Source organism: Photobacterium kagoshimensis (assembly GCF_050337045.1).
Lineage (GTDB): Bacteria > Pseudomonadota > Gammaproteobacteria > Enterobacterales > Vibrionaceae > Photobacterium > Photobacterium kagoshimensis.
The window spans coordinates 57,672-173,014 of sequence record NZ_JAKJSO010000008.1; the positions used below are offsets into that span (position 1 = coordinate 57,672).

The 115,343-nt window shown below is 42.4% G+C and carries 104 protein-coding genes and 2 pseudogenes (2 of these 106 cut by a window edge); 59 read left to right on the forward strand and 47 right to left on the reverse strand.

What is annotated here, in order from left to right; all coding sequences use genetic code 11:
- The 3 genes from nagE to L4C35_RS00795 all read left to right on the forward strand — a co-directional run.
- On the forward strand, window positions 1-666 hold the final stretch of the coding sequence (nagE, locus tag L4C35_RS00785; protein ID WP_428461094.1) for an N-acetylglucosamine-specific PTS transporter subunit IIBC. Its footprint begins 702 nt before the window's first position; only the last 666 of its 1,368 coding nucleotides appear in the window; its start codon lies off the left edge, out of view; it ends in the stop codon at window positions 664-666.
- Window positions 667-876: 210 nt separating this feature from the next.
- Window positions 877-1,554: a response regulator transcription factor gene (locus L4C35_RS00790; protein ID WP_428461095.1), complete on the forward strand. Its 678-nt coding sequence runs from the start codon at window positions 877-879 to the stop codon at window positions 1,552-1,554.
- Window positions 1,535-2,848 (forward strand): sensor histidine kinase, encoded by a 1,314-nt coding sequence (locus tag L4C35_RS00795; RefSeq protein ID WP_428461096.1) that lies wholly within the window; start codon window positions 1,535-1,537, stop codon window positions 2,846-2,848. Before L4C35_RS00790 ends, L4C35_RS00795 begins: the two co-directional genes overlap by 20 nt.
- A 112-nt stretch (window positions 2,849-2,960) precedes the next feature.
- On the opposite strand, the gene L4C35_RS00800 is transcribed toward L4C35_RS00795, so the two are convergent.
- The 6 genes from L4C35_RS00800 to L4C35_RS00825 all read right to left on the reverse strand — a co-directional run bounded on the left by L4C35_RS00800 (window position 2,961) and on the right by L4C35_RS00825 (window position 9,062).
- Window positions 2,961-3,677, reverse strand: coding sequence for a DUF3581 domain-containing protein (locus L4C35_RS00800; protein WP_428461542.1), 717 nt, complete (start codon window positions 3,675-3,677; stop codon window positions 2,961-2,963).
- A gap of 815 nt (window positions 3,678-4,492) precedes the next feature.
- Window positions 4,493-6,262: a bifunctional molybdopterin-guanine dinucleotide biosynthesis adaptor protein MobB/molybdopterin molybdotransferase MoeA gene (locus L4C35_RS00805; RefSeq protein ID WP_428461097.1), complete on the reverse strand. Its 1,770-nt coding sequence runs from the start codon at window positions 6,260-6,262 to the stop codon at window positions 4,493-4,495.
- Window positions 6,249-6,842: a molybdenum cofactor guanylyltransferase MobA gene (mobA, locus tag L4C35_RS00810; RefSeq protein WP_428461098.1), complete on the reverse strand. Its 594-nt coding sequence runs from the start codon at window positions 6,840-6,842 to the stop codon at window positions 6,249-6,251. The genes L4C35_RS00805 and mobA overlap by 14 nt, the downstream gene beginning before the upstream one ends.
- The gene (locus tag L4C35_RS00815; protein WP_428461099.1) at window positions 6,829-7,533 is read right to left on the reverse strand and encodes an energy-coupling factor ABC transporter ATP-binding protein; all 705 of its coding nucleotides are present in this window, start codon (window positions 7,531-7,533) and stop codon (window positions 6,829-6,831) included. Before L4C35_RS00815 ends, mobA begins: the two co-directional genes overlap by 14 nt.
- 15 nt (window positions 7,534-7,548) lie before the next feature.
- The gene (locus L4C35_RS00820; protein WP_428461100.1) at window positions 7,549-8,250 is read right to left on the reverse strand and encodes an ABC transporter permease; all 702 of its coding nucleotides are present in this window, start codon (window positions 8,248-8,250) and stop codon (window positions 7,549-7,551) included.
- A complete protein-coding gene (locus L4C35_RS00825; protein WP_428461101.1) occupies window positions 8,250-9,062 on the reverse strand; it encodes an ABC transporter substrate-binding protein in 813 nt (270 codons plus the stop codon). Before L4C35_RS00825 ends, L4C35_RS00820 begins: the two co-directional genes overlap by 1 nt.
- Window positions 9,063-9,328: 266 nt before the next feature.
- On the opposite strand from L4C35_RS00825, the gene L4C35_RS00830 reads away from it, so the two are divergent.
- The 3 genes from L4C35_RS00830 to L4C35_RS00840 all read left to right on the forward strand — a co-directional run bounded on the left by L4C35_RS00830 (window position 9,329) and on the right by L4C35_RS00840 (window position 13,601).
- Entirely contained in the window at window positions 9,329-10,783 is a 1,455-nt protein-coding gene (locus L4C35_RS00830; protein ID WP_428461102.1) for a sigma-54-dependent transcriptional regulator, read from the forward strand.
- Between the two features lie 24 nt (window positions 10,784-10,807).
- Window positions 10,808-12,862 (forward strand): sensor histidine kinase, encoded by a 2,055-nt coding sequence (locus L4C35_RS00835; protein ID WP_428461103.1) that lies wholly within the window; start codon window positions 10,808-10,810, stop codon window positions 12,860-12,862.
- Window positions 12,863-13,268: 406 nt separating this feature from the next.
- Entirely contained in the window at window positions 13,269-13,601 is a 333-nt protein-coding gene (locus L4C35_RS00840) for a hypothetical protein (RefSeq protein WP_428461104.1), read from the forward strand.
- Between the two features lie 81 nt (window positions 13,602-13,682).
- Here L4C35_RS00840 and L4C35_RS00845 read toward each other — a convergent pair whose 3' ends face one another.
- Window positions 13,683-14,942, reverse strand: coding sequence for a transglycosylase SLT domain-containing protein (locus tag L4C35_RS00845; RefSeq protein WP_428461105.1), 1,260 nt, complete (start codon window positions 14,940-14,942; stop codon window positions 13,683-13,685).
- A 207-nt stretch (window positions 14,943-15,149) separates the two neighbouring features.
- Here L4C35_RS00845 and L4C35_RS00850 point away from each other — a divergent pair, with 207 nt between their 5' ends.
- The 6 genes from L4C35_RS00850 (at window position 15,150) to L4C35_RS00875 (ending at window position 19,167) form a co-directional block, all read left to right on the forward strand.
- Window positions 15,150-15,695: a lecithin retinol acyltransferase family protein gene (locus tag L4C35_RS00850; protein WP_428461106.1), complete on the forward strand. Its 546-nt coding sequence runs from the start codon at window positions 15,150-15,152 to the stop codon at window positions 15,693-15,695.
- Window positions 15,696-15,813: 118 nt separating this feature from the next.
- The gene (locus L4C35_RS00855) at window positions 15,814-16,095 is read left to right on the forward strand and encodes a polyhydroxyalkanoic acid system family protein (protein ID WP_062690692.1); all 282 of its coding nucleotides are present in this window, start codon (window positions 15,814-15,816) and stop codon (window positions 16,093-16,095) included.
- A 266-nt stretch (window positions 16,096-16,361) separates the two neighbouring features.
- Window positions 16,362-17,003 carry a phasin-related domain-containing protein gene (locus L4C35_RS00860; protein WP_428461107.1) on the forward strand — a complete coding sequence of 214 codons (642 nt, stop codon included), beginning with the start codon at window positions 16,362-16,364 and terminating at the stop codon, window positions 17,001-17,003.
- A gap of 80 nt (window positions 17,004-17,083) precedes the next feature.
- On the forward strand, window positions 17,084-17,443 hold the full coding sequence (locus L4C35_RS00865) for a phasin-related domain-containing protein (protein ID WP_048898588.1): 360 nt from the start codon (window positions 17,084-17,086) through the stop codon (window positions 17,441-17,443).
- Window positions 17,444-17,758: 315 nt separating this feature from the next.
- Window positions 17,759-18,694: an alpha/beta hydrolase gene (locus L4C35_RS00870; protein ID WP_428461108.1), complete on the forward strand. Its 936-nt coding sequence runs from the start codon at window positions 17,759-17,761 to the stop codon at window positions 18,692-18,694.
- 119 nt (window positions 18,695-18,813) lie between these two features.
- Window positions 18,814-19,167, forward strand: coding sequence for a YajD family HNH nuclease (locus L4C35_RS00875; RefSeq protein WP_428461109.1), 354 nt, complete (start codon window positions 18,814-18,816; stop codon window positions 19,165-19,167).
- A 335-nt stretch (window positions 19,168-19,502) separates the two neighbouring features.
- Here L4C35_RS00875 and rsmF read toward each other — a convergent pair whose 3' ends face one another.
- From rsmF to L4C35_RS00895, 4 genes are all read right to left on the reverse strand, one after another.
- A complete protein-coding gene (gene rsmF, locus L4C35_RS00880) occupies window positions 19,503-20,933 on the reverse strand; it encodes a 16S rRNA (cytosine(1407)-C(5))-methyltransferase RsmF (protein ID WP_428461110.1) in 1,431 nt (476 codons plus the stop codon).
- A gap of 159 nt (window positions 20,934-21,092) precedes the next feature.
- Window positions 21,093-23,717: a PqiB family protein gene (locus L4C35_RS00885; protein WP_428461111.1), complete on the reverse strand. Its 2,625-nt coding sequence runs from the start codon at window positions 23,715-23,717 to the stop codon at window positions 21,093-21,095.
- A complete protein-coding gene (locus L4C35_RS00890; RefSeq protein WP_428461112.1) occupies window positions 23,701-24,894 on the reverse strand; it encodes a PqiA/YebS family transporter subunit in 1,194 nt (397 codons plus the stop codon). Before L4C35_RS00890 ends, L4C35_RS00885 begins: the two co-directional genes overlap by 17 nt.
- A gap of 90 nt (window positions 24,895-24,984) precedes the next feature.
- Window positions 24,985-26,817: an ABC transporter ATP-binding protein gene (locus L4C35_RS00895; protein WP_428461543.1), complete on the reverse strand. Its 1,833-nt coding sequence runs from the start codon at window positions 26,815-26,817 to the stop codon at window positions 24,985-24,987.
- An 83-nt stretch (window positions 26,818-26,900) separates the two neighbouring features.
- Here L4C35_RS00895 and L4C35_RS00900 point away from each other — a divergent pair, with 83 nt between their 5' ends.
- The 8 genes from L4C35_RS00900 to L4C35_RS00935 all read left to right on the forward strand — a co-directional run bounded on the left by L4C35_RS00900 (window position 26,901) and on the right by L4C35_RS00935 (window position 35,681).
- Window positions 26,901-27,359: a GAF domain-containing protein gene (locus L4C35_RS00900; protein WP_428461113.1), complete on the forward strand. Its 459-nt coding sequence runs from the start codon at window positions 26,901-26,903 to the stop codon at window positions 27,357-27,359.
- A gap of 111 nt (window positions 27,360-27,470) precedes the next feature.
- Window positions 27,471-28,115 carry an RNA chaperone ProQ gene (gene proQ / locus L4C35_RS00905; protein WP_048898594.1) on the forward strand — a complete coding sequence of 215 codons (645 nt, stop codon included), beginning with the start codon at window positions 27,471-27,473 and terminating at the stop codon, window positions 28,113-28,115.
- 17 nt (window positions 28,116-28,132) lie between these two features.
- A complete protein-coding gene (gene prc, locus L4C35_RS00910) occupies window positions 28,133-30,133 on the forward strand; it encodes a carboxy terminal-processing peptidase (protein ID WP_428461114.1) in 2,001 nt (666 codons plus the stop codon).
- Between the two features lie 192 nt (window positions 30,134-30,325).
- Entirely contained in the window at window positions 30,326-30,991 is a 666-nt protein-coding gene (locus L4C35_RS00915) for a lipocalin-like domain-containing protein (protein ID WP_428461115.1), read from the forward strand.
- Between the two features lie 376 nt (window positions 30,992-31,367).
- Complete coding sequence (locus L4C35_RS00920; protein WP_428461116.1) at window positions 31,368-32,030, forward strand: GntR family transcriptional regulator; 663 nt, start codon at window positions 31,368-31,370, stop codon at window positions 32,028-32,030.
- Window positions 32,031-32,048: 18 nt separating this feature from the next.
- Entirely contained in the window at window positions 32,049-32,918 is an 870-nt protein-coding gene (gene prpB / locus L4C35_RS00925) for a methylisocitrate lyase (RefSeq protein WP_428461117.1), read from the forward strand.
- Window positions 32,919-33,020: 102 nt separating this feature from the next.
- Entirely contained in the window at window positions 33,021-34,181 is a 1,161-nt protein-coding gene (gene prpC, locus L4C35_RS00930; protein WP_428461118.1) for a bifunctional 2-methylcitrate synthase/citrate synthase, read from the forward strand.
- Window positions 34,182-34,229: 48 nt separating this feature from the next.
- The gene (locus L4C35_RS00935; RefSeq protein ID WP_428461119.1) at window positions 34,230-35,681 is read left to right on the forward strand and encodes a bifunctional 2-methylcitrate dehydratase/aconitate hydratase; all 1,452 of its coding nucleotides are present in this window, start codon (window positions 34,230-34,232) and stop codon (window positions 35,679-35,681) included.
- Between the two features lie 179 nt (window positions 35,682-35,860).
- Here L4C35_RS00935 and L4C35_RS00940 read toward each other — a convergent pair whose 3' ends face one another.
- Window positions 35,861-36,685 carry a DUF4344 domain-containing metallopeptidase gene (locus tag L4C35_RS00940; protein WP_428461120.1) on the reverse strand — a complete coding sequence of 275 codons (825 nt, stop codon included), beginning with the start codon at window positions 36,683-36,685 and terminating at the stop codon, window positions 35,861-35,863.
- Between the two features lie 291 nt (window positions 36,686-36,976).
- Between L4C35_RS00940 and L4C35_RS00945 the strand changes: the two genes are divergently transcribed.
- Entirely contained in the window at window positions 36,977-38,899 is a 1,923-nt protein-coding gene (locus tag L4C35_RS00945; protein ID WP_428461121.1) for a sensor domain-containing diguanylate cyclase, read from the forward strand.
- A gap of 105 nt (window positions 38,900-39,004) precedes the next feature.
- Here the strand turns inward: L4C35_RS00945 and L4C35_RS00950 are convergent, their stop codons facing one another.
- Window positions 39,005-39,646: a TetR/AcrR family transcriptional regulator gene (locus L4C35_RS00950; protein ID WP_428461122.1), complete on the reverse strand. Its 642-nt coding sequence runs from the start codon at window positions 39,644-39,646 to the stop codon at window positions 39,005-39,007.
- A 371-nt stretch (window positions 39,647-40,017) separates the two neighbouring features.
- Here L4C35_RS00950 and L4C35_RS00955 point away from each other — a divergent pair, with 371 nt between their 5' ends.
- Entirely contained in the window at window positions 40,018-41,505 is a 1,488-nt protein-coding gene (locus L4C35_RS00955; protein WP_428461123.1) for an oligopeptide:H+ symporter, read from the forward strand.
- 128 nt (window positions 41,506-41,633) lie between these two features.
- On the opposite strand, the gene L4C35_RS00960 is transcribed toward L4C35_RS00955, so the two are convergent.
- From L4C35_RS00960 to ohrR, 4 genes are all read right to left on the reverse strand, one after another.
- Window positions 41,634-42,221, reverse strand: a complete 588-nt coding sequence (locus tag L4C35_RS00960) for a hypothetical protein (RefSeq protein ID WP_428461124.1) — start codon at window positions 42,219-42,221, stop codon at window positions 41,634-41,636.
- A 263-nt stretch (window positions 42,222-42,484) separates the two neighbouring features.
- Window positions 42,485-43,117 (reverse strand): TetR/AcrR family transcriptional regulator, encoded by a 633-nt coding sequence (locus tag L4C35_RS00965; protein WP_428461125.1) that lies wholly within the window; start codon window positions 43,115-43,117, stop codon window positions 42,485-42,487.
- A gap of 58 nt (window positions 43,118-43,175) precedes the next feature.
- Window positions 43,176-43,688, reverse strand: a complete 513-nt coding sequence (locus tag L4C35_RS00970) for a DUF2505 domain-containing protein (protein WP_428461126.1) — start codon at window positions 43,686-43,688, stop codon at window positions 43,176-43,178.
- 545 nt (window positions 43,689-44,233) lie between these two features.
- A complete protein-coding gene (gene ohrR / locus L4C35_RS00975; RefSeq protein WP_428461127.1) occupies window positions 44,234-44,701 on the reverse strand; it encodes a transcriptional regulator OhrR in 468 nt (155 codons plus the stop codon).
- A gap of 149 nt (window positions 44,702-44,850) precedes the next feature.
- Between ohrR and ohr the strand changes: the two genes are divergently transcribed.
- Both ohr and L4C35_RS00985 read left to right on the forward strand, forming a co-directional pair.
- Entirely contained in the window at window positions 44,851-45,273 is a 423-nt protein-coding gene (gene ohr, locus L4C35_RS00980) for an organic hydroperoxide reductase Ohr (protein ID WP_428461128.1), read from the forward strand.
- Between the two features lie 543 nt (window positions 45,274-45,816).
- Window positions 45,817-47,097 carry a serine hydrolase domain-containing protein gene (locus L4C35_RS00985; RefSeq protein ID WP_428461129.1) on the forward strand — a complete coding sequence of 427 codons (1,281 nt, stop codon included), beginning with the start codon at window positions 45,817-45,819 and terminating at the stop codon, window positions 47,095-47,097.
- A gap of 98 nt (window positions 47,098-47,195) precedes the next feature.
- Here L4C35_RS00985 and L4C35_RS00990 read toward each other — a convergent pair.
- The 3 genes and pseudogenes from L4C35_RS00990 to fdhD all read right to left on the reverse strand — a co-directional run.
- Window positions 47,196-47,795 (reverse strand): annotated as a pseudogene (locus L4C35_RS00990) (sensor histidine kinase); the annotation flags it as partial.
- 341 nt (window positions 47,796-48,136) lie between these two features.
- Window positions 48,137-49,051 (reverse strand): substrate-binding domain-containing protein, encoded by a 915-nt coding sequence (locus tag L4C35_RS00995; RefSeq protein WP_428461130.1) that lies wholly within the window; start codon window positions 49,049-49,051, stop codon window positions 48,137-48,139.
- Entirely contained in the window at window positions 49,048-49,956 is a 909-nt protein-coding gene (gene fdhD / locus L4C35_RS01000) for a formate dehydrogenase accessory sulfurtransferase FdhD (protein ID WP_428461131.1), read from the reverse strand. Before fdhD ends, L4C35_RS00995 begins: the two co-directional genes overlap by 4 nt.
- A gap of 525 nt (window positions 49,957-50,481) precedes the next feature.
- Between fdhD and L4C35_RS01005 the strand changes: the two genes are divergently transcribed.
- The 11 genes from L4C35_RS01005 to cobB all read left to right on the forward strand — a co-directional run bounded on the left by L4C35_RS01005 (window position 50,482) and on the right by cobB (window position 61,569).
- Window positions 50,482-50,934, forward strand: a complete 453-nt coding sequence (locus L4C35_RS01005) for a DUF3305 domain-containing protein (RefSeq protein ID WP_048898413.1) — start codon at window positions 50,482-50,484, stop codon at window positions 50,932-50,934.
- Window positions 50,924-51,769, forward strand: a complete 846-nt coding sequence (locus L4C35_RS01010) for a DUF3306 domain-containing protein (protein WP_428461132.1) — start codon at window positions 50,924-50,926, stop codon at window positions 51,767-51,769. Before L4C35_RS01005 ends, L4C35_RS01010 begins: the two co-directional genes overlap by 11 nt.
- A gap of 293 nt (window positions 51,770-52,062) precedes the next feature.
- Window positions 52,063-53,727, forward strand: coding sequence for a 4Fe-4S binding protein (locus L4C35_RS01015; protein WP_428461133.1), 1,665 nt, complete (start codon window positions 52,063-52,065; stop codon window positions 53,725-53,727).
- Between the two features lie 10 nt (window positions 53,728-53,737).
- The gene (locus L4C35_RS01020; RefSeq protein ID WP_428461134.1) at window positions 53,738-54,325 is read left to right on the forward strand and encodes a TorD/DmsD family molecular chaperone; all 588 of its coding nucleotides are present in this window, start codon (window positions 53,738-53,740) and stop codon (window positions 54,323-54,325) included.
- Between the two features lie 118 nt (window positions 54,326-54,443).
- Entirely contained in the window at window positions 54,444-54,641 is a 198-nt protein-coding gene (locus L4C35_RS01025; RefSeq protein WP_094956807.1) for a formate dehydrogenase subunit or accessory protein, read from the forward strand.
- 12 nt (window positions 54,642-54,653) lie between these two features.
- On the forward strand, window positions 54,654-57,509 hold the full coding sequence (locus L4C35_RS01030) for a formate dehydrogenase subunit alpha (protein ID WP_428461135.1): 2,856 nt from the start codon (window positions 54,654-54,656) through the stop codon (window positions 57,507-57,509).
- An 11-nt stretch (window positions 57,510-57,520) separates the two neighbouring features.
- The gene (gene fdh3B, locus L4C35_RS01035; RefSeq protein ID WP_428461136.1) at window positions 57,521-58,147 is read left to right on the forward strand and encodes a formate dehydrogenase FDH3 subunit beta; all 627 of its coding nucleotides are present in this window, start codon (window positions 57,521-57,523) and stop codon (window positions 58,145-58,147) included.
- Window positions 58,148-58,285: 138 nt separating this feature from the next.
- Window positions 58,286-59,362, forward strand: a complete 1,077-nt coding sequence (locus L4C35_RS01040) for a formate dehydrogenase subunit gamma (RefSeq protein ID WP_062690648.1) — start codon at window positions 58,286-58,288, stop codon at window positions 59,360-59,362.
- A 241-nt stretch (window positions 59,363-59,603) separates the two neighbouring features.
- Complete coding sequence (locus L4C35_RS01045; protein ID WP_428461137.1) at window positions 59,604-59,873, forward strand: hypothetical protein; 270 nt, start codon at window positions 59,604-59,606, stop codon at window positions 59,871-59,873.
- A gap of 9 nt (window positions 59,874-59,882) precedes the next feature.
- Window positions 59,883-60,605 carry a hypothetical protein gene (locus tag L4C35_RS01050; RefSeq protein WP_428461138.1) on the forward strand — a complete coding sequence of 241 codons (723 nt, stop codon included), beginning with the start codon at window positions 59,883-59,885 and terminating at the stop codon, window positions 60,603-60,605.
- A 250-nt stretch (window positions 60,606-60,855) separates the two neighbouring features.
- Window positions 60,856-61,569 (forward strand): Sir2 family NAD+-dependent deacetylase, encoded by a 714-nt coding sequence (gene cobB, locus L4C35_RS01055; protein ID WP_428461139.1) that lies wholly within the window; start codon window positions 60,856-60,858, stop codon window positions 61,567-61,569.
- Between the two features lie 80 nt (window positions 61,570-61,649).
- On the opposite strand, the gene L4C35_RS01060 is transcribed toward cobB, so the two are convergent.
- From L4C35_RS01060 to potA, 5 genes are all read right to left on the reverse strand, one after another.
- Window positions 61,650-62,693, reverse strand: a complete 1,044-nt coding sequence (locus L4C35_RS01060; protein ID WP_428461140.1) for an extracellular solute-binding protein — start codon at window positions 62,691-62,693, stop codon at window positions 61,650-61,652.
- A gap of 231 nt (window positions 62,694-62,924) precedes the next feature.
- The gene (locus tag L4C35_RS01065) at window positions 62,925-63,956 is read right to left on the reverse strand and encodes an extracellular solute-binding protein (protein ID WP_428461141.1); all 1,032 of its coding nucleotides are present in this window, start codon (window positions 63,954-63,956) and stop codon (window positions 62,925-62,927) included.
- Between the two features lie 126 nt (window positions 63,957-64,082).
- Entirely contained in the window at window positions 64,083-64,853 is a 771-nt protein-coding gene (gene potC, locus L4C35_RS01070; protein ID WP_094956801.1) for a spermidine/putrescine ABC transporter permease PotC, read from the reverse strand.
- On the reverse strand, window positions 64,853-65,710 hold the full coding sequence (gene potB / locus L4C35_RS01075; RefSeq protein WP_048898399.1) for a spermidine/putrescine ABC transporter permease PotB: 858 nt from the start codon (window positions 65,708-65,710) through the stop codon (window positions 64,853-64,855). The genes potC and potB overlap by 1 nt, the downstream gene beginning before the upstream one ends.
- Complete coding sequence (gene potA, locus L4C35_RS01080; protein ID WP_428461544.1) at window positions 65,694-66,812, reverse strand: spermidine/putrescine ABC transporter ATP-binding protein PotA; 1,119 nt, start codon at window positions 66,810-66,812, stop codon at window positions 65,694-65,696. The genes potB and potA overlap by 17 nt, the downstream gene beginning before the upstream one ends.
- Before the next feature lie 371 nt (window positions 66,813-67,183).
- Between potA and L4C35_RS01085 the strand changes: the two genes are divergently transcribed.
- The 3 genes from L4C35_RS01085 (at window position 67,184) to pepT (ending at window position 70,370) form a co-directional block, all read left to right on the forward strand.
- Window positions 67,184-68,002 (forward strand): hypothetical protein, encoded by an 819-nt coding sequence (locus tag L4C35_RS01085; RefSeq protein ID WP_428461142.1) that lies wholly within the window; start codon window positions 67,184-67,186, stop codon window positions 68,000-68,002.
- A 181-nt stretch (window positions 68,003-68,183) separates the two neighbouring features.
- Window positions 68,184-68,843, forward strand: coding sequence for a DUF2987 domain-containing protein (locus L4C35_RS01090; RefSeq protein WP_428461143.1), 660 nt, complete (start codon window positions 68,184-68,186; stop codon window positions 68,841-68,843).
- A gap of 294 nt (window positions 68,844-69,137) precedes the next feature.
- A complete protein-coding gene (gene pepT / locus L4C35_RS01095) occupies window positions 69,138-70,370 on the forward strand; it encodes a peptidase T (RefSeq protein WP_428461144.1) in 1,233 nt (410 codons plus the stop codon).
- Between the two features lie 99 nt (window positions 70,371-70,469).
- Here pepT and L4C35_RS01100 read toward each other — a convergent pair whose 3' ends face one another.
- Complete coding sequence (locus tag L4C35_RS01100; RefSeq protein ID WP_428461545.1) at window positions 70,470-70,769, reverse strand: hypothetical protein; 300 nt, start codon at window positions 70,767-70,769, stop codon at window positions 70,470-70,472.
- A 292-nt stretch (window positions 70,770-71,061) separates the two neighbouring features.
- Between L4C35_RS01100 and L4C35_RS01105 the strand changes: the two genes are divergently transcribed.
- The 3 genes from L4C35_RS01105 to L4C35_RS01115 all read left to right on the forward strand — a co-directional run bounded on the left by L4C35_RS01105 (window position 71,062) and on the right by L4C35_RS01115 (window position 75,011).
- Window positions 71,062-71,835, forward strand: coding sequence for a TerC family protein (locus tag L4C35_RS01105; protein WP_428461145.1), 774 nt, complete (start codon window positions 71,062-71,064; stop codon window positions 71,833-71,835).
- Between the two features lie 208 nt (window positions 71,836-72,043).
- Window positions 72,044-73,144 (forward strand): Fic family protein, encoded by a 1,101-nt coding sequence (locus tag L4C35_RS01110; protein WP_428461146.1) that lies wholly within the window; start codon window positions 72,044-72,046, stop codon window positions 73,142-73,144.
- 241 nt (window positions 73,145-73,385) lie between these two features.
- Window positions 73,386-75,011, forward strand: a complete 1,626-nt coding sequence (locus L4C35_RS01115) for an NAD(P)/FAD-dependent oxidoreductase (RefSeq protein ID WP_428461147.1) — start codon at window positions 73,386-73,388, stop codon at window positions 75,009-75,011.
- Between the two features lie 126 nt (window positions 75,012-75,137).
- On the opposite strand, the gene L4C35_RS01120 is transcribed toward L4C35_RS01115, so the two are convergent.
- Window positions 75,138-76,619: a carboxypeptidase M32 gene (locus L4C35_RS01120; RefSeq protein ID WP_428461148.1), complete on the reverse strand. Its 1,482-nt coding sequence runs from the start codon at window positions 76,617-76,619 to the stop codon at window positions 75,138-75,140.
- A 371-nt stretch (window positions 76,620-76,990) separates the two neighbouring features.
- Between L4C35_RS01120 and L4C35_RS01125 the strand changes: the two genes are divergently transcribed.
- The 3 genes from L4C35_RS01125 to L4C35_RS01135 all read left to right on the forward strand — a co-directional run bounded on the left by L4C35_RS01125 (window position 76,991) and on the right by L4C35_RS01135 (window position 79,811).
- Window positions 76,991-78,181 (forward strand): serine hydrolase, encoded by a 1,191-nt coding sequence (locus L4C35_RS01125; RefSeq protein ID WP_428461149.1) that lies wholly within the window; start codon window positions 76,991-76,993, stop codon window positions 78,179-78,181.
- Between the two features lie 158 nt (window positions 78,182-78,339).
- Window positions 78,340-79,233, forward strand: coding sequence for a tRNA 2-thiocytidine(32) synthetase TtcA (gene ttcA / locus L4C35_RS01130; protein ID WP_428461150.1), 894 nt, complete (start codon window positions 78,340-78,342; stop codon window positions 79,231-79,233).
- A 206-nt stretch (window positions 79,234-79,439) separates the two neighbouring features.
- Window positions 79,440-79,811, forward strand: coding sequence for a hypothetical protein (locus tag L4C35_RS01135; RefSeq protein ID WP_428461151.1), 372 nt, complete (start codon window positions 79,440-79,442; stop codon window positions 79,809-79,811).
- Between the two features lie 85 nt (window positions 79,812-79,896).
- Here the strand turns inward: L4C35_RS01135 and uspE are convergent, their stop codons facing one another.
- From uspE to ccoN, 10 genes are all read right to left on the reverse strand, one after another.
- The gene (gene uspE / locus L4C35_RS01140) at window positions 79,897-80,838 is read right to left on the reverse strand and encodes a universal stress protein UspE (protein WP_428461152.1); all 942 of its coding nucleotides are present in this window, start codon (window positions 80,836-80,838) and stop codon (window positions 79,897-79,899) included.
- A 202-nt stretch (window positions 80,839-81,040) separates the two neighbouring features.
- Complete coding sequence (gene fnr, locus L4C35_RS01145) at window positions 81,041-81,796, reverse strand: fumarate/nitrate reduction transcriptional regulator Fnr (protein WP_428461153.1); 756 nt, start codon at window positions 81,794-81,796, stop codon at window positions 81,041-81,043.
- Between the two features lie 73 nt (window positions 81,797-81,869).
- Window positions 81,870-82,547, reverse strand: coding sequence for a sulfite exporter TauE/SafE family protein (locus L4C35_RS01150; RefSeq protein ID WP_428461154.1), 678 nt, complete (start codon window positions 82,545-82,547; stop codon window positions 81,870-81,872).
- Window positions 82,548-82,550: 3 nt separating this feature from the next.
- A complete protein-coding gene (gene ccoS, locus L4C35_RS01155) occupies window positions 82,551-82,751 on the reverse strand; it encodes a cbb3-type cytochrome oxidase assembly protein CcoS (protein WP_428461155.1) in 201 nt (66 codons plus the stop codon).
- 1 nt (window position 82,752) lies between these two features.
- Entirely contained in the window at window positions 82,753-85,137 is a 2,385-nt protein-coding gene (locus L4C35_RS01160; protein ID WP_428461156.1) for a heavy metal translocating P-type ATPase, read from the reverse strand.
- A complete protein-coding gene (locus tag L4C35_RS01165) occupies window positions 85,134-85,625 on the reverse strand; it encodes a FixH family protein (protein ID WP_428461157.1) in 492 nt (163 codons plus the stop codon). The genes L4C35_RS01160 and L4C35_RS01165 overlap by 4 nt, the downstream gene beginning before the upstream one ends.
- 120 nt (window positions 85,626-85,745) lie before the next feature.
- Window positions 85,746-86,726: a cytochrome-c oxidase, cbb3-type subunit III gene (gene ccoP / locus L4C35_RS01170; protein WP_428461158.1), complete on the reverse strand. Its 981-nt coding sequence runs from the start codon at window positions 86,724-86,726 to the stop codon at window positions 85,746-85,748.
- A gap of 5 nt (window positions 86,727-86,731) precedes the next feature.
- Window positions 86,732-86,905, reverse strand: a complete 174-nt coding sequence (locus tag L4C35_RS01175) for a cbb3-type cytochrome oxidase subunit 3 (protein WP_428461159.1) — start codon at window positions 86,903-86,905, stop codon at window positions 86,732-86,734.
- An 11-nt stretch (window positions 86,906-86,916) separates the two neighbouring features.
- Window positions 86,917-87,525 carry a cytochrome-c oxidase, cbb3-type subunit II gene (ccoO, locus tag L4C35_RS01180; protein ID WP_048898372.1) on the reverse strand — a complete coding sequence of 203 codons (609 nt, stop codon included), beginning with the start codon at window positions 87,523-87,525 and terminating at the stop codon, window positions 86,917-86,919.
- 12 nt (window positions 87,526-87,537) lie between these two features.
- Window positions 87,538-88,965, reverse strand: coding sequence for a cytochrome-c oxidase, cbb3-type subunit I (ccoN, locus tag L4C35_RS01185; protein WP_428461160.1), 1,428 nt, complete (start codon window positions 88,963-88,965; stop codon window positions 87,538-87,540).
- Between the two features lie 275 nt (window positions 88,966-89,240).
- Between ccoN and L4C35_RS01190 the strand changes: the two genes are divergently transcribed.
- Window positions 89,241-89,684, forward strand: a complete 444-nt coding sequence (locus L4C35_RS01190) for a hypothetical protein (RefSeq protein WP_428461161.1) — start codon at window positions 89,241-89,243, stop codon at window positions 89,682-89,684.
- Between the two features lie 98 nt (window positions 89,685-89,782).
- Here the strand turns inward: L4C35_RS01190 and L4C35_RS01195 are convergent, their stop codons facing one another.
- The gene (locus tag L4C35_RS01195; RefSeq protein ID WP_428461162.1) at window positions 89,783-90,511 is read right to left on the reverse strand and encodes an SDR family oxidoreductase; all 729 of its coding nucleotides are present in this window, start codon (window positions 90,509-90,511) and stop codon (window positions 89,783-89,785) included.
- A gap of 161 nt (window positions 90,512-90,672) precedes the next feature.
- Between L4C35_RS01195 and L4C35_RS01200 the strand changes: the two genes are divergently transcribed.
- Both L4C35_RS01200 and L4C35_RS01205 read left to right on the forward strand, forming a co-directional pair.
- The gene (locus L4C35_RS01200) at window positions 90,673-91,845 is read left to right on the forward strand and encodes an FIST signal transduction protein (RefSeq protein WP_428461546.1); all 1,173 of its coding nucleotides are present in this window, start codon (window positions 90,673-90,675) and stop codon (window positions 91,843-91,845) included.
- Between the two features lie 3 nt (window positions 91,846-91,848).
- Window positions 91,849-93,921, forward strand: coding sequence for an ATP-binding protein (locus L4C35_RS01205; RefSeq protein WP_428461163.1), 2,073 nt, complete (start codon window positions 91,849-91,851; stop codon window positions 93,919-93,921).
- A gap of 14 nt (window positions 93,922-93,935) precedes the next feature.
- Here L4C35_RS01205 and L4C35_RS01210 read toward each other — a convergent pair whose 3' ends face one another.
- Window positions 93,936-94,976 (reverse strand): helix-turn-helix domain-containing protein, encoded by a 1,041-nt coding sequence (locus L4C35_RS01210; RefSeq protein ID WP_428461164.1) that lies wholly within the window; start codon window positions 94,974-94,976, stop codon window positions 93,936-93,938.
- A gap of 456 nt (window positions 94,977-95,432) precedes the next feature.
- On the opposite strand from L4C35_RS01210, the gene L4C35_RS01215 reads away from it, so the two are divergent.
- From L4C35_RS01215 to L4C35_RS01240, 6 genes and pseudogenes are all read left to right on the forward strand, one after another.
- Entirely contained in the window at window positions 95,433-97,127 is a 1,695-nt protein-coding gene (locus L4C35_RS01215; RefSeq protein WP_428461165.1) for an acyl-CoA dehydrogenase family protein, read from the forward strand.
- A 497-nt stretch (window positions 97,128-97,624) separates the two neighbouring features.
- The gene (locus tag L4C35_RS01220; RefSeq protein ID WP_428461166.1) at window positions 97,625-98,932 is read left to right on the forward strand and encodes an acetyl-CoA hydrolase/transferase family protein; all 1,308 of its coding nucleotides are present in this window, start codon (window positions 97,625-97,627) and stop codon (window positions 98,930-98,932) included.
- A gap of 26 nt (window positions 98,933-98,958) precedes the next feature.
- Entirely contained in the window at window positions 98,959-101,103 is a 2,145-nt protein-coding gene (gene fadB / locus L4C35_RS01225; protein ID WP_428461167.1) for a fatty acid oxidation complex subunit alpha FadB, read from the forward strand.
- Between the two features lie 15 nt (window positions 101,104-101,118).
- A complete protein-coding gene (gene fadA / locus L4C35_RS01230) occupies window positions 101,119-102,282 on the forward strand; it encodes an acetyl-CoA C-acyltransferase FadA (RefSeq protein ID WP_428461168.1) in 1,164 nt (387 codons plus the stop codon).
- Between the two features lie 493 nt (window positions 102,283-102,775).
- Window positions 102,776-103,195: pseudogene (locus L4C35_RS01235) on the forward strand (helix-turn-helix domain-containing protein); the annotation flags it as partial.
- A gap of 19 nt (window positions 103,196-103,214) precedes the next feature.
- Window positions 103,215-103,403: a hypothetical protein gene (locus L4C35_RS01240; protein WP_428461169.1), complete on the forward strand. Its 189-nt coding sequence runs from the start codon at window positions 103,215-103,217 to the stop codon at window positions 103,401-103,403.
- Window positions 103,404-104,015: 612 nt separating this feature from the next.
- Here the strand turns inward: L4C35_RS01240 and L4C35_RS01245 are convergent.
- Both L4C35_RS01245 and L4C35_RS01250 read right to left on the reverse strand, forming a co-directional pair.
- Window positions 104,016-104,195 carry a hypothetical protein gene (locus L4C35_RS01245; RefSeq protein WP_428461170.1) on the reverse strand — a complete coding sequence of 60 codons (180 nt, stop codon included), beginning with the start codon at window positions 104,193-104,195 and terminating at the stop codon, window positions 104,016-104,018.
- A gap of 132 nt (window positions 104,196-104,327) precedes the next feature.
- Complete coding sequence (locus L4C35_RS01250) at window positions 104,328-105,014, reverse strand: pseudouridine synthase (RefSeq protein WP_428461171.1); 687 nt, start codon at window positions 105,012-105,014, stop codon at window positions 104,328-104,330.
- A gap of 352 nt (window positions 105,015-105,366) precedes the next feature.
- Between L4C35_RS01250 and L4C35_RS01255 the strand changes: the two genes are divergently transcribed.
- From L4C35_RS01255 to L4C35_RS01265, 3 genes are all read left to right on the forward strand, one after another.
- On the forward strand, window positions 105,367-105,519 hold the full coding sequence (locus tag L4C35_RS01255) for a hypothetical protein (protein WP_428461172.1): 153 nt from the start codon (window positions 105,367-105,369) through the stop codon (window positions 105,517-105,519).
- Between the two features lie 389 nt (window positions 105,520-105,908).
- Window positions 105,909-106,112, forward strand: coding sequence for a hypothetical protein (locus L4C35_RS01260; protein ID WP_428461173.1), 204 nt, complete (start codon window positions 105,909-105,911; stop codon window positions 106,110-106,112).
- 102 nt (window positions 106,113-106,214) lie between these two features.
- Window positions 106,215-106,595: a response regulator gene (locus L4C35_RS01265; RefSeq protein WP_428461174.1), complete on the forward strand. Its 381-nt coding sequence runs from the start codon at window positions 106,215-106,217 to the stop codon at window positions 106,593-106,595.
- Between the two features lie 8 nt (window positions 106,596-106,603).
- On the opposite strand, the gene L4C35_RS01270 is transcribed toward L4C35_RS01265, so the two are convergent.
- Window positions 106,604-107,311: a PilZ domain-containing protein gene (locus L4C35_RS01270; protein WP_428461175.1), complete on the reverse strand. Its 708-nt coding sequence runs from the start codon at window positions 107,309-107,311 to the stop codon at window positions 106,604-106,606.
- A gap of 217 nt (window positions 107,312-107,528) precedes the next feature.
- On the opposite strand from L4C35_RS01270, the gene L4C35_RS01275 reads away from it, so the two are divergent.
- Window positions 107,529-107,774 carry a hypothetical protein gene (locus tag L4C35_RS01275; protein ID WP_428461176.1) on the forward strand — a complete coding sequence of 82 codons (246 nt, stop codon included), beginning with the start codon at window positions 107,529-107,531 and terminating at the stop codon, window positions 107,772-107,774.
- A 53-nt stretch (window positions 107,775-107,827) separates the two neighbouring features.
- On the opposite strand, the gene L4C35_RS01280 is transcribed toward L4C35_RS01275, so the two are convergent.
- Window positions 107,828-108,133 carry a DUF3634 family protein gene (locus L4C35_RS01280; protein ID WP_428461177.1) on the reverse strand — a complete coding sequence of 102 codons (306 nt, stop codon included), beginning with the start codon at window positions 108,131-108,133 and terminating at the stop codon, window positions 107,828-107,830.
- A 96-nt stretch (window positions 108,134-108,229) separates the two neighbouring features.
- The gene (gene matP / locus L4C35_RS01285) at window positions 108,230-108,694 is read right to left on the reverse strand and encodes a macrodomain Ter protein MatP (protein WP_428461178.1); all 465 of its coding nucleotides are present in this window, start codon (window positions 108,692-108,694) and stop codon (window positions 108,230-108,232) included.
- Window positions 108,695-108,884: 190 nt separating this feature from the next.
- Here matP and L4C35_RS01290 point away from each other — a divergent pair, with 190 nt between their 5' ends.
- A complete protein-coding gene (locus tag L4C35_RS01290) occupies window positions 108,885-110,579 on the forward strand; it encodes an AAA family ATPase (RefSeq protein WP_428461179.1) in 1,695 nt (564 codons plus the stop codon).
- A gap of 69 nt (window positions 110,580-110,648) precedes the next feature.
- Complete coding sequence (fabA, locus tag L4C35_RS01295) at window positions 110,649-111,164, forward strand: bifunctional 3-hydroxydecanoyl-ACP dehydratase/trans-2-decenoyl-ACP isomerase (RefSeq protein ID WP_084711759.1); 516 nt, start codon at window positions 110,649-110,651, stop codon at window positions 111,162-111,164.
- Between the two features lie 170 nt (window positions 111,165-111,334).
- On the opposite strand, the gene rmf is transcribed toward fabA, so the two are convergent.
- The 3 genes from rmf to L4C35_RS01310 all read right to left on the reverse strand — a co-directional run.
- Complete coding sequence (gene rmf / locus L4C35_RS01300) at window positions 111,335-111,508, reverse strand: ribosome modulation factor (RefSeq protein WP_048898357.1); 174 nt, start codon at window positions 111,506-111,508, stop codon at window positions 111,335-111,337.
- Window positions 111,509-111,682: 174 nt separating this feature from the next.
- Window positions 111,683-113,734, reverse strand: coding sequence for a DUF3466 family protein (locus L4C35_RS01305; RefSeq protein WP_428461180.1), 2,052 nt, complete (start codon window positions 113,732-113,734; stop codon window positions 111,683-111,685).
- Window positions 113,734-115,343: the 3' portion of an ABC transporter ATP-binding protein gene (locus L4C35_RS01310; RefSeq protein ID WP_428461181.1), read on the reverse strand. Its footprint extends 319 nt past the window's final position; 1,610 of the gene's 1,929 nt are visible here — the last part of the coding sequence; its start codon lies beyond the right edge, outside the window; the stop codon is at window positions 113,734-113,736. The genes L4C35_RS01305 and L4C35_RS01310 overlap by 1 nt, the downstream gene beginning before the upstream one ends.

The window sequence follows — 115,343 nt, forward strand, 5'->3', positions numbered from 1 at the left end:
GGTTTACCTGCTGCGGCAGCTGCTTTTTACTATTGTGCTAAAGCAGAAAATAAAGCTCGGATCGGCGGCATGCTAGCGAGTGTGGCGTTTACGGCATTTTTAACTGGGATCACCGAGCCGCTTGAATTCTTGTTTATGTTCTTAGCACCTGCTTTGTACGTGGTACATGCCGTTTTCATGGGCATAAGCTTGGTTATCGCCTCTCTACTCGATGTGCATTTAGTGTTTAGTTTCTCTGCGGGGCTGATTGATTATGTATTGAACTTTAACGCGCCAGCGGCACTGAATGCATGGAAGTTGATACCACTCGGTTTAGTTTTTGCGGTGCTGTATTTCGTGACCTTCACGTTCGCCATTAAAACGTTTGATTTAAAGACCCCAGGACGAGAAGACGAAGAGGAGGCTAGTGATATGCCAGAGGTTGAGGTTCACTCTGGTGAGTTAGCAAATGCTTATCTTGCTGCTTTAGGCGGTAAAAGTAACCTTTCCGATATAGATGCCTGTATTACACGCTTACGTTTAACCGTTGTTGATCGTAGTAAGGTTGATGATGCCAAGGTAAAAGCATTAGGGGCTAAAGGGATTGTGAATGTTGGAGAGAAGAACGTACAGGTAGTACTTGGGCCTCAGGCGGAAACAATAGCAACAGAAATGAAATTGCTGTAACTAAATAAAAAATAAGTGGTTTATCCCCCTAAACCACAAGCGGCTTGCAGCTATGTTGGCCGCTTTTTTGTATCATCACAAAATAGCTAACTCGTTCTAATCTTATTCAGTTTTTAATGGTTAATTTGGGTTAAATCAAATCGATATACGACTATGTAATTTATGGTTTGACGATCTTGTATCAAGGATACCGAGAAAAGGAATGTTGATGTGAAAATATTGATTATTGAAGACGATACGACAACGAGAGAGTTTGTCGCGAAAGGCTTACGAGAGCAGCAATTTGTTGTTGATGAAGCGAGTGATGGGCATCAAGGTCTCGTCATGGCAACGAGTTGTCACTATCAGCTTATTATCCTAGATCGTATGTTACCAATAATGGATGGGATGAAAGTATTGGCTGCGCTACGTGCGACAGAAAATACCACGCCTGTACTCATTTTAAGCGCCATGGATTCAATAGAGGCTCGCGTGGCTGGTTTAAATGCAGGCAGTGATGATTATTTAATCAAGCCGTTTGCCTTAGCTGAGCTGTTGGCGCGCGTTCAGTTACTCCTTCGACGTTCGTCTGTTGTGCAAAAAGAGATCGCCCAATATGAATATGCTGATTTAAAGCTAGATCTCAAGTCACACAGAGTATGGCGCGGGGGAGAACTTATCCCTTTGCAGCAAAAAGAGTTTCTTTTATTACAATATTTAATCGAGCATGCAGAGCAAGTCGTTTCTCGCATGCATCTTTTTGAGTCGGTATGGAGCTATCATTTCGACCCAAAAACAAATGTCATTGATGTTCATATTGCTAATTTAAGGAAAAAACTGGAGGTTGAGGGTAGTGAGAGCTTAATTCATACCATCAGAGGGGCGGGATATGTTCTCCGACAATCGTGAGTTACTATCACGCTCTTCAACATTCAAACTTCTGCTGTATTTTTTGGCCTGTATTGGACTGATTTACACGATTTTCGTCCATCAGGTGTATTTGAGTTCAGATGCCTTCCACCGTAAACAACTTGATCGTGAGTTGTCGCAAGAAACAGAAATTTTTACCGCACTAGCAATGCAAGGCAATCTCGATGCTATTCAAACGCTTATTGCAGAAAAACAAAGTCTTACCAGCCCTTTTAGCTACCATATTCAACCTATTAGTCCGCAAACGTCTAGTTTGAGTTACCCTGCGGCATTAACAGGAAATCAGCCTTACTTTGAGTTGTCTGAGGTAAAATCCGGCAGTAGTTTGTTGCTGGGGGACGGCACGTTTTTACGCATAGAAATAAACCGCGACCTACTGCAAAAATACCGCGATGAACTCGCGCCGATGATGATCTCTGGGGTGGCATTGCCTGTCATCGTGATGATAGCAGGAGCAGTATGGTTTGCCGTTAATATTATCCAGAAGCTACAACGGGTAAACCTGGCGATGAACCGTGTGCTTTGCGGCGAGAAGAACGTCAAGTTGGCAGTAAGCCGCAATGATGATGAATTTGACATACTGTCAATTCACCTGAACTTTATGATAGAGCAAATCGAGAAAAAAGAAGCCTCATTAAAGGCGCTTAGCGTGGGAATTGCGCATGATTTACGAACGCCCATGTCGCGAATGAAATTGCGGATAGAAAGCTTGCTAGATGAAAACACCAATCCACAACACCATAAGGTGTTAGAAGATTGCCACGATGACTTGGAGCTTTTATTGAGTATGTTTAATGGCTTGCTAGAGATTGCGAACCTTAATAGCGGCAAGCAGCTTATTAACAAGCAGCGAGTTGATTTAACCACTGTTGCTCAAGACGCCGTGGATTTTTTACAACCACTAGCAGAAGAAAAACAGCAACAGCTCTTTCTTCGCCAAGATGCAGCATATCAACTTGAAGGGGAGCCCAATTTACTTTTTCGTGCTGTAATTAACTTGATTGAGAATGCCATCAAATATACCCCCGAAAAGGGGAGGATCACGGTTGTGGTAGATCCGTTTGGGATCGTGGTGATTGATAATGGTGAAGGTATCTCTGATCTTGATAAACCGCGTGTTTGTGAGGCAATGTACCGGGCGGATAAGAGCAGAACGCAATCAGGGTCTGGCTTAGGGTTGAGCTTAGTGGACGCGGTAATGAAGCGGCACGGTGGTGAACTGGTATTGAGAGATAATAACCCGGGTCTAAGAGCGAGGCTTTATTTTAATTGAGGCTCTGGACTGCTAATGCCTGGCGCGACTTATACGAACTTGAATGGATAAAAAGCCGATGGGTATTATACCTATCGGCTTTTTGGTCTTTACATACTTGTTGCTTTATACGCTACGCAGCAATCGCATTGAAGTGTTCTTTGCGGCCATTGAATCGATTTACAAGATCATCGATATCATCTTGGCAGTAAGGTTTTAGGCCGCTCATAACCATACGCTTACGGCCCGTACCAACTACTTCTCCGTCTTCTTTGAAGCAGAAATTTAAGGTCACACTACCACGCTTACCTTCAACATCAATACATGACTCAGTCAGCTCGACGCTTGGGTTGACAAGGTCTAAACGAGTAAAATCTAGCTCCATGCTCTCGTAAATAACCAAAGGGCGAGCAGGGTTGATCATGATTTGTTTTGATTCCATCAAAGGAACCATGATATGCGGGAAGTTCATACCAGAGAATTGAACGTAGCTTTTTGTTACTTGTTCAATTAACGCTTGGCTGTGCGTGGTATCGCCACTGCGTGAAATGTGAAGGTACTCTTTGCCGTTACCGTCAATCATAGACTGATCAGTATCAGATTTTTTATCTATGCTTAATGCAACACCATCATTAATCATGCCAGCAAAATCAAAGCGCATTTTTTGGCTAAGACCTGCTTTAGCAAGTACTACAGAGAATAGAAGATCGCCAGGCACACAAAAGCGCTTGTTGTCTTCATCATGAATTGGGTTGAAATCACCGGCTACACGTTTAGCGAAGTGACTTGCTTGCTGGCGTGAGAAAGAAAACTCACCATTTTGCTCTGAAAAGTACGAATTTAAAAACATGTTTAACTTATGAATACCTTCGTTCATCTAACTGTCGCCTATTGTACATGAGTTTGTTCTCAGTAATGGTCTAGCCACTTGAGTTCGGTTTTACTTCTATCTGTCTAGAAACGTAGACAGCGCTTTGCATAAAGATGCAAAATGGTTTGTTGTTGCACTAGTCGTGTTGCTTATTAACCATGATTTTTATATGGCTATATTGAATAAAAGTACGCTTTTTTAGGCTTGGTATTAGTTTTTATATTGAATAGCGTTAGGCATACTAATTAGATGTATTAGTTTCATTTGGGGGGAAAGGAATACTTGTATTAAAGATAAGCAGTATTATTGACGCTTCTGTTATTAACTCTTGCTCTATTGGTATATCTGGTGCAAATGTGTCAAAAGCAGCACAAGGGAATAATAGGTCGTGGTGATATTTTGAACTTAATTGAGTAAATTGCACATTAATGGTCCTATACTATAGCTAAATCTAATTTATAAAGTGCGGGTTGATTTATTAAGTGCAACGAGTGGAATAATTATGTATTATATCACCATAACGAAAACATACACTTAAACATATTGGCTAGGTTATGAGCTGCTCTAATAAATAAAATAAGGCAGACGATAATAACCTTCTTCTAGACGTGTAGAAGCCAAAGGAAAAATAAAGTAGCAAGGAAGCTACAAATAAAAAAGCGCTCAACAAGTAGTAAATGCTACTTGTTGAGCGCAAATATATCACTTCAACTTATCATCCATTATTCTATTCAGGACTAGCAGCAAGACCTCCAGCCCTGAGAATAATGCGTATTATATCGAAAAGCGTTAACCTAAATTCGGCCCGTTAGGGGGATGACTCTTACTTTGTCACCAATTTCGGCATTTGGCTGTTCTGGCAAAATTTCAATTAAACAATTTGCTTCACTCATCGAACGTAAAATTCCTGAACCTTGTTGACCTGTTGATCGTACAGTGAGTCGCCCATTGGCATCGAATTGATAAATACCACGCGTATATTCAGTGCGGCCTGGGCGCGAACGTAGCTTTTCTGTCGCAATTGCGGTGTAGCAGGTTGGTTGCCAGTCGCTACCTTGCATTTTACGTAGTGCTGGCTCTACAAATTGCAAGAATGCCACCATAACTGCAACAGGGTTACCCGGTAAGCCGAAAAATGGGGTGTCTTGAATTTGACCAAATGCCAGTGGTCGGCCTGGACGCATGTTGATACGCCAGAAGTTTATTTGACCTAATGCATCAAGTACTGTTTTGATGTAATCTGCATCGCCTACCGAGACACCACCAGATGATAAAATCATGTCTGCTTGTGTGCTTGCTGCTGTCAGTGTTTTTTGCAGCGATGCTTCGTTATCTTCAATAATACCGAAATCAATCACCTCACAACCGACCTTTGACAGCATGGCTTGCAAGGTGAAGCGGTTAGAGTCGTAAATACAGTTTTCTTTTTGCGCTTCACCGGGTTGTTGAACTTCATCACCCGTTGAGAAAATTGCCACTTTTAGCGGTTGTGTAATGGTGAGCTTGTCGAGTCCCAATGATGCAATCATGCCAAGTTCAGGCGCTGTGATTGTGCTGCCAGCTGCGATTGCAACTTGACCGAATGCTAAATCTTCACCCGCTTGACGAACGTTTTGTCCTTTTTTAATACCAAATTGGGTGGTATCAAAGCGCACAAGATCGTCTGTTTGCTCGGCTTGTTCACGCATTATCACGGTGTCTGCCCCTTGAGGAACAGGAGCTCCAGTCATAATACGAACAGCTTGACCTGCTTTAAGTGGTTTGTCATAGCTGTGACCTGCCATCACCTGACCTACGACAGTGAAAGTCTCTTGTTCGCTGTCTTCGCCACGGATTGCGTAGCCATCCATCGCTGAATTGGTGTGCTGAGGTACATTAACGGGTGATAAAACATCTTGTGCGACAATTTGACCAAGTGCTTTTTCTAGTGACACAGTTTCAGTACAAGTTGATGTTGTGATTTGCGCGAGAATTTTCGCGCGGCCTTCATCAACAGATAGCATACCGCTATTGGTTAAATCGCTGCAATCTAGGCTAGGTTTCTCTAACTTACCCTGAGCAAAGTCGACAACAAAATCAGTGATCTGATCTAAATTGTTGATGTCCATTTGCGGCAGATGCGTGTTTGCTGGAATGTTCGCGGCAACAGCAATAATATTGTTATCGTCTGGGTGTAACCACGGTTTACCGACTTCTTCACGGTGCAGTTCGATTTTAGGGAAATCGAGTTTTTTAAACCCTTCAACCAAGATCAAATCTAGCGCTGTTTGATCTAACTGTGCAATAAGGTGGGGTAGGTTAGCTTCTTCCTCGGGTGTTTCTGTCACCAAAGCACGGCGGTAACGTGAAGAAATCAACATTTGTGAGGCGCCGGCTTTACGTAAACGGTAGCTATCTTTGCCTTCTTGATCGATATCGAAGTTATGGTGAGCATGCTTAATAACAGCAATACGAATGCCACGCTCAACCAGTTTTGGCAGCATAGCTTCTAATAACGTTGTTTTACCTGTTCCGCTGAAAGCAGCAAAGCCCAGTAAGGGTAAAGAAGCGCTAATTTGACTCATGTTGGTTCCCAAATTGTTGAAGTTCTTCTGGCGTATTAAGGTTTACGAACGCAGTTGGTTGATCGCTAAAGTCAACAGTAATCATATTACATTGGCGATACAGCAGTATGATTTTACGATCGCCATTGGCTAAAAAAGCTTCCAGCTTAGGGAGAATACGGCGGTGGAGTAGGGTGACGACAGGTTGAATATGTTCACCATCGTGGGCAACAGCAATGTCTGTCGAACCATCACAAGCGTTAGCCATACGCTCCACAAGATCGGACGGTAGTTGCGGGCAATCACAAGGTACAAAACCAACCCATTCACTGTCTAGGGTATGAAGTGCAGCGTGCATGCCACCTAATGGCCCTGGGTAGTCTTTGATTTGATCGCCAAACACAGTACCAAAGGCTTGGTATTTGTCGTGATTACGGTTGGCATTAATGGTGATGTGGGGTGTTTGCGCAGAGAGAATGTCGATCACATGCTCAATCATTGTACGGTTATTAAGAGAGACTAATCCTTTATCGTTGCCTCCCATGCGGCTGGCTTGTCCGCCAGCCAAAATTACCCAGCTTGTCTGTTCAGGCAAAGGCATAGTTGTTTTTGTCCTCATTGACGAGTTGTAAGTCGGCTCGTTCTACTAATTTGTTGTGTGAAATTGTCCAGTGTCGTCGGCATAGTTTAGTCAGTGCATTCTGCTGGTGGCTTGTAATAACAAGGCTGGCACCACGTTCTAATAAGTCTTCAGCCAGGAGCACTTGGCGTTCAATAGATTCAGCATCAAGACTAGCACTTGATTCATCCATTAATAGCACGCTGGGTTTCAAAACCCATGCACGAGCCATGGCAACACGCTGGCGCTCTCCACCAGATAATACAGAAATATGTTCATTAGCCAAAGTTTCAAGCCCGACTAATCGCAACGCGTTGATCACTTCATTACGTCGTGAGTGGCGATCACTGAGCTGATATTTTAAACCGTAGCATACGTTATCAAAGACACTACCATCAAACATGTAGGGAGTTTGATGCATGTAAATAACGCCACCACAGCGCTGACTTTTGAATAACCGAGAGGTCCATGACTGATTTTGCAAGTTGACATGACCTGTGGTCGGTTTTTGCAATCCAGATAGAATTTTTAATAGCGTGGTTTTACCAACACCGTTATCACCGCTTAAATAAATGGCTTCTTGGGGGCCAATGTTCAGCTGAGGAACATGAAAAAGCAGGCGATCTTTATAACGCATAGAAAGATCGTGTGCTTGAATCGAAATTTGAGACATTACCTGCTCCTCGACTTAATTTGTGCGCAGGTGGGCTTTGCCACGAGCAACAGATAAAAAGAAGTTTAGCCCGAGAGCTAACAGGAGTAACACAATCCCTAGCGCGACACCTTGCGCAAATGCGCCTTTAGAACTTTCTAGTGCAATGGCTGTTGGAATGTTTCGGGTAGCATTCAAAATATTGCCACCGACCATCATGGAACAACCCACTTCTGTGATTATACGGCTAAACGCAGCAATTATCGCTGCTAAAAGTGGAAATCGACTTTCCCACATTAAACTTAAAAAAGCGCGGGGGAGGCTTGCTCCTAAGGTTAGGGCAGTTTCCCATGCGCGTTTATCACTGTTTTGAAAAGCTGCGTGCATCATTGAGACTAAAATGGGGAAACAAATAAAAATTTGCCCCAAGATCATCGCTTGCTGAGTAAACAGTAATTTCCAATCACCCAAAGGACCTGCGCGTGATAGCAACATGTACAACAATAAGCCGATAACAACGGTTGGGATAGATTGAAAAGTATTAACTAGAGACAAAATGACCCAGCGCCCTGGAAATTTCCCATACGCTAAAGCAAAACCAATAAGCAAAGATGGCAATAGCACGATCGCTATTGCCAGCAAAGAAACTGAAAAAGAAACACCAACAATGCTCCACAGGGCAGTGTCACCACTGAGGAGCAGTTGTACAGCTTCTTGGGTTGTTAACCAAAGATTCATTATTGAGTGATAGCATCAGCAACGAATAGTTGCTCTCCATGACGTTGATAACCGTTGATCATTGCTTGTGCCTTTGGATTAACAAGCCAATCGCTGAATGCTTTAGCACCTTGGTAGTTAATGTCTGGGTAACGGCTTGGGTTAACTAGAATAACTTGGTAAGGGTTGAATAGGCGTTTATCACCTTGCACCATGATTGATAGATCCAATTTGTTTTGGTAAGCCAGCCAAGTACCACGGTCTGTCATTGTGTAAGCTTGAAGTTCAGAAGCCATATTCAATGTTGGACCCATGCCTTGACCCACAGCTTTGTAGCCACCAAAGTTTGGCTCAATTTGAGTTTGTTTCCACAAGTTTAGCTCTTTCTTGTGCGTACCGGAATCATCACCACGAGAAACGAATGTCGCTTTGTAGCTCACAATGTTCTTTAGCGCTTTCGTTACGTCTGTCATGCCTTCGATTTTTGCTGGGTCGTTATTTGGACCAACAACAACGAAATCGTTGTGCATTAATTTGCGAGGAAGTACACCGTAGCCTTCATCGACAAATTTAGCTTCTGCCTTTGGCGCATGTGTCATCACAAGATCAACATCACCATTTTGGCCCATACGCAGCGATTTACCTGTACCCGCCGCTAATACTTCAACGGTGTAACCTGTATCTTTCTTAAATTCAGGAAGAAGATAGTCAAGCAAACCAGAGTGGTAAGTACTGGTTGTTGTTGCAAGACGGATCTTCATCTCATCGGCAGCATGAGCAGCGGCTGCAGTGGTAAGAGAAAGAATAACAAGGGTTGTTTGTAATAGTTTCATAGGTCTTCCTGACAAATCTGTCATTGGTTGAATGCTTAGCGCTGCTATAAAGATAGCGTCGCCCTATGGAAGCACTATAAGCAATAGCGATGCCAACTTAACAGCTCAACGTTATATTATCGCAATAAATTTAATTAAACTAATGATTTTAAACAATATAATCATATTTAAACTTTTAAGTGATAAATGGTTTTGTAAACTTTTTTGACAAAGGATAACCGAGTGAGACAAAATGTCTCACCCCAAAATTACTCGAATAAGAAATTATGTCAGATTTTCCGTCCACGTCACTTTGGACTGCCGTTTCAGTGCTAGTAGTCGATGATGAACCCGGCATGCGTGCCATCTTAAAAAAAGCACTTAGCAAGAAATTTGCCCAAGTTGACGTTGCGGGGAGTATCGAAGAAGCAGAAACACTTCGTAAACGCTGTCATTTTGATTTACTGATCGTCGATATTAATCTTCCTGGCCGCTCTGGTATTGAGTGGCATGAAGCGTTTGACCCTTCTACGCGCCGTAGCGATGTTATTTTTATGACAGGCTATGCCGATCTTGATACCGCGATTCAAGCCCTTCGAGCGGGCGCATCTGACTTTATTCTAAAGCCTTTTAATCTTGAACAAATGATGCAATCCGTGAGTCGGTGTATTGAGCGCCGATTAGTTGAAAGGCAAAACTTCGCACTGCAACGCGATGTCGAGCGAAGCCATCCTGTTGATATTATTGGTGATGCTCCTTCCACGCAGAAAATGAAAAATGTGATTGCGCAGGTTGCACCGTCACAAGCTGCGGTATTAGTGGAAGGTGAGTCGGGGACGGGTAAAGAATTGGTTGCTCGTGCACTTCATCAATTAAGTAAACGAACAGGGCCTTTTGTCCCGCTTAACTGTGGCGCCATTGCCCCTGATTTGCTGGAAAGCGAATTATTTGGTCATGTATCGGGAGCGTTCACAGGGGCCAAAAAAGGTCGTGAGGGTCTTTTCCGCGTAGCGAACAACGGTACCTTGTTCCTCGATGAAATTGGTGAGATGCCTCTTTCTATGCAATCTTCGTTATTACGTGCTTTAGAGCAAAAAGCCATTCGCCCAGTAGGGGCTGAGCGGGAAGTGCAAGTTGATGTTCGTATTGTTGCTGCAACAAACCGCAATTTGAAACAAGAAATTGAAGAAGGACGATTCCGTCGTGATTTGTATTATCGCTTAAATGTACTTACGGTTGAATTGCCTGCATTACGCGATCGCTTGGACGATATCCCAACACTGGCACACCATTTCACCCAAATGTTAGCAAAAGAATTGGGGATGCAAGCCATGAATTGGACACATGAAGATATTCAAGCCATGCAGAGTTATGATTGGCCGGGTAATATTCGTGAACTTCGTAATATGATGGAACGTTGCATCTTATTAGGAAAGCCACCCGCAGAGTATTGGCGTGAACTTCAAGGTGATGCGATTCCGCTGCCGCGTATGGCGCAAGCGAGCGAAGCACAAGTTTCAAGCACTAGTGAAAATCGCCCATGTCGCTGTCATGATGAAAATGATGTTGAACAGTTTTGTTATCCAACCGATTGGACCCTTAAAGACGTCGAAAAAGCTCATATTTTACAAGTGGTTGACTCTCATAGTGGCAATAAGTCAGCCGCTGCTAGGCAACTAGGGGTTGCTCGTAAAACACTAGAGCGAAAATTCAAAGATTGGGCCGATGAAGGTGTACTTTAATGAGCGACCAGTCGGAATAATCGAATGAATATAAAACAGTTTATTGTCATGTGGGTACGTCGTTTTCGTACCATGGTGCGTTATCGACTATTGGTTCTAACGTCCATTCCTATCTTTATTACTTTGTTGGCGCTTATTGCCCTGACCATGTATTGGACGGTGATGTACACCTGGCAAAATGCACTTAAAAATGTACGTGCTGATTTAGCTGTTGCGCATCATAGTATGGAGCTTCTACAGCGTGAACAACGAATGCAGTTGGTGTCATTGGCTTCTTCTTATGATTTCCAGCATCGGCTTCGTACCAACGAAGCCAGTTTAAGTGACTGGGTGAACACTCAGTCTGCCTCCTACGGGTTAGATTTTGTTGTTCTTCATCCCGCTTCTGCGCTGGGTGAGTTCTCGAAATCGAATCGACATTTACTACTGAAAGGTGAAGAGCAAACTTTCTTTCAAGTGCTGGATCGCTCTGCGCTTGAAAGATTAAATCGTGACTTACCGGTATATGCCCATATCCCTTTACTGAATGAAAATGGTATTGAAACTCGAGGCCTTGTTAGCCGAAGTTTGTTGCCAATATTTAATAAGCAAGGTGATCTGCAATGGATAGTGGATGGCGGGATGTTACTCAATAACAGTACGTTATTAGTGGATCGTATGCGAGATTTGGTTTACGCATCTAATACCTTGCCTGATGGCAGTATTGGTACTGTGACCTTATTCATGGACGATCTACGTGTGAGTACCAATGTCCCATTAGATAGTGAGAGCTTGAATGGTCGTGCTATTGGTACGCGCGTCTCTGATGAAGTGAAACTTGCAGTGTTAAAGCAAGGACAAAACTGGGTTAACCGAGCATACGTTTATGATGATTGGTATGTATCGGCTTATGAGCCGCTGCATGATCACAATAATAATGTGATTGGTATGCTTTACACAGGTTACCTCGAATGGCCGATGATAAAAGTTTACCTGACCAATATTGTCGAACTAGGTATTGGTATTGTTATCGTACTTTTCCTATCAGGCCTTATTGTATATCGAGGCTCGAAAGATCTTTTTCTACCCATCGAAAAAATTCACCAAGTAGCCAAAGCGGTGCAGTTTGGACTTGAACGCCGTATTGGTGATTTAGGGTTGAGTAAAGACCACGAATTGCAAATACTTGGTGAGCAGTTTGACTCTATGCTTGATCAGCTTACCAACCGTAATGAAGAGATCCAGCAAGCCTCTATAGAACTAGAAGATAAGGTAGCAAAACGAACACAAAGCTTGCATGAAAAAACGGAAGAACTTGAGCAACATATTAAATTGCTTAATCAGGCGCGCAGTCGACTGGTGACGAGTGAAAAGCTAGCGGCGCTGGGTGAGCTGACCGCTGGTATTGCCCATGAAATTAATAACCCGACGGCTGTCATTTTAGGTAACGTAGAGCTATTACAATTTGAACTAGAAGGGGATGCTGAGCGTGTTAAAGAAGAGCTTGAAGCCATTCACGAGCAAATAGATCGTATACGTAATATTACGCGAAGCTTACTGCAATATAGTCGCCAAGGGGGCGTGCAAGACGAAGTAACTTGGCATCATTTGAATCCATTGGTAGAAGAAAGCTTAACTTTAGTACGAACTGGAACGAAAAAGCAGGACCTTTTTATTGAAAAAGAGCTAAATGCGCGTTGCCGAGTTGAAGTAAATCGCCATCAATTATTGCAAGTGCTGGTAAATCTGCAGATGAATGCCGTGCATGCGATGGATGATAAAGGTTTACTGCGTATAGCGACTGAAGATTGGCTTGATGATGATCTGCAACCTATAGGTGCGGTTGTACATATTACCGATCATGGTTGTGGTATCGCGGAAGAAAACTTAGACCGAATTTTCGACCCATTCTATACCACCCGTCGCAGTGGAACCGGGTTAGGTCTATCGGTCAGTCAAGGTATCGTTAGCCAAAGTGGTGGTGAGATAACGGTTGAATCTAAGCTGGGCGTGGGAACAACATTCTCCGTGTATCTACCGATGAAGGCCCTAAATGGTCCTGATGCGATGGATGAAAACTTGATTGAGTCGCAGACCTAATAGCATATTAGCTTGATGTAGGTCGAGATACCGCACTAAATAAAAAAGCATGGTTTAAGCCATGCTTTTTTTTATGGGCATTGATTGATAGTGCTGTTTTTTTCGTTGTCATTTTTGGCAGCAGTTTGTTCTGATACGAGAAATGAATGCAACAAAAGCTACATCAGAAATAATCCTGCGATAAGGAAGGCAGAAGCAACAAAGGCTACTTTTTCGATTAGGCCAAGATCGGTAGGGTCTATCAGCTCATCATGATGCATAGTTTCACTCCATTATTGTTTGTTATTCTACTTTAACCATAGACACCTAATTGATAATTAGAACAATTTTTATGGATATTTTTGGTAAAGCTGTAATTTTTTGTGGCTATACTTGCTTTATTAGCCACAGGGAAGGGCATAAATAAATGAAGTTACTTTTTCTTATATTCGGGGCATTACTGCAATGCTTAGCACTATATGTGGCTTTCTTTATAGAGAGTAGTTGGAGTGTGTACCTAGCGACCATGTTATCAGCATTTGGTCTTTGTACTTTAGTTGGCGTACGTAGCCTAATTGCACCAGCTTGTTTAATGGCAGGGATTATGATTGGTTTGTCATTATCTCATAATGAAGTGGATGTGCAGTTACTGCATCAAATGGAAGCAACAGCGCAGGCTTATAGTGATGATGAAATATCACTAACGGAAATCAGCGCTTATTTTGATAAAATTGCCTACTCGAAAATTACAGCGAAATAGCTAGCAAAGGGAGGAATCTAATCATCTTGCAGCCTATGGCTACATTAGGAAGCGATAAAACGTCACGTTTAAGTCTGTTCTTTATTTGGGTGGAACAATAATTTGTTGGCCTGCGGTAATAAAAGAGCCGGTCAGATCATTGAGCTGCCTAAGCGAAGAGACCGTTGTATTATTTAGCTGCGCAATTTCATTTAAAGAATCGCCTGCTTTTATTTGGTGGATCTGAAAATGGTACTTAGTATAGCGTTGGCTGTTACTGCTATAAAATGAAGGCAACGCACTTTTGGGTAATAATAGTTTATTATCTCTACCTTTCACTGTGTAGCCACCTGTATAGCCAGGATTGAGCGCGAATAAATCACGGCTACTCATATTGGCATCTTTGGCGATAGTTTTTAATTTAACGCGACGATTAACGACGATCTCTGCGATGACAGGTTGCGGCTGAATGGAATTGAGAGCTAAGCCATAATGGTTTTTGTGCTGAATAATAGATGACATTGCCAATAGTTTAGGTACATATAAACGGGTCTCTTTTGGCAGCTGTAATGACCAAAAGTCTGTCGGCTTACCTGCAGCCTTATTCTTCTTAATCGCATTTCTGACTCGCCCTTCACCCGTGTTATAGGCAGCGATAGCGTGTAACCAATTGCCCTTAAATTTATCGTGTAGGTACTCTAACAGATCGAGAGCTGCATCTGTCGACGCCACTATATCTCTTCTACCATCATAACCTTGCCAATACTTTAGGCCGAATGTTTTGCCTGTTGGACGTGTGATTTGCCATAGTCCAGATGCCCCTTGGCTAGAATAAGCATATTGATCGAACGAACTTTCAATAAAAGGGAGTAAGACGATCTCAATGGGTAAATTACGGGCTTCGACTTGCTCATAAATATAAAACAGAAAGGGCTGAGCTCGTTCAGTCACTGTGTCAATGTGCTCGGGTTTATCGATAAACCATTTACGATAATAGCGAACACGTCGATTATTCGGAATCGGCATGTCCATATTTGCTGCCAGTTTGTCCCACATATCGTATTGTAGGCGAGCGGCATCTTTTTGAATGACGGAAGTCGCATTGTGATGGAGTGGTGAGCTGTAAAGGTAATGCGGGACACTGCCTGTTGCAATATAGCTACCATCAAACTGGTGGTGCGATATTTTGCAAGTATTAGCGTAATCACTCGCCGGAATAGCAAGGTTCAACGCGATGAGCTCTTGCTCTGCTTTTAACGCGGCTTGATCGGCCTCAGAAGGGACAGTTTGACAGCCGTTAAGCATCAAAATTGTTATTACCAAAGTGATTGAGGCTTGCTGCATTTGTTTGATTAACATCATATACCGCCAATAAACTCATACAAAATAAACGCACTTTTTTACCTGTTGTTAAAGTATTAACAATAAATTTTTGTGCTGCTATCTAATAAATTTGTGATTTATTAAATTCCCAACATTGAGACAATTTAAGGGTGGCATTGGGAACAGGTGTGGAAGTGAAAATTTACAGCTAAACTTTTTACGTGATAGTGAGTTTAAAGGCAAATCATGGAATCTAGAGCGTATCCCATCGGAACTGTTTTAAAAATCCGTTGTACATCGTATTGGCATTATGGAATGTCAGATGGTCGAGGGGGAGTAATACATAATTCTAAAAAACGTCGCCAAGTACAATTCGACACAATCGATGAGTTTGCTGAAGGGCGTGAGGTTATTGTGAGTTCAATCACAAGTGATAACCCAGAGTTGGCATTCTGCCACGCTAAAAAATTTATTGGTACACCTTACAATATCTTTACTCAAAATTGTGAGCAATTTGTTCGACAAGTCCATGGCTTACCTGTTGAATGCACCCAATTTCAACGATTAATGGTCGTTGCATTAGGTGGTTATTTAGTGGTGGGTGAACAAAATCGTTTTATTAAAATAGCCGGACTTGGAATATTAGCGGGTAGTTTTTTATCGCCGTCAGAAAAAAGCCCCTACCATAGAGCAATGAAAGGGGCCGTGATTGCGGCTGGGGGGGCTATGTGGATAAGTGCGATAACCAAAGGGGCTTTCAGTCGTAGAAATGTAAAGAGATCCGACCTGTAACACAGAAAACCATTAAACTAATTTGTAAAGTAGATAACCTTACCTACGTAATATACTTACGGGGTAAGTGTTTTGTTAGTTTGGCTATTGGTAATTACACGACGGAATGGAAGCAACTGTGACAATTTTTATTGAACGAGAACATGACCACCAATTTGATCATATTGCCGCTTTATCTGAGAGTATCGCAGAAGAATTAGCGCAGGAGTATGGCATTCGTTGGGGGTGGAATAATGAGAAGTTAGAAATTCGCCACTCTTCAGCTCGTGGTTTTATGTTAGCGGAAGACGGAAAAATAACGATAGAACTACGCTTGGGGTTTGCTGCGAGTTTATTTTCTTCATCTATAGAGCAAAATATTGTCCAGCGCTTAGATCAACTTCTAACGCCTGATTTCTGATAATAACAGCGACACTCACTGGTTCTATCTGCGCGGCATACTTAGTCTTATAAGTATGCCGTTTTTGTATTTATTGGTTATAAGCAAACATACATTCTTTCATTAAATCGAGCTAAAAATAGCTACCTGTAAAATATTTGATCTTGCCCACAATAAATTTCTTATTTAGTAAGAACACTCTAATTGAAATTCGTATTCTGTAATCAAGCAGTCAGGGATAACAACTGGCTGACAACAGTTGTAATTCATGTAAGGAGAGCACACTCATGGGCATCTTTAAACGAGCATCGGACGAATCAAGCAAGGTGGCGAACAGCCCAATGCGTGACGCCATGGTCTACAACATTTGGTTAGCAGGATTAGGCGCTTATGCAAAAAGTGCAGATGAAGTTAATCAAATTTCAAATAAAGGCAAAAGCCTTTTTGATGAACTCATTGAACGCGGTCGTGAAGTTGAATCAACAACGAAAGAACGCGTACATACGGCACGCAGCCAAACGACCGTAGCGATTGAAGAACGTGTACATCAAGTTGTTCAAAAGCTAGTGGGTTTAGATAACGATCGCCTTGATCAAGTTGATGACAAAATTGATCAGCTAACTGACACCATAGAGAAACTTTTGGCTCGTCAGCAAGAAGCAGCGAAAAAAGCACCTGCTAAGAAGGTGGAAGCAAAAAAGTCCACAGCTAAAGCGGCGACGCGTAAACCAAGTGTTGCACGCCGTAAGCCAGCAAAAACAGCAGAGCCAAAAGCTGTAGATGCAAAACCAGTAGAACCTAAAGTGGTTGAAAAGCCAGTAACGGATGTGAAGCCTGCAATAGCGGCGCGCCCAGTGGTTCAAACAACACCTGAGAAACCAGCAGTCAAACCTGTTGAAGCTCAGAAAGAAGCAGCAAAACCAGTGTAACTTACAACTCTAAAGCAGTGGCAGCTTGCTTTGGTATTGATTAATCATAGAACCAGCGTTTGACGCAGGGGGATAGCAAAATGATCGATAAAACAGTAGTGAAAGCGGCGAAAAATGTCGTAGAAAGTGGTGAAGGTGTTGCACGTAACATTTGGCTTGCGGGCCTAGGTTTATACAGTCGCACCCTTGAAGAAGCACAGCAAATCAATGAAAAAACAACAACGGCTTTTGACGAGCTTGTAGAGCGCGGTAAAGAAGTTGAGATTGAAGCTAAAGAGTGCATCGGTAAAAACGCAGAAAAAGCGACTGACGAAGTAGAAGCAGGCATGAATGACTTATTCTACCGTCTAAGCGGTGTTGACCGTGAAAAGCTTGAGCGTATGGATGATAAAATCGACAAGCTAACTGAAGCTGTCGAAAAACTGGCAGAAGTTCAATAATTGTCAGTTAAGACTACAACGGATAATGCCAGCCTAGACGCTGTAGTCTTTTCCTAGCGTTACAGCGACGTTGGGGTTCAGGGGCACGTGAGCCATGCATGTGCCCCTTTTTTGCATTTCGCATGTAACAGACATAAAAGTGCCACGGTGTACAAAAATAAAAGCGGGTCATGTAACGTATTTATGACATAAAAATGATTCATTTTGCCATAAGTCTCGTAGATGTCATTGACCAACTAAGCTGTGAGCTTCTACGTTTATATATAAGGTTGAGTTTTTATAGAGCCAGCTGAAAATGAACTAAAGGTGGTGGTTATGGATAGTTGGCGTAATCGTGCATTCAATAAATTGCTCTATCGTGTAATGCGACAACGCCTTGCACGTTGTAACTCAACATTGGAAATGCGCGAGCTGATCTTAAGTATTGATAATTATGGTGCTTTAATTTCAACTCCAAAGGGCATCGAGGTTACACCGACAAAATTTGCTAATGTTGCTTGTGATTGGGTCGATATGCCCAAAAGTAGTGGTAACAAGATCATTTTGTATTTTCACGGTGGTGGCTTCTGTTTTTATAGCCCCAATATTCACAATGCATTTGTCGGGCGATTAGCGCAGCAGACCAAATCGCGAGGCTTGATGATAAATTACAGCCTAGCACCAGAAAAGCCTTATCCTGCGGCGCTGGATGAGTGTTACGCCGTTTATCAGGCATTATTAGTGAAAGGCTACCTTCCACAAAACATTCTCTTTGCAGGGGATTCTGCTGGTGGAAATTTAGCGCTTGCGACTTTACTGCGTTTACGTGATATGAATATTCGTATGCCTGCGGGTATTGTGCTGTTATCGCCAGTCACCGATATGGCCGTAACAGGTGAATCAGCATTCGTAAAAAGTAAAGACGACCCATTTTTTGATCTGAGTAGTTTGCTCTTAATGCGAAATAACTACTTAGGCAATAACAACCCTTGTGATCCGGATATATCACCTTTTTATGCTGATCTGCACGGCTTGCCTCCTTGCTTTGTGACTGCTGGCACAGAAGAGCTTTTGATGGATGATGCTATCCGTTTAGCTGAAAAAATGGGTGAAGCGGGTGGGGATGTGACACTGAATGTGATTAAAGGCGTACCGCATGTGTATCCGTTATTTTATCAGCTGAGTGAAGCGAAAGATGCGATTAAATTGATATCTAGCTTTATGAATGACGCGCTAAAGCGGAGTGACAACGTCACTAAAAAGGCGAGTTAGTATGTAGGTGGCTAGGCGTGATGATGTATACACCACATTTTATTTGCCTAATGCTATTAATTAGGTGGTAAATTGCGGTAAATTCTCTGTGTTAGATTTACATATTATCAGGTTTACTTATGTCATCAGATTATTACGGCACTAGTGCTGCCTATGCACGTCAAGAGCAAGGCTACCGTGAGAAAGCACTGAAACTATACCCTTGGGTATGTGGCCGCTGTTCACGCGAGTTTGTATATTCGAACCTTCGTGAACTGACTGTTCACCATGTTGATCATGATCACACCAATAACCCAGCAGATGGTAGTAACTGGGAACTGTTGTGTCTGTTCTGTCATGACCACGAGCATGAAAAATACACTGAACACGCGCAGCAATCTGGCAGTGTAGTAAAAGCAGGTGAAAATGATCATGAAGCCGCTACTTTCAATCCATTCGCAGATTTAAAAGCGATGATGGAAAAGAAAAAATAGCTCGACTGCGATAACGCATGATGGAAAAACGAGGCTTAAAGTCTCGTTTTTTTTGTGAGGGAGAAACAGCGTAAAGCTTGGTCAACTTGTTAGAAAAACTGAAGAAAGCTCGAAAAATTGGTATTACTCACGATGAAGAAAGGTACCTAGCGGTAAGCAATTGGCAAAAAATAGCCCGAAACGACTCCTGTCTCGGGCTTAGGGGAATGGCTCTCGTGAGAGCCTTGCGCTAACTGGTTAGTAAATGGAGATCAATTACACTATCAATGTTAGTTCACGCAGTACAATTTACCAGTTTTAGCAATGAGAATTGGAATCAACCTAAATACAGTCGATTAGATGTCGAATAAATTGGTGTCTCGAACCATTTCTCGTGGCAACCCATTCTTGATACGGTTGCCGACCCACTTGCCGATACCAATTGGATAATCTCGGTAGTTCACAATGACTTCGCCTTTGCCTGAAAGGTCTTCTGGGCGAATATCACGCCCCATAAACCATTCTTTAGCTTGCTCCGCTGTCAGGTCAACCGACACGCTTTCTTGGCCTGATGCCAGTGCCATGATAGCTTCATGTTGCCAGCGGTAGCCTTTTTTGTGTTGTTCAGCCAACTTAATCCCCATGCGCTGGAAGCGGATTTCAGTCAGTAAGGGTTTTAGGTTTTTAGGGAACAACCACAATTCCTTGTCACGTACCCAAACATCACTTTCGTGCGGGAGGGTAATGTCCAACGTTGCTTTCAGGCTTGCTGTAACATCTTGCTTGTCTTTTTCAGCAAGGATAGAGAAGGGGAATTTGCCCATACGCTTTTTGACGACAGGTGATTCCACTGAAGCGTGTTTACGGATGCGTGCTACAAAGAAGCCTTCGCTATCAAAAATCTGCGGGTAAACATGTAAGAAGCCTTCTTCAGTAATCGACTGAGCTGCCCCTTCAAACAGATCATTCAAGGATTCAAACTCAACAGCGTCACCAAAGGTCTCTTTTAGGAAGTGGCATACCTGCTGATTTTCAGTTTGGTTAAGGGTACAGGTGGAGTACACCATGACACCGCCCGGTTTTAGGGCTTGGAAAGCACTCACAATCAGGTTGCGTTGAATTTCAGCAATACTATCGATAGAAGACAGTGACCAGTTAGCCATCGCATCTTCGTCTTTACGGATTGCACCTTCACCAGAGCAAGGCGCATCCAGTAAAATAGAATCAAATGCTTCAGGTGCCCAGCCACCAAAAACACAACCATCAAAGTGGGTCAGCGAGGCGTTATACACACCGCAACGTTGCAGGTTTGAGTGCAACACTTTGATACGACTTGCTGCCAGCTCATTGGCAACTAATGCGCCTTTGTTTTGCATCGCACAAGCAATTTGTGTGGTTTTTGAACCTGGAGCTGATGCCATATCGAGCACGCAATCCAATTGGTCATTGTCTTTTAATAGCGCGGTTACGGGCATCATAGAGCTGGCTTCTTGAATGTAAAAAAGCCCTGCTAAGTGTTCTGCGGTGTTACCTAAGGAGACCGTATTTTCATCTTCTCGCTCAATCCAAAATCCAGTATCACACCAAGGTACAGGGGTTAATGTCCAGTCTTTATCCGCAACACGGGCTAAGAAGTCTTCCACACTGATTTTTAAGGTATTAACACGAATACTACGTCGAAGTGGGGTCTTACAGCAGGCAAGAAAATCATCCATATTGAGGTTTTCTGGCATGGTTTGACGAATAAGTTCGATGAAGTCTTCAGGGATATAGATTTTAGAATGCAAGGGAGTTTCTCGATAACAGGCATTGATGGGCGAGAGTGTATATCAAATCACGAACTTAAGCGATCTACAGCAATAGGCTGTTTGGTGTAAATAATGCTGATGGCATAAAAAAGGAGCATCGAAATGCTCCTTTTATGGATTTCCCATTAACAATTGTGGTTAATCGCGAGGAATTGCTGTGCGCCAGTCTTTCCATTCAGACTTCGCGTGCTTATGCAGTAGGAAGTGTGAGTCGGCTTTAGCAATTGGTGCCAGCGGGTGCGCTTCTGGTGTTGCAAAGGCAATACCACCACGGATTAAACTATCGACTGTACCGCTATTGATCGTCGCGCCTGTGATACCGATCGATACATCGACGCCTGACACGTTCCAGAACACGCTGTCTTTACGGACTAAGTGGCGATACTTTTGCTCGATTTGTGCTTCAATCATAACGCGATCCGCTAGATCACCTAGGCTCACTTTTACCACTTGGCCAACTTGAATATCACGGTAAAGCAGCGGTGTACCTTCACTGATGGAATTACGTTTCTCACTTTCCAACACCACAGTTAAACCTGAGTTTAATAACTCAGCACTACCAAGGTTAAAGGTTTGCTGCTTAATACCTTTACCTGGGTCTACTGAAATATAAGAGCTTAATAAGCTGTCTAAGTTCTTCGTTTCAGTCAGGCTTAGCTTAGGTTTGACTATCCAGAAGTAGCTTCCTGCGCGTGCAATGACATCGGCAAACTGAGGGAAAAGGCGAGCACTGATGTTCACGTTGCCTTTGTCGAAATTCGGCGTAATGGCTGTAATTTTACCAATCGCAATACCTTGATAGCGAATTTCAGTTCCGACAGCAAGTGCCCGCGCATCGCTTGCGGTTAATTTGATTTCTTGACCAAAATTACGCGCATCTTTCAAACTTGAGTAAAGTTTGAAACGACCATTTTGTTTGTTGCTCACACCGTCAATATCATCAAAAGCAACGCCGCCTTTAATTAAGGTCGCAACAGGAGAGGCTGTGATTTTAACACCGCTTAGTCCTGCTTCTACTTCGACACCTGAACGATTCCAGAAAACGGTTTTTTGAGTTACTAAATGGCGGTATTTATTTTCAATATTCAGCGACAAGGTTACACCTGATGCCGTTAGTGCGTAGCTTGTGACTTCACCTACTTGCATGTTGCGGTAGAGCACAGGGCTACCTTCAGATACAGGTGGCAACTCATCAGCCACCAAGGTAAATCGAGCAAAGCCTTTTGCTGTTTCTGCTGCCAGCGTAGCCAAACGTTCACTTTGGTAAAGCGTGTAGTTTTTGGCAATCTTCTTGCTGCCACCGCTGGTGAAACTAATGCCGTTGCTGATCAGTTGCTCTGCTGGCGGCAAGCTAACATCTAGCCCTTTGCTGCTTAGGTTAGCTTTAATACCACCATCGATATAGAAGCGACTCGCAGAGCCAATCAGCGAGGTGTATTCAGCATTAATAATGACGCTAAAGCGGACTTTGTTTTTATCCAACCTTACATGGGTAACGCGACCCACAGCGATGCCTCGGTGCAGGATCTTAGTGCCTCGCTTGATACCATGGCTACTGTCGGCATATAAATCGAAAGTGGCCACGCCATGTTGCTTTTCTTGCAGCTCGTCTTTGGTAATAGCGGTAAATAAACGGCTAGGCTCGCCTTCACCTGGGATAAGGGTGAGGAAGTTGCCACGAATTAAATTACCAATGTTTTTAACGCCTGTTAGTGAGACTTCAGCTTCTTCAAGCAAGATGCTTGAACCACTATTGAGCAGATCGCTCATGCTAGGTTCAATCGCGGCGTGGGCAATCACTTTGCTACGCGCTTCATCTAACTTTACATCTGATATCTGGCCAATTTGTAGGCCGCGATAAACAATAGGCGCGCCACTGGCGTTGATATTACTGTTTTCTGGTAACTCAACCTTAATCGCAATCCCACGGCCTGCGGTATTGAGGTCTGGGTATAAACGGAAAAGGTGGTTATCTTCAATGGCTCGACCTTCATCGGGTGAGTCAAATGCAATCGCACCTGCAATCATGGCAGATAAGCTTTCAAATTGAACATCGACACCATTAAAGTTGATGTTGGCGCTCATACCACTGACGTTCCAGAATCGGCTTTTATTGGTGACAAGCTCGGCATATTGCGGTTGAATTAAGACATCAATTAACACGCGCTTATTATTGTTGCTCAGGGTGTAGTTATACACTTCACCGACAGGGATCTTTTTGTAGAAAACTTGTGAGCCAATGCTAATTGAGCCTAAGTCTGGCGCACGAAGCTGAATAGATAAACCCGCCCCAATAGGGGTGTCAGAGGGTTGGCTATCGAGCGCGGTAAATTTTTGCGTTGCTTCACCTTCACCCGGTTGCAGCGCGATATAGTTACCAGAAACTAAGGCATCTAACCCTGAAATACCTGTGATAGAAGCTTTAGGTTTAACTAACCAAAAACGCGTACCAGTATTAAGAGTCTGTACCGCCTCTGGATAGATATCCGCTTCAACATAAATGCTTTCGAGATCATCCGATAGCGTTACATCGCGCACGATACCTACTTCAAGCCCTTGATAACGAATGGTAGTGCGCCCTGCGATCAGACCCGCAGCATCGTTAAAATGAATTTGAATGCGTTGGCCTGCATCATTAACGGCTTTAAATACCAGCCATCCTGCAAGGGCAAAAGCTAAAATAGGAAGTAACCAAAGGGGAGATATAGACCGATCACGGCGAATATCTACAGGCTCTGGTTGATTGTTATTTCCGTTGTTCATAGTTATCCCATATTAAGCGCGAATCTAAACTTTCTGCTGCAAACATAGTAAGTACAACCACAATCCCGAACGATACAGCGCCCGGGCCCGGTGTGAAATCGAGTATTTGTCCACGATCGATCAATGTCACCATGATAGAAATAACGAACAAATCCATCATTGACCATTTACCAATCCACTGAATGATCCTAAATAGGCGCATCCGAAATCGATGGTGAATACGACGTTTAAATTGAATACACAATAGGATGTAGGCCAGTCCCAAAATTTTGGCGACGGGCACGACAATACTTGCGATAAAAATAATGGCGGCGATACCGGGCATCCCCGTTTTCACTAGATGAGCAACACCTGAGAAGATGGTATCTTCAGCGCGTTTACCATTATTTAAAAAGATCGAAATAGCGAACAAGTTCGCTGGAAAAATAAAAATAGTGGCTGAAATTAAATATGCCCATGTTTTTTGAATCGAATGGGGTAGGCGCGAATGCAACGGGCTATGGCAACGGGTGCAATGACTATTTGCCGCTTGGCTTAGATGGCAAGAATGGCAATGGAGCACAAGCTCATTGGTATTGTGATTTGTTTCTGGCTGCCACGCTTCCCAATAGCGAGTTGGGCTAATTCGAGTCAACAGTAGTAGCATCAGTATTTGGAGAATAACTAGACTGATCAGCCCTGGGCCAATATAAATATCTGCATAGTCTTGAACTTTAAAGCAAGAGATACCAAGGCTAACGAGGAATACTTCATACATTGCCCAGTGCTTTAAGTGCTGAATGATCCACATAGAGGATCTAAACAGTGTAAAGTGCTGAAGTTTTATACCTATTTGAGCTGTCATAACGGCAAGGCTGACCAACAGCGGCGCAATAGTGCTACAAAAGAAGATTAAAAAAGCAACGGCAGGGAATTCTGGCGCTAGGGTAAAGGTACCTGCAGGTAAAGTCGCAGGGATCATCTGACCAAATAATCGAATGGTGATCATTGGATAGATATGTGCTGGTAAAAAAAGAATTAAACAAGCTAGTGCAATGGCGAATTCACCGGTAAACCGAATAGAATCACCTCTATATAAACGCGTATTACAGCGAGGGCAGTAAGCACTCTGACCACGAAGGGCGACGTTAGGCATCACTGGCAAGTCACAGCCTGGACACAGGCGAGCCGTCGACATGGGTTGGTTAATCCTTTAAGTCTTTCTGAAATTGTTCTTATCCAGAATGGAATAACCGCTGCATAAGCAGCGGTTTAAAAGAACACTATATTATTTTACGTTGGCGCTGGCTATAGTGAGAGGCTGATTATCTTCATTCTTGTCCTGATTTGAGGACTGTATTGAACCGTATAAGGTTTGATATAAGCCTTCTTTTTGAACCAGCTCATCATGTGTACCTGCTTGGCTTAGCTTTCCGTCTTCAAGTACATATATTATATCGGCTTGCTTAACTGCAGATAAACGGTGCGCGACAATAAGTGTTGTCCTATCTCGCAAGAATTGGTTTAGCGCTGTATGTAGTGCTGCTTCCGTCGCTGTATCTAGTGCAGATGTTGCTTCATCAAGAATGACAAAATCAGGGTCTGCCAATACCATTCTGGCAATGGCGAGACGTTGACGTTGCCCACCTGAAAGGCGAATACCTTGACGGCCAATTTCGGTATCTAAGCCATGAGTAAGGCGCTTAGTTACATCGGTTAATTGTGAAATTTCAAGTGCTTGCCATAATTGTTCATCACTAAAGGCCGCTCCTAATGTTAGATTATGCCTTAGTGTGTCATTAAATAGAACGGGCTGCTGTAAAACAACCGCCATTTTTTCTCGCAATGCTTCATAACTGACATCTTCAATGCGCTCCCCATTAATCAAAAGGTCGCCTGAATCTTTTTGGTAGATACCTAATAACAATTGGATCAGGGTCGATTTCCCGCCACCTGAAGCGCCAACTAAAGCAACGCGTTTGCCTGCTGGGATGCTAAGGTTAAGCCCCCGTAACACTTCTTTATCTTCATCATAAGAAAAACGTATATCGCGAACGTCGATAGACAGGCACTTGTTGTCAGTGAATGGATTTACTGTCGCCACAGGGCGAACTTCTTCTTCTAGTGTCATTAAGCCGTTAAGACGTTGCATTGCAGCTGAAGCGCTATACCACGCAAACTGAATACCGAGTAGCTCTTGAACTGGGCTGAGCATAAACCATAAGTAACCAAATACCGCGAACATTTGACCGATACTTAAATCGCTGAAAAGTACCATCAACATCGCTGCCGCGCGGAAGAGTTCAAACCCGACTAAGAAGAGTAGGAACGAAACACGACCCGCAGCTTCAGACTGCCATGCGTATTTATCGGCATTGCTACGAATATCGTCGGCGTTTGACTTTAGCTGTGTCAGAAACTCCTTTTCACGGTTTGCCGCACGGAGTTGATAAAGCCCATCAAGAGTTTCGACTAACCGCTGTTGGAATTTCTCAAAGGCTTGGTTTTCGAGTTTCTTTAAGTTTTTTACACGGCTGCCCATTAAGCGAGATGCGTAAACAACAAGAGGGTTCATCAACAAGATGAAGAGTCCGAGCTGCCAATTTAACCAAAGTAGGATGCTCGCTGTACCTATCACGGTTAGCAAACTCACTAAGAATCGGCTAAGTGTATCACCCACAAATTTGTCGATGGTTTCAATGTCAGTAATAAGGTGCGAAGTGATACCACCGCTGCCGCGCTCTTCATACTGACGCATGCTAATACGGCCTAGCTTATCAATTAAACGCTGACGAAGCAGATAGGTGATGTCTTTTGCGACGAGAGTAAATTGGCGACTTTGGAGAATGTTTAAGGCTTGGCTAATGATGCGCATCACAATAACCATGAGCAGCACTAAAATAATATAAGCCGTCGCATCTTGAAGAGGTTCAGGTAATAAAGTGTTTAAGAAGGCAACGCCACTGGCTGGTTTATCCAGAAGAACTTCATCCACCATAAGTGGCATAAGCAGTGGGATAGGGACACTAACAAGCGTCGCAATAATGGCGATAATGTTTGCTGCAATTAATCGAGGTCGATGACGTTTTGCTTGCTTTAAGAGCCAAGACCAGTTAATCATTTGATTTGCAGAATCTTTCACGGTGATAATGATTCCTATTATTAACAAGGTTCACATTCTAGCGGCTAAAGAGGGAGTAAGCCATGGAAAATAAACTCGCGTTTTATAATCGTTTAACAAAACAAGCTGTCGCTATCATCGAAGATGAGACAGATGTTATCGCTAACCTTTCTAATATTAGTGCGTTACTCAACATGGAGTTAGAGGATATTAATTGGGTAGGCTTTTATTTGTTAAAAGGTGAGCAGTTAGTATTAGGCCCCTTTCAAGGTAAAGTTGCGTGTGTACGTATACCTGTAGGCCGAGGTGTGTGTGGTACAGCTATTTTAGAAGATAGTGTTCAGCGAATTGAAGATGTACATCAGTTTGAAGGGCATATTGCATGTGATGCAGCGAGTAATTCTGAAATTGTGATCCCATTCCGAATTGGTGGCGAATTGTACGGCGTGCTCGATATTGATAGCCCAAGCTTGTCAAGATTTGACCAATTTGATGAAGAGGGTCTTATTTCTTTCATTAAAGCGCTACAAAAACACCTCTAATTTCATGCTTTCGGTGGTTTTTCAACGCTAGGTAACTATAATAGCGCAAACTATTTCTTTTTGAACAAAGCACTAACAGCGAGATGGTCTCGCTTTATGTCAGGAAAATCCATGGAAAACTCTGAAAAGTTAACGAACAGTAAAGAAGTAATTGCATACATTGCTGAGCGTTTCCCAAAATGTTTCTCTGTTGAAGGTGAAGCTAAGCCACTTAAGATTGGTATCTTTCAAGATTTAGCTGCGCGTCTAAGTGACGACCCTAAAGTAAGTAAAACATTATTACGTACAGCACTTCGTCAATACACTTCTTCCTGGCGTTACCTTCATGGTGCAAAAGCTGGCGCAAACCGCGTAGACCTAGATGGCAACGCATGCGGTGAGCTAGAGCAAGAGCATATTGACCATGCACAAAAAGCGCTAGAAGAAAGCAAAGCAAAAGTACGTGCTCGTCGTAAAGAGCAAGCAGTAGCGAAAGCAGCTGCAGCTAAAGAAGGTGAAGCTAAAGCGAAAAAAAATCGCACTAATTCAGCTAAACCAAAGAACGCTAAGCAAAAAACGACTAAGCTAGATAAAAAGCCTGTTGAAACAACCCGTGCTCTAAACGCTGACGAAGTTAAAGTTGGCAAAGATGTAAATGTGAACATGGGTACCGGCAACATGCCGGCAACTATCGTTGAAATCAATAAGGACGATGTGCGTGTACGTTTGAGTAATGGTCTAACTATGGCTGTTAAAGCGGAGCACCTGCGTTCGTAAAGGAGAATGCTCGACGTATGAAATGTCGATTCCGTTTCTCACTGATCGCTGCCGGCATGATGCTGGCAGCATCAGCGCAAGCCCTAGAGGCTAAATACTCATTAAGTGACTTGCCGCAGTTAACTGCTGAAAAACAACATGCAACAGCTAGTAAGCGTATTGCATCGCGTTTTACACGCTCGCACTATAAGCAATTTGCACTTGATGACCAATTCTCAGCTAGCATGTTTGACCGCTATGTCAAAATGTTGGACTTCAACCGCAGTTTCCTAACTCAATCAGACATTCATTCGTTTGATAAATGGGAAGATCAATTTGATGACCAACTCAAGTCGGGCGACTCATCAGCTGCTTTCGATATTTTCAATAAAACACTTCAACGTCGATTCGATCGTTATCAATACGCGTTGTCTTTGCTAGATAAAGAAATCACTTTTGATGCAGATGAAAGCATCGTAATTGATCGTTCTGAATTAGCGTGGGCAAAAGATCGTAATGAGCTGAACGAAATTTGGCGTAAGCGTGTTAAATACGATGCATTGAATCTAAAACTTGCAGGTAAAGAGTGGAAAGAGATCAAAGAGACATTAGGAAAGCGTTATAACAACGCCCTTAAGCGTCTAACACAATCGCATAGCGAAGATGTGTTTCAGATCTACATGAATGCTTTTGCCCGTGAGGTTGATCCACATACTAGCTATTTATCACCACGTAATGCTGAACAATTCCAATCTGAAATGAACCTTTCTCTAGAGGGTATCGGTGCGGTATTGCAAGTTGTGGATGACTATACTGTGATCCGTTCATTGGTTGCTGGTGGCCCTGCTTCTTCATCTAAGCAGCTTACTGCTGGTGATCGCATCATAGGTGTTGGTCAGGAAGGTAAAGATATTGTCGATGTTATCGGCTGGCGTCTTGATGACGTTGTTCAGTTAATCAAAGGGCCGAAGGGCAGTAAGGTTATTCTGGAAATCTTGCCTGAAAGTAAGAATGCGAAAAGTTATGACGTGACTATCACTCGTGACAAAATTCGTTTAGAAGATCGTGCGGTTAAATCAGAAGTTAAAGTCAAAGGCGGTAAGAAAATTGGTGTGATTGAAGTACCAAGTTTCTACGTTGGCTTGTCTGAAGATACTAAGAAAGAGCTTGCGTCACTCAACCAACAGCAAGTTGACGGTGTTGTTATTGATTTACGAAACAACGGTGGTGGTGCGCTAACAGAGGCAACTGCTCTAACAGGTTTGTTTATTAATAGTGGCCCTGTTGTACAGGTTCGTGACAGTTACGGTCGTGTTAAAGTTAATGGTGATTCAGACGATCGCGTTTATTTCGATGGCCCATTAACGGTATTAGTGAATCGCTACAGTGCGTCAGCATCCGAGATTTTTGCTGCGGCAATGCAAGACTATGGTCGTGCCGTGGTGCTGGGTGAACAATCATTTGGTAAAGGTACAGTGCAACAGCACCGTTCACTGAACCATATTTATGATTTGTTTGATAAGCCACTTGGCCATGTTCAGTACACGATCCAGAAGTTCTACCGTATTAACGGTGGTAGTACGCAAAATTTAGGTGTTGTTCCTGATATTAGTTTCCCTACGGCGATCGATCCTGCTGATACAGGTGAGAGTGTCGAAGATAACGCATTACCATGGGATAGCATTAAGCCAGCGGGTTACCAGAAAGTTGATAATTTCTCCGCGGTATTACCGTCTTTAGCGACTAAGCATGAAGCCCGTATTCAGAAAGATATGGAATTTGGTTTCATCCTTGATGACATTTCGAAGTATCAAGCCGAGAAAGACATTAAGACAATCTCGCTGAATGAAAAGGCGCGTATTGCCGAGCAAGATAAAGATGATCATGATCGTTTGGCGCGTTTGAATGAACGCCAGAAAGTAATGGGTAAAAAGCCTTTTGCTTCACTGGATGATGTGCCAAAAGATTACGAAGCACCCGATGCGTACTTAGATGAAGCTGTGGCGATTACAGTGGATTTAACCAATACGCAAAGCTAACGTTATCTTTTTAAATAATAAGGCGGCCTTGATAGCAATATCAGGGCCGTTTTTTTATGCTTATTCAGCCGCGCAAATTTGTATCAGTGATGAGATAACCTAAACTAAAGTGTGATTTATCTCGAAATTTCATGTTGGTTCTAACAATCAGGACTAGGGTTTTAATAGGCGTTCATTTCGTGAGGTCGTGCTATGAAAACATTACTGGTCACTTTAGCATTATTCATCAGTTCTTGGAGTTTCCAAGCAACGGCGGAAAAGCTAACTGAGTTCGACTACCCATTATTGCTCGGTGATTGGTACTGGTTTAGCACAAATGATGAAGGTATAGAAAGTGAAGGCGAAAACTATACCGCCATGAATATTAAATTTACGTCTAACTATGATTTTGTGGTTCGCTTACTGCGCGCTGATGGCTCGGTTGATCAGTGGAAAGGTCAATACGATGTAGACGAAACAAACATAACATTTCGTTCAAGCGATCAACCTGAGCAACTGCATTCGTATATGCTCAGTTATAATCAATTTGTGCTCGATGGTGCTAGGTTCACTAAATTAGCGCCAGAGAATTTACCGGGGCAGTGGCATGCTTCTCGTATCTCAGGCAGTGATGTGGATGAACATATCACGGGATTATCAATTTTATTGCGCCCTGACTTTTTATTCTCGGTTGAAGTAAAAGGTACTGATGGCAAGATGAAAGAGCACCGTGGTATTTACTACATAGAAGACAATAATATCGTCCTGCTTTATGAAGATGGACAACATGAAAGTCAGTACGAACTTGGTGCAGATAATACGCTAACACTCAGCAATAAACAGTTTGGAATGGAAGCCATTATGCAGCGAGAATATTGATTCTATTATTGATATCTCAATCTTGAGTACCAAGTAGCAGAATACTTCGCCAAACAGCCAAACAGCCAAACAGCCAAACAGCCAAACACCGAGCTCATTATGTCTCGGTGTTTTTGATCCTCTCGAACAAAGATGATTATGCTCACCATTGAATAGTTCTGACCGCACTAGATATTGTTGATGCATAGATGCGCAGTTCCGTCTATATCGTTGACGAATATTAGCTAGATTTAGCCTTTTGTTTACAATTTATTTGTTTTATACCAATTGTGTGACTATTTTTGTTTTGTAGAAGATAAATTGTCGACAATATCCCTTTTCTTACTCGACGTGTGATTAAGCCTAAGTTGTATTTGTAATAAGGACTGCAGCTGCAATGGACATAGTAAAAGAGCTAACTAAGTCAGAGGATCTGACAGAGCGCTTGATAGAAGCCATTGTGAATGGTAGCTACCCAGCAGGCAGTAAAATTGCGGAGTCTGATTTGGCCAATACCTTTGGGGTAAGCCGAGGACCATTACGAGAAGCCTTAATGCGAGTTGAGGCATTAAGGCTGATTGAGCGTGCTCCGCACGTAGGGGCTCGCATTGTTGAACTCAGCCAAGAAAAGCTTATTGAAATTTATGCAGTACGTGAAGCATTAGAAGGGATGGCAGCAAGCTTAGCCTGTGTACATATTTCTGATCAAGAAATTGAGGGGCTGCAACATCTCTTAAATACCCACCACCAGTATATTGAAAAGGTTGAAGGCGCATCTTATTTCCACCAGCAGGGTGATTTCGATTTTCATTATCGCATTATAAAAGCCAGCAAAAATTCCAAGCTGATAAGCCTGCTGTGCGATGAGCTTTATCATTTATTGCGCATGTACCGCTACCAATCGCCACGCGCACATTCACGTCCTAGCCAAGCCCTGAGTGAGCATGCTCAGATCCTCGCTGCAATCAAAGAACGCGATGGCGAACTAGCCGAAATGTTAATGCGCCGCCACATTATGCGAAGTCGACAGTTGATAGAGCAACAATTAGAAACTATGTGATGACAAGGAGATAGCATCATGACACCCGGAAAGCGATTTCGACAGGCAGTAGCGACTCATCATCCGCTTCAAATTGTAGGGGCAATCAATCCGTATTGCGCCATGATGGCAGAACAAGTGGGGCATCACGTTATTTACCTGTCGGGTGGTGGCATTGCTAATGCGTCCTACGGCTTGCCTGATTTGGGGATCACCACCTTGAATGATGTGCTTGAAGATGTGCGTAGGGTGACGGCTGCCTCGTCATTGCCGCTGTTAGTCGATATAGATACGGGGTTTGGTGGGGCTTTTAATATTGCACGTACTATTCGAGAAGTTGAAAAAGCAGGGGCGGCAGCGGTACATATTGAAGACCAAGTGGCGCAAAAACGCTGCGGTCATCGGCCTAATAAAGCCATTGTGAGCCAGCAAGAGATGGTCGATAGGATCAAAGCTTGTGTCGACGCAAAAACAGACAGTGATTTTGTTGTAATGGCACGAACAGATGCCTTAGCAGTTGAAGGGATGGATGCTGCCATTGAACGCGCTGTAGCCTGTGTTGAAGCGGGAGCAGACATGATTTTCCCTGAAGCGATAAACACGTTAGATCAATATAAACAGTTTTCCTCGGCCATTGATGTGCCAATTTTGGCCAATATTACCGAGTTTGGTCAGACGCCATTATTCTCAGCTGAAGAATTGGCAGAAAGTGGCGTTGACATGGTGTTGTACCCGCTTAGTGCGTTTCGTGCCATGAACCAAGCCGCACTTAATGTCTATCAGCATCTAAAAGATGACGGTCATCAGCGTCAGGTTGTTGATGCAATGCAAACCCGAGAAGCGCTCTATCAATTCTTAGGTTATCACCAGTATGAAGAAACGCTCGATAAGTTATTCTCAAAAAAATAGCCTAGAAAAAAGGGCTGAAAGTCAGTCATTAATTCGTTCTTTAATTTCATTTGTGCAGTGAAATTTATGTATTCATAACGTAATCGACAAAAGGAGTTTGCTATGCCAACGCTCGCCGTAGCTGATATAGAAAAGGACAGTAGTCACGTTAGTGGTGCAGGACTGCGTGGTCAAAGTGCGGGAACAACATCATTATGTACAGTGGGTAAGACGGGAACTGGCCTGACATATCGTGGTTACGATATTACGGATCTTGCACACCACGCTGAATTTGAAGAAGTCGCGTATTTATTATTGAAAGGGAAATTACCGAATCAGCAAGAGCTGGATGAGTATAAGCAGACGTTGATTGCCAAGCGTGGCTTACCAGATGCGCTCAAGTTAGTCTTAGAGGCCATACCCGCCACGGCACACCCTATGGATGTGATGCGTACGGGCTGTTCTATGTTAGGTAACTTGGACCAAGAAACCGACTTTAGTCAACAGCAAGATAAAACAGAGACCTTGTTGGCGATGCTTCCTGCCATTATTTGTTATTGGTATCGCTTCAGTCATGATGGTGTTCGCATAGACACGGCATCAGCGAAAGAGCCCTGTATTGGTGGGTATTTTCTTGAAATGTTGACAGATAAAAAACCGCTGGCAATGCACAAACAAGTGATGCATTGCTCGCTTGTTTTGTATGCTGAACACGAATTTAATGCATCAACATTTGCAGGGCGTGTTTGTGCCTCGACTTTATCCGATCTTCATTCATGTGTGACAGCAGCCATTGGTACCTTACGTGGCCCATTACATGGTGGTGCCAATGAAGCGGCAATGGCAATGATTCAACAATGGCGCACTCCAGATGAAGCCGAACAAGGCATCATGTTTTTGCTTGATGGAAAAGATAAAGTCATGGGGTTTGGACATGCAATTTACCGCGAATCCGACCCACGTAATGCACTCATTAAAGAATGGTCACGCAAGCTAGCGAAAGATGCGAAAGATCCGCAGTTATTCGATATTTCTGTACGCGTTGAAGAAGTGCTAAAGCGTGAAAAAGACTTGTTCGCCAACGCCGACTTTTTCCATGCTTCTGCTTACCATTTCATGGGGATCCCCACTAAGTTGTTTACGCCGATTTTTGTCATGAGCCGAGTCACTGGCTGGGCTGCGCATATCTTTGAACAACGAGAGCATAACCGAATCATTCGCCCAAGTGCGGATTACGTTGGTCCAGAGCATCAAGATTGGTTACCCATTGAAGAGCGTGATTAAACGCAATAGAGCAATTTGGCAAAACTAAAGGATTAGACAGGACTTAGCATGAGCATGAATGTAGATATAAACGAACGCCCCGCACCTGATGCACTGTTGGTGAAAATTGCGGATTATGTAGCGAACAGTGAGATCCACTCTAGCGAGGCGTACAACACAGCACGTAACTGCCTGATGGATACCTTAGGTTGTGGCTTATTAGCGTTGCGCTTTCCCGAATGTACTAAACATTTAGGCCCAATTGTACCGGGCACTACTGTCCGCCATGGTGCGCGTGTGCCGGGAACCTCACATGAACTTGACCCAGTAATGGCGGCATTTAATATCGGCTGTATTATCCGCTGGCTAGACTATAACGATACATGGTTAGCCGCAGAGTGGGGGCACCCTTCAGATAATCTTGGAGGGATCCTTGCGACTGCCGATTACTTGAGCCGCGTGGCAGTTGCAGAGGGTAAAGCGCCACTTACTATGCGCGATGTACTTACTGCTATGATCAAAGCCCATGAAATTCAAGGAGTGCTGGCATTAGAGAACAGCTATAACCGCGTGGGGCTGGATCATGTGTTATTAGTACGTGTTGCCTCTACGGCGGTTGTCACGAAAATGCTCGGTGGAAGTCGTGATCAAATTATCGATGCTGTTTCGCAAGCTTGGGTCGATGGATGCTCACTGCGTACCTATCGCCATGCGCCTAATGCGGGGTCACGTAAATCATGGGCGGCAGGTGATGCAACTTCACGCGCTGTTCGACTTGCCATGATCACCATGAAAGGCGAGATGGGTCTACCGTCGGTATTAAGCGCACCGCAGTGGGGCTTTTACGATGTTCAGTTTAAAGGTGAGCAATTTAAAGTTAATCAGCCGTTTGATAGCTATGTAATGGAAAACGTGTTGTTTAAGATTTCTTTCCCTGCTGAGTTTCATGCACAAACGGCGGTTGAGTGCGCGGTGATACTACATCAACAAGTGAAAGATCGCCTTGATGATATTGAACGAATAGAAATTACTACGCATGAATCTGCTATTCGTATTATTTCCAAAGTCGGTGACTTGGCCAATCCCGCCGATCGTGACCACTGTCTGCAATACATGATTGCAGTCCCATTGATTCATGGCGATTTAATGGCTGAACATTATGAAGATGATTTTCATCGCGATGATCCCCGCATTGATATGTTGCGTGGAAAAATGCAGGTGAAGGAAGACAAGCGCTACAGCGCAGAATACCTTGAAGACGATAAACGCTCGATTGCTAATGCGATCCAAGTCTTTTTTACGGATGGAAGCTCTACCGAGAAAGTCGCCGTTGAATATCCAATAGGGCATCGCCGTCGTCGTCAAGAAGGTATTCCCGTATTGGAACGTAAATTTATCCGAAATTTACAAACACGCTTTCCCGCATCAACTTGCCAATCTATTTTCGAATTATGCAGTGACCAAGCCAAGTTAGAGTCGACTCCTGTCAACGAGTTCATGGCAATGTTCGCTATTAATTAGAGGGATAAAGCTTGGTCGATTGTAGCTGCTTCTAGCGGTATAAACAGGCGTGAAAAGGTTAGTGATAAGAGTAATAACAGCAGCGCTGGCAAATTATGCGCTTGGTGTATAGAGGTTTGATGTAAAAATGTCCAGTCTATTAGGCTGGGCATTGAGGGTGAAACTAAAGATAAAAGAGGCTATTTCTTCTCTGCCGGAAGCGGTTGTCCTTGCTGGATGCGTTCAAGCAGCTCTTCACTGGTAATCTCATGGCTGTGTTTAGCTATCACATCTAGCCATTTAAAGAGCTGACGTTGATGTTCGGACTCACAGTATTCGTCATGGCCTTGCTCTATTTGTTCATCTGTATATTCATTTTTATACTTTTCTGGATTGAAGCCAAAAACGAGGCATTGGATATTGTAGTAACGCTGAGCATCTAGGCTGTGTTCATCCCAAAAATGACCATCTTCGAATACTTCTGTTTTTTCATCACTGATCGCAAACCAATCTGCGGCATTTAACACTATGTCTTCGCCATTGTCGTTGAAATAAAGTAAGAGAAGGGTAGCCAGGTTATCGACAGCATCTTCCTCTTTGCCCAAAACGACAATCTGGTAGTGGTTTAAATAAGCATGCCCATATTCATGGAATAAAATGAATTGAAGCGCATCCAGTGTTGCTTGATCTACGCTTCTACCTGTTTTCTCGTAATTATCTTCACTAAAAAGGGTATAGAGCTCGGTGGCAAATTCATAGGGCATTTGGATTGTATTTATTTCAGGGTCGAATAATGGCCCATCAATTTTATTTGCCCACACTATCTTTAAGTCACCGTTAATCGGTGCTAGCCAGTTAAAAAACGCCGCTATTTCGTTCGAAACTTGTTTTATCTCTGTTAATAAATCACTCGGAATAGTGCCATCTTCAGCCTTAAAAGTGACAGTTGTTTCTGCTACTGCTATGCATGGTAGTAGTAACACAGAAAAAAATACTGATTTAAGCCAGCGTCTTGTGCTTTGCATTCTCTATCCTTCATGTGAATGTTTTTATCATTAAAAAGATATTTACAACATAAATTTTCGCAGAAAAGTGCTGATAAAACGACATCATATGATAAATATGTGCAATAAATGCACTATGGGTATAGAGTGCCGTTTGACTGCCTGTAGCTTTGCAACGCACTATAATGTGCGCTATGTCAATAAAGTTAATATTCAACTGCGTGCTATTAAGTATGGTGATATACAATTGAGAGGTAATCCGTGTTTACCTATTCAAAATAGGTGGTTAATGACCGCCAAGAGTTTTTATTGATGGATATAAAACCGAAGCATTTAATACAAACAATCATTCCACTGATTGTTGTCGTGTTCTTATCGTTGTCTTATGTCGGATATTCTGATCTTAGAGTGAGCCGAGCTGCGGCCTACCAACAAGCAAAAGATAATGTCTCATTCGCTAATGAATATTTGAAAATTCACTTTAATTCCGTTGAAAATCACTTGTATTTATTAGGCCAAATATTAGTTCGTGATATTGCAATTGATGAATATATTGCTATGGGTGATGCGCTTATAGCTAATCAAAAAAAGCTATCCGAAGTTGGGCTGTATTCTCAAGGAAGCTATTACGGCACACATGGTGTTGAAGCACATAATGTTGCAAGTAAAATGGAAAATCGGCCTTGGTATAATCCAAATAGTAAGGTAGGTGAAAGTTATATATCACCTATTTATATGAGTCGTACAACGGATAAATGGAGCGTAACAGTTGTAAAAGTTATAGAAATGGCAAATAAGCAATTGGCTTATATATTATTAGAAACAGATGTTACTGAATTATATAAACAATTGGCATTGCTTAAGACCATGAAAAATGGCTATGTATATGTTGTCGATGGGAATAGCCGTCAAATTATTATGCATCCAGACCATTCTCGTATTGGTAGCTTATCCGTTAGCGTCGAGCCTGAACTGCTTCAGAGTATTCAGAAGGGGGAAACACAAGGGGAAATAGATGGCTATATGTACAAGATGCGGTGGAAATTTAGTGTTTACGACGCAGATAATGCATTTGGTTGGATTTTATTATCGGGCACTATTACGCAAGATATAACTTCACAAGCGTTTAACTTAGGTGCAGTTAGCATTACATTGTTTTGTGTTATCGGTATCATGGTGCTTATTAATTTAATTTCTAAGCGTGTACATAATAATGGTCGATTATTAACAGAAGTCGATGGGCTGGTGGCATTAGACCAAAGGTTAAATGCCATGATTAAAGATCTTGTCCCTTGTGAAAGTGTTATTTTGTTTACCTACAATGAAGATCACCAAGAATATGTGGATGTGCACAGAAGGTATACTTTTTCTCAGGAAATTGTTGAGCGATTCCTGACTCTAGATAAACGTCAAAGTATGCGTGTTTCCGTTTCGAATAGAAATGACCTCATTGCACGGCATATATCGCCAACTCGTGCAGTATTTCGAGTGCCTCTCATCATTAATGAGCAGTTACAAGGCATAGTGTATTTGTTAGGCACACCAGCAGTGTTACCTTGGTTTGTTAATATTTACCGTATCTATGCTCAGGGTGCCTTAAACCATGTGCTACTAAGGCAGCGAATTAAAGATAAAGATCAAATGACTAACTTGATGAATAAAAACTATTTACGCTCTCATATTCAACAAGTGCTAATGAAAAATCAAACTGGTTATTATTTGGCGATGTTAGATATTGATGATTTTAAAATGATTAATGATGGCTTGGGGCACTTATTTGGTGATCAAGTTATCTTATCTGTTGGAGAAAAGTTAAAAGAGGTTATGCCGGATCAGGCAATTATTGCCCGTTATGGTGGTGATGAGTTTTCGATTATGTTTATGGCAGAATCGAGTATTGCTGCGGACAGTAAATTACAAGTATTGCGGCGAGCGTTAAGCCAGTCACAGGTTCATTTTAATGGAAAAAAAGCAAGTTACACTGTAAGTGTCGGTTTTGCTGAGGTACAGGGAGAGCTAGACAGTGTTATCTCCCTTGCTGATAATGCTTTATACAAAGCAAAGAAAAATAAACCCTCAAAAGTATGCTTGCATGACATGGGGTACGGCCCGTGCCGTTATTACCAATGTGATGATGATGTGAATGTGACGAGCCCTAAAACGGGTGAGTGTCGGCCTTGTGGTAATACTGTGGGTTCAGAGCATGCTGGCAGTATAAACGTAGAGGTAGTTTAAGCTTGTTAAGACTAGACGCCTATTGTATGTCCGATGAGCATTTGCTCTAGGCGTCTAGTGTGAAATACCGTGATATGACTAACTGCGATGCACGATCTGGGCGCCTCAGTTTGTTATTTCATTTAACACTGGTGTTAATAAGGGTTTTGGCTTTTTTATCAGTGGGGTGGTTAGATAAGTGCCTAGATAGGCCTTAGCTGCTCGTTTGGCTTCATTAGCCATGCTTGTGGTAATAAAGCCATACTTCATTTGTGATAGAGTGAAAATAACATCTACTATTTCAACCCAGATATGGAAAATGTCGGAATGGTTATCAATTTGTGGCAATTCAAAAAAACTATCTAGGATAAAATAAATTTTTGCAGAAATGATCAGATCGTTATTTCGATCTTTTTGTTTTATTGCAGGCGAGGTTTTCCCAGAGATAATCAGCTGTCTTGCTGCCTTTTCATGTTCATAGAAAACAATCGACCGTTCGATAAGAATATCGACAATATCTTGCCATTGCTCTATGTCACCATATGCGGGCAATACCGATAATATATTGAGTAGCTCTTCACCGTAGTCCTGGGCGACGTCTGCGTATATATCATCAATATTAGCGTAAAAATGGTAGGCAGAGCTTTTTGGTACATTCGCACGTGACGCAATATCTGCAAATGTCACATTAGAAATATCCATTTCGACAAGCAATTCACGAGTTGCTGCTTTAAGTTGCTCTCTACGTTTTATACCTCTTGCTTGCATATATTCCCTTATAACTTGCGTTGCGACTTCATTCTTTGTTGTCACTATATCGTATGGATCTCATTGGTACAGCAGTAAATGCTAGGCTTGTGATAGAAAAGCCCATATGTCTAGGGATACAGCTTTGCATAGAAGCAAACGACAAACTCAGTCATTAGCTAAAGTTATCGTTTTCATTACATTGATTTAATTAACTTTTTTACTAGCATACAAAGATTGTTTACTATTTTGCCATTATGCAATCTTATTTGTATGGATGTGATCCAGATCACTGGTAACAATTTGAAACATCAACATGAATCACTTTATTACTTTTAATTTGCAGGTCTAATGCTCGCTCATATCATAGTAGACTAGAGGTTAAGGCTGCAATGTCTAATAAAGTTAGTATTTTTGACCAACCAAAGCCATTTAAGATGATATTTTTTATCGAGCTATGGGAGCGTTTTGGTTATTACGGTTTGCAAGGCATTCTTGCTGTTTATTTTGTAGAGCAACTTGGTTTCACACAACAAGATTCATTTGTCACTTTTGGTGCGTTTGCTGCGTTAGTCTATGGTTTAGTTTCTGTCGGCGGGTACGTTGGTGACCATATACTTGGCACAAAACGTACTATGGTGTTTGGTGCCATAGTCCTTGCTGTGGGTTATTTCTTAATGGGGTTCTCTATTCTTGAACCTACATTTATTTATTACGCTCTTGGCGCAATTGCGGTAGGTAATGGTTTATTCAAAGCGAACCCATCAAGCCTACTTGCTAAGTGTTATGAAGAGGGCGATAGTCGTTTAGATGGCGCATTCACTCTTTACTATATGTCGATTAATATTGGCTCATTAGTTTCACTTTCTCTGAGCCCAGTGATTGCAGCAAGCTACGGTTATGCAACGGCATTTGTTATTTGTGGTTTTGGCTTAATCGCAAGCTTGTTGAGTTATGTTGTTCTTCGCAAAACGGTGAATGGTATAGGTTCTGAGCCAGATTCAGCGCCTATGAATGTTAAGCATTTAGGCATGGTTGCGGCAGGTACGCTTGTTTCAATCTTCATTTGTGCATGGTTACTGCAAAATATTTTCATGGCGAACCTAGTACTAGGTCTTATTGGTGTGGGTGTTGTTAGCATCTTCATGAAAGAGACGTTCAAACTGACAGGTGCGGCGCGTAAGAAAATGATTGTTGCATTTGTACTCATGCTACAAGCGATCGTGTTCTACGTTCTTTATGCACAAATGCCAACGTCGCTGAACTTCTTCGCTATTTATAACGTGCGTACTGAGTTCTTTGGTTTCAACATTAACCCCGTGAGCCTGCAAGCATTGAACCCATTCTGGGTTGTACTATGTAGCCCAATTCTTGCTTACCTATACACTTACTACGGAAGCCGCGGTCGTGATTTATCTATGCCGGGTAAATTCACAGTGGGTATGTTTATGTGTGCATTTGGCTTCTTATCTGTTGCTGCTGCGGGCCTATGGTTTGCAGACCAAACGGGTATGGTCTCTGTTGGCTGGATGGTACTGGTTTACTTATTCCAAAGTTTGGGTGAGCTATTAATCAGTGGTCTTGGTCTTGCGATGGTAGCAAGCTTAGTACCGCAACGTTTGATGGGCTTTACCATGGGCGCTTGGTTCCTGACACAAGCCGCTTCGTTCATTATTGGTGGCTATGTAGCAACCTTTAGTGCGGCACCTGAAAACGTAACAGATCCGCTACAAACCTTGCCATTGTATACCGAGGTGTTTCAAAATATCGGTTTAGTAACGCTTGCCGTTGCAGTTGTTATGGCGCTGGCTTCACCAATGTTGACGCGTATGATGTCTGCTGAAGATGAAGAGCATGAGGCCGAGTTAGTAACAAACTAGTACTAATCTAGCTTAACACTTGCTTACCCAGATCTGTCTAACCTGAAAATTTGGCTAGGCAGTAATAAAAACCTCGTTGATGTTATCACCGAGGTTTTTTATTAATGATTAAGTGAAGTTATATAGGGCTATAAGTAAGATTCAAGGTGATGAATGATTCTTTGTTCCTCATCTTTTGAGGCTTTTAATACCATGTATCCGTTAGGATCAAAATGAACAATAGCGTGAATGCTAATTACCTGAGAAAGTACATTAAGCATCGCCCAGCTTGAAGGGGTAACACTAAATTGCATGTGCACTAAGCGCTCGCCAGCATAACTTAAAGCCCCATTATTACGTTGATTACAAAGTAATGCATGGCTATCGTTTGCCACATAAATTGATTCAGCTGCTAAATTAGTAATCGTAATAGGGAAGGCTTCTGGTGAACAATATGCGTTGATCATTGTAGCTTCAGCTTGGTGTTTTGTTTGTAATTCAACCTCGTTACCTCGAACATCAATATCGCCATAGAATCCAATTGAAAATAGATGAGCTAAAAACTTTTCGGTTGAAATAGGATTAGAGAAAGAAACGAGCCACCAGTGCGATCCCGTTGCTGGTAGAAAAGTGCGCTCTTTACTGCGTGCAGCCATAAATGTAGCAGTATGTGCCGCTAATTTGGGGATGTAGCTAGTAGAAGTAATTGTTTTATCAATATTCTTGGTTGCAGTCATAATAAATTCCTTTTAAAGCTGCAAAATGTACAAAGCTGTTGTCTCGTCGTGTCATTTTTACTTATATATACAACTTCATACCTTTGTAACTTAATATTACTTATCTGCGCCACCAAATAAAGCGGTTACATTGCTATGTGGGCGAGGGATCACATGAGTGGTAATTACAGCATTATCTAATCAAAACAATAAAGGCAGCCGTTATTAATGGCTGCCTCATGATATTGAATGGATTATATTGAAATGAATCCATATCTGATTAGTTATTGAACAAGCTCATCAACCAAATCTTGGTGAGTGTAGAAGGGCGATTTGGCATTTTCTGATAGATAAGGCTCCACCATCGAAATTAAACGTAATACACCTGCACGAATTAATTCATCTTCACTTAATTTGTCGTGCAGCAGGGTTTGATAATTCAACCAGTTTAAGCTCACAAGCAATAAGTTATCGGCAATTAACGGCTGATTGGTCGCATCGCAGTTTAGCATGCCTAAATCGGCCAAATGGGCGAGCATATCGCTGCTTAATGTACGTAGCTTTAATACCAATGTGCGTATTTTACGTTTGATTTGAGGGCTTTGGCTGTTGAGATTATCGAGATTACGGAATAAGAATCGATAATGGGTAAACAGAGCCATAATAGTATGTAAAAAAGGCCAATAGTCATCAAAATCTGTTACTTGGTCTTTATATTCATGACTAATACGGGTGAGCGAGTTGTGCAGTTCTTCCACGAGTGTTGCGATGATCTCGTCTTTGCCGCGAAAATGGTAATACAGATTACCTGGACTTATTCCCATCTCGGTTGCAATGATTAGTGTACTAACATTAGCCACGCCTTTTCGATTGAATAGGTCGAGACTAACAGCGAGAATCCGATCACGGGTTTTCATGGTTATTCCTTGTCTTGACTGTGTTTAACAACATGCAGTTTTATCACAATAGCGGTGTTTAGCTTGCGAGTTCCGGAGCAGCATGGAGTAAAAACGCGTATTCATTTTGCATTTGTTGCTTAATGTCTTCGCTAATGAACTTGACCAAGGTACTGCCAATGAGTGGCATTGCACTGCTGACTGAAACCTTAACTTGATTTCGAGTTGCTACATCGCCACCTGATTTTGTTGGTTCACTAAACAGCATGGTGCCTGTAATTTTGGCTGGTACACCAACAATCTCAACGGTCATTTTGCAAAGTAGGGACTCATCATCTTGCCAATGCCAAGTTTCGGTTTGATTAATGGTATTAAAACTACCCAGAATACTTTTCAGCACTGCGGGAACATTGGCCGGTACATCACGTTGAGTTGCGACACTGAACCCATCCTCGGTTTCTTTTATCGCCAGCACTTTGACATTTTTCGCGGTAAGTTGATGATACTTTTCAGTAATGAGTTCCTCTTCACTAAAAAAGCGAAGTAGCGAGTCCAAGTCAATTTGATAATCGTGAGTAACTGAAATTTCCATTTTCTTTCCTTTTACTTCTAATAACTGGTCTGACAACTAAAATCATTGTGCAACTAGCAGCATTTGAATTCAAAGGGAAAGACTGAAAAATCAGCTATTGATCAATATTCCTTTTGCGTATTCGTTCGTTTGTAGCTACGGCTCACAATTAAATGAAATAGAGTCTTTGTTCTATTTTTGTTACATGGCTGAAGCTTAAACCTAGGTTTGATATTTTGTGATGCACAACACAAACAGGTTTGATTTCGAACAATATAATTCACCATACTTTAAGTGTGGTGCTGCATAGTAATATCACGCTTGACGATATACTTCACAAGCAACTCGTGGAGAGGGAATACTTTCTTGTAATGATATGGTGTCATGCTCCAGAGAAAGCGGAAAAGCCACCTGCTAGGCACAGGTGGCTTTTTATCTTTTACACGCATCATATAGGTAAGATGGTAATTTCCTATAAATCCCTATGGCCAATCAAAACCTTGCATTAATGTCGACCAGATTAAGGGAAGGAGAGGCACACGATTAATAGATAGTGTGCTTGTGAGTTAGCTTTGTAAGTTTGCTAGTAATTTGTCACAACTGGCTTTGAGTTGTTGCAGCTCTTCAATTTCAAGTTTGCTTTTACAGAACATACTATTAGGTACAGAAAGTGCTTTGTTTTTGAGTTCTGCTCCTTGGTTGGTTAAGAAAACCAAACGAATACGTTCATCTTCACTGCTGCGTTGTCTTGTAATGAAACCTTTTGCCTCTAATCGTTTAAGTAAAGGCGTAAGAGTTCCTGAATCTAGATGAAGATCATGCCCAAGATCTTTTACGTTAATGCCACTCTTTTCCCAAATAACCATCATTGTTAGGTATTGAGAATAAGTGAGATCAAGTTCATTTAGTAATGGACGATAGGCTCTGATCATTGCATTTGATGCGCTATAAAGAGAGAAACATACTTGATTTTTAAGTAATAATTGAGTTGACTCCACTTCATTTAGACTATGATTATCAGTTAAATTCGCCATATCAAACTCCATACTGAAAATAGATTGTGCACAATATACTTGTGTTTTACCTTTTAATCGACTTATACTTGCTGTAAAAGAATTGTGCGCAATCTAATTGCTGGCAATCTAAATCGTTTATTATCGTATGTAATTTAAAGGACATCATCATGACGACACTGTACACAACGAAAGCAACGGCATCATCAGGGCGTAACGGTCAAGTAACTACAGAAGACAACATGCTAGATCTCGCTCTCAGCTACCCGAAAGAAATGGGTGGAACAGGTGAAGCAACTAATCCAGAACAATTGTTTGCTGCGGGTTATTCTGCGTGTTTTTCAAATGCGATTATTCATGTTGCTCGTGAGATGAAAATCAAATTAACGCAAGCACCAGTGACGGCTGAAGTAGGGATAGGGCCAAATAATGCGGGTGGTTTTGCTTTGACAGTTGCGCTTGCTGTTGTACTCGATTTAGAAGAACAGCAAGCACAGCAATTAGTAAAAACTGCACATCAAGTTTGTCCGTATTCAAATGCAGTGAAAGGCAATATCGATGTAAAACTATCAGTTAATGGTGTTGCACTGTAATTCGATGATTTGTATCCCCCTGCGATGATCAAATTCAGTACCGACGAAGTCACACCAATTGTCTGTGATGAATTTGAACCGCAAGATGAAGCCGAAAAACGTTATCGGGACGGAGATTAGCCACAGTGCTCAAAGAATAAATATAGATAGCATTTGTTCTGTTGGCACTATTCTTTCATTCATTAAGATGGCTTTCATTCTGGTGGGTACAAACAGCAACTCTTAAAAATGATAGCAAAAGGTTTCTGTAGGGAAGCCTTTTTTAGGTTGTCAGTACGGATGTTTTGTCAAAAGTAGGTGATTTTTTATCAATTCATTTCATCTTGTGAGTGATAAACATATCAGCTAAGGTTTCATTACTTGCAGAATCAATCAACTAGAAATCGAATATTTGCTAGCTGCAATCATCGCAGGATTATTGGTTTTTATGTTTTGTTCTGTGGCATCTTTTTAATGTTGCGACATAGCAAAAAACTAGACCACTGAGCTTAAGCAAACTACGCTAAAATTCATTGCATTCTCATTTCGTAGGAGAAATTAGCTATGAATTCCCTTTTTGTGCATTGCCTGATTGGTTTTGTTGCATTATCTAGCATCATTGCCAAAACGTATGCATCCCAAATTCCCCAAACAGCGGATGAAATGGGACTAATGCAAGGTTCGCCACCTGAGAAAATTATTGATATTTCTCAGTGGGATAAAGGTCCTTACAACCGTTGGGCTTTTCAGCATATGGGAGAAATAGTTCCTACCGCCATTATAAGCCGTGGAATGGGGGCGCCAACGATATTACGTAGTGCGCCCATTGACAGCATTGCTAAACTGACTTTTAAAACGCAAGATGGCAAGCAATTAACAGTCGAAGAGAACCTTCAAGCCAATTACACCGATAGTTTTATTGTGCTTAAAAATGGTGAACTGGTTTTTGAGAAATATTATAACGGTATGACACCAGAGACGCGGCATTTGTTGATGTCTGTATCAAAATCGTTAACGGGTGCGATAATTGGTAATTTAGTTGAAGATGGGAAATTAGACCCAAATAAAAAAGTTATTGAATATATTCCAGAATTAAAGAGTAGCTCCGGCTTTAAAGATGTAACTGTTCAGCAAGTGCTTGATATGACCACAGCACTCCGTTTTAGTGAAGATTATGCAGATCCCAAGGCTGAGGTTGTAAAACATGAGGAGGCAACAGGTTGGCGTGGGCGTACCGAAGTTGCAAACCTTGGCTTGTTCGCTTTTGCTCAAGAAACCAAGAAGGTTGAACGTGCACATGGTGAAGTATTTCATTATGCCTCGATTAATACAGATATCTTGGGTTGGTTGATTGAACGTGTGTCAGGTCAGCGTTTCGTTGATTATACGAGTGAGACGGTCTGGACCAAATTGGGGGCTGAGCGGGATGCACAGTTAAGTGTCGACTTCTTGGGTTCACCTGTAGCGAATGGTGGCTTTGTTATAACTACTCGTGATTTGGCTCGTTTTGGTCAAATGATTTTAGATAATGGGCAATATAACGGGCAGCAAATTATTCCTTCAAAATGGGTGGAAGACATTCGAGAGAATGGCCAAAATTCTGCTTGGCAACCAACAAAGTATTCAAAGATTTGGCCTGATGGTTTTTATCGTAATCAGTGGTATGTGACGAAGGACGATCAAGGCTCATTTTTTGGCGTAGGCGTTAACGGTCAGCATTTATGGATTAACCCCGCGACGAATGTCGTTATTGTTAAGTTCTCGTCATATCCTGTTTCAGCGGATGTTGAGAGAGGAATGAAAGACTGGGCTATGATGGACGCTATTGCGCGCTCATTAAAGTAGGGTAATCACTGTTCTGAATAGCCTTTACGAATAAAACCCAACGCGTGGTTTATTGACACGTGTTGGGTTTTTGTCATCTGAGCGAAAAGTGCAAGCAATCAAGAGTGGCGGGTGGGTTCACTGTTTACACCAAATACTACCTCTACGGTACATGAGGTGTCGGTGACATTTTGTTCGTAATGCCATTGTTGGTTATCACAAACTTGGCGAACCAGCTTAATCCCTAAACCAAAACCATCACTCTTTTCGCCTTTGAGTAGTTCACCCCAATTGATGATGGTAAGTTTGTTGTCATCTAGTTGAATCGCTATATGTCCAGTATCTGTGTGTTGCATGGCGTTGCGGATCAAGTTTGCGATGATGATACGTATCATCACCTTAGGGAGTGATTGCGTGACAGACGATAGCGCTAATTCTACGGTCACATCTTTGCCACCCAGCAAGTATTGGTGTTCTTCTACTAACTCTTCTGTTAATTGGCTGAGGTTGAAGGTTTCAATTTTGGGTTGATAGTCTTTATTACGAGTTAACCAGAGTAGGGTTTCTGTTAAATGGCTCATGGTTAGCCCTGCACGGTTAATACGATCTAACGGCTTCTGGCAGGCTGGTGGTGCATCGTGCCACATGTGCTCCATTAAAGAAGCGTTACTTAAAATGACGGCTATCGGTGTTCTTAGCTCATGGCTTGCGTGCTGTAGAAACTTGGTTTTGCTCGTTTGCTATATGCCGAGTCTCAACGCTTGCTTCCGTATGAGACTGCCATGGTCTTGCGGTAAGTAAGAATTTATAAAGTAGCTCTTGTGGAAAAAAAGCAACGGAAGCGGCAATAATGATGCTACGTCGTGAGCGGTAAAATTAGGGTAAATATGGGATAGAAAGCACAGGTTACATTCAGAAAAAGCCTTGCTTCGTAATTATTGAACTGGGTGTTAAAAATGTCGGAATAAGGGGGAAGCTTGCAATAAGCAACCAAGCTACGAGCGCGCCTTATTGCTCGTAACTGGTTATCTTAGTATATGTTATGAGCCTTAACTCTATGCTAACTAGCACTCCACATTTGTTTGCCTGTACGTTGGAAGTTATAACCGCCGAGTTGGTCACCGCGGACTTGTACTTCCATGTCTTCAAGTTGATGTAATAACTGCTGTTGTAAGGTTCGAAAATAAATGTTTTTTGGGATCACCAATTCAAACGCTTCTCGGCACAATGGAATAAAACCTAAACCGAATTCCCCCGCGGTGCTTTGGCTTGCACAACCCACATCAGCTTGGCCTCGAGCAATTGCAGATGCCAGTTCACGTTCAGAATTACAGGTGTCGACCTTGGTTAACATACTTAGATTAAACGCATGGTTGTGTAGCCACTCATCTAAAGCCCGCATGCTACCAGCTCCTTCTTGACGCAGCGCCCAGCGCCAACGAGGGGCGAGTAAATCTTGTGGTTTTAATTCACGATCCCCAAATTGCTGCGCGACTTCAGGATTCACCACTAAACCTTGTTGGCGTTCAAAGGCATGAACAAGTACCCAGTTTTTATGTCCTGGATACTGTTGTAGTAACGCAGGGTGTCGCAAACCGGATTCTTCCGCATTACCCCAATGAATGGCGCACATATCAACATGGCCTTTGCTTAGCATCGCAAGCCCTTGTCGAGTGCCTGTCGATGTGTAACCCACAAGCGCAGTACTGCCGAGTTGATTGGCCATTTTGCCAACAATCATTTGTAGTAGTGGATCGTCAGAGCCTGCAATTAACAAGCGGTCGTTCTGAACCCCGTTATTGCAGGATTCAAGTAGCCACTTATCTAGCATTGCCTTGGGGAACAGCCATTTACCGGTAATTTTGGTACAAGGCAGCAAGCCTTCATTGGCTAGCGCGTAAACTTTCTTTTCGTTTAAATCTAAATATTCAGCAACTTGTTTGGCGTTCATGAACTCAGGGAAGTCGGTGCTCATTGGTTATCACCGCTCTTATCATTCCCTTTATCACTAGCACGTTTTGAATCTTTCAGCTTAAAGCTTTTGGCTTGCTCGTCGAGATTGCCTTTAATATCCAGAATCAGATTCTGCATGCCGTTATACACTTGGAAGCGATGGCCTTTGGCACGGGCAATCATAGTAATGCCAAGCTTTTGGGCAAGCTCATAGCCCATCTGTGTTGCCCCAGAGCGTGAAAGCAAAATAGGAATGCCCATTTGCGCCACTTTTATCACCATCTCTGACGTTAAACGGCCTGTGGTGTAGAAGATCTTATCTTCACCTGTTTGACCTGCAAGCCATAGCTCACCCGCTAAGGTATCCACAGCATTATGGCGGCCTACATCTTCCACAAATGACACTATTTCTGTGCCTTTACAGACAGCACAGCCATGAACAGCACCTGCGGCTTTATAGGTTTCATTATGATGGGTAAGCGATTCAAGCAAACCATAGAGCTGAGATTGGGGAAGTTGAGGCTGGGGTAGGGTGACGCCTTCCAGTTTCTTCATCACATTACCGAACATGGTACCTTGCCCACAGCCTGAGGTGACGGTTTTCTTTTCAAGCTTCTGCGCTAAGTTACCAGTGTCTTCTTTAGTAATTACCGCCGCTGAGTTGGTATCCCAATCGATGATAACCGATTCAATGCTATCTAGATCTGAAATGAAGCCTTGGTTTTTCAGATAACCCAGCACAAGCGCTGATGGGCGTTCACCCAAGGTCATTAAGGTAACAACTTCAACCCAATTAAGATAAACCGTAAGAGGGTGCTCACAAGCGATTTCTTTGGTCATCATATCGCCGTATTCATCCATGATATCGACAGTCATGGTTTGCTTCACTGAGGCGTTGGTTTTAATAATTTTTGGCAGTGGATTCATAAAAGTCCTGTAGCAATGATTGTCTGTCTAAAAATGACGGTTTGTTATCGTTATCTAATAGCAAGCTTAGGCGCTAACTATAAAACAAAGTGCTTATTCTGTTTTGTCTTAGCGATAGTGCTGCAATTCTATCTATCCCGACTATTCTCTAGTTATTTAGCGTTAATACATTAAGCGCTTACTCATCCATGTGGTTATTGTTCAAGCGATAATGATTACTTATTGATATATAAAGAGAACCGTTGGCATTGAATGTAACGATAATCAGCTAAAAATGTGCAGTCGCTATCTTTTCTGGCTGTTTGTGAGTCCTTTGCAAGGATTGTTCCAACCTTATAATGTAATCATTATATTCCTTATTTTCGGTAAGAGTATAAGTTGGTCTGATAATTGCTTTGTAGCTAGGAGAATCGCATGTATTTAATGGTTTGCAGCAAATAGCATGTTGCATACTCACTAGAAATGCGGCTGATTTTCATTCGCGACTATTGTGTGAGTAATGTTTTCAAGAAGAAAGGAGTAAGCGTGCCTGAGCTCTATAAGAATGAATCGATTTGGCCGATTGGCTTTCGACTAGTATCAGAAGAAAAGCAGGTTGGACGCTGGTCAACACTGTCTTGGTCGATTGAAGACGTTGCACTGCATGAAGAGCAACGTACAACAGAAAGCCATGTGTTACCGCTAGAACTATTTCGCGATGAACGATCTGATTATCGCTTTAATTTAAGTTCACGTGATCCTCACTTATTCATTGTTTGTGAAGAAGAAAACGAACAATTAAAACCTGTCCATATTACTGCAGCTCAATCAGTAGCAAGCAGTTATATGGATGGTGATTATCAAGTACTTCATATAACGACACCGTTACCGGTTCAAGCATGGATGGAAGCATTTATAGGTCGACATGGTGAGTTGATCGAAGGTGGCCGTAAGAAGTGCAAGAACAAAAAAGGCAAAGGTCGTTCAAGTGGCAAGTAATATTTTTCAGCGCTGGGCTAGCCGTAAGCTCGCGGTTAAAAAAGAAAATGAAACGTCTAATCAAGTAGATAGCTTGACTGCGGATTCACTACCCGAGTCACAGAGTTCTCAGTCAACAGTGACTACAGAACAAAAAAACGTCGGTGAAGCTGATCATGATGCAGGTCTTTGTCATGACGTAGCGGATAAAGTTGAAGCTAATGGTACGTCATCACCTGATCTTGATGTTAATGATGAAGATAAACATGATGCGCTGCCTTCATTAACTGATGTTGCTGGTGTGAGTTTTGATTCGGGCGCAGCTGCATTTTTGAAAGAAGGCGTTGAGAAGTCGGTAAAGAAAGCGGCACTGAGTAAGCTTTTTCATTCTGATGAGTTCAACTATATCAGTGACATGGATGATCATACGGAAGATTTCTCAAATATACCTAAACTTGATACGTCAGTTGTAAAACAGCTACGTGGCTGGGTTAACGAGGCTGCAGAGAAAGTAGAAGCGCTTACAGATACTGATGCAACAGATGTGAATGCAGGTTTAGCCCATGATGAGCTAACGGCAGTAACGAATATCAACGATAGCGATGCACTTGATAGTGAAACATCACAGACAGAGCAATCGGTAGATGATGAAACACTCAGTGATGAACTAAGTAAAGAATCAACGGAAGAAGAGGTTGAGGCATCTGTCCCTACAGAAATCCCTACTGATCTTGCTGCCAATGGTGAATCGAATGGTTTACACCAAGCTAAGACAACGGATGCCATACTCCAATTTTCATTGAATGAAGAAATAACAAGTCAGCTCAACGAAGTAGAGTCTCATAAAAAAGCCTAGTAACTCGCTGAAAATAGTGGTTACTAAGCAAAAAATTACGAGTGAGACAAAAAGGGGAAAATACCCTTAAAAAATAGCGGGACAATTTGGCGCATTTAAATGCATAGCGAGAGACAAAATGTCGCACGTGTTGTTAACCAAGCTGTCCCTTTCTGACTTTAGTTCCTTATAGGTCATTTTATTCCGTTAAAAGTTGGTTCGGTTATTGCTCTATAGAAGCATGAAGGTTCAAGAATTTTAAATCTGGCCTTTCATCGACATCGACAAACGGTGACGAGTACACAGGAATAAGAATGTTAAAAAGTACACTAGAAGCACTAGCAAGCAATGATCAAAATGCAGCCGCTCGATTCTCTGCCATTACAGGTACGGTTGAATTAGCGAATCTGATCCCTCCTACGGTTTCGTATGAAAGCCGCGGGAACTTATTGATCATTGGTGAGCAGTTAACAATTACCGCATTGGCTGAACAATTTTCTGCACTAAACTCAGTAACCCTACTGGCGACTGAAAAGTCTGCACAGGCTGAAAAAGTAGAGAATTTGTATTTCAGTAAAGAGGTTACTGTTAATGGTTACCTTGGTGCATTTGATGTGAGATGTCGTGTAGACGGTACTATATCTGATACCAATGTGAATCTAGCAAAAGTGGCAACTGGCCGTGATTGCTTCGATATTGTGTTAGATATGACGGCTGAAGGCATCGTTAAGATTGAAATTCCTGCGCCGGGTTATTACGCCACGGCAAAAGGTGCTGTTGTTGCAGACTTAGTAGAAGAATTGCCTGCAATGATAGGGACATTCGATAAGCCTAAATACTTTCGTTTGAATCCAGACCTTTGTGCACATTCATCACGTGGTGTGAGTGGTTGTGAACGTTGTGTCGATGCTTGTCCTGCTGGGGCATTAACCAGTAATGGCCATGCTATCGAAATTAACCCATACCTTTGCCAAGGTGTAGGTACATGTGCAACGGCATGTCCGACGGAAGCGATTAGTTACGCATTACCTGATCCTGATAACACGCAACATTTTGTGTATCGCCTTTTAGAACGTTATCAAACAGAAGGGGGCTCAGCGCCTACTATTTTGTTTTACGGTAACCGTGATGAAGCTGCTGTTATTCGTTCATTGGCTCTGTTCCCGTCAAATGTTATTCCGGTAGCACTTGAAGAGCTAGCAACTGTAGGGGTAGAAACTTGGTTTAGTGCACTGGCATACGGTGCGCACCAAGTCCTACTTGCAACGAATACAGCTTATATTCCTGCAACGATTGATCGTGTGTTAACCGATGAACTTGCGATTGCTCAGGCTTTCTTAACCGAACTAGGTTTTGAAGCAGACCGTATTACATTATTTGATTTTGCTCAGGTGGAATCATTTAACGCTTACGACGTTGCGCTGGTTACTGATGCACAAGCACGTTTTGAAGGTAATAAGCGTGACAAGCTATTTGCAGCACTAACGCTACTTGCTGATGTTGCACCTGCTAAACCTGACTATTCTGAATTGCCTGCGAATGCTCCATTCGGTTCGGTAGATTGCAAAACAGAAGATTGTACTTTGTGTATGAGTTGTGTGTCTGTTTGTCCGACACGCGCACTACATGCAGTGGGTGATCGCCCAGGCCTTTTATTCGTTGAACAAGATTGTATTCAATGTGGCATGTGTGAAAAGGCATGTCCTGAGAAAGTGATTTCAATGAAACCTGGTTTTAATTGGGATGCACAAGCGCGCACTGAAGCACAAGTTGTTCATGAAGAAGAAGCGGCCTGTTGTACCAGTTGTGGTAAAGCTTTTGCACCTGCTTCTATGGTGAAAATGTTGACTGAAAAGTTACAAGGTCACTCGCAATTTCAAGGTGAAGCAATTCGTCGTTTATCCATGTGTGAAGATTGTCGTGTTCGCGATATTTTCTCACAAATGGAAAGCGATCCTGAAAGTCAGTTAAAGGTGTAGGCGGAATCGAATGGAACAGCAATTAATGCAAAACGAAGAAACAACCCTACGTGTAGATATTTACGCCATGCTTGCGCACCTGCTGCGTAAAGCACCGGACGAAAATATTCTTAACTGGCTGTCTAGTTTAGATGTAGCTACACCACAGCCGCATATTTCAGGCATGGCTGCGACTTGGCCTTTAGTGAAATTAGCAGCTGAAAAAACAACCCTAATACGTGTTCAGGAAGAATATCAGGATCTGTTCATTGGTATCGGTCGTGGCGAGATCGTACCTTTTGGTTCTTGGTACTTAACTGGATCTATGATGGAAATGCCGCTTGCGCATCTTCGTCGTGATTTGGCTCAACTTGGGTTTCAACGCGAAGAAAATGTAAAAGAACCGGAAGACCACATTGCAGCCCTACTAGAAGTAATGGCAATGCTGGTGGAAGGGGGTGATGACCATCTGCAAAAAACGTTTTTTAACCGTCATATCGCGACATGGTTTGAACGTTTTTGTGCCGATTTGAAGTCAGCTGACAGCGCTGTTTTTTACACTGCTATTGGCGAATTGGCTTTGCAATTTTTGACTGTAGAAAAGACACGATTTGTTTAAGTTCTTGAAGCGGGGCTTTGCTCTGTTTCACGCTTTTTAACTTAACGGTCGTAACCATAGCTATAACAAACTATCGATGTCCGATAAATCGGGTAAAACGATAAAGGAGCAAGCTTCCATGAGTGAGCAAAATAAACCTAATGAAGGCCGCCGCCAATTGTTGAAAAACATTGGTCTAAGCGTGGCTGCTGGTGCAGTGGTTGCAGGTACTGCAACTACTGCAAATGCGACGGTAGAAAAGCCTGAAGCAAAAGAAACCAAAACTAACGGCTATCGCGAAACGCAACACATTCGCGACTACTACGAAACCTTGTAAGCGGAGCTATAAATGAAACTGACAAAACGTTCCGATAATGTGAGCAAGGACGAAAACCAATTAGGTGTATCTCGTCGTACTTTCCTTCGTAACACTTCGCTAGCTGCGGCTGGTGGTGTTGCGGGTGCAAGCATGTTTGCTCCAGGCATGATGAAAAAAGCAGAAGCGAAAGAAGTAGATCGTTCTGCGCCTGCTGAAATTAAACGTACTATTTGTTCACACTGTTCTGTGGGTTGTGGTATTTACGCTGAAGTACAAGAAGGTGTCTGGACTGGCCAAGAACCCGCTTTTGACCACCCTTTTAATGCTGGTGGACACTGTGCGAAAGGTGCTGCACTACGTGAACACGGTCATGGTGAGCGTCGTCTAAAATACCCAATGAAGTTGGTTAACGGTAAGTGGACCAAACTTAGCTGGGAACAAGCACTGGACGAAGTAAGTAAGAAAGTACTGAAAATCCGTGAAGAGTCAGGCCCAGATTCTGTTTACTGGCTAGGCTCTGCGAAACACAACAACGAACAAGCGTACTTGTTCCGTAAAATGGTTTCGCTATGGGGTACGAACAACGTCGATCACCAAGCGCGTATCTGTCACTCAACCACGGTTGCAGGTGTTGCGAACACTTGGGGCTACGGCGCGATGACCAACTCACTGAACGACATGCACAACTGTAAGTCGATTCTGTTCATTGGTTCAAACGCAGCAGAAGCTCACCCAGTTGCAATGCAGCACATTCTGATCGCGAAAGAGAAGAACAGCTGTAAAATCGTTGTTGCCGATCCACGTCGTACGCGTACCGCAGCAAAAGCTGATGAGTACGTATCACTACGCCCAGGCTCTGATGTTGCCTTTATTTGGGGTGTGCTATACCACATCTTCAAAAACGGCTGGGAAGATAAAGAGTTCATTCGTCAACGTGTTTACGGCATGGAAGATGTACGTAAAGAAGTGGCGAAGTGGACACCAGCAGAAGTTGAACGTGTAACTGGCGTGCCTGAAGAAGAAGTGTACCGCACAGCGAAAACACTGTCTGAAAACCGTCCGGGTTGTGTTGTTTGGTGTATGGGTGGTACGCAACATACCACAGGTAACAACAACACACGTGCTTACTGTATTCTTGAACTAGCCCTTGGCAACATGGGTAAAGCGGGCGGTGGTGCAAACATTTTCCGTGGTCACGATAACGTACAAGGTGCAACTGACTTTGGCGTACTGTCTGACAACCTACCAGGTTACTATGGCCTTTCTGAAGGTGCGTGGAAACACTGGGCTGGCGTTTGGGATGTTGATTACGAGTGGCTGAAAGGTCGTTTCGACCAAGCGGATTACCGTGGCAAGAAACCAATGAACAGCGCAGGTATTCCTGTATCGCGTTGGATCGATGGCGTACTTGAAAACAAAGATAACATCGAGCAAAACGATAATATCCGTGCCATGTTCTACTGGGGTCACGCAGTAAACTCACAAACTCGTGGACCAGAAATGCGTACTGCGATGGGTAAACTGGACATGATGGTTATCGTTGATCCGTACCCAGGTGTCGCTTCTGTAATGAACGGTCGTACCGATGACGTTTACTTACTACCAGCAACTACACAGTTTGAAACGCATGGTTCAGTAACGGCAACAAACCGTTCTATCCAGTGGCGTGATCAGGTTATCGAGCCGTTGTTCGAATCTAAGCCTGACCACGAGATCATGTACTTGCTATCGCAGAAACTTGGCCTATCTGAGCAACTGTTTAAGCACATTAAAGTTGAAAATAACCAACCTGTTATTGAAGACGTTACCCGTGAATACAACAAGGGTATGTGGACAATTGGTTACACAGGTCAAAGCCCTGAGCGTTTGAAGGCGCACCAGCAAAACTGGCACACCTTCCATAAAACAACGCTTGAAGGTGAAGGCGGTGTAGCTGACGGTGAAACATACGGTCTACCTTGGCCTTGTTGGGGTACACCTGAGATGAAACACCCAGGTACTCACATCCTTTACGATACATCTAAAACCGTTGCGCAAGGTGGTGGTAACTTCCGTGCTCGTTTCGGTGTAGAACGTAACGGTGAAAGCCTACTGGCTGACGATAGCTACTCATTAGGTTGTGAACTTGAAGGTGGTTTCCCAGAGTTTAGCGACAAACTGCTAAAACAACTGGGTTGGTGGGATGAACTAACGGCTGATGAAAAAGCAGCGGCTGAAGGTAAAAACTGGAAAACTGACGTTTCTGGTGGTATCCAACGCGTAGCAATCAAACATGGTTGTATCCCTTACGGTAACGCAAAAGCGCGTGCTGTTGTTTGGACATTCCCTGATGCTGTGCCACTACACCGTGAGCCACTGTACACGCCTCGTCGTGATTTGGTGACTGATTACCCTACGTGGGATGACAGCGAAGCAATGTTCCGCTTGCCAACACTGTACAAATCAATCCAAGAGAAAGATGTATCTAAGGATTACCCAATTATCCTGACATCTGGTCGTCTGGTTGAGTACGAAGGTGGTGGTGATGAAACGCGTTCTAACCCTTGGCTAGCAGAACTTCAACAAGAAATGTTTGTTGAGGTGAACCCGAAAGATGCTAACGATCTTGGCTTCCGCGACGGTGACATGGTTTGGGTTGAAGGTGCAGAGAAAGGGCGCATCCACGTTAAAGCAATGGTAACTCGTCGTGTTAAACCTGGCTTAGCCTTCATCCCGTTCCACTTTGGCGGTAAGTTCCAAGGTGAAGACTTACGCGGCAACTACCCAGCAGGTACTGTTCCGTATGTATCGGGCGAATCTGCAAACATTGCAACCACATACGGTTACGATCCTGTTACTCAAATGCAGGAAACAAAAGTAACTCTATGTAAGATCTCTAAAGCGTAAGGAGTCATCAAATGGCACGTATGAAATTTCTTTGTGACTCTAAGCGTTGTATTGAGTGCAACGGCTGTGTTACTGCATGTAAAAACGAAAACGATGATGCACTAGAGTGGGGTATCCAACGCCGTCGCGTTGTAACGCTTAACGATGGTGAAGTCGGTGAAACTTCAATCTCAGTAGCGTGTATGCACTGTAGCGATGCACCTTGTATGGCGGTTTGTCCTGCTGATTGTTTCGAGCAAACAGAAGACGGCATCGTACGTCACGACAAAGATCTTTGTATCGGTTGTGGTTACTGTCTATTTGCTTGTCCGTTTGGTGCACCTCAGTTCCCTAAACAAGGCGCATTTGCTGAACGTGGCAAAATGGACAAATGTACCTTCTGTGCAGGTGGCCCTGGTGTTGAACCTGGTTCTGAAGATGAACGTCAAAAATACGGTTCAAACCGTATTGCTGAAGGCAAGCTACCTATGTGTGCTTCACTTTGTTCAACCAAAGCATTACTTGCCGGTGATGCCGCTAAGATTTCTGATGTTTACCGTGAGCGTGTTGTTGCGCGTGGTGCAAAAGAAGCTGGCTGGGCAAGCAACGTGAATGTTGACGATCTAGCATACGATGCGGGCAAAGCTCGTAAAGCATAATGGTTTATTGGGCACGCTATAGAGTGTGCCCATAAATCAGTAACAAACTGAGCGCGTTTTTATTACAGAGCAATTGTTCTGATAGAAACGAATAAATACGCGCGCTTTCAACTGTTATCGAAACAGTCAGGAGTTTTAATGACTAAGCGAATCCAACATTGGTTCACTTTGCTAGCAACCGCATTCATGCTGATGTTTACCTTGTCAGCGTTTGCCAGCGAAGGAGCGAATACAAGTACGGATAATGAGCGCTTGGGCGAGTCTTCGGTTCAAAAAGAAGCGGTAGGTTTCGCCGGTGCTGATTATTGGCGCATGGTCAAGGATGGTCAAGAAGGTTACACCACATCAAAATCACCAGAGCATGGTGTCTTGATCAGTGTGCCGGGGCAAACATGGTATGTGTTAAAAGAAAAGTGGATGTCTCCACTGGGTGCATTGGCTATTTTTGGTAGCCTAGCAATGGTAACACTTGCCTATGTTGTTGTTGGCCCGCTAAAACTGAGTAAGCCTAAAACAGGGCGTAAGATTAAACGTTGGAGCCGTATCGACCGTGCATTGCACTGGAGTATGGCATTCACTTTCCTTACGCTTGCGTTTAGTGGCTTAACCTTGGTTTATGGTAAACACTTCTTGAAACCCATTTTACCGTCTGAACTATGGGGCTGGATCATTTACGCGGCTAAACAATACCACAACTACATGGGGCCTATTTTCTTCCTATTGTTAGTTGCAGTACTTGTGAAGTGGTGGCGTAAAAGTATCTTCAACATGGTTGATGTACGCTGGTTCATGAAAATGGGCGGCATGGTCGGCAAGCATAAAGGTACGCACCCATCGGCTGGTTTCTCAAACGGTGGTGAAAAGGCGATTTACTGGCTGCTCATCTGCTTCGGTATTGTTGCAGCGATCAGTGGTTTTGTTCTCGATTTCCCAATCTTTGATCAAACACGCCGCGATATGGAGCTGTCGAACCTTGTGCACATGTTCTCGGCGCTTATCTTGATCTGTGGCTTTGTGTTCCACATCTATATCGGTTTATTCGGTATGGAAGCGGCACTTGATGGCATGATCACAGGTGAAGTTGATGAAACTTGGGCGAAAGAACACCATGACCTTTGGTATGAAGAAGTGAAAGACCTTCCTGAAAACCAACCGGGTTATGATGAAAAAGCCGAAGCTGAAGCGAAAGGCAAGCCAAGTTCAAAAACATCGTAAACTGCTGTTATAAATAGAAAACGCCGCGATTAATATCGCGGCGTTTTTTTATGCCTATAGAAAAGTAGTACTGTTTTGGGGTGCTAATGACTCATAGATAAAAGTATCAAAATGCAAATGAGATCGCGGTCATTTGCGTACGGTAAAATAGAGATTTGACTCGCAAATAGCTGTCACCTATGGATTTTGCAAATGTGACTGGGGCTAAAATGCCAATTGATTTATAGGTCAGGAGGCGCAATTGAAAAAATTCAGAACACTTTCGATATGTACGTTGACTGTATTTCTAGCGGCTTGTAATGGCTCATCGGATAGCGATGGCGATGACACACCACCAAACCCTACAACTGGTGAAATCTCTATTTCCTCAGTGGAAGAGTTTAACCAAGAAATACTCACCAAAGGCGTTATCGGTGCCAATCAAACAGTCACGGTAACTCTACCAACTAATAACAATACATTAGCCATCGATAAAGATTTAACCGTTAAAGGCGATCTCATTATTAAATAAGGACATTTCATGAAAAAGTCTATGTTGTCATTTTTAGCTCTTGCCATTACAACCTCACTTTCAGCAGGTGCAACAGCAGCGTCACTTGATGTTCATGGTGATATCAAAGTGAATGGTAAAACTGTTATTGATAGTGCTGGTAATCTTGTTCAAAACAAAACCAATACGATTAATATTGCTGATTATCAGCCAAGTGGTGATGCTGTTATCAATTTGAAATTGATGGTTGATGGTGAACTTCAAACATACAAGATTGTATATGCTGCGGGTAAACAAGTTAGTGAAGAAGCAGCAACTAATGGTGCTGTTTCTTGGAAAATGACATGGGGTGATAGAACAGAAAGTGCCATGACAGTAACAACAGTTAACGGTGACTGTACAGACGTAGTACGTAATGAATTTGAGCTATCAAATGCTTATGCGCCCGTTGATTTAGGGCATACAACGTCAAGAATTGATAAATTTATTTCTACATTCGCAAGTTCAACCTGTAAACCTGAGCTGGTTGATACAAAAGAGCATAAGACAGATATCTATTTGATGACACCATTAGTTAAATACGATTTTAAATACGGCGAAAACAAAACAGTAAAAGATTGTATCCTTGTTAATTACAGTATGAATGGTGGTGCATCCTATAAAACTAGAACCCTTTGTAAGGGGATAGGCCTCGTTGAGTTTGGATCCTATAGTAATGAAGCTATTCGATATCACTTGACCTCAGTAGAATAAGGCTTACTTAATTCTGTGATTTACCATCATGATGTCATGGTCGTGCATTTGGTGGTAGATCACTCTTTGCTTTTGTAGTCATCACATTCTAATGCACTATAACTTTATATTGTTCATCTTAATTTAATCTATTTACCGCGATATATCACAACTCCCTGATTTGTTAGACTATTGTCTAATACGAATTGGTTATAACCCCACTGAAAGAGTGGTATAACTAAGTAATACATGGCTGAGTAAGGATATCTGTATGCTTTTTCCCTATCAAAATATCGTTGTACTAACAGGTGCTGGAATTTCAGCTGAAAGTGGCATCCGAACCTTCCGTGACCAAGATGGCCTATGGGAAAATCATCGCATTGAAGATGTCGCCACGCCAGAAGGTTACCTTCGTGACCCTGTAACAGTGCAGAACTTTTATAACTTACGACGTCAGCAGTTAGAAAGTGGCACCGTTGAGCCAAATGCGGCTCATCTCGCATTGGCGGAACTCGAAGCAAAGCTAGATGGTAAGGTGACAATTGTTACTCAGAACATTGATAACTTGCATGAAGTAGCAGGCAGTAAAAATATTATTCATATGCATGGCGAGTTATTAAAAGCACAGTGTAGCCAAACCGGGCAGTCTATCGACTGGACAGGAAATATCACGCTAGATGATCACTGCCACTGTTGCCAAATTCCCGCGCCAATGCGGCCTAATGTGGTTTGGTTTGGAGAGATGCCAATTGGGATGGGTGCTATCCATGAGGCGCTATTAGAGGCTGATTTATTTATTTCGATTGGTACCTCTGGTGCTGTTTATCCTGCAGCAGGTTTTGTTCATGAAGCTGCTATGCACGGTGCACATACTGTTGAGCTGAATCTAGAACCGAGTGATGTTGAAAGTGAGTTCGCTGAAAAACGCTATGGGCCAGCTTCAGAACTTGTTCCTCAATTTGTCGCTGAGTTATTGGAAGGTTAACGTAAGAACGAATAAAACAAAGCCGAGCAATGCGTGCTCGGCTTTATCAGTTTGAACTATCGAATTTTGATGCTATTCGATTACTGACCCGCTTTTAGCTTTTGGTAGTATTCTTCGTAAAGCGTATTCGCTGAACCTACACTGTTTTGCCACTCACCAGCGTCCATTACTTCTTGTGGTGGGTAGATGCTTGGATCGTTAACAAATTCTGCTGGCAGTTTGTCTTTAGCCGTTGCAACTGGAGTTGGGTAACCAATTTCAAGTGCTACTTTTGCTGCGTTCTCTGGACGAAGCAAGAAGTCGATCATTTTGTGTGCTGCTTCAGTGTGCTTCGCTTTCGCTGGGATCGCTAGGCTATCCATCCAGAAGATTGCACCTTCTTTTGGCCATACGATATCGATCTCTGCACCTTCTTGGCGAGCCATGTACGCTGAGCCGTTCCAAAGCATGCCTAGTGATGTTTCACCCGCCATGTAAGGGTTAGCAGGGTAGTCTGAGTTGAAAACCAATACGTTTGGCATCAGTTTTTTCAGCTCTTCGTAAGCCGCTTTAATCTCTGTTGGATCTTGTGTATTAGCAGAGTAACCAAGCTTGCGTAAAGCGATATGGAAGAACTCACGTGCGTCGTCCATCATCATTAGCTGGCCTTCCCACTTAGAATCCCAGAAATCAGCCCAGCCTTTTACTTCGGCTTTATCCATCATCTCTGTATTCACACCGATACCCGTCGCACCCCAGATGTATGGGATAGAGTAATCGTTGCTTGGATCAAAAGGCTTGTTTAGGAAGTTTGGATCCAAATCTTTAAAGTGAGGTAGTTTACTACGGTCGATTTTTTGCAGCATACCTTCTTCACGCATCTTAGATACGTAATAAGTTGAAGGAACTACTAGGTCATAGCCTTCACCATGAGTTTTTAGTTTGGCGTACATTGTCTCGTTCGACTCATAAGTCGAGTAGATCACTTTAATGCCAGTTTCTTTGGTGAATTGCTCAAGTACTTCACTTGGAATGTATTCAGACCAGTTGTAGAAGTAAAGCTCTTCGTCAGCAGCAACAGCAGTGTTTGCCATCATAGCCATTGCGCATACGCCACCTGCGACGAGGGAAGACCATTTTTTCATTGATATAACTCCAACTTATACAGTTTTAGGTGTTCTCGGACGGCGAAACCGTCTCTCCTTAGTGTAGATAAAATACGTAAAAACGTGATAAAGGGAAAAGCGGGCGAATTATAGCAGAGGGTAATGATAAAAAGGTGATTAATCACATAAAAACAGTGCAGTATCAGAGCTGTAGGCATAAAAAAGGCTTCCATATAGGAAGCCTAAAATTCAAATTAGTGCTAAAAAAGATTATTGGTCTGCTTTTAGCTCTAAGAAGTAGTTTTCGTAGCGAATATTCATGTCGCCAACAGAATCCTGCCACTCACCACGATCAAGATCTGCTTGCGGTGGGAATAGAGTAGGGTCGTTCTTGTATTTCGCGTTAGATTTCTCTACTGCGGTTAAGTAGCCCGTTTCTTCAGAGATTTTTGCTGCTACATCAGGGCGTAGTAGGAAGTCGATCATCTTGTGCGCTGCTTCAACGTTTTTCGCGTTTTTAGCAATTGCTAGGCTATCAACCCAGAAGATGCCGCCTTCTTTTGGCCAAATTAACTTAATTGGTAAACCTTCTTTTTGTGCTGCCGCCGCAGAACCGTTCCAAAGCATACCTAAACCAACTTCACCTGCAAGGTAAGGGGCTGCAGGGTTATCTGAGTTGAAAACCAATACGTTCGGCATTAGTTTCTCAAGCTCTTTTTTCGCTTCATCGATTTGTTTCGGGTCAGTCGTGTTACCTGAGTAACCCAGTTTACGTAATGCGATGTGGAACACTTCACGCGTGTCATCCATCAACATTAGCTGACCTTTTAGTTCAGGATTCCACAGATCTGCCCAGCTATCGAAATCTTCTGGGTCGTACATATCTGTGTTAACGGCTAAACCTGTCATCGCGATAACGTGCGGGATAGAGTAGTCGTTGTTTGGATCAAAAGGCTTATCTAAGTAGTTTTTATCGAGTTCTTGGAAGTTAGATAACTTCGATTTATCGATCTTCTGTAACATGCCTTCGTCGCGCATTTTTGCAACGAAGTAAGTTGATGGTACAACTAAATCGTAACCTTGTGGGTGGGCACGCAATTTAGCGTACATTGTCTCATTCGACTCATAAGTCGAATAAATCACTTTAATGCCTGTTTCTTTAGTGAACTGTTCACGTAATTCTGTAGAGATATACGGGCCCCAGTTCATAAAGACAAGTTCCTGATCTGCAGCTGTTGCCATGTTAGAGAACAAAGCAGCAGCACACGCAGTGCCGGCTAGAAAAGCGGACAATTTTTTCATGTTTGTATCAACTCCAAAACCTCAATGAGGTGTTAATAAAAAACAAGTGGCTCATAACGAATTATGGAGCCACTTGCATTTTTTGGCTAATGCCAAATTTAAAACAGTTATTTTAGCGTAGACGAATTACTTTACTTTTTCTCTTGCTAGTAGCTGAGAGCAGACCACTAAGATAAGAGAAACAATCAGCATCACGGTTGCTAGTGCGTTGACTTCTGGTGAAATACCCACTTTAACCATTGAGTAAATCTTCAATGGTAAAATTTCGTAAGTCGGCCCAGTCACAAATGAACTCACAATAACGTCATCGAGTGATAGGGTGAAGCTCAGTAACCAGCCACCAGCGATTGCAGGTTTTGCTAGCGGTAGAATAATTTTGCTTAAAATTACCCATTCACTTGCACCCAAATCACGCGCAGCTTCCAGCATCTTCACATCAAAACCATTCAAGCGGCTATATACTGTTACCACAACGAAGGGTAGACAGAATGTAATATGAGCGAGTAACAAGGTTAGGAAACCTAGCTCTGCACCCAATAGCAAAAATAGCGCAAGTAATGAGATTGCCATAACTATGTCTGGCGACATCATTACGATGAATAGCATGCCGTTAACAAACTTTTTGCCTCTGAACTGGTAACGATAAAGGGCGACTGCCGTTAAGCTACCAATTAACGCGGCTGCTGTTGCGGAAAACACAGCGATGTTAATCGAGTGCCAAGCGGCCTGCATTAGGCTGTCATTCGTAACTAGTTGCTCATACCATTTAGTGGTAAAGCCGCCCCATTTCATACCAAATTTGCTGGCATTAAATGAGTTAACAATCAGGATGATGATTGGCATATACAAAAATGCGTATACCAATGTCATAAAACTGAATTTAACAGAACGTCCCATTATTCCAGCTCCACTTTACGGTTCAGCAGTTTGCCTGCACGGTAGTAGGCATAAAGCATAATTGCCATCGCGGTTGTAAGTGCAATACTTGTCGCGGAGCCAAACGGCCAATCACGCGCATTAAGAACCTGACTCTTGATAACGTTACCAATTAGTAGGTTTTTCGCACCACCAAGCAAATCGGATACGTAGAACATACCTAGCGCTGGTAGCAACACAAGTAAACAACCAGCAATCACGCCTGGCATGGTTAGTGGAATAATCACTTTAACGAATGTTTGTAGCTTGCTTGCACCTAGGTCGCGCGCTGCTTCAATATAGGTGTTATCCAGCTTCTCAATCGCAGAGTAAAGCGGTAACACCATGAATGGCAGCAGAATGTAAACAAGGCCAACCATTACGGCATACTCGGTGTACATAATGCGTAGTGGTTTATCAATAATATCTAGGTAGAGTAGGGTGTTGTTAAACACGCCACGGGTACCCAGCATAATTTTTAAACCGTAAGTACGAATTAACGAGTTGGTCCAAAACGGTACAATCACCAAAAACAGCATGAATGGACGCCATTTTTCAGGCATCTTCGCTATCACATAAGCAAACGGGTAACCAATTAGCAAACACAGAAGCGTTGCAATGATTGCCATGTAGAACGAGTGCCACATTACTTTTGCGTAAAGTGGATCGAACAGGCGGATATAGTTATCCAGCGTGAACGTCATTTCGATCAGGTTTGCTTCGGAACGAGTCAGAAAACTGGTGCCGATAATCATCAAGTTTGGTATGAAAACAAACAATAGCAGCCATGAAACGATGACTGTAATGATGATATTTTGGAGATTAAGCTTCTTGTTCATCAGCCAATACCACTTCCCAGCTTTCAACCCAGGTAATAGCGACTTTTTGATCCAGAGAGTGATCTACATCAGGATCATCTTCGTTGAAGAATTCGCTAACCATAACTGACTTACCAGATTCAAGTTCTAGAACCGAATCAAGTGTCATACCCTTGTAAGTACGCTCGCGTACATAGCCAATAATGCCGTTGGCTTTGTCGCCGTTGTTTAGCTCTTCGATACGAATATCTTCAGGGCGAAGCAGTACTTTCACTTTGTCACCAGCTTGAACATCAAGGTCACAGTGAACTAATGAGTCACGGCCTTCAACGTTCGCTCTAATGCGTTTTTCATCAAGACGTTCGATAACAGTGGCATCGAAGACGTTGATTTCGCCAATAAAGCGGGCAACAAACAAGTTCTTAGGTTCTTCGTAAATTTCACGTGGTGAACCATCTTGCTCAATGTGACCATCACGCATAACGATAATACGGTCAGACATTGATAGCGCTTCTTCTTGATCATGTGTTACAAAAATGAATGTGATGCCTAACTTACGCTGAAGTTGTTTCAATTCAATTTGCATCTGCTTACGCAGTTTGTAATCAAGAGCTGAAAGAGATTCATCTAACAGAAGCACTTTAGGTTTGTTCACGACTGCACGGGCAATGGCAACACGTTGCTGTTGACCACCAGAAAGTTGGTGTGGCTTACGTGGTGCAAACTTGTCTAGCTGAACCATACGCAATGCTTCCATTACACGCGGTTCGATATCGCTTTCTGCCACTTTCTGCATACGCAAACCGAACGCAACATTTTCAAACACTGTCATGTGTGGGAAAAGTGCATAACTTTGGAATACTGTATTGACATGGCGTTGTTCGGCTGGGATCGCGGTAACATCACTATCAGCAAGAATAATCTGACCATTGTCAGCATTCTCAAATCCAGCAATTAAACGAAGTACCGTGGTTTTACCACAGCCTGAAGGTCCAAGGATGGTAAGAAATTCACCATCATTTACGTTCAGGTCTAAATCCGCGATGATTTGTTTGCCGTCGAAACTCTTACATAGATTCTTAAGTTGAATCACGGGTTTCTTTGAAGTGTGTGCAGCGTTCAATTCTACGTTATCTCCACCTTGGAACTTATGGGGGAAGTCCCTAATATTTAGGCTAAAATTCAGGAGGCGCATAATAGACCCCCAGCCCAGCAATTTAAAGCGTTTTTTGCGTAAATTTATGAGAAAAATGTTTCCATTTAAAAGTGTCTGATTAACAAAAGTTATTTACACCATCCAGATGGAGAATTATCACTATTTATCCCCCATTTTGTACAATAAATGAATACAGGTTACATAAACTGTCAACCTTGTTATTATCGACGAATAATTGAACAATACAAACGAAGTTAACTAACTTTTTATGGGCTTTGGGTGCTTTAGGCGCTTAGGGTGCGTACAATAATGCTCCCTGATGAAAGATGTGATCGGTTATGAGTGATAAATTAAAGAAAAACTTCCACCTCGGTGGCTCAATAGAGAAAGCCTTAAAAGGGGAGGCTGATTTACAAGCAGTGAGCGTGCTCCAAGAAGCATGGAAAATCACCGCCCGCCATTTTCTTACTTTTCTGCCTGCTATTATTGGGCTGTTTTTAGCGCAAGTGGCATTGCTGATGCTTGGCCTTCAAATCCAACTGGGTAGCCCAGCCGTTTTCTTTGATACATTTACCAATGGTCAGGAAATGACGGCAGAAATAATTCAAGCTGGCTACATTTCTAATTTTTGGTCTGATGTTTTAAGTGCACCTTTGTATGTTGGTGTGAGCTTGATGGCGTTAAACCATGCGGTTGGCTTACCATCAAAACCAAGCCATTTAGTGAAGGGGTTCCCTTTTGCCATTGTATCTATCATTACCATGCTACTGACATCGTCGATTCAAGGCATAGGCAACACGCTTTTCCCATTAATTGGCTTATTCATGTCGATGGCATTTGGGATGGCGATAATATTGGTATGTGAAAAACGTACGCCACCACTTAAAGCGATTCAATATTCATTAATGGCGACAGTGCGTAAATTAATGCCAATCACGGCTATTTACCTTGTAGTTATGATTATGTTCATGATCTCGTTTGCTACCGCAGGGCTTGGGCTGCTATGGACAATTCCATTCTTCTTTAATGTGAAGGGGATTATCTATCGCAACTTGTTTGGCATAACGCTGCAAGTAACATCTGTCGCGAAGAAAGATAAGACGAACGATGATGATCAAACACCGCCGAGTGTTAAAGGTGATGTGTTTAACGCGTAAGCGACACAAGAATAATACCAACTCATTAAAGCCTCATAACACATGAGGTTTTTTTCTACCCGCAATAAGCTTGTTGTTTGGATTACAGGGCTTTAATCACGCTTTTATAGCTAAGTCACTGTTAGCCCTTACAAGAATGGTATTGTGTGGGCTGAATTAGATTATGGAGCCAAGTTAAAGGATGAAGGTAAGTCATTGGCTATTAGCGGGTATGTGCGCATCAACGCTATTCATTTCTCAAACCGCAACCGCGCAGAATATTGAATTACGCTACAGTGCATTACACGGCAAGCTCAAACAAAATATTAAAGAAGGTCATGATGATGTTCGTATTGCGCTGTACTTGATCAACCAGGCCACAGGCAAGGTGTGTGACGTCAAAAAAGGCTGGATGCAAAAAGAAGAACACTACGAAGAGTTAGTGATCCCCGACAGTAATGAACTTGTTGTTCCTGTCGATAAAAATCTTCGCCAGGCAAACCCTGACGTTACCTTTGTGATTGATGATGGCATTACATGCGATATGTCGATGCAAGTGATTGCGAATACACAATTTGTTGACACAATCAGCAAGAGTGATATCGAAAAACTCGTACCACAAATGAATAACATGATGTCGGATCTTGGCGGTATGTTCTCATCGTGGTTTATGCCAAGTGTGGAAGGGGTGGTTGTGCATTTTTCTGATGTGGGCGGCGATCGTATTGTTACGAATAAAAACAATGCGTATACCATCAAAGATAACAAATTGGTCCTTCAGCTCAGTCAGCTACAAGCGGGCGAAAAAGTCACATTCCCTTCGAAACCGATCAAAATCACACCCTGGCTCCCAGCGAAGTAATACACAAGTAATAAGGAAGGGCTCTCATTGAAGGCCCTTTTTAGTTTTTAGCGTCTTAATCTTCACTTTGTGCGACGAGATCGTAGAGGAAGCGTGCATTTTTATGTAATTATCATGCAGGTAGGCTCTTGTAACACATTAATGAATAAGAACTTTTTATTTAAAGTGTGCTCTGTGTTTAACTTTTGCAGCTTTTTTTTATATAAAACTGACACATCTCAATGTTCATATTTGCTTAAGTTTTAGTATGGTCACTTCGAATTCAGATACATATTGAAACAATAAGAGCGGGACATGGATAAATTAATTGAGCGTTTTTTACGATACGTTAGCTTTGAAACTCAATCTAACCCTTCAGTTGCGCACTGCCCAAGTACGGCTTGCCAACTAGTGCTTGCTGAGCAATTAAAGCGTGAACTAGAAGAACTAGAGTTGTGCGATGTCACCTTAGACGAACACGGTTACTTAATGGCGCGCTTACCATCAAATGTTGACTTCCCAGTGCCAGCAATTGGCTTTATTGCTCACATGGATACAGCACCTGATGCATCTGGCAAAGATGTAAAACCGCAGATTATCGAAGACTACAAGGGTGGGGATATTGCGCTAGGTATTGGGGATGAGATTTTATCACCAATTCAATACCCAGAGCTAAACAAGTTACACGGTCACAATATTATCACGACTGATGGTACAACTTTGCTTGGCGCTGATAACAAAGCGGGCGTAGCTGAGATCATTACTGCCATTGCACACTTAAAAGCAAACCCAGAAATTAAACACGGTGATATCTGTATTGGCTTTACGCCAGATGAAGAAATTGGCCGTGGTGCAAACCTGTTTGATGTTGAAAAATTCAATGCCGAATGGGCATACACGATTGATGGCGGCCCAGTGGGTGAGCTTGAGTATGAAAACTTTAACGCAACGTCTGCAGATGTAATCTGTCACGGCGTTAACGTTCACCCGGGTACGGCAAAAAACAAAATGGTTAATGCGATGAATATCGCAGCACAATTCCAACTGATGATGCCTGCAGATGAAACACCGGAGTGTACAGAAGGTTACGAAGGTTTCTATCACTTAAAATCAATGGAGCCTGCTGTTGCGAAAACTGAACTAGGCTACATTATTCGTGATTTTGACCGCGAAGGTTTAGAGCAACGTAAAGCTTTCATGCAGCAAAAAGTGGATGAGTTAAACAGCCGTTTAACAAAAGGCCGTGTAGAGCTGCAATTAACAGATAGCTACTACAATATGCGTGAGATGGTAGAGCCGCATCCCCACATCATTGAATACGCTAAAGAAGCCATGATTGCGTGTGATGTGAAGCCTAATATTAAACCTATTCGTGGCGGTACAGATGGTGCGCGTTTGTCATTTAAAGGCCTACCTTGCCCGAATATCTTTACTGGTGGTTATAACTTCCACGGTATTCATGAGTTCATTACGATTGAAGGTATGGAATTAGCCGTTAAAGTGATTGTTAAGCTAGCTGAAAATACAGCAAGTAAATACAGCAAGTAAATACAGCAAGTAAATACAGCAAGTAAATACAGCAAGTAATATGTGCCCAAACCGAGGGACATAGATAGAAAAAGAGAGCTTTATGAGCTCTCTTTTTTATTATTTTTTCAGTTCGTTTTCTGAAATCTTAGCGAAATCTTCAATCTCTTGGTGTTTACCCAAGCTATCGACAACCCAGTCGTTTAAGTGCTTCAAAATTGCGGTGACAGCCTGTTTTTTCGTGCCATGTTCACCCGCATCAATATCTAGCTGCTCTTTAGCGTGTAAACCCGTTTGGTCTTCTGCAATGTGCAGCCATTCAGGGTGCCAATAGTAACTATGGCCATCTTGAGTCATCCAGTTATGAACGCCGCTGCTTTCGCCCTTGTAATCTAAATCGTGTGCTTTATATGTCATGATAATCCCTTGAAAGAATGCATATTACCTTATGATTATAGATAAGTTTCTCATTGTAATATGAAACGTACTTAACAGATTACAAATAAATTTGAACTCAGTGAAAGCAAATTGCAGCTAACAGCGTTTAGTTCAGTTTCTTGGTGGGGTTACAAATTGTTACACTTATCAGATTGCTGAATTTATCAGTAAGTGGATAAATACAGCCTCATTCTAACAAAAGGTTAAATACATATATGGACGACCCCTCGAGTCGCTCACCCCTGACTTACTCCACCTTCTTGGAGTATTCAACATGCTAGAACTTTTCCTTCAACCTGAATCACTGATCATATTAGCGACCTTGTTTGCCTTAGAGGTAGTCTTGGGCGTGGATAACGTGGTGTTTATTTCTGTGTTATGTGAACGTTTGCCTGCGCATCAACGTAAATTGGCGCGAAATCTAGGTATTGCGTTAGCCGTAGTCGCACGTATTGGTTTAGTTTTCTCAATCAGCTGGGTTATGTCCCTAACGGCCCCCTTGTTTACCTTGATGGGCAGTGCTTTTACAGGGCGTGATTTAATCATGATTCTTGGTGGTGCTTTCTTATTAGCGAAGAGCCTAAAAGAGTTATGGATGTGGTTGACTCAAGATGAGAGCCATACAGCGAGCACAGTTCGTGCGGGTATTGCCTTAGTCTTATTACAGATTGTCGCAGTAGATGCAGTGTTCTCGATGGACTCAGTGATCACGGCAGTAGGTATGACAGATGAAGTGCCTTTGATGATCGCTGCGATATTAGCTTCTGCTGTTGTCATGGTACTGTGTGCTGAGAAAATTAATGACTGTGTTACCCGTTACCCTGGGTTTAAAACATTGGCGCTATTATTCTTGGTACTGTTAGGTGGTTTGCTAATGGCCGAAGGTTTTGCGATTCATGTGAATAAGGGATATGTGTATTTCGCGATGGCGTTTGGTTTGATTATGGAAGGTTGCCATATCTTGCTGAAAAGAAAGCGCAAAACGATTATTAACCGTTTGTATCCACAGCAAGCGGGTTGGGCTATTAAGACTCACGCTGTGCGTTAATAATCAGTCCGTTTGTTACCGAAAGGCAGAACTTATGTTCTGCCTTTTCTGTATTTACAGGTAATGATTCAAATACACTTATTATTCGAATCATTACTTGATTTGAATACTGGTATTATTTGCATCATAATATGATTTGAATACTGGTATTATTTGCATCATAATATGATTTGAATGTTCGGTTTATTTGAATCATTGAGGTAGAAGTATGTGGATATGGCAGCAAGAACAATGGCCAAACTTTACGTGGAGAGACTCAGAGTTAGCCTTATTGTTACGCGATGTTCGATTCAACCAAGGTGTTTTGCTGGGGAAGGTATCTGCTAAAGGCGAAGATGAACAACAAGCCATGCTTGATACGCTACTGGCAAATATCATCCACTCGAGCGCGATTGAAGGTGAGAAGCTGAACGCATTTTCTGTTCGTTCATCACTGGCGAATAAGCTCGGTGTCACTGAAGATAAACCGTACCCAACCTCAGATCAAAGTGATGGTCTTGCTGAGATCATGCTAGATGCCGTCAATAATCTAGACTCCGCATTAACTGTAGATCGGATCTTAGATTGGCATCGTTTATTGTTTCCTGAAGGCTATACCATGTTTAACCCAGTCGAAGGGGGCAAGCTACGCGGTGATGCGCCTATGCAGGTTGTTTCTGGTCGTATAGACAGGCCCGTTATTCATTTTGAAGCCCCAGAGCGGCATCAGTTAGAACAAGAGCTTGAACAATTCATCACTTGGTTTAATCAATCACGTGACAATGTCACTTTAGACCCTTTGATCAGAGCGGCAATCACGCACCTTTGGTTTGTTACTATTCACCCTATGGATGATGGTAACGGCCGTATCACGCGATTGTTAACTGACCTTGCACTGGCACAAGCAGAACAACAGTCAGTACGTTTTTACGCTATGTCGGTGAGTATCTTGGCGAGGCGTAAATCGTATTACGAGATCTTAGAGCAAAGCCAGAAAGGTGATTTAGATATCACAGCTTGGTTAACATGGTTCTTAGAAACCTTAAATCAAACTTTTTGTGATGTACTGGCTGAGATAGAGCAAACAGTTGCTAAAACAAACTTTTGGCGACGTATCGATCAAACCCAATTAACAGCTGAGCAGATGAAGGTAATGAACCGAATGCTAGATGGCGATTTTGATATTGGCATCAATGCCAGTCAATATGCCAAAGTCGCCAAAGTGAGCCGTCCGACTGCAACTCGTCACCTTTCGGCGTTAGTTAAACTGGGTTGTTTACAGAAAACAGGCGCAGGTGGACGAAGTACACGGTATATTGTCAACTTTTAAGCGATATCAGATAACGTCATCACAAATGTCGTTTGGTTGCTTGCGAGAGGTCTTAGCGCTCAATAAATAACCTAAACATCTGGTGTGCGCTACTTTATAGGCCGGATAGGGCTAATCGCCAGTATCATGCAGAGCTGAAACAACACTATGTGATTAATTCGTCAAATAATGTTTATTACATTTTTTAGATAGATCACGTAAACTACGCGCTCATTTTTTTCGTCCATATATCAGGTAAATTATGATACGTCTCAACCAAGTGAAATTACCGCTGGATCACGGTGAAAACGCATTACAAGATTATGTTTTAAAAGCACTGTCAATATCTGAACAGCAACTGGTTGATATCCATGTATTTAAACGTGGTTATGACGCACGCAAGAAAAACCAAATATTCTTAATTTACACTTTAGATATTACGCTAAAAAATGTTGATGAAGAGTTACTGCTAGCAAACTTTGACAACGATCCAAACGTGCGCCAATCACCAGACACTGAATATAAATATGTTGCTAGTGCACCGAGTGATTTAACAGAGCGTCCTGTCGTGATCGGCATGGGTCCTTGTGGCATATTTGTCGCGCTAATTCTCGCTCAAATGGGTTTTAAACCCATTCTGTTAGAGCGCGGTAAATCAGTACATGAACGCGCTAAAGACACATTTCGTTTTTGGCGTACCAGTAAATTAAATACGGAATCGAATGTTCAATTTGGTGAAGGTGGTGCGGGTACGTTTTCTGACGGTAAACTTTATAGCCAAGTAAAAGATCCTGGCTTCCTTGGTCTTAAAGTTAAACAAGAGTTTGTTCTTGCGGGTGCGCCTTCTGAAATCATTTACGTTAGCAAACCGCACATTGGTACTTACAAGTTAGTAACCATGGTTGAGAAAATTCGCTCTAAGATCATTGAACTTGGCGGCGAGATTCGTTTCGAAACGCGTGTTGAAGAAATTAATATCGAAGAAGTAGATGGCGAACGTCAAGTTGTCGGTGTAACGCTGAACGGTGGCGAAGTGATCAACAGTAAACATGTTGTTGCTGCAATCGGCCATAGTGCGCGTGATACTTTCCAAATGCTGCATGATAAAGGTGTACATCTGGAAGCACAGTCTTTCTCTATTGGCTTCCGAGTTGAACATAAACAAGAAATGATTGACCAAGCACGTTTTGGTAAAAATGCGGGTCACCCAATTTTGGGTGCAGCGGATTACAAACTTGTGCATCACTGCAAAAACGGTCGCTCTGTATATAGCTTCTGTATGTGTCCAGGTGGGGTTGTGGTTGCTGCAACATCGGAAGAGCATGCGGTTGTCACCAATGGTATGAGCCAATACTCTCGTAGCGAACGTAATGCAAATAGTGCGATTGTGGTTGGTATTTCTCCTGAAGATTTCAATAACGATCCGCTACAAGGTGTTGAACTTCAGCGTAAGCTAGAGCGCAATGCTTATGTCATGGGTGGAAGTAACTACGATGCACCTGCACAAATGGTTGGTGATTTCTTAGCGGCTGGTAAAGGTAAGCCTTTTGAAGCGGTTGAGCCATCTTACAAACCGAATGTTAAAATGACAGACCTAAGTGATGCATTACCTGATTTTGCTATCGAAGCGATTCGTGAAGCACTGCCTGCATTTGCTAAGAAGATCCGCGGTTTTGATAGTAAAGATGCAATGCTAACGGGTGTTGAAACGCGTACATCATCACCGGTCCAAATTAAACGTGGCGCTGATTTCCAAAGTATTAACACACAAGGTTTATACCCTGGTGGTGAAGGCGCAGGTTATGCGGGCGGTATTTTGTCTGCTGGTATCGATGGCATCAAAATCGCTGAAGCGGTTGCGCTTGATATACTGAAAAAACACAGCTAACGTTTACGATTGATCACGCTAGACGTGCATCGCTGTAATATCAAAAGAGCCGCTAATTTTAGCGGCTTTTTTGTGTTTAAGTTACTCGAAGAGGTATACGTTACTTGAGTTGTCGTTTATCTCTAATCACAAATAACGCGCCTCTAAATGCTCTTTAAAGTAACGAGGATTCAACGATTCACCCGTTGCTTGAATCACAAGTTCATCGGTTGCGAGTGTGGATGCCTTTGACCAGATGTTTGCTTCAAGCCAAGTAAAGATAGGGGTGAGGTTGTTGTCGCTAATGAGCTGCTCTACATCCATCTCTTTACGAATAGTTGCCATGAATTGTGCCGCGTACATCGCGCCTAATGTGTAAGATGGAAAGTAGCCAAAACTGCCGTCGGTCCAGTGAATGTCTTGCATGCAGCCATCGGTGTAATTACCTTCCGTATTCACACCTAAGTACTCTGTCATTTTTTGATTCCACAGTGACGGAATATCGGCCACCTCAATTTTGCCTTCAATCAAATCTCGCTCGATTTCATAGCGCAGAATAATGTGGGCAGGATAGGTGACTTCATCGGCGTCGACACGGATAAAAGCAGGTTTTACTCGCGTATTAAACAAAGTGATATTTTCTGCCGTAAATGCAGGGTCGTCTTCGCGACCGAATAGATTTTGTGCAATCGGGGTTAACAGATTAATAAATTCAGGGCTGCGCGAAAGCTGCATTTCAAATAACAAACTTTGTGATTCGTGAATCCCCATCGAACGTGCTTCACCTGCAGGAAGTTCTGCCCATTCTTTTGGTAAACCTTGCTCGTAACGTGCGTGGCCCGTTTCGTGGATAACCCCCATTAATGCCGACGTAAAATCAGCTTCATCGTAGCGGGTTGTCATACGAACGTCGGTTGGCACGCCACCACAGAAAGGATGAACACTGACATCAATACGACCATGGTTAAAATCGAAGCCTAATAACTTCATCATTTCAACGCTTAGCGCTTTCTGCTGTTCAATTGCGAAAGGGCCTTGTGGTGTTAGCACCTTATCGGTAGTTTGCTTTTGCTGAATTTTTTGAATAAGTGCTGGCAGCCAAGATTTAACATCAGAAAAAATAACATCGAGTTTCTCTGTTGTCATACCAGGTTCGTATAAGTCTACCAAGGCGTTATAACGACTAAGGCCGGTAGCTTCAGCTCGGATCTGCGCTTCATGACGGGAAAGTGTGACCACTTTCTCGAGGTTAACTTGGAAATCTGCCCAATTATTGCCTTTACGTTGACCACGCCATGCATGCTCACATACAGAGCCAGCTTTAGATTGTGCTTCTACTAATGCTTCTGGCAGTACGGTAGCTTGCTGCCAATGATTTTTCATCTCACGAAGGCTGGCTTGCTCGCCAGCAGAAAGACTTTCAGACTCAGCTTGTGCAAATAAAAATTCTAGCTTTGGATCTGTCAATAATTGATGGGTATAAACCGCTAACTCTGCCATCGCTGCAGAGCGTGCTTCATTACCACCTTCAGGCATCATTGAGGCCTGATCCCAACCACAAATTGCCCCCAAATGGTTAAAGCGAGCAAGTTTTTTAAAATGTTTTTCAAGCTGTTGATAGTTAGACATCTTCTTTCCCTGTAATAATTCCTGTTAAATGACAATTTTTGATGTGGAAGACCACTTGTTCTAATGTGTTCTGTATTTGTTTTTGGATGCTTGTTACCTAAAATTTCAAGAACTGGTTTAACGTGATGACATTAAAATCTTATTTAGCATAGTAACGTGTTTATAATTAATGGCAACATCATGCTTTATCAAGAAGAATTAGCACCATAAGTGCAGTAAAGTGGCTGAGCGATCATGTTTAAAAGTGTAACCTGGCGTGAAAAATTGTCAGAATTTAACCTCAATCGTAATTGTTGATGAGAGATACAGGTATTCGCAAAAACCTTATATATACTGGATGTATCTTTTGGTTAAACGGAATATGTTGCATAATGAGTACCATTCCACGCGTTTTATCCTCGTTGCCTGTTTGTTCGCTGACAGCTGCAATGCTTTTATCATTTTCTCTTAACGCTACAGCGGCACCAACAGTGATTCCAGATGCACCCGTATTAGGTTCAAAAGGGTATGTTCTTATTGATTACCACACAGGAAAAGTGCTGGTAGAAAAAAATGCGCACGAAAAACTGAATCCAGCCAGCTTAACGAAGTTGATGACCAGCTTTGTAGCAGGTAAAGAAATGCAGCAAGGTAATATTAATGCTGATGATTTAGTCGTTATTAGCCGCAATGCTTGGGCCCGTAATTTCCCCGATTCATCAAAAATGTTCATAGAAGTGGGAACAGAAGTGAATATGATGGACTTATACCGTGGCCTGATTGTTCAATCCGGTAACGATGCCAGCGTGGCCATTGCGGAACATGTGGCAGGATCGGAAGGGGCCTTTGTGAGTCTGATGAATTCATGGGCTAAAAAGCTTGAGATGACGAACTCTTCATTTTCGAACCCACACGGTTTAGATTCCGAGAACCTTTATAGTACGCCTTATGATATTGCGCTATTAGGTAAAGCATTAATTCATGATTTACCTAATATATATTCGATTTATAGCGAACGCTCTTTTAATTACAACAACATCACACAGCGTAATCGTAACGGTCTACTTGGCGATAGAAGCTTGAATGTAGATGGCATGAAAACAGGTTACACCAGCGGCGCTGGGTTTAGTTTAGCCAGCTCTGCGACTCAAGATAACATGCGTCTAATTTCGGTCGTGATGGGGGCAAGTAGTACTAAAAGCCGTGAAGCAGAGAGTAAGCAACTGCTGAATTATGGCTTCCGCTTTTTTAATACAGTGTCACCACACAAGCAAGGTGAGTCTATTCTGAATGAAAAAATATGGATGGGTGATAAAGACGAGATAAAACTCGGCGTCGGCGAGGACACTTTTGTTACCGCGTCACGCAATGAAGTGAAATGGCTTAAAGCACATGTTGAATTGGATGACGAGCTTGTTGCACCCGTTCGTAAAGGAACGGTAGTTGGTAAAGTGATTTACCAAGTGAACGAAAATGATGTTGGGGAAGCGCCTTTAGTCGCACTTGAAACAGTCGAAGAAGGGAGCCTCTTTAGTCAGATCGTTGATTACATCAAACGTTTCTTCTTAAGTCTGTTCAAATAAGCACTTCTTACCCTTAAATAAAGCTGCTAAATGCAGCTTTTTTAGATCCAGTCATAGAGATGTTTCAACATCGCAGAAAAATCCGTATAATCCTCGCCCTACAAAGCATCCATCTAGGAAATCTACAGTCGATATCTTCGACAGTGTGAGAAGTCGCAATGAATCAGAATGATAATAGAAAAGAGACACTTGAATTCAACAAACTCCAGAAACGTCTAAGGAGAAATGTTGGGAATGCAATTATCGATTACAACATGATTGAAGAAAACGATGTTGTGATGGCATGTATCAGTGGCGGTAAAGATTCATTTGCGATGCTGGATATCCTTTTGAACCTTAAAAAAGCAGCACCTATTCATTTTGATGTGGTTGCGGTTAACCTGGATCAAAAGCAGCCGGGTTTCCCTGATCATATTTTGCCTGAATACTTCAAAAGCTTAGACATCCCTTACTACATCGTAGATAAAGATACCTACTCTGTAGTGAAAGAGAAAATTGAAGAAGGCAAGACAACATGTGGCCTGTGTTCTCGTTTACGTCGCGGTACACTTTACTCGTTTGCTGAAAAAATTGGCGCAACCAAAATTGCGTTAGGCCACCACCTTGACGATATCGTAGAGACTATGTTCTTAAATATGTTCCACGGTTCTCGTTTAAAGGCGATGCCACCTAAGTTGCGCTCAGATGATGGCCGTAACGTGGTTATTCGTCCACTGACTTACTGTCGTGAGAAAGATTTGATCAAATACGCTGAACATAAAGCGTTCCCGATCATTCCTTGTAACCTATGTGGTTCACAAGAAAACCTTCAGCGCCAAAGTATTAAAGCGATGCTGATTGATTGGGATAAGAAAACACCTGGCCGTGTTGATAGTATTTTTAAATCAATTCAGAACATTAGCCCAAGTCAGTTAGCAGATAAGAATTTATTTGATTTTGTAAACTTACCGTTAGATCGTGAAGGTGAGCGTGCAGAATATGCTTTCACTGAAGCGGAAGTATCATCAACTAACATTGATGAGTCTATGTTTATTGACGTGACTAACGTTTAACAAAACAGCATGATTTCAAGAGGCGGCCAAATGGTCGCCTTTTTTATGCCTTTTCTCTGTCAAGAAGACCTAAAGACAAAGCGTTAATATTGAAAGCTCGATTAACCTCTAAATTCATACAGACCTTAACTCGCAATCACAGCAGACTTAGGTAGAATGGTCGTAAATTCAATAGGGTAGTATTATTGTTTAGCAAGCAGGGATTTATGGCTATCACTAAACCAGCGCAGTTCATTACCGCAACATTGCTCAGTATTCTTTTTTCAGGCGCACTTACAGGTTGCTCATCGAAGCAAACGCAACAACTCGGATTACGAAGTAGTACCGTTAACTCAGTGCCGCAGCAAATGTCTAATCAAGAAATTTGTGATGTGTATGTTCATGGCCGTGACTCGGTACACACGCGCTTTGCGATTGCGAGCGAATGGAACCGACGTGGTTTAAGCATTAAATATTGCGAAGATAAAAATCAAGAGCTCTTTATTACAACGGCAGCTAAAGCGTTGGTTGGAATTAGCTCAAAAACCAAGAAAGAGAATGCAAACAAGGTACAACCCGTTCAGCCTGTTGCTAAATAAAAACAAAGAATGATCCAAAAGAAAACGGAACCTATCATGGTTCCGTTGTTGTATTTAAAGCTCACATGCTCTTTCAAGCTTACTGCTAATCAATATTAGGTGCTAACGGGCTGATATAGCCCTCTGGTTTTAGCGCTAATAAATCACAGTTTAAACTGTCAATCGTATGCTCTGCGGTGTTACCAATAAAGATGGCAGATAACCCTGTGCGTCCTGTCGTACCAAGGATCACCATTTCTGCATCGAGTTCTTCTGCAACTTGAGGAATAACATCTTCTGGTAAACCTTCAACGACACAGGTTTGTTCTTCAGGAATACCATGCTTTTGGCGCAGGGCTTTCATTGATGTGAGGTGATGACCTCGAACCGCATCCGTGTATGATGCAGGATCGAATTCTGGTAGCTCAATAGTGATGTTTACCGGTGTAGATGGGTAAGCATTAACAATATTCACTTCAGCATTCAACGTATCCGCAAAGCGTTTAGCTTCGTTAATAATGCAATCATTTAGTGCTTCGTGAGTTTCACTGTCAGCTGCGAGGTTAACACTCGCAATGATCTTACCTTTATCCGGCCATTTGTGTTCTTTCACCATTAATACTGGGCAAGGACATTTACGTAATAAGTGCCAATCTGTCGGTGTAAAAATCACAGATCCGAGCTTATCGTGTTCATGCGTTGCTTTGATCACTATGTCATGGTGATTACTAAACACTTCGGCTATCACGGCTTCATAAGGACGATTATGCCAAACGACTAATAGCTCAATGGTTAATCCATCGTCAACGAAAGGGCGGATGATATCTTTTAGCCACTCTTCACGCTGTTGAACTACACCTTTGCGCATGGCTTGCCGCTCATCAGACGAGAGCATAGACGTCATTTCATAAGAAAAATCGTAGATCGCGAGAAATAGCGTAATTTTAGTTTCTGGTGAACCTTGAGCAAGGTGTGCGGCTCGCGAAAGCGCGGGTTGATTGTCTTGCGCCGGATCGGCAACAACCAAAATATTCTTGTACTGTGTCATAACTGCCCCCTTACACAAACTGTCATCATGACTGTGTTGGCAACTGCAATATAAACGTGCAATACCTAGTATAGATCTTAAACAGGTATAACTAACTGTAACGCAAGTGGGGAGAAAAGGGGATAAATACAGATGACAAATATAAAAAAAGTGATACGCATCAAAAACGTATCACTTTTTGTTTTCATTGAAGAATAGGATCTTACAGGCTGTTGTTTTTGCTCACACCTGCTAATCGAGCTAGTTCTTCATGGTCTAGAATGGTGATGTATTTGCCTTTAACACTCAGCATCTCTGACTTTTGGAAACGACCTAATAGACGACTGATAGTTTCAACCGTTAGACCTAGGTAGTTACCAATATCACCACGTGTCATCGTTAAACGGAACTCTCGAGGAGAGAAGCCACGCTGCGAGAAACGTAGAGATAAGTTATATAAGAATGCTGCTAAACGTTCTTCTGCATTCTTTTTAGAAAGCAGTAGAATCATTTCTTGGTCGCCTTTAATTTCGTTACTCATCAAGCGCATGATTTGTTGACGAAGTTTTGGCATTTTACCCGAAAGGTCATCTAAGATTTCAAACGGAATCTCACAAACCATTGACGTTTCGAGTGATTGAGCAAAGCTCGGGTGTAGCATTTCATTGATCGCGTCGAAACCAACCAAGTCACCCGCAAGATGGAAAGCTGTAATTTGCTCATCACCTTGTTCGGTGATGGTGTAGCTTTTAATCGTGCCTGAGCGAATAGCATAAAGCGATTTTAGTTCATCGCCTGCTTTGAAAAGCTCTTGGCCTTTCTGGATTGGTTTTTTACGCTCGATAATTTGATCGAGCTGATCTAATTCAGACTCATTCAAAGTGAATGGGATACACAACTGACTAATACTACAATCCTGACAGTGGATTGCACACCCGCCTGACTGGATACGTTTGGTTGTAAGTTTGTCTGAAATCATAAGCCTGTCTAACCAATTTGATGTAGGTCAATATTTTAACATATTATGAAGCAATATGACGAGTATTAAAAACCTACATTATTTGATTGATTGCTATATAACCAGTATGAATGCCATAACCCAATAACAACAAGGCATTTGCACGTTTAAAATACAGGTTACTAAGCAGTTGTTTGAGTTGAGAGGCCAATCCGCCCACAGCAAGCATGGCAGGTAACGTCCCTAAGCCAAAAGCCAGCATGACTAAACTACCACTCATTACGCTACCAGAGACTGCCGCCCAACTTAATGTTGAGTATACCAATCCACATGGTAACCATCCCCACACCATACCAAAGGGCAGTGCAGCAAGGGGAGATTTCAACGGTAATAAGCGGTTTGCTTTAGGGGCTATACGTTTCCAAATGACTTGGCCAAATTTTTCTATTTGTGTTAACCCTTGCCACCATTGCCCTAAGTAAAGCGCAAGTACAATCATCATGATGCCTGCAAATAAACGTAATATTATCAGTGAGTAAGATGAGTTGCTAAGGGTTGCCACACCAGCAAATGCACCACCAATAACAGCACCAGCAACCATGTAGGATAGCAGCCGCCCAGTGTTGTACATTAGTAAATAATGCCAACGGTTCTGCTGTTGCTGACTTGGCATTCCCATGGTTAATGCTGCCGCCACACCGCCACACATCCCTAAGCAGTGTCCAGCCCCCATAAGCCCAATAACAAAGGCAGCATAGAAATCAATGTTCATAGGTTACTCTGGCTTTTGGTGTTCAACTTTTGGGTCAGATTCTTGCGACGATTTGGCTTGCTTTTCATTCTCATCAAATAAAATATCAAAGCCTTGCCGTTCAAGATCTTCAAACTGTTCAGACTTAACCGCCCACAGAAAGATAGCCACAGCGATACAAACGAAGATGATGGCAATCGGGATCAAAATGTAAAGACTCGCCATTTTATTTTAATAACCTTAAAGAATTTGATACAACAATGATCGAACTCGCCGACATTCCCACTACTGCGATATAAGGTGCAACAAACCCTGCGACCGCTAATGGCAGAATAATTAAATTATAACCTAGCGCCCATGCTAAATTTTCTCGGATGATCTTCTTGGTTCTCAGCGCGAGCTTACGTGCGTTAAGAATGCGCGTTAATTGATCGCCCAATAGCACCATATCGGCCGATGACTTGGCAATGTCTGTACCACCGCCCATAGCGACAGAAAGGTGAGCCCCCGCCAAGACTGGTGCATCATTTACACCGTCACCTATCATCAATGCAATATCTTTGGCATCAAGGCTACGTAAGTATTGAAGTTTGCCTTCTGGCGTTACACCTGAAACCAATTTATCAATACCAAGTTTATCAGCAACCAGCTGTGCACTGACTGAATTATCACCAGTTAACATAGTGACACGAATGCCCGCGCGGTGAAATTGATGAATTAACTCTGCACTGTCTTCGCGAATAGGGTCTTCTAACTTAAACGCCGCAACAAGTTCGCTGTCACGAGACAGCCAGACTTGGTATTGGTTATTCATCTGCTGACTTAGCTGCTTAGCATTTGGGTTACCTTGTAGAACAAATCCAAGTTGTCCGATACGCCAGCTATGCTGCTCAATGTTGCCTTGTAACCCTTGTCCGATCGTATTTTCAACATGGTTAAACAGAGTACGTTCATTGCGGTAAGGCTTGAATGCATTGGCAATAGGGTGATTAGCAAAGCGCTCCAGTTCAGCAGCCATGGATAAGGCTTGTTGTTGTGTAAAATCACTAAACAAGCGCGTTTCAACCAAGCGCACGTTACCTTCAGTTAATGTGCCCGTTTTATCGATAACAAGCTGATTGACCTTACATAAGGTTTCAAGCACATGGCCTCTACGCAGTAAGATCCCTAATCGTCCAAGGCTAGATGTAGAGCATGTCAGCGCAGTTGGGGTGGCGAGCGATAGGGCGCATGGACATGTAGCGACTAATACCGCCAGTGTGATCCACAACGCATCTTCTGGTTGTTGTTGGTGCCAGTAATACCAAGTACCAGCAGCCACGATCAAAATGATCGCAACAAAGTAACGTGCTACTACGTCGGCTAATACCGCGACTTTTGGCTTCGACATTTGTGCTTCATCTTGTAAACGCACAATGTTTGAGATTAATGAGTTCTGACGATCAGTCGTGACGCGAATCTTAATATTACCGTCACCATTAATGGTACCTGCATACACAAGATCGTCTTTAGTACGTGGGACTGGCATCGGCTCACCAGTCAACATGGATTCATCAATATGAGTTTCACCCGATAAAACACACCCATCTGCGGGTAAGCTTTCTCCAGGCAGAACAGACACAATATCGTCTACTTTTAACGTTTTGGCTGCCACTTGTGTTCCGTCTTCTAAGGTTGCCAATGCAGGAACAAGTTTTAGCAGGTTAGCACTTGCCGCAGCGGCTTGACGACGAGCGCGCATTTCAAGGAAGCGACCAAGTAATAAGAAGAAGGTGAACATGGAGATCGACTCAAAGAAGACTTCTCCTGTTTCAGTCACCGTTGCGTAAACACTGGCGGTATAAGCGAATAACAAGGCGATAGAAACGGGGACATCCATACCAAGCGTCCATGCCCGTAAATTCCGCCATGCGTTCAGGTAAAAAGGTAACGCAGAGTATAAAAGGACAGGAGTTGCAAAAATTAAACTGACCCAACGCAGGTAATTTCGAAACTCAGTGTCTAAATCACCAAATACTTCAAAATACAAAGCAACCGCCAGCATCATCACCTGCATGGTTGCAATCCCTGCAATACCAAGTTTATAGAGGTATTGCTTCATGGTTTCATGGTAATGCTGTTCTTGGGCATCGGCTTCGAATGGCGCAGCCTTGTAACCCAATTGATGAATACAAGAGAGAAGGTGGCTAAGCTTTGTTTGTTCAGGATCCCACGCAAGCAGAGCACGATGGGTAGTGGTATTTACGCGAATAGAAATAATACCGGCTTCGCGCATGAGTTGCTTTTCAATCAACCAGGCACAAGCAGCACAAGATACGCCCTCAAGTGACAGCGTCACTTCCTTGCTGTTTTCATTACTACGTACAAACTCTTGCTGCACTTCTTCGTGATCGTATAAAAGGAGTGATTGAAGTTGTTGCGGTACAAGATCGGCTTTTTCAGCAGGGGCGGTGCGGTATTCATAATAGGATGTAAGGCCGCTTTCAACGATAGTCTGGGCAACAGCCTCACAACCTGGGCAACACATGTCGCGTGTTTCACCCAGGATTTCAACTTGGAATTGGTCACCCGTTAGAACAGGGTCACCACAGTGGTAACAATCTTTTGTCATTCCTTGATCTGCCCGTACAACGAAATCGGGTCGGATGTTGGAAGCGCTACAGGGCCTTGCAACATCCAGTCGCCTTCAAATGGTTCTACTTCAACAAACCAAGGGCCTTGAATAGGTGATGATGTATTGAAGTGATAGCTGCCTTTAAGATCGGCACTCACCATTTGAGTAAAGTCTCTGTCTGCAAGAGTACGGTGGGTAAAAGTGACGCGCAAGTTAGGATATTGCGTGAGTTCACCTTTATCGAAATTAACGGTAATTTGATCATCGGTCACTTGAAGGCTTGCTTTTAATTTGAGCGCATCGGCTACTTTTAAGCGTGATAGATCAAGGTTTATCGCTTTACCTTTCTTGTAATAATCTTCAGCAACAAGGTCGACTTGGTTTTGTGAGAAAACATAAACAATGCTAAGGCTATAGATAATTGATGTTGCAGGAATTGCCATAAGGAACCAAGGCCAAAACTGCTTATACCATGGTTTTTTCATGCTGATTACCTTTGAAGACTTCTTGGAAAGAGCCCCTGAGACTATCAGGGGCTATAGATTATGTCTCAGTTAGATTTGTTAATGTTTTGATTAACTGTAACTGATGATAAATAGCGGGATTTATTTGCTATTTGACTCGCTTAGGCTCCATACGTAAGCAGAGATAAGTTGTACTTTTTCTTCACCAAGTACATCTTTCCACGCAGGCATTACACCTTGGCGACCATGGGTAATGGTTGCTTCAACGGCACGACGAGAACCACCATATAACCAAGTGTTATCCGTTAGGTCTGGTGCACCAAAAGCAGGGTTACCTTTACCATCAGTACCGTGACAAGCGGCACAGACAACAAAGCGTTGTTTACCTGCAGCGGCTTCTTTCGCATTCACTTTACGGCCAGACATTGAAAGCACGTAACTTGTGATTTCCTTAACGCCATCTTTACCCAGTGAATCAATCCACGCTGGCATCACACCAATACGACCATCCATGATGGTTGTTTTGATTGTTTCAGCCTCACCACCGTATAACCAAGCGTTATCCGTTAGGTTAGGGTAACCCGCTTGGCCACGAGCATCAGAGCCATGACACTGAGCACAGTTTTGGATAAACAAACGTTGGCCGACTTTAATTGCTTCATCGTTTTCCGCAATTTGGGTAATGGGCAGTAAAGTATTACCTGTACTGTCATATGCCAGTGCTTTGAATGTTTCACCAAAACGCGCTTGTGCGTCGCTTAACTCTTTTGCATATTGATCCAGTGACTTTTCTTGGCGAGAGCGTTCAACCGACGCTTGAGACTCTGCCATTGAACGTACAGTTTGATCTGAACTCGTCCAACCAAGTACACCTTTAAAGTTACCTAGGCCAGGGTATAGCACTAAGTAAACCGCACCAAAGATAAGCGTGCCCCAAAACATGTAGGACCACCACTTTGGCAGCGGGTTGTTAATTTCACGAATACCATCGTATTCGTGCCCCATATCTTCACCTTCTTCGACCCCCATTTTGTCTCGGCTACACCAATAAAGTAGGGCAGCAATACCAACAAAGGTCGCGATAGTGATGATAGTAATCCATAGACTCCAAAACGTCGTCATGCTTCCTAGCTCCTGTCTTTATCGCGCGTTGCCACGTCTTTCTCTTCATCAGCAAACACTAGATTAGCCGCTTCTTCAAAACGGGATTTCTGACGTTTACTGAAAGCCCATACGACAATGCCGATAAAGCTAGAAAATAAAATGACGGTCCAAATACTGTGAACGGTTCCAATATCCATAAGAACGCTCCTTATTTCATCGCGTGACCAAGAGACTGAAGGTAAGCAACCAGTGCATCCATTTCAGTCTTGCCTTTAACGGCTTCACCCGCATTGGCAACTTGCTCGTCAGTGTATGGCACACCGAAGTTATCTTTAAAGATTGCAAGTTTCTTAGAAGTTAATTTACCGTCAAGTACGTTCTCTTCTAACCAAGGGAAGCCAGGCATATTTGACTCAGGAACAACTGCACGAGGATCGCGAAGGTGAACACGGTGCCAGTCATCAGAATAACGACCACCGACACGTGCCAAATCAGGCCCTGTACGTTTTGAACCCCATAGGAATGGGTGTTCCCAAACACTTTCACCAGCAACAGAGTAATGTCCGTAACGTTCTGTTTCAGAGCGGAATGGACGGATCATTTGGCTATGACATACGTTACAACCTTCGCGGATGTAAATGTCACGGCCTTCCATTTCTAACGCTGTGTAAGGACGTAGGTTTTCAACTGGCTCTGTGGTTTGGTCTTGGTATAACAACGGCGTAATTTCTACTAGCGCACCAAAGCTGATCGCAATCACGATAAGAATGGCTAGGAGGCCGACATTTTTTTCTACAATTTCATGACGATTGCTCATCTGCCGAACTCCTTATGCTGGTTGCTCAATGGCTTTCAGGCTTTCTTTCGGTGCAGAGATTGTTTTGTATGCGTTGTACGCAAGCAAGAACATACCAGACAAGAAGATTAAGCCGCCAATGAAGCGAACGAAGTAGAATGGGTAAGACGCTTGTAGCGACTCAACGAAGCTGTAAGTTAATGTGCCGTCTGTGTTAACAGCGCGCCACATCAGGCCTTGCATCACACCGGATATCCACATGGCGACGATGTAAAGTACCGTACCAATCGTTGCAAGCCAGAAGTGCACGTTAATCAACTTAATTGAGTACATACGCTCTTGACCGAACAGTTTAGGAATAAGGTGATATAGGGCACCAATAGAAACCATCGCAACCCAACCTAAAGCACCAGAGTGTACGTGACCGATAGTCCAGTCCGTGTAGTGCGATAAGGCGTTAACCGTTTTAATTGCCATCATTGGGCCTTCGAAGGTAGACATACCGTAGAAAGACAATGAAACAACAAGGAAACGTAGGATAGGGTCGTAACGTAGTTTATGCCATGCACCTGACAGCGTCATGATACCGTTGATCATACCACCCCAAGAAGGAGCAAATAGAACCAAAGACATCACCATACCTAACGATTGAGTCCAATCTGGTAGTGCTGTGTAATGAAGGTGGTGCGGGCCAGCCCAAATGTAAAGTGATACTAATGCCCAGAAGTGAACGATAGAAAGACGGTACGAGTAAACCGGACGACCAGCTTGCTTAGGGACGAAGTAGTACATCATACCTAGGAAACCGGCTGTCAGTAGGAAACCTACCGCATTATGGCCGTACCACCATTGCACCATTGCATCGACTGCGCCAGAGTAAGCCGAATAGGACTTAGTCATGGAAACAGGTACTGCAAGGCTATTTACAATGTGTAGAACCGCTACCGTGAGAATGAAGGCACCGAAAAACCAGTTAGCCACATAAATATGTGACGTTTTCCGTTTTATCATGGTACCGAAAAAGACAATGGCATAGGCTACCCAAACAGCTGTAATCGCGATATCAATCGGCCATTCCAGTTCTGCGTATTCTTTACCGGATGTCCAGCCCATCGGCAATGAAATTGCCGCAGACAGGATAATAGCTTGCCAACCCCAGAAGGTGAACGCCGCTAACTTCCCACCAAACAATCTTGTTTGACATGTACGCTGTACTACGTAGTAAGACGTAGCAAATAACGCACTGGTACCAAATGCGAAAATCACTGCATTAGTATGCAATGGTCGCAAACGGCTGTATGTCAACCAAGGTAGGTCGAAATTTAGCGCCGGCCATACTAGCTGAGCGGCAATCAATACACCAACACCCATACCGACAATACCCCAAAGAATAGTTACTAAGGTGAATTGACGAACGACTGTATAGTTGTAGTTTTGTTCAAGCTGCTTTACTTGGCTCATGTTGCATGCTTCCACTATTTATTGTTCAACTACACTCTTTACTTTCCTTGTGCGAACAACAAGTTGTCGCAATACCACCCAGTAGCTAAATTAACGTCATATTGTTTTTGAACAACTTAACAATCAAATTGCTATTTTTTTGTAAAAGTGGCATTTTCATTGCTCATAATACGTTAGATAACAGGTGATTAACAGTGTGAAGCCCACACTATGTTTACGGTTAAGCAACATTTATGTGAAAACTTTGAACTCTGTAACACGGGATGTACAAATACATGGCAGCACAAAAACTTACTAGGGGCAGGCTTGCTCAGATAATCATCTTGATGGTAGTGTTAATTGCAGCATTTGTTTGGAGAACAATAACCTACAATCAAACACAGCAAGGCGAAGAGACGAGTTTAACATGTCAATTATCAACAACTGGTTGCTTGGTTAAGAGCTCAAACGAAAAGCTGCCAGTTTCATTTGTTTCAGAAGCGTTAAAAGCCGACGCGCCGATTATCATACAAATTGATAACACAAATGTTAAACCTGTGGGCATCGTAGAAGGTGTGAGTATGTATATGGGATCTGTCCCTGTTGTCTTTACAAAAAATGACCGTGGTTGGCAGGGTGAATTTACGGTGCCAGCGTGCATGCACGATAAAATGGAATGGGTGATAAAAATCACTCAAGAAGATAAAATAATGAATGCACATTTCACTGTAGAAAAGTGATTGATTTTTTAACGATAAAACGCGGTTGACGTGATAAACAGAGGTTTAAAAGTTAAACCTCTGTTTATCGAAAAAAATCCCATCTAAACATAGCCAATTTATTCGGAATAAATCATTTTTTTTGTCATTCCACCATCAATGGTAAAATTTTCTCCAGTAATAAAACGGGCTTTATCGCTCAACAAGAATTCAACCATATTAGCTATGTCAGACACCTGACCGACCTGGCCCGTTAAATGCTGGCGATGATCAACAGGGCGTAACGTTTCATTTTCGTTGGTATGTATCCAGCCAGGTGAAATACAGTTAACACGCACCGTAGGACCTAGGCTCACCGCTAGCGCCTTTGTTAGAGCAACCAAACCACCTTTAGAGGCGCAATAGGCTTCAGTGTTTGCTTCTGCTTGAGCTGCACGGGTCGACGCAATATTTACAACACCACCTTGCGTCTGATTTAGTAGCTTTAAGGCAGACTGAGTGATCATCAATGGTGCTGTGAGATTAATTTCGATTGTACGTTGCCAATCTTGTAAATTGAGCTCTGCTAACGGAGCATTATAAGGGTTAGATATCGCGGCATTATTTACTAAACCGTCAAGCCGACCATACTGGCTTTGGATCTCATCAATCACGCATTGGATTTCACTCTGACAAGTAACATTTGCATGACGAAAACGTATTAATGGATTGTTTGCGACTAATTCAAAACCAGCTTGTTCATCAATATCGACAGCAAAAACCACGGCACTATCTTGGCTTAATAAATCGCATATACCTTTTCCGATACCTCGCGCACCACCAGTGACCAAAAACACCTTGTTTGTCATTTTTATTCCTTTTACTTCAGTGATTAAGCAATCGTTTTCATCCATAACGGCACGATACATAAATACTTAAGATTTATTTGAGTAAAAAATTGATAGAGTGCTGATTGTTAGATGAAAAATGACTATGATTAATGAAAATTCATTCTAAGAATAATGAAACTATGGATATCGCCACTAGCTTCTCAGCCTTTCATTCCTCAGATCAAGCAATTTCAGATGCTATTCGCAAACTGAATATGAAAATTGCAAATCCTAAGTTGGTGCTAGCGTATTTATCTGAGCATTACGACGAATTAGCGATTCAAGCTCGACTCACAGAAGCCTACCCAGACAGCCAAATATTGGCATGTACTTCTTGCCAAGGCGTAATGACCGACGATGGCTACAAACAAGGAGAAGGCATTGCGCTGTGGGCGCTTTGTGATTACAACGGTGCGTATGGTACAGCTATTGTGTCTTCAAATCAGTCGGCTTATGACATGGCACGACAAGCTGTCCTTCAAGCAATTGAAAATAGTAATCGCCCGGGTGAATTACCGGCACTAATCTTGCTTCATGCTACACCAGGTGCAGAAGAAGATGTGTTAAAAGGCATTGAGGATGAGCTCACCGTCCCAGTACCTATCATAGGTGGTAGCGCTGCTGATGATCACGTTAAGGGTAACTGGAAGCTGTTTAATCAACTGCAAAGTACACAAAAAGGTGTTGGCATTTGCGTGTTTTATCCATCGTGTGAAATCAGTTTTTCGTTTCACTCCGGTTATGCAAGTACAGGAAAAAATGCTTACGCCACCAAAGTTGAAGGGCGTGAAATTATAGAATTAAATGGTCGCCCCGCGAGTGAAGTCTATTCTGCTTGGTTAGGAAAAGAACTTACAGCATCAGGGATCATGCGCGACAGTAGCTTAAACCCATTAGGGCGTATAGCCGGAACAGTACATGACTTACCGTATTTTAAACTGTCACATCCATGCAAACTGACAGAACGCGGCGGTATTGAATTTTTCGCCACCATTAATGAAGGTGAAAAGCTGTTTTTTATGGAAGGTACTGAAGAAAGGTTGGTCAGCCGAGCTGGACGTGTTATTGAGTCAGCCAATGAAACTGGCAGCAGCCAAGCGCTAGACCCTATTGGTGGTATCGCGATTTACTGTGCTGGCTGTATGTTGCGAGTGCAAGATCAAATGAATACTGTCGCCAATTATATCAACAATGCAATGCATGCCGCTCCCTTTGTATGTGCATTTACATTTGGCGAGCAAGGTCAGTTTACTGGTGGTGAGAATGCCCATGGAAACCTGATGATTTCAGCCGTATTATTTCACAGGGACTAGCCAATGCCACGTTTTGAGTCTGAGAAGCTACAAGAAACATTACTCGATTTATTACGTAGTAATGAAAGAGAAAGGCAACTACGCGATGAAAATTCCGCCATTTTAGCGGGGATTTCTGCGATGGCTGGCGCCAACAACAAGCGCCAAGTCTTTAACAGCTTATTGTCTGTTCTTCGCAAATATATCGGTTTTGAAAATGCGATTGTATTAACTCGTGAAGATGAATCTTCACCTTTGCTTGAACTTGTATCAACCTGCCCAATATTCCAATCAAGTGTTTGGGATGTCTCGAATACGTTTATTCGCTGCATGAACGGTGAAAGTATCGTTCTTTTTTCTCCAAGCCGTGTTGAAGAATTTTCGACCCGCTCGCCAGAGCAAGCAGCATACTGCCAATCTGCGTTACTCACTGGGGTAAAAGTCAGTACTGGTGATGCATTACTTATCTTTATACATTCAGATAAAGGGCAATTCACGCCACAGTGCCGACGTGTGCTTGACCGCTTTCGACCGTTATTAGAGCGGGCCATTATTGATATCGATTACAGAGAGCGATTACAGTCGCTGGTTGCAGCAAGAACGCAAGAGCTTACCTACAGTCAGCAACGTTTTAAAGACTTCGCCAATACCGTTGGTGATTGGTTCTGGGAAATAGACACCGACTATATTTTCACTTATATATCGGCACCCGAATTAGCGGGGCATATTGTCGATAATGAAAATATTCTCGATATTTTTGGAGATCAAGATGGTGTTCGCCAACAGCTTCTCATCAAGCTACGTAGCCAAGAACCGTTTGAAGATGTCGAATGGCAGCTACCAGAGAGTGAAGGGGGAATATGGGTCAGCATCAGCGGAACAGCATATTTTAATAAAAAAGGTAAATTACTCGGCTATCGTGGAACGGCTAAAAACATCACCAGCCGCAAACAACGCCTGTTCGAGCTCCTTGAAGCACGTAAACAAGCTGAATCAGCAAACAAAGCCAAGTCACAATTTTTAGCCATGATGAGTCACGAAATTCGTACACCACTTAACGGTGTACTCGGATTAATGGACACATTGGCGGATTCAGGGCTCGATAATGAGCAAAAAACCTGGCTCAACCAAATGGATCAGTCTGCACAGCTACTTCTGACCATCATCAACGATATATTGGATTTATCGCGCATAGAATCAGGCAACTTTGAGCTTTATCATTCAAAGATGCGCATTCAAGACAGCATTAATCTTGTCGTTAGTCAGTTGAGAGAACAAGCGATTATCAAAAACATCGATTTGACCGCTGATATTGAAGACTCTATGCCAGAGTTTATTCATGGTGATAAAAATAGAATCGCACAAATCATGTTTAACTTAGTGGGTAATGCCATTAAGTTTACCAATGATGGCGCCGTCCACATTGTCGCAAAAGTAACGGAAGGCAAAATACATGTATCAGTGGCAGATACAGGTATTGGCATTGCGAAAGAAGCGCAGAAAAACTTATTCAATCCATTCATTCAAGCAGACTGTAGTATCACTCGGCGCTATGGTGGCACAGGGTTAGGCTTAGCAATCAGCCAGCATTTAATTACGAAAATGCGTGGGGAAATAACCTTAGAGAGTGATTTGGGATCTGGCAGTTGTTTTACCATGATATTGCCATGTTTAAACTGTAATGCTGAACTTTCAGTGCACCGACAAGAAACATTCCCAGCCAGTAGTCGTCAGCTAAGTATATTACTTGCAGAAGACAGCCAAACTAACCAATTGGTTGCCAAGCTGATGTTAGAGAAGCGAGGCCATAAAGTTCAGATATCTAATAATGGTGATGAAGCCATTTCAGAATACGAACGAAACCCAGAACGTTATGACATTATACTGATGGATATATCGATGCCAGTTCTTGATGGATTGAAAGCCACGCAGATCCTACGAGATCGCGGGTACAATATTCCTATTATAGCGTTAACCGCAAATGCAATGGATTCAGACAAATTGATGTGTAAGGAAGTTGGTATGAACGATTTTATCGCAAAACCAATTCAAGCCAGTGAATTAGAAGCAACCTTACTAAAGTATCAATGCCTGTGATGGCCTGTGATTTATTAGTTTTTGATTTTATCATCTCTTAATTGGCTAGGGCAGCTCCCAGTCCAACGCTTAAAAGCTCGAGAGAAGGTACTTAAATCGGAAAATCCCAACTTAAAAGCAATTTCTGACATATTGGCATTGCGTTTACTCAGTAGATGTAATGCCTTCTCTAGCTTATATTTTTCAATCACACCTCGATACGATGTATTAACCTCAGCAAGCCGTCGATTAAGAGTACGAATGCTCGTCATCATTTCTTTTACAATCGTATCGCTCGAGATATTCGCTAACGAGGGTAATCGATCTAACACCTTGTATATCTGAAGTACTATATCGCTGGACTCTAATTGGGCGACATGTTGATGGAGAAGCGCTCTATTGGTGTGATATATCTCTGGATTATTGGTCGGCAAGGGCGTGAACAAATAACGGCGCTTAATGCACAGCTTTCTAATTGGTGAATTGAGAATTATTTTACAGTTCAAGTAACGTTCAAATAATGGCAACACCTCTTTGCTATATGGCCAAGAGATCAAATGTATTTCCATCTCATGAACACAATAGTCAGATGCTTGCTGGATGATACTGATCAAAGTGGCGATATAAAGCGTGACACCCACATAAGAAACCTGGGATTCTTCGCTACTTTTATCATTATTAGTAAACCAGATTGCTATATCGCCATACGCAGTTTCATGAAAAAAAGTTCGGAGCGGTGTACCAAGTGCAATACTGAACTTGCAGGCATCTTCAATTAGCGTACGCACATCAGGTGCGGTCCATAGGGTTAGAGTATAACTATCAAAAGTCAGTGGTGTTACCCATTGAGATGCTTTAATTGCAAACAATGGATCATGACTTTCTTTGAACATCTCAAGAAGGATCTGGCGCACATCGCGTACATCTAACAAAGCATTCGCACCACCATTATGCGCTTTCGATAGAAGGTAACGGTTATAGCTCAAATCATATTGTCGTATGTTTTTCTCCAGAAGTTGTAACCAGCCTGGATGAACAGAATAATTGGGCAATGGCTTTGATTCTATATTCTTCATAAAGACTCAACGAGAAACCTTAGCGCCTTCAGGTAAGGGCTCGCCGCTCCATTCTTAGTTACATTGGTATGTATTACATATTCCATTTTGCTATTGTCTACATCCAACTCGTTTATTTCTATGATAAAAATCTTAAATCAATCAATCCAACTTCAATTGTGTCTAAAATGAGATGTAGAAGGGCTTATTTGAGGTTCGTCTTTGAATGTTTGATCGTACCTAATACGCGCGAATATAGATAACCTTCAATGTGCCACCACGATCACAGTCTGGTCTTTTCGGCTTAAATAGCAAAACCCATGGCGCAATATGCAAAGTCGCCGTCTATTTTCTCTTTACACTAACCATACCGACCGTACAGAACAAATGCGTACATCTTCGACTAAGTGCGCTGAAAGAAAGTGGATAGTTTCGTTCGGAAGGAACTCCCTATCATTACTAACGCGAGGTTCCTCAATGTTATTTAACCCGAAAGAGCACAATTTCAAGTATCGTGATGAAACAACGCAGCAGTTGATGCAAAAAGTGATCAACTTTTTTGAAGATAAAGGACTACATAGCCTTAAAAAAGATTGGCATGATAAAGTTTGGAATCATGAATTTGCTGAATTTATGAAGGAGAATAATGTTCTTGCGACATTAATGACACCGTCAGGCTATGGTGATTCCGATGCCCGTTGGGATACATACCGAAATACAAAATTTGCTGAAATTGTTGCTTACTATGGCATAACGTATTGGTACACGTTTCAGGTTTCGATGCTTGGTCTTGGTCCTATCTGGTTAGGCTGTAATGAACCTTTAAAACATAAAACGGCTGAATTACTTAAAGAGGGCAAAGTTTTCGGGTTTGGCTTATCAGAAAGAGAGCATGGTGCAGATATCTACTCATCAGAAATGAAACTCGATCCATTGAGTGATGGTAATTACCACGGAAACGGTAGTAAATATTATATAGGTAACGGCAACGAAGCGGCATTAATCTCGACTTTTGCCAAGCGTTCAGATAATGATGATTATGTTTTCTTTACTGTTGATTCTCGTCATCCTAATTATGAGTGTGTAAAAAACACCGTGAATGAACAAATTCACGTTTCAGAATATAACTTACACAACTACCCAATAACTGATGCAGATATTACCGAGCAAGGTCCTAAAGCCTGGGATGACATGCTAAATACAATAAACGTCTGCAAGTTTAATCTTGGCTTTGGTTCTATCGGTCTCTGTGAGCATGCTTTTTACGAAGCAATAAATCATGCTGCCAACCGCTATGTTTATAGTAAATATGTCACCGACTTTCCGCATGTGAAAAGATTATTTGTAGATGGGTATGCACGACTATGTGCGATGAAACTATTTGCTGAGCGCGCAACAGACTATATGCGAGCGGCATCTGAAGATGATCGCCGTTATCTATTATTCAATCCAATGGTTAAAATGAAAGTGACATCGCAAGGCGAGGATGTCATTAATCATTTATGGGATGTTATCGCAGCAAAAGGATTTGAAAAAGAACCTTTCTTTGAAGTTGCTGCCCACGAGATAAGAATGTTACCGAAGCTTGAAGGGACCGTGCACGTTAATATGGCACTGATCATCAAGTTCATGCAGAACTACTTGTTTAACCCTAAAACGCTGCCAGATATTGGGCGTCGTGATGAACCAGTTAATGATGACTTCTTGTTTAATCAAGGGCCAACAAAGGGGCTTGGTCGTATACAGTTTCACGACTATCAACAAACGTACAACAAATTTGACCTACCAAATGTGAATATTTTCCAAGGTCAGATCGAAGCATTTAAGAACTTCTTAATTAAAGCGACACCAACGGCTGAGCAATCCAAAGATATTGATTATTTATTGGCTGTAGGTGAATGCTTTACGCTTATTGTTTATGGTCATCTTATTCTTGAAAACGCTGAGATAGAGCAAGTCGACAACGCTCTGATTGAAGAGATCTTTGATGTGTTAGTCCGAGATATGTCGCACTATGCTGTTAACATCATGACGAAACCAAGCAATAGCGATGAACAAAGTGAAAAGGCCAAAGCGATTATTCAGCGCCCAATAGCAAACCAGCAGCGCTTTGAAAAGCTATGGCAAGAACACGTTTATTCGCTTAAAGATGCCTATAAACTAAAAGACTAAAATCGATTAGGGCTTACTATTGTAAGCCCTAACTTTGACATCAACCAACCTGTTTACTCGCACCTATCAATTCCTAACTACCACTATCTCTCCTCATAATATTACTCACTAGAGGCGTTCATCAAACGATAACGCTAGTTTATTTCGTCTATGCCCAATCTTCCCTTCTTATAAAAATCGCTTAATAACAATCACTTATAGATGTAATTAGCACTAATATCTATGAATCAATGCTGAGGATGAGTTTCAAATTAAGCGTGTTTTTTCTGTGTGAGGGACGTCATATAGTTTTGATTTTGACTTATGGAGACATGCGTTTGGCCTGAAATGCAAAGCTGGGGATGGCGCAAGAGATTATAGTAAAGAAGGTTTGATTTAGAGCGTTAATCAAATGCTCATCGACAAAATAAAGCATGTAACTTAAAAATCGTTAACGTTCTCGCAACGAGTGCATAGCGGCTGAGATAGATGCCTTTATTAAAACATGGAGAAGTCTTATGACACGTTGGCAAGAAGATTACAGTGAAAAGCTTATTTCAATGGCTGATGCAGCAAGTAAGATCAAGTCTGGTGATAAAATATGGGCCGGTGGCTACTTATCTGTCCCCGTACTCTTCCTTCAAGAATTAGAAAAAACGGCACTTTCACTTCAAGGAACAGAGCTGTATTCTGGTTTGTTAACTTATCCGTATGCGTTCTTGCAACCAGAGTATCGTGGTCATCTGACGTATCGTAGCTTCTTCATGGGACCTTTGGAAAAGAAATTCCAACACAATGGTAACGTTGAAATCATTGCTTATCATCTATCCAATACAGGGAAAATTCTCGACCAAGTCGGCTGTAATGTGATGGTAATTGAAGTCACGCCACCTAATAAAGAGGGCTTTGTAAGCATGGGGGCGTGCGGTGGTGTAGGTAATAAACACTTGCTACCCAATGTGGATTTAGTGATTGGAGTGGTTAATAAAGAGCAACCGTTTATTGGAAATGCTGACAACCTTATTCATATTGATGACCTTTCTTTTATCACTGAAGGCCACCATTGCATTGCGGGCCCCAAAGCGGCCGACCCGTCCGATTTAGAGATCTCTATCGCAGAGCATGTGCTTCCTTATATTCAAGATGGTGCAACGATCCAAATTGGCATAGGGACAATATCGAATGCTTTAGGAAGAGGGCTTAAAGGTCATAAACACTTAGGTATTCATACCGAAATGTTTACTGAATCGATGTTAGAGCTATGCAAATCAGGTGCCGTTGATGGCTCTAAGAAGAACTATAAGCCAAATAAAGTGGTGGCTGCGTTTACCGCGGGATCACAAGAGCTGATAGATTTTGTCGGGAATAACGAAAACATAGAAATTAGCGATGTTGGGGTTGTGAATAACCCTAATGAAATCGCCAAAAATGATAACTTCGTTTCAATTAACACCTGCATCATGGTCGACCTTACCGGTCAAGTCGCTTCTGAAGGTGTTGGGCACAAGCAAATTTCAGGTTCTGGTGGTCAGGTCGATTTTGTACGAGGGGCATCTTTATCAAAAGGTGGCTTATCTATTATCGCATTAGCCTCAACTTACAAGGGGCCAAATGGCGTTGAGTCCACGGTTCGCACCGCATTGCCCGCTGGCACACCAATCACTACGCTAAGAAATGATGTTCAGCTTATCGCGACTGAATATGGCGTTGCAGATTTACGTGGCTTAACGACAGTGCAGCGAGCCGCAGCGTTGATCGATATTGCGCACCCTGATTTCCGCCAGGGACTCACGGAAGAAGCACAAGCATGTGGTCTTAAAAAGTAACCTGTGTATTCATTGAGGATTAAGTTATGTATCAAGGACAATATTTTCAGGTTGCTCAACGTGGGCAATTTGCAGAACTCATTTTTAACGCTAAGGCCGATAGTGTAAATACGCTGCGCAAAGAAGCTCTTGAAGAATTAATCGCGTGTGTGGCCACAATTAAAACCTCTAGTGCACAGGGATTAATTATCCGCTCAGGAAAGCCGATATTTAGCGCAGGTGCCGACGTTAAAGCATTTCGCACCTTATTCAATCATGGAGAATCTGCTGTCGCAACCTACCTAGAGTGGGTGCACGATATATATAACAGCATCGAAGATCTTGAGATGCCCAAAGTCGCGATCATCAATGGTGTTGCAGCAGGTGGCGGTGTGGAACTGTCGCTATTAGCTGAGTATCGTTTAGCAACATCGGATGCAAAAATCAGTTTGCCAGAAGTAAAGCTGGGGATTATGCCAGGCTGGGGAGGTGTAACTCGTCTACCGCGTGTATTAGGGTTAGATACTTCATTACAGTGGCTTACAACAGGCAAAACATACCGCGCTGATAAAGCACTCGAACACCACTTTGTTGATGGGGTTGTCAATAGTGAAGGCGTCGATCCCGTTACAGAGGCAGAAGCGTTACTCTCCGCTTGTTTGGCCGGTGATTTTGATTGGCAAGCGCGTCGACAAGAAAAACAAATGCCCCTGATGCTGAATGATTATGAGTTGGCTATGTCTCTGAGCGTGGCTCGCGGCATGGTTGCTAAAGTGGCAGGTAAACATTACCCAGCCCCCGCAATAATGTTGGACACCATTGAAAAAGCGGCACACTGTCAGCGCAACGAAGCGCTTGCTGTTGAACGTAGTGGGATCGTTAAGTGTGTACAAACAGGAACCGCCGATCAATTAGTGTCAGTCTTCCTAAGTGATATGGCTGTGAAAGCGAAAACAAAAACGCTAATCAAGCACGCTGAAAGCATTAAAGATGTTGGCGTTATTGGTGCCGGTATTATGGGCGGGGGGGTTGCCTATGTAACAGCAGATAAAGGCATAGACGTTGTATTGAAAGATATCAATAAAGCAGGTTTGTCATTAGGCCTGTCAGAGGCCAATAAGCTGCTCGCTAAACAAGTTGAAAGGGGGCGTAAACAACCAAGAGAAATGGGGGATACGCTCAACCGGATCCAACCGAGTTTACACAATAATGCTCTGCAAACAAACGACCTCATTATTGAGGCTGTGGTTGAAAACTCAGAGATAAAACAAGCTGTTCTCGCCGAAATTGAGCAAGTTGCACCTAACGCAATTATCACCTCGAATACATCCACATTGCGAATTAGTCATCTCGCGAAGGGTCTTAAAAAACCAGAAAATTTCTGTGGTATTCATTTCTTTAATCCCGTACATAAAATGCCATTAGTCGAAGTCATTCGCGGTGAACAAACTAGCGATAAGACAATCACCCAAGCGGTGAAATATGTCAGTCAGCTAGGTAAAACAGCCATAGTAGTGAATGACTGTGCAGGCTTTTTAGTTAATCGTTGTCTAACGCCATACTTCCTCGCATTCAACCATTTACTCATTGATGGAGGGCATATCCCAACGATTGATAAAGTAATGAGTAAAGACTTTGGTTGGCCTATGGGACCCGCATATTTACTGGATGTGATTGGCCTTGATACTGCGGCACATTGTATCGATGTAATGAGCGAAGCTTTCCCAGTCAGAATGAAAAAGCCTGCTGTAAACATTATTCAGTCATTTGTCGATAATACACATTATGGCCAAAAAACGGCGCAGGGATTCTATATTTATCACCCCGATCGCAAAGGCCGTATCAAGCCCGCTAATTGTGAAGAATCAAATAATTTGGTGGCTAAGCAGTGTAGTAATGCCTATCAATTTAGCACCGATGACATCATTATGCGCATGATGCTACCTATGATGTTTGAAGCCATTCGTTGCCTTGATGAAGGTGTTGTTGCCTCACCTGATGAAGCCGATATTGCGATGATCTATGGCACGGGGTTCCCACCATTTCGCGGCGGATTATTCTATTACATGGATCAATTTGGTCTGGATCGATTATTGGCTGTTGCTGAACAGTATAAACACTTGGGTGATCTGTACGAAGCGCCAGAAGGATTACTGAATCGCATTAAAAATAACCAGAAATTTTACGCCTAAGATGGGGATAACATAATGAAAAATGTAGTAATTGTTGATGCAATTCGTACCCCTATGGGGCGTTCTAAAAACGGAGTGTTCCGCCATATACGTGCCGATAATCTTTCTGCTCATTTAATGAAGGCGATTTTTGAACGTCAGCCTCAAGTCGCGCCAACAATGATTGATGATGTTATTTGGGGGTGTGTGCAGCAAACAGAAGAACAAGGTGTGAACATAGCGCGTAATGCTGCATTACTAGCGGGACTGCCTGTCGAGGTGCCCGCAACAACGATCAACCGCTTGTGTGGATCGTCAATGGATGCACTACACATTGCAACGCGCGCCATCAAAGCAAATGATGCCGACATCATCCTTGTCGGTGGAGTAGAGCACATGGGCCATATTCCCATGACCAAAGGCATAAATCTAAACCCAGCGAATGACAAACAAGTCGCTCAAGCATCAGTATTAATGGGATTAACCGCGGAAGCATTAGCAAAAACGCATAACGTTACCCGAGAAGAACAAGATGCACTAAGTGCCCGATCGCATCGTCTTGCACATCAAGCAACAATTGAAGGGCGTTTTGATAATGAAATTATCCCTGTTATCGGTCATAACGAGCATGGAAGACCTATTTTGGTAAAACAGGACGAAGTGATTCGCCCAGAAACAACAGAGGCATCCTTAAGCCAACTTCGTCCTGCATTTGACTCTGTGAATGGCACAGTAACCGCAGGCAGTTCATCAGCATTGTCTGATGGCGCATCTTGTTTATTGGTCATGAGTGAAGAAAAAGCCAACGAACTGGGTGTAACTGCTCGGGCCCGTATTGTTGCTACAACCACAGCGGGAGTACCAGCTGCAATCATGGGCTATGGTCCAGTTCCTGCAACCCAAAAGGCATTAGCGAAAGCAAACTTATCCATTAACGATATCGACTATGCTGAGGTAAACGAAGCCTTTGCAGCCCAAGCCATTCCATGTTTACGCGACATGAACCTCTGGGATGATCACACAGACAAGGTCAATTTACATGGTGGAGCCATTTCACTAGGCCATCCGTTAGGCTGTTCGGGCGCACGGATTGTTGGCACCTTAATTAATGTTATGGAGCAACGTAAAGGACGTTATGGTTTAGCCACAATGTGTATAGGTATGGGACAAGGTATAGCCACAATCATAGAGCGCGTATGATACGAAGGAAAACTAAGCTTCGCGCAAACGCCTGATGCTCCAGAACCTGTTTGGGAGTAATTGCCGCAAGATCTGCATTACGTAACTCAGACTATATAAAGTCTGAGTTACGTATTAAATTAAAAGCAAAACAAGCACAGCTAAAATATTAGCTGTGCTGTAATAAACATTTATATTGAAGTACCAGGCAAACTGAACATTTGCAGCAGTACTTAAACATAGGTGTTTATTACCTATTTTATGGTAAATACACAATACTGTTAAATAACACGCAGCAATGAGCCTAAATAAGAGAAGAGGAGAACAACGGGCACAAACCAGCATTGATATTACCGTCTTCATATACCTTATTTAACATAATATATATAATGCGCACTGAGTATGTAAGATCTAATTAGAAATGTCCTGTTTGAACCAGTTAGAAATGTCATGATGAACTAGCTTTAGAACTTGTGATTTTAAAGTTCTGGATCCCAACCTGATGTTACTGACTATGACTGATAATGAATTACAGCGGATCAAAGTTATTCAAGACACCTGTGATAAACGAATTACTGGTGTTGAAGCTGCCCGGCTCCTACGATTAAGTACACGGCAGATCCATCGTTTAGTGAAGCGCTTTACAGAGTTTGGCTCTAGTGGACTGATTTCTCTAAAGCGTGGCCAGCCAGGTAATCGACGTCACTCTGATTCTTTAAAGTTACGAGTTTTATCTCTTCTTCATGAGCATTACGCAGACTTTGGTCCAACACTTGCCCATGAAAAACTGACTGAACGCCATGATATTCATGTTTCTGTTGAAACGCTCCGCCAATGGATGATCGCAGATGGCCTCTGGGTTCCTCATGCCAAGCGTAAACCTCGTGTTTACCAGCCTCGTTACCGCCGTGATTGTCTTGGTGAGCTTGTTCAGCCCCAAAGAGCTGGATTCGATGGTGTTACGGTTTGATGAGTATCATCAGTTAAAACGCATGTACGAACTGGACTATATACCCGTGCGTTCTAATGTGGTCACGCCGTTACCGTTTCGTGGTGGCCGCCGTATCAAACAGCCAAAAAGTGACACGGTAACCAAAGAGAAAAAGAAGATGTATCGCGAGAAAGCCAAGAAACGAATGTGATAACTTCCCTAGCCTTTAGGTATGAAAAAGCCCGAAAGGTCGGGTTTAATGTTCAAAACACATGCAATTTGTGCAGCCAGTACACTGCAAATAGAATGGATAAAAAATAAGCTGTGAAACCGCACTAATATGAGGTATGTTTATTCTTGTACTTTCAGGTACAAAAATAGTCACAATTAAGTGACTATTTACAACTATTCAATAAGTTCTAAGTTTGCAGACTGTACTTATCGTTTAGACAATTTGAACACTCATATGTCAAGAGAGGTTTCAATGACATTGAAAGTAATAATGCTTTGTATCGATTTATTGATACAGGCACTACAAATTTTAGATTTGTTACAGCATCTGGATTGGTTACCACTGTACTAAACTAAAATCTTTCAAAAGGTGGGCTTAGCTCACCTTTTTCTATTGTCCTAAATCAGTTGACACTAAGACATTAACGCACTTGCGCTATAGTGTCAACAATGCGAGATGTTCACTTTTAGCTTTATCATCATAACCCATTGAATAACAAGAGTATTTAATATCAAGAGTTAGGGTTGATTAGCATTTTTGTCCTAATTTAACTGCACCCATACTATTTTTACCGTACCCACTTTAACACCTTCAATTTTTTTTATTATCCCACTCCAGTTTCATCAACCGCTTATCATGGCTAGCCAAAACTTTTTTAAGCTCATTTAGTACGGACTCATGCGCTTTAACCGAGCGAAACAGTAGATAGCAGATAATAAGCGTGGGCGGATTAACGCCCAGCTCATTTATCAGCTTGATGAGTTCAGTCATCTAAGCCCCTTACTTTTTCTCGTTACGCAGCATATCCCACAGGCCAACCACGAACGATGCGACCAATGGGTTACACCGTAACCTGTGCGTAAGTGAGGAGGACTACTATATTTATACGTTGTACTAAACCATTCAAGAAAAAGACTGCACTTCGTCGCGAGTTAAATGGCGCCACTCTCCTGCTCCAACATCTAGGGTAACCTTACCTATACTTTCTCGGTGCAGCGATACAACGCGATTGCCTACTGCTGAGAACATGCGTTTTACTTGGTGGAATTTACCTTCGGTTATTGTTAAGTAGACCTCTGTAGGATTAATGACTTCAAGCTTTGCTGGTCGAGTAAGTTGAGTCTCGCCTTGTAAGGCTATGCCTTGCTTAAACTTTTCACCAACATCATCCGCAATCGGACGAGATAAACCAACCCGATAACACTTTTCACACTGCTTATTGGGTGTGGTGATATTAAAAGACCAATGGCCATCATCTGTAATTAAGACTAGCCCCGTAGTGTCTGCGTCTAAACGCCCTGCAATATGCAGTTCTTCGCTATTATCGATATCAATCCAATTAAATAAAGATGGGTATACTTCATCTTTATTTGAACAAATTGTACCTGCGGGTTTGTGCAGTAGAATGTAGCGGAATGCTCGTGGGGTGAGTGTTACACCATTCAAAGTAACCCTATTATTCTTATGGACTTGCGACCTTTCATCTGTAATAACCTGATCGTTAACTTTAACGGCTTCGTTCGCGATTAATTGAATCGCTTCAGCTTTGCTGAATTCAGTACTTTTACAAACAAACTTATCAAGACGCATAACAACAACTATTTTTTCTGAGGAGCAAGCCATTATCCTTATCTGTTGGTTGTTAGCAACCGCGCGTTATAGCTCAGCTAGAGTAAATTCATGGTATTTAGAGTTACAAACAGGCAAGAAGTGACGCGGTAACTCGTTAAATTCAGGTGTTTACTGGTACTAATTACACACCGTGATAAACCATTATGTATTAGATCAGTTACTGCTACTTCAATCACATACATTGAGGATAATTTAGTGAAAATATCTCATCGACATGATGAGTAAATAGATTAGTTCATTGGCCTAGCTTCTGTTTAAATACGCCTATAGATAGCTGTCATGATCTTTTTTATAATCAAGGTGTTAGATAATGTTTGAACTCGATGATCAAGTAGTAGCAACTAAAGGCGTAGATCTAGGTGTTATGGTTGTTACTGGTTTCAGTGGTGGTGGTTTCTACACTCACGTTAAAGTTGACGGTATGGCACTGACTTACCCAACTAAAGATCTGAAGAAGCAATAATACATTCTGTTCTGATTGTGAAAGGTAGCTTAAAAGCTACCTTTTTCTTTTTCAGCGGCATAGACATATAACCCGCGAACGCTTGCTTTAGATCCTAATTTTAAACTCACACATCTCCCAAACAAAGTGACGCCGTCACTAAACTAGCGCCCTTCTAAGCTTGTCGAATCGATAAGAATGTAGCTATATTGCAGGGTGAAGTGACAACGTAATGCCTCTATGTTGTGAAATACCCCTCACTCTTCTATGTATACCTGCCCTTGTTACGCGCATAAGAAGCAATCATCCTCAGAGTTAGAGATGATTTGACGAAGAGAGTAAGAATTTCGTTATAGTTTTACTTTTAAAGAGGTAATGACATGCGAATTTTGTTGCTAATAATTTTACTTATGCCTTTTCAAAGCTTTGCCAAAAAGAAAACCGTTGATGATTACGTTGAGCAGTACAAGTATTTATCATGCAGTGGCATTGAATCAAGGCGTGCGGATATAGATAAGAAGTACATCATGGCCAGTAAGCCTAAAAAGAAACAAATGAAGAAGCAAATCAGTGCATTAAAAAAACTGAAGAGCGCGAATAAGTGTAAAAAATAATAGTTGTTTTATGAACATAATCGCATTTGCTACTACACTCTTTCGTCATGAGGCGTTAATATTATTAACAAGGATGTAAAGACGTTGATACAAGGAAGTAGTATGAAACGATTTATGATAATTGAAGATAATAAGATAATGGCACAAATTCTTACGCAGCTTCTTCGAAAATGTGCAAAGCCTCAATCAATTATTCATGCAGTATCGCCACAATCAGCGGTTAATGGCTTAATAAATAACACTGTTGATTGTGTGTTTTTAGATCTCAATTTAGAAAAGCCACTCGATGGCATTCCGATTTTACAATTTATTAAAAAACAGCACCCTAGCCTACCTGTAGTGATTGTGAGTGGTGACAGTGAGATGGATACTGTAAAACAAGTTATTTCATTAAAGCCTGCAGACTATATTGTTAAGCCACTATCAATACAAAAATTAGAGCGTTGTTTAAGCAAAGTGTTACCTGTGGCAAACCCCTCCTAGTACGCGTATTATTTTTTGAACGAGAGCCCTGTTCCATCGAAAACAAGCTGTTTGAGTAATAACTTAATATTACTGCAGCCTTGTTGATCAAACATTACCCCATACTGACAAAACACTCCTATGCGATTGATGCTTTTCACTAAACCCGACAATTGAAAATACGTTTTTAATGTTGGGTTCATGACAAAAATATCGATCTTCTGATCCAGGTTAATTTCTGGTCCATGAATACTGTGTTGAAAACAACAGCCTTTATGGGATAAATCCTGTAATTCAACCTGTAGCTGGCGTTCAGGTAAGATAACCTTCCCTTGCAGATTAACTTCATAACGAGGCTCGCTACGTAATGGTGTTAATACCATAGTGTGCGGCATGTTAATAACCAGCAATCCAATAGGTTTAAGAATTAGGTGCTCTATTTGGCTGGAGAATCGAACGACGGCACCTTCTCCACGATCTGAAATGGCTTTGATAGCGATGTTGAAACCTTCTAGCAAATACATCTCTATTTCTTTTTTGGAGATCATCGGCATTTCAAACAGTAAGTAATCATGGGTATTTGTCCCGATGAATGCGGTCTCACATCGGAAAATACGCCCTAATGGTGTTTTAATGCTGATGGTTACGACACTACTACTTTTGATCAGCAATGCACCTTGAGCACCAGGTATCTGCTTCTCTTTTTCCTTACTAGACGTATATTTTTTCAGTTCCATTTGATGAGCGAGTAATAGTTAAATTTTGCTTAGTGTATTAATTTAATAATGAAGTTACAAACGTATTAATAAATATGCCGCTTATAAGTTATAGTGCGTTAGTAATAAAATGATTGCAAAAGAACACTTAGCTGCTGATACCAAGCTGGTGAGTTTGCTATCATTTACTGGAAGTAGTTGATGTTATTCGATAAAATGCTTCTTTTCGAGAGGTTCTATGGCAATAACAATAAGAAATGTAGAAAAGCACTTCTACATGATAGAAGACCTTAAACAACTTACAGGTAACAAGGTCACGACGAAAGCGCTGATCAAAGGTGGCTATATGGCCGTTGAGCTAGGGAATCAGTTAAAGCAAGAACAAGATAGCCATCAACAAACAAAAGATGAGTTGCAGCAACTTAAAAATGTGGTTTCTAATTATTTACACCACCATAATGCGCTAGCAAATAGCATTAAATAAAAAAGGCTTCCAACTGGAAGCCTTTTCTACAAAGCAACTCTTCTAACATAGCGTCAAGCTCGACGACCATGCTTTTTACTACCACCCGTATATGGGAATACGTTATGAATGCGTTGTTTGATTTTAGAAGGAATGGTTTTAGAAAACACGAGTTTAGTCGTAAAACGGGTTTTATAAACTTTAACCTTACCAGAGAATGGCTGTTTGTGTGCGATGTCTTTGCACCCCATTAAAAAGCCATTTGGGATGTTTCCTTTAGATTTTGTTAGTTCACCATCTTCGAACTGGAGTACCATGACTGGGCGATCCCAAAAAACGAAAACAGCCACAACAACGGCCAGAACAACAACATACTCCATATGTTTTCCCCGTAATAATATGCTTAGTATTCAGTATAGCCGCTCAAAACACCCTATTATTTGATGTAAAAAGCGGTATCAATGACAAAAGACGCATTAGCTTTCGTTTAGATCAAAATCTAATAGCTCTGATAATTCATTTTTGATATCAGATACTTTTCGCGTTGCCGTTTCAGAACGATTACTTTCACTGATCAAGTATTCAATTGCATCAGACAAGGTGCAATCAAGCTCTTGTGATTTCTCAGCAAGCTTCTCCCACACGCGGTAATCAAGATCGATAGATTTCTTGCGTGTATGCACTTGTTCTGCATTAAAGTGACGTTTACGCTTAGCTCGAATCGCTTGTTTTAGCTTTTTGTCGAGTTCTTCCGACATGTGCTTAGCAATCCAAGCAATAACTTTAGTTGGCTCATGTTCTAGCGCTAGGAGTTGTTGAACAGCTTCTTCATCTTCACTGGTATCAACATGCGAAGTGATGGTTTCGCCTTCTTTCCATTTTTTGACTAGGTATGTCCATTTCCAACCCGCTTCAAGATTTTCAAGTTGTTGATATTTCATAATGTAAAGAGATTCTCAGAAGTCTACACTTAACCTGTGACAGTGTAACTGTAAGCAAGTTAAAGCTCAATCGCAAGATGGTGTTTAACTATTTGTTTTCGCGAATATCATCACGCATATGGCTATTATGAAGGCACTGATTCATTTATACTGCTGTCCTTTTCACAGTAACGAAAGAAAGCACAAGCTTATGCATCAAGAAACTTGGCGTACCATGATCCCTGATTACACACAATACGCTGAAATTATGGATCAGTTCAATACGATTCCATCTGCTACTACGGGCCTACTCCAAGACCGACTTGTGGATGCCGTACGCCGGTTTACCGCAATACCTTACCAACCACGAGTATTGCGTGTCATTGCACCAGATAACAAAATATACCGCGATTATGTTATTGAATTATTAGCGCAATCTGATGCTGAACTCAATAACTCAGATGCAAGTATTATCATCGCTGGCGAAAACGTTACGGAAATGACCCTCTTTGGTGCGGTTTACCCGCCCGTTGAAGACAGTGCTATCACTAAACAACAAATCAAACACGGTCTACTCCATCAAGCTAATGGTGGCTACCTTGTTCTGTCTGTCACCAGTATTTTGGCGAACCCTTCGTTATGGCCGCGCTTAAAAAGCGTGCTAATGAATGGCGAGTTGGATTGGCAACCGGCTTCAAATAAAACGCTTTATAGTGTACCGCCTGCCGAAAAGTTAAATGTGAAGCTTGTGATAATGGGCGATCGTTACTTAATGGCAGAGTTAGACGGTGCAGAGCCTGATTTAAGCAGCGGCTTCTCTATGTATAGCGAATTTGAACAAGATCTGGTGCTATCAACAGAAACGATGCCAGATTATTTAAGTTACGTGAAATCTGTTTGTGAACACGCGGGCTTACCACAGTTGGCCGACGCCAAAGCCATTGAGTTGCTGTTGCGCACTGGTGCCCGTTACGCTGAAGATAAAAACCGTGTTCCTCTATGCCCTATCTGGCACCAAGGCATTTTGTCTGAAGCAGCATTAGAATCTAAAGGCGAAGCAATTACGGCAGAGCATCTCGCCGCATCATTAAAAGCCAAAGAATTTCGTGAGTCTTACCTCCCTGAGCGTGCAATCGAAGATATTCATCATGGCATGGTGGTTATTATCTCCCAAGGTGAAGAAGTTGGGCAGGTAAACGGCTTAACGGTTGTCGAAGTTCCAGGCCACCCACAATCCTACGGTGAACCAGCACGTATATCTTGTGTCGTTCACTTTGGTGACGGTGATATTTCCGATGTAGAGCGTAAAGTTGACCTTGCAGGTAATATCCACGCTAAAGGTATGATGATCATGCAGGCGTTTGTCAGCGCAGCATTAGACCTCGACCAACCTTTACCCTACTCAGCTTCTATTGTATTTGAGCAATCATACTGCGAAGTCGATGGTGACAGTGCATCACTTGCCGAGCTTTGTGCGCTGGTTTCAGCATTGTCTAACCAACCGATCAATCAGCAAGTTGCCGTGACAGGTGCAGTCGACCAGTTTGGACGCGTACAAGCTGTTGGTGGCATCAATGAGAAAATTGAAGGCTTCTATAAGGTTTGTGTTCATCGCGGACTAACGGGTAATCAGGGCGTGATCTTACCCAAAACAAACCTGGTTAATCTATGCTTGAATGATGAAGTGGTTGAAGCAATCAAAGCGGGACACTTCCATATTTGGCCAGTTGAAAATGTCGATGAAACCTTGCCTTTACTGACGGGTGTACCATTTAGAAGCGATGATGACGACGTTGAGACCTTGCTAACGCGTATTGCGGAACGTATCGATCACTTCCATCATGGTGATCTTTCTAATGAAGTCAGTTGGTTAACTCGAATTAAGAACTGGTTTGTCCAGCACTGATCCGAGTTGTTTAGCTTACACGTGTACGCTAAATTGCTCCCATACTTTTCAAGGAGCTAACGAATAGTGATGAATCGCCCTCAATCTTACGAATATGAAGAACTAGTTGCATGTGGTAAAGGTGAGCTACACGGGCCTGAGTTCCCGCGTCTACCCTCTGATAACATGCTAATGATTGATCGAATTGTTAAAATCACTGGCGAAGGTGGCGAGCACGGTAAAGGTTTTATCCATGCAGAGCTAGATATTGACCCAAGCCTATGGTTCTTTGATTGCCACTTTAAAGGTGACCCTGTAATGCCGGGTTGTCTTGGCCTAGATGCTATGTGGCAGCTTGTTGGTTTCTTCTTAGGCTGGTCTGGTGGTGAAGGCAAAGGCCGTGCACTGGGTGTGGGTGAAGTGAAGTTCACAGGCCAAATCCTACCAACAGCAAAGAAAGTAACTTACGACATTCAGTTCAAGCGTGTTATCAACCGTAAACTGATTATGGGCGTAGCCGATGGTCGAGTGCTTGTTGATGGTAAAGAAATCTACGTTGCTAAAGACCTGAAAGTAGGCCTATTCAAAGACACTAACGCTTTCTAATTCTTCCCAAACTGATTTCAAAAGGTCGCTTATGCGGCCTTTTTTATTGTGCGTGATTTAATCATAAAATGGCCACCAGCAGTAATACCAATAGTGTATTTCTGTGCCTATATTGCAGACATTAAAAAGCCCCTCTCCTAAGGGGCTAAATAAGGTAATTTGAGGGGGATTTATTTATAGAGACCTTGCTGTATTTCGCCTCTTGCTTCTCGCCAACCGCCTAACCAATTTGTACGGGCATCCGTTGCCTGATATGGACACGCTTCACTAGAACGGCCATTCAAAGCTGCCTGATAACCGCGAGCTTGTGCGCGTTCTAAACGATCCCGCTTTTGTCTCTTCATACTTCGGTCCTCATTCCTTACTTATTTATTTCTTTCATTACAATTTCATAATGATGGAGTTTTTGTGACTCCAGATATAAAGATGAGTGATTTATGAATAATGATCAACCCCAAAAACAAAACAGGCTCACAATTTGTGAGCCTGTATGAGTTTTAACCAAACTTGACGAAAATTTATTTGCGTCTTCTGAAACCAATGAAGCCTAACAGTGTCAAAGCGAACATACCTAGTGAGGCACCGTTACGTTTGATCTGCGTTTCTTCAGCAGGACGAGCTTGGATATCACCGTTTTGAATCGGTACTAATTTAACCGCAACAACACGTTCAGAGTTCTTCTCTCCCCCTTTACATGTCGCTTCCTGCGTTAATTTATCGTAACCACCATCACAATAAACTGCCGTTGCAGAAATAACACCTGCATCATTGATGTCTGAGATTTCAGCTATACGGTAGCTATTCGCTACTTTACTACCAGATGTCACACCATCATTGGTTAGATCATCAAGGAACCAAGCGCCACCAGCTTTTAACGGCGATCCTGCGATATCGCTACCCGCATTATACAAGAAACCACGTTGACGGCGTTGACGGCCATCTACCTGATTCGCATTCTCTGAATCGAGCTTACCGACAACCACATTATTATTATTGATTGCAGCAGCATAACCATTAGAGCCATCAAAGAAGATTGGGTTAACCCCTGCATCTAAGAATTTATACGACCCTTTGGTGTTATCGTAAATAAACATACGCTCTGTATAAGTACGAGACTCTGAACGATACAATTTAGCAACACCCGTTACTTGATCTTTAGTATTGATATCTGTCGCGACACTGTAAGCGTACTGACGCTTATCACCATCTTTGAACTCAGGACCGATCAGTTTTTTATCCCATTGATCCGCTTTAATATCATTAAGATCTAGTGTTGACTTAGGGGTATACACAGCAGCACGTTGAACATAGTAATCGTTAGATACACGCTCAGTGCTTGTTCCAACAATCATTAGCTTGTTATTAACGTTTTCAATTGCATGCGCAGATGCCTGATAAGAGCGACGCTTTTCATCTGGGTCTCGGGCATTTAAAGAACGAGCTGTAATACGAATAGGTGTCGCACTGCCATCTGCAGGGTTCACATTCCACAAATAAGCATCATTGGCAAAAACAGTAAACTGGCACTCCCACGTGCTAAACAAACCATTAAAGTTGCCTGCGTTAGCTTGTGATGAACAATTATTTAAGCTGCTCGTACTCAAGCTTTGCTTAACATCATTGATCCGTAAGTCACTCGATGACGGTAGCTTCTTACTGTCATCAAGGTAACTTTCAGTAAACGATGCACTACCTACAACAAGCAAATTGGTATTATTAGGGTTCTTAATTGCGCCCCACGCGGTTGTTGTACCCATAGCTTGAGCAAGCTTCGTTGCATCGGTCGCAGGGTTTAGGGCAACTTTAAAGCTAGCGTCATCTTGAATGAAACCGCGCTTAGCAAACGGTCGAGCGTTACCTGAACCATTTTTAAAATATGCACCGCTTGTGACACCGTAAACATAATCTGTTCCAGCACCATCAACGCCATTGTTCACAATACCATTAGGTACTGAGTTCATAGAGTTAGCTTGAATATCCCCTAACGAGCCGATGAGGGATGGATCGTATTTCGATCTCTCTTCAGCAAACGTTGGTGTCGGTTGACCATTCACTAATAAAAATGAATTACGGGTATAACCAAGCTTAAATGCTTGCTGTTCACGAAGTAACCCAGCATAACCACTACCGTCATGGTTATCTTCTGTATTGTAACCTGTACCAAAATAGCGACTTTCAGCCCAAGAATCACAGGTATTAAAGCCGAGGTTATTTTTACAGTAAGACTCTAACGTGCTTACATCATTTATTTCCTGCAGGTTATCAAAGATAAAAGCAACTTCATCTCGATATTCTAAGCCGGCGTTACCAAAGCGGCTTTCCCCTACGGTTTTGTAATCTGTGGCACAACTACCAGCAAAACAATCTTCGCCATCTTTAGATTGCTGAATAGCTTGTGCATATGTTTCTGTGCGACCTGATGTGTTTTTTCCGTAATAATCAATGGAATCAATGGCAGCAATACCACTACCATCATCAACTTCAACTATCTTATAAACAGCGGCATTAGCGTTAGTGACACCAGCGATAAGAATCGCCAGCGTAGACAGCTTTAACATATTTTGTCGCATTAGGATTCCTTCTGCATTGCTTCTAATTCTTCCCAACGTTCAAATGCACTTTCAAGTTCTTGTTCAGCATCGGCTAAGCGCGCTAGCGTTGCTTCAGTGTCATTTTTTACGTCTTGGAAGAATGCAGGATCATTAACTTGTTCCTGAATAGCAGCAATTTCATTTTCCAATTCTTCTAGTTTCTGCGGCAGGTTGTTTAATTCATTTTGAAGCTTAAACGACAGTTTCTTTGCAGATCGTTTAGGCTCTTCCTGACGCGGCTTATTATTTTCTTGTTTCTTCTTCGCCTGCTCATATTCAGCAGCCTGCGCTTTTGCAATATTCGTTAGCGAGTTAGCACGTTGCTCCTGAGCGTCATGATAACCACCTACGTACTCATCGATAACCCCATTACCTTCAAAAATCCAGCTTGTAGTCACAGTATTATCAACAAATTGACGGTCGTGGCTCACCAATAATAAAGTACCCTGATAATTGGCAAGTATTTCTTCTAAAAGTTCCAATGTTTCGATATCTAGATCGTTCGTTGGTTCATCGAGAATTAATAAATTATTAGGTTTAAGGAACAATTTCGCCAATAACAGACGGTTTTTCTCACCACCAGAGAGTGCTTTAACCGGTGTACGCGCACGACGAGGATGGAAAAGGAAGTCTTGTAGGTAGCCTAATGCATGACGTGTTACACCATTAACGGTAACTTCTTGCTTACCATCAGCCAGGTTGTCCATAACAGTCTTTTCTGGGTCTAGCACTTCGCGGTATTGGTCAAAGTATGCCGCATCAATCTTGGTACCACAGTGGAACTTACCTGATGTTGGCGTGAGTTGCTCTAACATCACTTTTAGCAAGGTACTCTTACCACAGCCGTTTGGGCCAATCAGAGCGATACGGTCGCCACGCATAACGGTAAAACTGAAATCTTTGATGATCTGCGCGTCAGCATAGCTGTAACAGATATTCTCGGCTTCAAATACGATCTTACCAGAGCGTTTCGCCTCTTGAAGTTTCATGTCGGCTTTACCAACCACTTCACGACGTTCGCTACGTTCAGCACGCAATGCTTTCAATGCACGAACACGGCCTTCATTACGTGTACGTCGCGCTTTAACGCCCTGACGAATCCATACCTCTTCTTGAGCTAACTTTTTATCAAATTCTGCATTTTGCTCCGCCTCTACACGTAGCATCTCTTCTTTACTTTCTAGGTAAAGCTCGTAATCACCAGGGAAAGAAGCAAGTTTGCCGCGGTCTAGATCTAGAATACGAGTCGCCATTGAACGAATAAATGCACGGTCATGCGAAATGAAGATGATTGAGCCACGGAAGCTCTTTAAGAAACCTTCAAGCCACTCGATAGTTGCCACGTCCAAGTGGTTGGTTGGCTCATCAAGTAACAAAATATCAGGGTTACATACCAATGCACGAGCAAGTGCGGCTTTACGCTGCCAACCACCAGAAAGGTCTGAAAGCATAGTATGTGGGTCTAAGTGTAAGCTTTCTAATACCGCTGCAATTTGGGTGTCAAACTGCCAAGCATTAGCATGATCAATTTTCTCTTGCGCACGAGTCAATTTATTTAAGTTTGACTCACTTGGATCCACCGAAATTA

Coding starts and splice junctions, on each gene's coding strand:
- L4C35_RS00795 (WP_428461096.1), top strand. CDS start 1,535: ATGTTCTCCGACAATCGTGAGTTACTATCACGCTCTTCAACATTCAAA.
- L4C35_RS00800 (WP_428461542.1), bottom strand. CDS start 3,677: ATGTTTTTAAATTCGTACTTTTCAGAGCAAAATGGTGAGTTTTCTTTC.
- L4C35_RS00805 (WP_428461097.1), bottom strand. CDS start 6,262: ATGAGTCAAATTAGCGCTTCTTTACCCTTACTGGGCTTTGCTGCTTTC.
- mobA (WP_428461098.1), bottom strand. CDS start 6,842: ATGCCTTTGCCTGAACAGACAAGCTGGGTAATTTTGGCTGGCGGACAA.
- L4C35_RS00815 (WP_428461099.1), bottom strand. CDS start 7,533: ATGTCTCAAATTTCGATTCAAGCACACGATCTTTCTATGCGTTATAAA.
- L4C35_RS00820 (WP_428461100.1), bottom strand. CDS start 8,250: ATGAATCTTTGGTTAACAACCCAAGAAGCTGTACAACTGCTCCTCAGT.
- L4C35_RS00825 (WP_428461101.1), bottom strand. CDS start 9,062: ATGAAACTATTACAAACAACCCTTGTTATTCTTTCTCTTACCACTGCA.
- L4C35_RS00830 (WP_428461102.1), top strand. CDS start 9,329: ATGTCAGATTTTCCGTCCACGTCACTTTGGACTGCCGTTTCAGTGCTA.
- L4C35_RS00835 (WP_428461103.1), top strand. CDS start 10,808: ATGAATATAAAACAGTTTATTGTCATGTGGGTACGTCGTTTTCGTACC.
- L4C35_RS00840 (WP_428461104.1), top strand. CDS start 13,269: ATGAAGTTACTTTTTCTTATATTCGGGGCATTACTGCAATGCTTAGCA.
- L4C35_RS00845 (WP_428461105.1), bottom strand. CDS start 14,942: ATGATGTTAATCAAACAAATGCAGCAAGCCTCAATCACTTTGGTAATA.
- L4C35_RS00850 (WP_428461106.1), top strand. CDS start 15,150: ATGGAATCTAGAGCGTATCCCATCGGAACTGTTTTAAAAATCCGTTGT.
- L4C35_RS00860 (WP_428461107.1), top strand. CDS start 16,362: ATGGGCATCTTTAAACGAGCATCGGACGAATCAAGCAAGGTGGCGAAC.
- L4C35_RS00865 (WP_048898588.1), top strand. CDS start 17,084: ATGATCGATAAAACAGTAGTGAAAGCGGCGAAAAATGTCGTAGAAAGT.
- L4C35_RS00870 (WP_428461108.1), top strand. CDS start 17,759: ATGGATAGTTGGCGTAATCGTGCATTCAATAAATTGCTCTATCGTGTA.
- L4C35_RS00875 (WP_428461109.1), top strand. CDS start 18,814: ATGTCATCAGATTATTACGGCACTAGTGCTGCCTATGCACGTCAAGAG.
- L4C35_RS00885 (WP_428461111.1), bottom strand. CDS start 23,717: ATGAACAACGGAAATAACAATCAACCAGAGCCTGTAGATATTCGCCGT.
- L4C35_RS00890 (WP_428461112.1), bottom strand. CDS start 24,894: ATGTCGACGGCTCGCCTGTGTCCAGGCTGTGACTTGCCAGTGATGCCT.
- L4C35_RS00895 (WP_428461543.1), bottom strand. CDS start 26,817: ATGATTAACTGGTCTTGGCTCTTAAAGCAAGCAAAACGTCATCGACCT.
- L4C35_RS00900 (WP_428461113.1), top strand. CDS start 26,901: ATGGAAAATAAACTCGCGTTTTATAATCGTTTAACAAAACAAGCTGTC.
- proQ (WP_048898594.1), top strand. CDS start 27,471: ATGGAAAACTCTGAAAAGTTAACGAACAGTAAAGAAGTAATTGCATAC.
- prc (WP_428461114.1), top strand. CDS start 28,133: ATGAAATGTCGATTCCGTTTCTCACTGATCGCTGCCGGCATGATGCTG.
- L4C35_RS00915 (WP_428461115.1), top strand. CDS start 30,326: ATGAAAACATTACTGGTCACTTTAGCATTATTCATCAGTTCTTGGAGT.
- L4C35_RS00920 (WP_428461116.1), top strand. CDS start 31,368: ATGGACATAGTAAAAGAGCTAACTAAGTCAGAGGATCTGACAGAGCGC.
- prpB (WP_428461117.1), top strand. CDS start 32,049: ATGACACCCGGAAAGCGATTTCGACAGGCAGTAGCGACTCATCATCCG.
- prpC (WP_428461118.1), top strand. CDS start 33,021: ATGCCAACGCTCGCCGTAGCTGATATAGAAAAGGACAGTAGTCACGTT.
- L4C35_RS00935 (WP_428461119.1), top strand. CDS start 34,230: ATGAGCATGAATGTAGATATAAACGAACGCCCCGCACCTGATGCACTG.
- L4C35_RS00940 (WP_428461120.1), bottom strand. CDS start 36,685: ATGCAAAGCACAAGACGCTGGCTTAAATCAGTATTTTTTTCTGTGTTA.
- L4C35_RS00945 (WP_428461121.1), top strand. CDS start 36,977: ATGGATATAAAACCGAAGCATTTAATACAAACAATCATTCCACTGATT.
- L4C35_RS00950 (WP_428461122.1), bottom strand. CDS start 39,646: ATGCAAGCAAGAGGTATAAAACGTAGAGAGCAACTTAAAGCAGCAACT.
- L4C35_RS00955 (WP_428461123.1), top strand. CDS start 40,018: ATGTCTAATAAAGTTAGTATTTTTGACCAACCAAAGCCATTTAAGATG.
- L4C35_RS00960 (WP_428461124.1), bottom strand. CDS start 42,221: ATGACTGCAACCAAGAATATTGATAAAACAATTACTTCTACTAGCTAC.
- L4C35_RS00965 (WP_428461125.1), bottom strand. CDS start 43,117: ATGAAAACCCGTGATCGGATTCTCGCTGTTAGTCTCGACCTATTCAAT.
- L4C35_RS00970 (WP_428461126.1), bottom strand. CDS start 43,688: ATGGAAATTTCAGTTACTCACGATTATCAAATTGACTTGGACTCGCTA.
- ohrR (WP_428461127.1), bottom strand. CDS start 44,701: ATGGCGAATTTAACTGATAATCATAGTCTAAATGAAGTGGAGTCAACT.
- ohr (WP_428461128.1), top strand. CDS start 44,851: ATGACGACACTGTACACAACGAAAGCAACGGCATCATCAGGGCGTAAC.
- L4C35_RS00985 (WP_428461129.1), top strand. CDS start 45,817: ATGAATTCCCTTTTTGTGCATTGCCTGATTGGTTTTGTTGCATTATCT.
- L4C35_RS00995 (WP_428461130.1), bottom strand. CDS start 49,051: ATGAGCACCGACTTCCCTGAGTTCATGAACGCCAAACAAGTTGCTGAA.
- fdhD (WP_428461131.1), bottom strand. CDS start 49,956: ATGAATCCACTGCCAAAAATTATTAAAACCAACGCCTCAGTGAAGCAA.
- L4C35_RS01015 (WP_428461133.1), top strand. CDS start 52,063: ATGTTAAAAAGTACACTAGAAGCACTAGCAAGCAATGATCAAAATGCA.
- L4C35_RS01020 (WP_428461134.1), top strand. CDS start 53,738: ATGGAACAGCAATTAATGCAAAACGAAGAAACAACCCTACGTGTAGAT.
- L4C35_RS01025 (WP_094956807.1), top strand. CDS start 54,444: ATGAGTGAGCAAAATAAACCTAATGAAGGCCGCCGCCAATTGTTGAAA.
- L4C35_RS01030 (WP_428461135.1), top strand. CDS start 54,654: ATGAAACTGACAAAACGTTCCGATAATGTGAGCAAGGACGAAAACCAA.
- fdh3B (WP_428461136.1), top strand. CDS start 57,521: ATGGCACGTATGAAATTTCTTTGTGACTCTAAGCGTTGTATTGAGTGC.
- L4C35_RS01040 (WP_062690648.1), top strand. CDS start 58,286: ATGACTAAGCGAATCCAACATTGGTTCACTTTGCTAGCAACCGCATTC.
- L4C35_RS01050 (WP_428461138.1), top strand. CDS start 59,883: ATGAAAAAGTCTATGTTGTCATTTTTAGCTCTTGCCATTACAACCTCA.
- cobB (WP_428461139.1), top strand. CDS start 60,856: ATGCTTTTTCCCTATCAAAATATCGTTGTACTAACAGGTGCTGGAATT.
- L4C35_RS01060 (WP_428461140.1), bottom strand. CDS start 62,693: ATGAAAAAATGGTCTTCCCTCGTCGCAGGTGGCGTATGCGCAATGGCT.
- L4C35_RS01065 (WP_428461141.1), bottom strand. CDS start 63,956: ATGAAAAAATTGTCCGCTTTTCTAGCCGGCACTGCGTGTGCTGCTGCT.
- potC (WP_094956801.1), bottom strand. CDS start 64,853: ATGGGACGTTCTGTTAAATTCAGTTTTATGACATTGGTATACGCATTT.
- potB (WP_048898399.1), bottom strand. CDS start 65,710: ATGAACAAGAAGCTTAATCTCCAAAATATCATCATTACAGTCATCGTT.
- L4C35_RS01085 (WP_428461142.1), top strand. CDS start 67,184: ATGAGTGATAAATTAAAGAAAAACTTCCACCTCGGTGGCTCAATAGAG.
- L4C35_RS01090 (WP_428461143.1), top strand. CDS start 68,184: ATGAAGGTAAGTCATTGGCTATTAGCGGGTATGTGCGCATCAACGCTA.
- pepT (WP_428461144.1), top strand. CDS start 69,138: ATGGATAAATTAATTGAGCGTTTTTTACGATACGTTAGCTTTGAAACT.
- L4C35_RS01105 (WP_428461145.1), top strand. CDS start 71,062: ATGCTAGAACTTTTCCTTCAACCTGAATCACTGATCATATTAGCGACC.
- L4C35_RS01110 (WP_428461146.1), top strand. CDS start 72,044: ATGTGGATATGGCAGCAAGAACAATGGCCAAACTTTACGTGGAGAGAC.
- L4C35_RS01115 (WP_428461147.1), top strand. CDS start 73,386: ATGATACGTCTCAACCAAGTGAAATTACCGCTGGATCACGGTGAAAAC.
- L4C35_RS01120 (WP_428461148.1), bottom strand. CDS start 76,619: ATGTCTAACTATCAACAGCTTGAAAAACATTTTAAAAAACTTGCTCGC.
- L4C35_RS01125 (WP_428461149.1), top strand. CDS start 76,991: ATGAGTACCATTCCACGCGTTTTATCCTCGTTGCCTGTTTGTTCGCTG.
- ttcA (WP_428461150.1), top strand. CDS start 78,340: ATGAATCAGAATGATAATAGAAAAGAGACACTTGAATTCAACAAACTC.
- L4C35_RS01135 (WP_428461151.1), top strand. CDS start 79,440: ATGGCTATCACTAAACCAGCGCAGTTCATTACCGCAACATTGCTCAGT.
- uspE (WP_428461152.1), bottom strand. CDS start 80,838: ATGACACAGTACAAGAATATTTTGGTTGTTGCCGATCCGGCGCAAGAC.
- fnr (WP_428461153.1), bottom strand. CDS start 81,796: ATGATTTCAGACAAACTTACAACCAAACGTATCCAGTCAGGCGGGTGT.
- L4C35_RS01150 (WP_428461154.1), bottom strand. CDS start 82,547: ATGAACATTGATTTCTATGCTGCCTTTGTTATTGGGCTTATGGGGGCT.
- ccoS (WP_428461155.1), bottom strand. CDS start 82,751: ATGGCGAGTCTTTACATTTTGATCCCGATTGCCATCATCTTCGTTTGT.
- L4C35_RS01160 (WP_428461156.1), bottom strand. CDS start 85,137: ATGACAAAAGATTGTTACCACTGTGGTGACCCTGTTCTAACGGGTGAC.
- L4C35_RS01165 (WP_428461157.1), bottom strand. CDS start 85,625: ATGAAAAAACCATGGTATAAGCAGTTTTGGCCTTGGTTCCTTATGGCA.
- ccoP (WP_428461158.1), bottom strand. CDS start 86,726: ATGACGACGTTTTGGAGTCTATGGATTACTATCATCACTATCGCGACC.
- L4C35_RS01175 (WP_428461159.1), bottom strand. CDS start 86,905: ATGGATATTGGAACCGTTCACAGTATTTGGACCGTCATTTTATTTTCT.
- ccoO (WP_048898372.1), bottom strand. CDS start 87,525: ATGAGCAATCGTCATGAAATTGTAGAAAAAAATGTCGGCCTCCTAGCC.
- ccoN (WP_428461160.1), bottom strand. CDS start 88,965: ATGAGCCAAGTAAAGCAGCTTGAACAAAACTACAACTATACAGTCGTT.
- L4C35_RS01190 (WP_428461161.1), top strand. CDS start 89,241: ATGGCAGCACAAAAACTTACTAGGGGCAGGCTTGCTCAGATAATCATC.
- L4C35_RS01195 (WP_428461162.1), bottom strand. CDS start 90,511: ATGACAAACAAGGTGTTTTTGGTCACTGGTGGTGCGCGAGGTATCGGA.
- L4C35_RS01200 (WP_428461546.1), top strand. CDS start 90,673: ATGGATATCGCCACTAGCTTCTCAGCCTTTCATTCCTCAGATCAAGCA.
- L4C35_RS01205 (WP_428461163.1), top strand. CDS start 91,849: ATGCCACGTTTTGAGTCTGAGAAGCTACAAGAAACATTACTCGATTTA.
- L4C35_RS01210 (WP_428461164.1), bottom strand. CDS start 94,976: ATGAAGAATATAGAATCAAAGCCATTGCCCAATTATTCTGTTCATCCA.
- L4C35_RS01215 (WP_428461165.1), top strand. CDS start 95,433: ATGTTATTTAACCCGAAAGAGCACAATTTCAAGTATCGTGATGAAACA.
- L4C35_RS01220 (WP_428461166.1), top strand. CDS start 97,625: ATGACACGTTGGCAAGAAGATTACAGTGAAAAGCTTATTTCAATGGCT.
- fadB (WP_428461167.1), top strand. CDS start 98,959: ATGTATCAAGGACAATATTTTCAGGTTGCTCAACGTGGGCAATTTGCA.
- fadA (WP_428461168.1), top strand. CDS start 101,119: ATGAAAAATGTAGTAATTGTTGATGCAATTCGTACCCCTATGGGGCGT.
- L4C35_RS01240 (WP_428461169.1), top strand. CDS start 103,215: ATGGTGTTACGGTTTGATGAGTATCATCAGTTAAAACGCATGTACGAA.
- L4C35_RS01245 (WP_428461170.1), bottom strand. CDS start 104,195: ATGACTGAACTCATCAAGCTGATAAATGAGCTGGGCGTTAATCCGCCC.
- L4C35_RS01250 (WP_428461171.1), bottom strand. CDS start 105,014: ATGCGTCTTGATAAGTTTGTTTGTAAAAGTACTGAATTCAGCAAAGCT.
- L4C35_RS01255 (WP_428461172.1), top strand. CDS start 105,367: ATGTTTGAACTCGATGATCAAGTAGTAGCAACTAAAGGCGTAGATCTA.
- L4C35_RS01260 (WP_428461173.1), top strand. CDS start 105,909: ATGCCTTTTCAAAGCTTTGCCAAAAAGAAAACCGTTGATGATTACGTT.
- L4C35_RS01265 (WP_428461174.1), top strand. CDS start 106,215: ATGAAACGATTTATGATAATTGAAGATAATAAGATAATGGCACAAATT.
- L4C35_RS01270 (WP_428461175.1), bottom strand. CDS start 107,311: ATGGAACTGAAAAAATATACGTCTAGTAAGGAAAAAGAGAAGCAGATA.
- L4C35_RS01275 (WP_428461176.1), top strand. CDS start 107,529: ATGGCAATAACAATAAGAAATGTAGAAAAGCACTTCTACATGATAGAA.
- L4C35_RS01280 (WP_428461177.1), bottom strand. CDS start 108,133: ATGGAGTATGTTGTTGTTCTGGCCGTTGTTGTGGCTGTTTTCGTTTTT.
- matP (WP_428461178.1), bottom strand. CDS start 108,694: ATGAAATATCAACAACTTGAAAATCTTGAAGCGGGTTGGAAATGGACA.
- L4C35_RS01290 (WP_428461179.1), top strand. CDS start 108,885: ATGCATCAAGAAACTTGGCGTACCATGATCCCTGATTACACACAATAC.
- fabA (WP_084711759.1), top strand. CDS start 110,649: ATGAATCGCCCTCAATCTTACGAATATGAAGAACTAGTTGCATGTGGT.
- rmf (WP_048898357.1), bottom strand. CDS start 111,508: ATGAAGAGACAAAAGCGGGATCGTTTAGAACGCGCACAAGCTCGCGGT.
- L4C35_RS01305 (WP_428461180.1), bottom strand. CDS start 113,734: ATGCGACAAAATATGTTAAAGCTGTCTACGCTGGCGATTCTTATCGCT.